This is a genomic window from Serratia nevei (assembly GCF_037948395.1).
Classification (GTDB): domain Bacteria; phylum Pseudomonadota; class Gammaproteobacteria; order Enterobacterales; family Enterobacteriaceae; genus Serratia; species Serratia nevei.
In genome coordinates this window covers 2108193-2219273 of record NZ_CP149940.1, presented here as the reverse complement: position 1 = coordinate 2219273, position 111081 = coordinate 2108193, and the positions used below count along the sequence as shown (strand labels likewise).

Genomic DNA, 111081 nt, shown 5'->3' with positions numbered 1-111081 from the left:
CCAAGCCGCCGCCGCATCCGGCTTAACCTGGGGCGATGACAGCCGGCTGTGGGAGCGCGACAAGGAGCTCTGGCTGTTCCCGGCCGAGCTGGAACCGCTGTTCGGTAAAGTGCGCTTCTCGCGTATCGGCCTCAAGCTGGCGGAACGTTTCCCGAAAGGTTTCCGCTGGCAGCACGAGGCGGCGATCGCGCTGGCCAGCACCGGCGGCAAAACGCATTTCGAGCTGGACGCCGCGCTGGCGCAAGAGTGGTATCACGGCCGCGATCTCTACCCGGAGCAGCCGCCGGCCGGCGATGAATGCATCGTCACCTACCAGGGCCAGCCGCTGGGCATCGCCAAGCGCATCGGCAGCCGCATCAAGAACAACCTGCCGCGCGAGCTGGTGCGCGACGGCGCGCTGGATTTTCACCTGTAATCGCTCCGGTGCCGGGGAACCGCCTTCCCCGGCGCCAAAATAATGCTAATAATATTCCTATCGCCATTCATTATTATTCTAATCATTTCCAATTTGCACTATTCCGCCTCCCCGCCCGTATTTCCCCGCCGGAAAAGAAAAAAGTTTTTAGCCTTTGATCAAGACAATTTCGCGTTCTTATCCTATTAATTTAAATGTAAGTAAATTAATGCGTTCAACTCAGCTCTGGGTGGCGTTTTTGCGGGCTTTCTCTGACACGGCAAGGAATCATGATGAATAAAACTCTGATGGTTTTGACCTCGGTAGCACCTCTGCTGTGCATCAGTGGCACAGCCAACGCAGCGGGCACCATTCAGGGCACGCTGGGCGTGACGATCACCATCGGCGCCGGCTGTGTGGTCACCGGCGGCAACAGTTCCGGCACCACCAACGACTTTGGTTCGATCAGCTTCGGGACTTACTCCTCGCTGGCCAACGTCATCACCGCCAGCGCCACCGGCAGCGGCGGCACCGGCACGCTGGGGCTGAACTGCACCACCGGCACCAACTATACCGTAGCGCTGGACAACGGCCTCAACGCCTCCGGCAGCCAACGGCGCATGGCCAGCAGCGTGCCGGCCTACATCAGCTACAACCTTTATCAGGACAGCGCCCACGCCCTGCCGTGGAACAGCACCACCGGCACGCTGACCGGCACCGGTACCGGATCGGCGGTGCCGCTGATCGTTTACGGCCTGGTGCCTGCCGCGGGAACGACTCCGGCGGCGGGCGTCTACAGCGATACCGTCACCATGACCGTCACCTGGTGAGTTTCATCGTCAACGGAGCGCCGTCAGTGCGCTCCGTTATTCATTAAGTAATAATATTCCCACTCACCTTATCAATATCCCCTTCATGTTCATGCCCGGTGACACGGCCGCCGCAGCAAACCTGCGACCGCGGTTAAAAATAAATAAAGTTTTTAATCTTTTAGCGCGACATTCTCACGTTCTTATTCTATTAATTAATCTGTAAATAGATTAATGCATTTGACTCATTTTTCGGGCTTTTTGGCAGGCTTCTCTACTACGGCAAGGAACCACGATGAAAAAGACTCTGGCGGCATTAACCTCGGCAGCGCTTCTGCTGTGCGCCTCTGGCACCTCCTACGCGGCGGGCACCATTCAGGGCACGCTGGGCGTCACCCTGACCATCGGCGCCGGCTGCGTGGTCACCGGCGGCACCAGCTCCGGCACCACCAACAGCTTCGGCTCCATCAGCTTCGGCACCTACTCCTCACTGGCTAACGTCATCACCGCCAGCGCCACCGGCAGCGGCGGCACCGGCACGCTGGGGCTGAACTGCACCACCGGCACCAACTACACCGTGGCACTGGACAACGGCCTCAACGCGACCGGCAGCCAGCGGCGCATGGCCAGCAGCGTACCGGCCTATATCAGCTATAACCTCTACCAGGACAGCGCCCACGCCGTGCCGTGGAACAGCACCACCGGCGTGCTGACCGGCACCGGCACCGGTTCGGCGGTGCCGCTGATCGTCTACGGCCTGGTACCTGCGGCAGGCACCACCCCGGCGGCCGGTGCGTACAGCGATACCGTCACCATGACCGTCACCTGGTAAACATGACGCGCCTGGCCGTCACCTGCATGCTGCTGTCGTTGGCGGGCGTTTGCCGCGCCGACGTCAGCACCGCGACGGTGGGCGTCAGCGCCACCCTGGTCAAGTCCTGCGTCGCCGGCACCACCAGCGGCGGCAACACCACATTCGGCACCTTTAACTTCGGCACGGTCTATTTCCTCAATACGGCGATAAAGGTGACCGGCCAGGCGAACGCCGGCGCACTGCAGATCAACTGCAACAACGGCACCAGTTACACGGTGCTGCTCAGCGGCGGGCAGAGCGGCAATACCGCCGCGCGCTATCTGCAAAGCGCGGCGGGCGCCCGCGTGAACTACAACCTGTATACCAGCGCCAGCTACGCCACCGTCTGGGATAACGTCACCGGCGTCACCCAGACCGCCACCGGCCAAAGCGTCTGGCTGCCGGTGTACGGCATGATCCCGGTACAAACGACGCCGGCGACGGGCAACTATACGGATACGGTGCAGGTGACGATAAATTGGTGATTAACGGAACGCTGCGCACCCTGCTGCTGGCGGCGCTGATCGGCGCCCCGACGGCCCGTGCCGATACCGTCAGCCAGGGCTTCACGGTCAACGCTTCGATCATCAAAGGCTGCGTACTCGGCAGCGGCGTCACCAACGTTACCTCGTTCGGCAGCATGAGCTTCGGCCAGGTTGCGTCCTTGAGCAGCCCGATAAAAATCGTCTCTAGCGCCGGCGCCGGCTCCATTTTGATCCGCTGCAATCCCGGGCTCAGCGTCACCCTGGGGTTGAACGTCGGCAATAACGTCACCGGCTCCATCGCCGGCGGGCGAAAACTGTTGAACTCGGTGACCTCGGAAACGCTGGTTTACCAGCTCTACCAGGATGCCAACTACGCCGTTTTGTGGGGCGACGGCGGCAACGGCGGCGCCGTCCAAACCGTCTCCTCCACCGGCAGCACGCAAGAAATAAAAATCTACGCCAGTTTAATGGCGAGCAGCACCTTGCCCACCAGCGGCACCTACAACGATACGGTCTTAGTGACGGTGAGTTATTGAGCTTTTAAAAAGGATCACATTATGCGTAGTACTCTGCTCCGCCTGCCCCTGCTGGCAGGATTGCTGTTAGCCGGTCAACCGCAGGCCTTCGCCGCCGCCTCCATTCTGATTTGGCCTATCGATCCGGCGATTGAAGACAACCAGCAGGCGACGGCCCTGTGGCTGGAAAACCGCGACAGCAAACCGGTCTATATGCAAATCCGCGTGCTCGGCTGGCAACAAACCGGCGGTAAGGACGACTACCGCAACCAGAGCGAAGTGGTCGCCAGCCCGCCGGTCGCCACCATTCTCCCCGGCAAACGCCAGCTGATTCGCCTGATCAAGCAGACCCCGGTCGCCGCCGGGCAAGAACGGGCTTACCGGATACTGGTTGACGAAGTGCCCATCAAGGATAAAGACGGCGCGGCGCCCGACAAGGGTGCGCAGATGGGGCTGAAATTCCAGATGCGTTATTCGGTGCCGCTGTTCGTCAGCGGTAAAGGCGTCTGGACCAAGCAAGACTTCGAACACCCGCGCGACTATGCCACCGCCAACCAGCCGAAGCTCAGCTACCGGCTGCTGCAGCAAAACAGCCAGCGCTGGCTCGACGTGCGCAACGACGGCATCGTGCACGCCCGCCTGTCGCAGGTCAGCATCCAGGGCAAGCCGCTCAACAACGGGCTGCTGGGCTATGTGCTGCCGGGTTCGCAAATGCGCTTTGCCCTGCCGCCTTCGGGCAGTTTCGCCGCCGGCAAGCTGCAGGCGATGGTCAATGACAATAAGCAACCCGTAACCATTCCGTCTTACTGAGCCTGAGGTGCAGGTGAAGCGGATCTCGTCGCCGGCCACGCGCGGCATGCAGCTCAAGCCGCTGGCCCTGGCCGTACTTTGTATGGCGGTGGAGCTGTGGCCGCCGCACGCCGCCGCCGACGACCTTCCGCCGCCGCCCAGCGCCATCAGCATGCCGGACACCACGCTGTATCTGGAGCCGGTGGTGAACGGCCGCCAGACCGGCAAAGTGGTGCCGGTCACCTACCGCGGCGGCCACTACTATTTGACGCCGCAGCAACTGAGCGACGCCGGCCTGCCGGTGGCGGACAAGCAAGCGAAAGAGATCGCCGTCGATCAATTGGATAAGGTCGACGTCACCTACAGCGGCGAAACGCAGCAGCTGTTGATCTCGGTGCCCAACGACTGGTTGCCCAAGCAAACCCTCGGCGACGCCAACCCAGAACAGCGGCTGCCGGCGCAAAGCAGCCTGGGTTTCTTGCTGAATTACGACGCCTACGTCAGCCAGAGCGGCGGGCGCGGCAATCCGGGTTATTTTTCCGCCTGGAGCGAACAGCGGCTGTTCGACGGCTTCGGCGTTATCGCCAACACCGGCATTTTCCGCAGCAGCTTCAACGGCGAGACCGCCGCACAGCAGAACAATCGCTATATCCGCTACGACAGCAGCTGGCGCTACAGCGACGACGACACCATGCTCAGCTATACCGCCGGCGATCTCACGACCGGCTCGCTGCCCTGGACCAGTTCGGTGCGCATCGGCGGCCTGCAGGTGGCGCGCAACTTCGCCACGCGGCCGGATCTGATTACCTATCCGCTGCCGCAGTTCTCCGGCCAGGCCGCCGTGCCGAGCAGCGTCGACCTGTACATCAACAGCTACAAGAATACCTCCGTCAGCGTGAACCCCGGCCCGTTCACCCTGAATACCGTGCCTTACATCAACGGCGCCGGCCAGGCGACGGTGGTCACCACCGACGCGCTCGGCCGCCAGATCAGCACCACGGTGCCGTTCTATGTCGCCAGCTCGCTGCTGCAGGCCGGGCTAAGCGATTTCAGCCTGTCGGCAGGGGCGCTGCGTCAAAATTACGGCTATCGCTCCGCAGACTACGGCCAATGGGTGGCCAGCGGCAGTGGGCGTTACGGCGTCACTGATTGGTTGACGCTCGAAGGGCGGGCGGAAGGCGCGGCTGAGCTGGCGGTCACCGGCGCCGGCGCGGGCGTGCGCCTGGGGCAGTTAGGGGTCCTCAACGCCTCCTACAGTTACAGCCAGGCGGGCAGCGATGCCTTCAACGCCCCGCCGGTCACGCCCCTTTATTACGATCCGATCACCGGCCAACCGGTACAGCAACCGGATGCCGGGCCGGTTTATCAGTACACCGGCCGCCACGGCGATCAGACCAGCCTGAGCTATACCTACAGCAACCAATATTTCAGCCTCAATGCCCAACGGGTACTGCGCAGCGCGGACTTCGGCGACCTCTCCACCTACAAGAGCAGCTACCGCCTGAGCCGCCGCACCGATCAACTGACCGGCAGCATCGGCCTGAGCCGCTTCGGCAGCCTGGGCGCCGGTTATTTCGACGTGCGCGACGCCATCGGCCAACGCACCCGCCTGGTCAACCTGTCGTACAGCCTGACGCTGTGGCGCAATATCAGCCTGTACGCCTCGGCGAATCGCGAGATCGGCGGCGACGGCTACAGCTCGCAGCTGCAGATCAGCATTCCGTTCGATGCCTGGGGCACCGCTAACGTCAGTACCGCCCGCGACGCCGGCAACCGCTGGAGCGAACGCGTCGCGTACAGCCGCGCCGCGCCGACCGATGGCGGTTTCGGCTGGAACCTGGCCTACGCCGGCGGTCAAGGCAGCGACAGCGATTACCGCCAGGCAGACCTGACCTGGCGCACCTCGCTGTTGGAAACCCGCGCCGGGCTGTACGGCAACCGTAACGATTACACCCGCTGGGGCGAAGTCAGCGGTTCGCTGGTGGCGATGAACGGCGGCGTATACGCCACCAACACCATCAACGACGCCTTTGCCCTGGTTTCGACCAACGGCTACGCCGGTATTCCGGTCAGCTACGAGAACCAGCGCATCGGCGTCACCAACGACAAAGGCTACCTGTTGGTGCCCACCGTCACTTCGTATTACCACGCCAAATTCCAGATTGATCCGCTCAATCTGCCGGCGGACGTCAATTTGCCATCGGTAGAAAAAACCGTCGCCATTCGCGATCACAGTGGCTACCTGGTCGAATTCCCCGTCCAGCGCCTTTCCGCCGCCGACGTGGAGCTGGTCGATACGCAAGGCAAACCGCTGGCCAACGGCAGCCAGGTGGCGGTGATCGGCAGCAATCAACAAAGCTACGTCGGGTGGGATGGCATGACCTATATCGACCCGGTGCAGCAGCACAACCGGCTGAGCGTGATCCCGGCCGACGGTGGCGCGCCGTGCCAGGTCAGCTTCAGCCTGGCCAATCCGCAGGGGCTACAGCGCGTCGGTCCCCTCGTCTGCCAATAACACACGGAGAAGAAGAACGATGTCTCGGCAAGTGAAAATTCTTTTGGCGGCGCTGCTGCTGCTGTGCGGGCAACGCGCGCTGGCGGACTGCGCCACCACCAACGGCACGGTGACTCTGCCCAGCAGCAACTCCTTCGCCGTCTACAACGGCCAGATCAGCGCCCAGGGTACCGCCGGGCTCAACTGTACCGGGCTGGGGCTCAATCTGTTGACGCAAAACACCGTCACGGTCAAGATCGCCTCCACCACCAACAATATGGCCCTGCTGAACGGCAACGGCTCCGGCGATAAAATTTCCTATCTCATCTACCCGGATGCCAACTACCAATACCCCTACAGCGTCGGCCAGACCATCGACTACAGCTCGCTGAACCTGCTGTCGCTGATCCTGATCTCTTCCAACGTCAACTTTCCGGTGTACATCAAAACGGTGGCGGGTGCGAACGTCAGCGCCGGCACCTATACCGACACCATCAATCTGGTGTGGAACTACCATATTTGCGGCCTGGGCCTGATAGGGCTGTGTATCTGGTGGGACGGCACCAACCAACCCAGCACCGTGACCATCACCGCAGTCATCACCAAAAGCTGCCTGATCAATACCGCCAATAACGTCAACTTCGGCAGCATGGCGCTGGTGGGGCAATTCAACCCGATCAACCAGAGCATCACCCTGACCTGCACCAAATCCCAGTCATACAGCTCCTACTTTACCAACGGCAACAACCCCATCACCGGTTGGCGGCAAATGCTCAGCGGCACCAGCAACTTCCTGCAGTATCAGATCTACCTGCCCAACACCAGCACCGTGTGGAGCAGCACCAACGCGCAAAGCGGCACCGGCACCGGCCTGGCGCAAAGCATTCCCTTTACCGCCGCCATCAATCCGGCGCAGACCGAAGTGCCGGTCGGTACCTATCAGGATAACGTCAGCTATGTCGTGACCTATTAGCCTGGCCGCTAGCCGCTCAGGAAGAATGTTGCCAGAATGTATTTTTTATGTGGCATTTTTTGCTCATTTGGCTATGCTCATACCGATGGCCTTACTGGTCTAACCTCCTACCACATCATTGAGCAAGGAGTTCCCATGAGCAAAACCGTCGTAAAAATTGGCAGCTTCGAGGTCGATGACGCGCATCTTCACGCCGGCGCCGACCGCGCCGGCACCCTGAGCATTCCCTGCAAGTCCGATCCGGACCTGTGTATGCAGCTCGACGGCTGGGATGAACACACCAGCATTCCGGCGATCCTCAACGGCAAACAGTCGCTGCTGTACAAGCAGCACTACGATCGGCAGGCGGACGCCTGGGTGATGCGGCTGGCATGAAAATACGCCGGGCCTGCTGACGACGCGCTGCTTTCATCGGAAACAGCGCGTTTTTTTATGCGATGGCGATGCCGCGGCCGGCAAAGAAAGGGGTGAAGCGGTTGAGCGGCAGCTGTACCTGCTCGCGCGTCGCCGGGCTGTCGCCCGAAGGATTGTGAAAGGTCACGCTTTGCGTATCGGCGGCGGTGATCAGCACCAGATGCCCGCCCCGCTGTGGCGGCAGGCTCTCGGGCCGGCGAATGGAGGGGTGCACCGAGGCGATAAAGTAGCGGTATTGGCTAAGCAGCGCCGATAACTCGGCGGCCTCCAGCCCCACCTTCACCTCCGCTTGCAGCGCAAACTGCTCGCGCACGTACTCGACGAACGGCGCGTAAATCAGCCCTTTTATCCGCTCCCCCTCGCGCACATAGGCACCGTAAGGCAGGCTGCGCCGCGCCAGCTCCAGCAGCGGTGGCGCTTCGCCGTCGCGGTGGCTCAGCACCATTTTCAGGCAGGCCATGCCGCATACGTGGTTGGCCCACTCGACGTACTCCGCCCGATCGCGGGCGCCGCTGCGCGCCCAATTCTCGTCTTGCGCCAGCGTCATGCGGCCGGCGATCAGATCGGCCGCCAGCTCCGGGCTTGCCCACTGGCATTCGTAGGGAACGGCGCGCATCCGTTTAGAACTTGTCGACGACTTTGAAATTCATCAGCACCAGCGTCATGTCCGGCGAGAACAGATCGTACTCTTCGAAGAAACGCTGCAGCTCTTTGCGCCAATGCGCCAGCGAACGATCGCCCTCGCCTTCGGCAAAGGCGTGCGCTTCATCGACCTGATCGTAAGTTTTCATTTCCACCGCGGTCAGTTCAACCGCGCAGACCGGTTCACCTTTGCCGTCCACCACCAGGAACAGATCGCCGGCCTGCGGGATCCCTTCGCCGTCCAGGTTGGAACAGGTGGCCGTTTTGGTGCCATTGAGGATCAATTGCACCACTTCATCGGCCTGCTGCTCGGTATCGCCGAACGCCCAGCGCTCAAGGTGCTCGTATTTCTGTGGAATTGCCGTCGCCATGATTATACCTTTTGGAAAAATGCATCAATGCAGACAGGATAGTACAACGTATTGCCGGCCGTCTGCATCCGTCGCAAGCGCGACTGCGCGTTCCGCCACCGCCGCCTTTACGAGTTTTTACCGTTCTTCGCTGTGCCTGTCGCGCTGCCGGGCGCATACTGTGGACATTATTCACCCAATGGCAACCGCCAGGCGGCAACATGCGGCAAGACGACATCGATGCTGACGATACCTTCAGCGATTTACTCAACGGCGTCGCCCTGGTGACGCTTTTCCTCATCACCCTCGTCGGCGGGTGGTACTTCAGTTAAGGAGGCAACGTGGCAACAAAACGCATGGGCAACAAACTCAGTAAAATGGTCGTGGTGCTGCTGCTGATCTGCCTGGCGTTGCTGCTGTTGCGTTGGGCGGCGATCGCCTTCGGTTAATCTCGCGAACCGGCGCCGGTCAAGCGCCGGCGTCGTGCTCACCGCCGCCCTGGCGCGGTCGGCTCCAGCAACTCCCGCAAATAGGCCAGACGCGCTTCCCCTTGTGGCAACCAGCGGCGGCACAGCCAATGTTGCGTTTCACCCGTGCGGCTGAGGCGGTAGTACTCCGCCAAGGTTTCGACCCAGTTCATGATGTTTTCTCCTGCTTTTCGACACCGCCAGTATTGAGCGTAAAAACCAGAAGAAATACTGATGGCTTGTTTTTTATGCTTCCTGTTTTGGGTGGCCGGTAGCGAAGCCGCAGTTCAGCTGCTACATTGGGCAAAAATCAACCAGCCGAGGTAGGCCATGACGTTCTCGGAACAGGAGATTAAACCCGTATGGGATGAGGTCGCACGCCTGATCGGCGACGGCGTGATGCAGCTGCGCCATCGTGGCGAAGCGCTGTCGGTGGAAACGCTGGAAAAACATCTGGCGCGGCAGCTGGCGGACAGCAACGATATCGAACGGCGCATCCTGCTCGGCGCCGCCATCAACATGTTGAAAGGCGGAAAATGAATCGCCAACCGAAAAGGTTGGCGATCCGACAGAAGCCCGAGGTATGCAAGCCCGGCCTTCTGCGCGCTACTATGTCACGCTAATATGACGGAATTAATAGGAATTGTCGGGTTTTTACCCAAAACGCCCTATTTTTGTTGCCAACATTACGCCAACACGAAATCGCCGGCATCCAGCGGCTGCCCCACCACTTTCACCAGGAAATCGCTGGCGCCAAAAGCGCCGCCCAGGTTGATCGCCACGTCGCTGACGTGACTTTGCGCGTCATAGCTCAACATCGCTTCACCCGCCTTGCCGCTGAACTGATCGACGAAGCGAATGCCGTCCGCGCTGCCGGTGTTGAACAGCGTCAGATCGATCTTGTCTTCACCGCGCACGAAGTCGCGGATCCAATCCGGTGCCGCCGCCGTCGATTCATCCGCCGCGAAATAGACGAAGGTGTCCTTGCCGGCGCCGCCCCACAGCTGATCCGCCCCTTTGCCGCCATACAGCACATCATCGCCCGCGCCGCCCTTGAGCACGTTGTCGGCGGCGTTGCCCACCAGCACATCGTTGCCCGATCCGCCGATGGCATTTTCAATCGTTACGCCTGCGGCGATGGACACGTTGCCTTTCAGGCCGCCAACGTCCGAGAACGCTTTTTCATTCAGGTTGATGCGCTGATTCTGGCCAAAGCCGGAGAAGTCGAAGGTGTCGTTACCGCCGGCATCCCAGGCGGTGAAAATAATCTTGTCCTGCGCGCCGGTAGCGGTGAGGAAGTCGCGATCGGTATTGGAATTGAAGCCGTAGATCGTATCGCCGGTGCGGGTGTTCATGTTGGCGCCGTAGAAATGCTGGATCGCCGTAATGTCGTTGAGCAGCGGCCCGGAAGAGTACGCGCCTTTAAAGTCCTGCCCGGTGTTGCTTTCGCTGAAATAGCTCATCACGCTGTGGGCGCGGCTGTCCTCGAAATAGGTTGCGTCCTTGCCGTAGGTGATGCTGACGCCCGGCGCGGCGTTATAGTCGCCCGGATGCTGCAGCCCCAGCGCATGGCCGATTTCATGGGTGAAGGTCTGGCGACCGTACTCGTTCTCATGGATCTGGTTGTTGACGAAGGTGTGGTTCTTGGCGTTATACCAGGTTTGCCCGGCAACCGAAGGCGAGGTATCCGGGTTATACGCAAAGGCATAGGAGCCGCGCGAGCTGTAGTCGAACAGGCCGAATTTGATGTTGGCGGCGGCGGTGTTGCTGGTTTCGGTAAAGGTGACGTTGGCCACGTCGGACCATGACTGCAACGACAGTTTGGCCTGCTCGCGCTGTTCGGCGTTAAAGCTGCTGAAGCCGCTGATGCCCATGCTCGACATGTTGCTCGGCGCCTTTTCCCAGAAGCTGAAGGTCAGGGAGACCGGCGTGTCGGTCACGCCCTTGTCGTGCCAACTGCGATCGCCGCGCACCAGCTCCAGGCCGGCGTTTTCGAACGTTTTCGACGGATGAAGCACGGTAATGCTGTCGTCTTCATCGGGTTTATAAGCGCCCAGCAGGGCTAATACGCCTTCGGCCTTAACGGAAGCATTGCTTGATGACATAACCTTATCTCCATATTCGTCAATTCAATCGGGGGGATGCCCCAACTGGCGGATTGCCTGAACGGCAGCGGCCCGGTGTTGAATCAATACGGGGATATCGGTAATGCGGTGGCGCCTTCCCTCGGCACTCTGAATGAGAACGATAATCCCTTAAGAGAAAAGAATAGACACATTTTCGCCGAGTACAGAATTTTCTTAGATAAAGTACGACTATGCATTTGCGCCATACGAATGATTTTCAAGGTAATCATCAGCATTATCACGATAAGCGGAAGAAACGCATAAAAAAACCGGGGCAATCCAACCCCGGCTATCCATAAGAAATTCTGGACTCAGACTAACCAACCGAGCAGTAGCGTCGCCCCGATGACCGTGGAAGCGCCGCCGATGCGCGTGGCGATTTGGGCGAACGGCATTAGCCCCATGCGGTTCGACGCCGACAGGATCGCCACGTCACCGGTGCCGCCCAGGCCGCTGTGGCAACAGGTGACGATCGCCGCTTCCACCGGGAACATCTTCAGGTAAGGCGCAATCAGGAAACTGACCAGCCCCATCGACAGCACCACCGAGCCGCAGACCACCACATAACCGACCGAGAACACCGCCACCACGCTTTCCAGCGGTACGTACAGCATGCCCAGACCGATCATCAGCGGCCACACCAGCGCCGTGGAGACGAACTTGTAGAAACTGTGCGCGCCGGTTTCCATCGAGGCTGGGATCACCCGGCAGTACTTACACAACACCGCGAACAGGATCATCAGCACCGGGCCGGGAATATGCACGATGTGTTCGAACAGGCCACCGACGATAAAGAAGGCGCAGATCACCAGCAGACCGCCGCCCATCAGTTGGAAATCGACGTTGCCGCTTTGCTCCTTGATGGCGAACATCGCGTTCTCCTGCGCCGAGCGGATCAGCATGCCGTCGCCGCTCAGTGCCTTGCGCTGCATGCCAATGCGAGCCAGCACCCCGGCGGTCACGATGGCGAAGATATTGCCCAGCACCGCCGCCGGCGCCAGCTGCGCGACGTAGACGTCCGGCGTCGCTCCCAGGATCGCCGAATAGGCCAGCGACAGCGGTAAAATCCCCTCGCCGATGCCGCCGCCGATGATCGGCACGATGATGAAGAAGAAGGTGTGATAGAAGGTAAAACCGAACAGCTTGCCCACCAGCAGCCCGATGATCACCGCCGTCACCGTACCGACCACCAAGGGCACGAACATGCGAATCATCCCCTGGATCAGGATCACCCGATTCATGCCGAGAATGCTGCCGACCACCAGACTGGCGATGACGAAATACAGCAGGTTGGCGTCTTTCATCAGCAAATGGACGGTGCCCATGACGTTAGGCTGGAAGACATTGAAATAGACCAGCACCGACGGCACCATCAAACACAGAATGGCCGGCCCGCCGATATCGCGCAGCACGGGAATGCTTTTTCCCAACTGCGCCAGCGCAAAGCCCAGCGTCATTATCACCGCCAGGCCGCCGATCATATTCTTCGGCAGGAAGTTGGCATAGGCGGAAATCGCCACGATCGCGCAAATCGTGATAAACAGCGCGATCGGTACCGCACCGATATCTATTTGACGAAGTTGATTAATTAATCCTGAGGATTCGGACGATGCCGTATTTTTATCACAGGCCAGTTCTGCATTTATCTGTTTCATTATTCACCCTGCTGACAAGCGTACAGTACGGTTAGATTCACCTGGCGCAACGGTCTTGCCATAGCCAAGCAAAAACAAATGATTACGAAAAATCCTATTGTGGATTTCGCTTTTTCTAATAAGAAATAAAACAGTAGACAGTTCTGACGATATGATAAAAAATAAAAATGCAAAACTAAATTACGCCCGCGGAATTCAATATTGTGACCCTCCGCCAAGGTTAGTTTTAATTAATTATCGTCAGCATTTTGTAATTAAAGTAATCGGGTTTAAATTCGCTGCTATGCTATAGGAGGGCGAAAAAGCCCCCCTGCTTTATTAATAAAGAACCGGAAACGCATTAGCTGAATCCGGTCAGCTTGATCCGAACCTTAATCCTGCGCGCGGCACCGCACGGGAAAGAGGCATAATATGACTCATAAGGAAGTAGAATATGTCTTCACGCGCTGTTACCCCACAAACCCTCGCTCGCTACGGCATTCATCAGGCCGCCGACGTCGTCTATAACCCCAGCTATGAATTACTGTTCGCCGAAGAGACCCGCGCCGACCTGCCGCCGCTGGAACGCGGCACCCTCACCCAGCTGGGCGCGGTCAACGTCGCAACCGGTGAATTCACCGGCCGTTCGCCGAAGGACAAATACATCGTGCGCGACGACACCACGCGCGATACCGTCTGGTGGTCGGACAACGGCACCGGCAAGAACGACAACCAGCCGCTCTCCCCGGAAGTCTGGCAGCATCTGAAAACGCTGGTGGGCAACCAGCTCTCCGGCAAGCGTTTGTTCGTGGTGGACGCCTTCTGCGGCGCCAACGCCGACACGCGCCTGAAAGTGCGCTTCATCACCGAGGTGGCCTGGCAGGCGCACTTCGTGAAAAACATGTTTATTCGCCCGAGCGACGCCGAACTGGCAAACTTCGAGCCGGACTTCGTGGTGATGAACGGCGCCAAATGCACCAACCCGGACTGGCAGCAGCAAGGGCTGCATTCGGAGAACTTCGTCGCCTTCAACCTGACGGAACGCATGCAGCTGATCGGCGGCACCTGGTACGGCGGCGAGATGAAGAAAGGCCTGTTCTCGATCATGAACTACCTGCTGCCGCTGAAGGGCATCGCCTCGATGCACTGCTCGGCCAACGTCGGCGAGCAAGGCGATGTGGCGGTGTTCTTCGGCCTGTCCGGCACCGGCAAAACCACCCTCTCCACCGATCCGAAGCGTCAGCTGATCGGCGATGACGAGCACGGCTGGGACGACGACGGCGTGTTCAACTTCGAAGGCGGCTGCTACGCCAAGACCATCAAGCTGTCGCCGCAGGCGGAGCCGGAAATCTATCAGGCGATCCGCCGCGATGCGCTGCTGGAAAACGTCACCGTGCTGGCCGACGGCAGCATCGACTTCGACGACGCCAGCAAAACCGAGAACACCCGCGTCTCCTATCCGATTTATCACATCGAGAACATCGTCAAACCGGTGTCCAAAGCCGGCCATGCGCGCAAGATCATCTTCCTGACCGCCGACGCCTTCGGCGTACTGCCGCCGGTATCGCGCCTGACGCCTGAGCAGACCCAGTACCACTTCCTGTCCGGCTTCACCGCCAAGCTGGCCGGCACCGAGCGCGGCATCACCGCGCCGACGCCGACCTTCTCCGCCTGCTTCGGCGCCGCGTTCCTGACGCTGCACCCGACGCAGTATGCCGAAGTGCTGGTGAAACGCATGGAGGCCGCCGGCGCCCAGGCTTACCTGGTCAACACCGGCTGGAACGGCAGCGGCAAACGTATCTCGATCAAAGACACGCGCGGCATCATCGACGCCATTCTAAATGGCGACATTGAGCAGGCCGAGACATTCACGCTGCCGATCTTCGGGCTGGCAGTGCCGACCGCGCTGCCGGGCGTCGATCCGTCGATTCTCGATCCGCGCAAAACCTATGCCGACGAATCGCTGTGGCAGGAGAAGGCGCAGGATCTGGCGCAGCGCTTTATCGATAACTTCGCCAAATATACCGTCACCCCGGCGGGCGAAAAACTGGTGAACGCCGGGCCTAAACGGTAACGGCATTCCCCCGCTCAAGGGCCGATTCGTCGGCCCTTTTTTGTTTTCACTCCTCTTCCAGCAAACCCGGCATCACCAGCGCCACCGCCGCCGCGATGCGCTCGTCGATCGCGCTGCCCGGCGGCAACAGCCCCAGCGTCATCTGCCGCAGCGGTTCGGCGATGGTCATCGCCAACAGCAGGTCGCTGGTTTGCGCCCAGTCGCGCTCACGCAGCCATCCGCACTGCTGCTGGCGCTGCAGCCAGTCCGCCACCGTCGCACGGCCGCGCTGAATACCGTTGCGCTGGTAGCTGTCCAGCAGCCCCTCGCGCCCCGGAAATTCGCTTTGCAGCAGCCGGAACATGCCCACCGCTTCCGCACTCAGCACCTGCTGCGCGATGGCCTGCAGCCCTTTTTCCAACAGCGGCGCAACCGCCGCCCGCTGCCCGGCATCCTGGGCGAAGGCCGGCTGAAACGCCTCGGTCCAACCGCTTACCGCCTGCGCCACCAGTTCGTCGCGGTTGGCGGCAAAGCGATACAGGGTTTTTTTAGCCACCCCGGCGCGTTTCGCCACCGCATCCACCGTCGCCGCGGCATAGCCACCGTCGATCAGCAGTGCCAACGTCGCCTGAACCAGCGCCGCGCGCAGCGCCGTTTCCGGCGTGGCCGGCCGGCCGCGAGCACGCAGCGGTTCTTCATTCGGGTTTGCCATATTTATTCCTCATAAGCGTTGACAGACTCAGCATAGCGGCATAGCCTTATTTTGGAAACGCAATTCGTTTCCAAAATAAAAAAGGAACCCATTATGACACATCCCTCCCTGCTGGCGCCGTGGGGCGTTAACGATATCAACGAGTTGCTCAGGCCCGAACCGCTGCGGCTGGAGATGGGGCTAAGCCGCAGCGCCGACGGCCTGCTGACCGTGGCGGTTCGCACCGACCTGCACGGCTGCAAAGGGCGCATGCTGGACTGGTGGTTCACCTTCTTCGAAACGACTCAGCATATCAACTGGTGGCACCCGCACGATCACGTCGAACACCGCGGCTGGGATCGCCACTGGAAAAAGGGGGAAAACTACGTCGGCGCCAGCATCGAAGCGGTCGAGTGGTTGGCGGAGCTGCCGCCGGTCGCGGCACGCCTCAAGTTTCACGCCGCCGAGGATTTCTTCGCGCCGCAGCCTCTGCGCCAGGCGCGCGACGCGCAGGCGCTCTCCGCCGCCGTTTGCGCGCGCATCGGCTTCGGTGACCAGGTGGCGCTGGATGACAACGGCGATCCCTGCGACGGCGAGATGCTGCACCTGGTGCGCGACACGCCCTATGGCTGCGTGCTGCGCAGCCGCTTCCTGCTGGGCAAAGCCTGCGCCAACGCCCACGACGAGCTGCCGGACGACATCGGCTTTAACCTGATGCGCCACTGCTACAACGAGTTCAGCTATCTGGCGCAGTTCCTGCCGTCGCTGTACTACGCCGAAAACGGCCGCGAACCGGCGCCGTTGCTCTGGTAATGCGTCAGCGGAGACCTGTTAATTTTTCGCGATGCCGCTATAGTGATTTTCATCGCCATTCCCGCGTTTATGACGGAGAACTCATGGAAAACCCCAGCTATAGCGGCGGCTGCCTGTGCGGGCATATTCGCTTTCAGGCGCACGGCCTGCCTGGCAATCCGCACAGCTGTTCCTGCGATTTTTGCCGCCGCCACTCCGGCGCGCCGACGCTCTGCTGGGTCGAATTTCCGCGTCAGGCCATCGAGTGGAACGGCCCGGGCGGCATACCCACACTCTACCGTTCTTCACCCTATTCCAGCCGCGCCTTTTGCCCGCGCTGCGGCAGCACGCTGGGGGCGATCGACGACGAACCGACGGTGGCGCTGGCCACCGGCAGCTTCGATCGGGCCGATCTACCGGAGCTGCGCCCGACCTCACATGCGTTCGCCGATGTTTGCCCCGAATGGTGGCGTATCGACGGCAGGCGCTGAGCGCCTCACAGTTCCCGCTGAAATCAATTGATTGTTTTGTCGTATAAATTTAGAACTGACGAACAATAATTCAAAAGTATGGGAACGGGGATGAATCAACAGACTCTCGACGCGCGCCGCTCGCGTCAGGCGTTACTGGCCGGCTCGGTCGGCAACTTTATCGAATGGTACGAGTTCGGGGTGTACGGGTTCCTGGCCACCGTTATCGCCGCCAATTTTTTCACGCTGCAGGGTGAAAACGAAATCACCAGCCTGATCCTCACCTACGCCGCCTTCGCGCTGGCGTTCTTCTGTCGGCCGATCGGCGCGGTGATCTTCGGTCGCATCGGCGATCGCATCGGCCGTCGCCCGACGCTGATTGCGGTTCTGCTGCTGATGACGCTGGCCACCGCGCTGATCGGCGTCATGCCGACCTATGCCTCGATCGGCGTCGCCGCCCCGCTGCTGCTGACGCTGCTGCGCATGTTTCAGGGGCTGTTCGCCGGCGGCGAATTCGGCGGCGCCGTGTCGCTGATGACCGAGTTCGCCCCGAAGGGCAAGCGTGGGCTGTTCGGCGCCTGGCAGTCGCTGACCGTCGCGCTCGGCCTGCTGGCCGGCGCTGGGCTGGTGGCGCTGCTGGCCGCGCTGCTCAGCGCGCAGCAGCTGCATGACTGGGGCTGGCGCATTCCTTTCCTGCTGGCGCTGCCGATGGGCGCCGTGGCGCTGTGGCTGCGGCTCAAGCTCGAGGAAACGCCCACGTTCACCCAGGCGCAGCAACATGCGGAACACGCCGCCGCGCCACCGGAAGCGAAGCTGGGCGGCGTGGTGAAAACCATTCTGATCGGCATCGGCCGCATGATGGGCTGGTCGGCCGCCGGCTATACCTTCCTGGTGGTGATGCCTTCCTATTTGCAAACTTCATTGCACGCCACCTTCCAGCAGGCGCTGGTGGCGACGGTGCTGGCCAACGTCGGCTTCGCCCTGACCATTCTGCCGGCGGGCATCATCAGCGACAAACTGGGGCGTAAAACGGTGATGCTGACGGCGGTGGCGGCGGTGATCCTGTTCACCTTCCCGCTGCTGCACCTGTTGCAGGATGCGCAGAGTTCACTGTGGGCCAAAGGGCTGGCGGTCATGATCGCCGGTGCCGTGGTCGGCCTGCTGGCCGGCCCTGGCCCGGCGATGCTGGCGGAGATGTTCCCGACCCGGGTGCGCTATACCGGCTTGGGGCTGGCTTACTCGCTGTCCAATGCGGTGTTTTCCGGCTCGGCCGGGCTGATTATCACCGGCCTCATCAAACAGACCGGTAATATCGACATTCCCGCCTACTACGTGGTCGCCACCTCGGTGGTCAGCCTGTTTGCGCTGATGACGCTGCGCCGCGACGACCATCTGCGCTCGCTGAACGAACGTTAATCCTCCGGGGGCACATCGCCCCCTTGCCAACTCGTGACCTCGATCACAACGCCAAAATGTTAACGTTAACTTTTGTGATTAACATCGCACGCGTGATATCTGCTAGCTTCATCCCTTTGCGAGTTAACGTTAACAATAGAGCTAACTTCACTCACCGGGGCCCTACCCATGAACCGCGAAACTAAAAAATATTACGTGCTGCTCAGCGGCCTGCTGTTCTTCTTTTTCTTCACCTGGTCTTCCAGCTTTTCGCTGATCTCACTGTGGCTGAATCAGAAGATCGGCCTGAAAGGCGCCGAGACCGGCCTGATCTTCTCCGCTATCTCGTTGGTGGCGCTGTGCGCACAGCCACTGTACGGGTTTATTCAGGACAAACTTGGGCTGCGCAAGCACCTGCTGCAGTTTCTCGGCGTAATGCTGCTGCTGACCGGCCCGTTCTTTATCTACGTTTACGCCCCGCTGCTGGCCAGCAGCCTGCCGCTCGGCGCGCTGGTCGGCGGGGTATTTATCGGCGCCACCTTCTTCGCCGGCATCGGCGCGCTGGAATCTTATACCGAGCGAGTCAGCCGCATCAGCGGTTTCGAATTCGGCCGCGCCCGCATGTGGGGATCGCTCGGCTGGGCCAGCGCCACCTTTTTGGCCGGTTTTATCTTCAATATCGATCCGAACATCAATTTCTGGCTGGCCTCCGCCGCCGCCGTGGTATTCCTGTTGCTACTCAGCCAGGTTCGCGAGCTGAAGCCGAACGCCATGGCCGGCCTGGCGTTCGGCAAACCGGAAAATCTGCGGCTGCAGGATGCGCTGGCGCTGCTGCGTATGCCGGGCTTCTGGGCGCTGGTGGTGTTTGTGCTCGGTATCAGCGTGTACAACGTTTTCGATCAGCAATTTTCGGTCTACTTCGCCTCGCAGTTCGCTTCTCGCGAACAGGGCAACGAGATGTACGGCTTCCTCAACTCGCTGCAGGTCTTCCTCGAAGCCGGCGGCATGTTCCTGGCGCCGCTGCTGGTGAACCGCATCGGCGCCAAACAGGGGCTGCTGCTGGCCGGTGGCGTGATGGCGCTGCGCATGTTCGGCTCAGGCTTGGTCAGCGGCGCATTGATGATCTCCGCCATGAAACTGCTGCACGCCGTAGAGTTGCCGATCCTGCTGATCGCTATCTTCAAATACATCGCCAGCCGCTTCGACAGTCGCCTCTCCTCAACGCTTTACCTGGTGGGCTTTCAGTTCATCACCCAGGTGATGGCCAGCTTCCTGTCGCCGCTGGCGGGCTACGGTTATGACCGCATCGGCTTTGCCGACACCTATCTGCTGATGGGGTGCGCGGTCGCCGCCACGACGCTTGTCTCCTGTTTCCTGCTGCGCGGCGAACGTTCCGCCAGCGCAGCCCCCTTTCAATCCGCCATTAAATCAAGTGAGTCTGTCCAATGAACACTGCCTTAGCTCAAGCCGACCATGCGGTCGAAGCCCTGCGCGCAGAACGCCGAGACGAATACTACCCGCAGTTCCATCTCGCGCCGCCCGCCGGCTGGATCAACGATCCCAACGGGCTGATCTGTATTGACGGCGTCTATCATGCCTTCTTCCAGCATCACCCCTATAGCGAGCACTGGGGCCCCATGCACTGGGGGCACGCGACCAGCCGCGATCTGATCCGCTGGCAGCACCAGCCTATCGCCCTGGCACCCGATGCGCCCTATGACAAAGACGGTTGCTTTTCCGGCTGTGCCGTGGATGACAACGGCGTGCTGACGCTGATTTACACCGGCCACGTGTGGCTGGGCGAGCCCGGCGACGACAGCCAGGTGCGGGAAGTGCAATGTCTGGCCACCAGCGAAGACGGTATACGCTTCGTCAAGCACGGGCCGGTGCTGGCCGCGCCGGACGGCATTCAGCATTTCCGCGATCCGAAAGTCTGGCGCGAGAGCGGCGAATGGTGGCTGGTGGTCGGTGCCAAAGAAAACGGCCTGGGCCAGGTGCGCCTGTACCGTTCTGCAGATCTGCGCGCCTGGCGCTTCGATCGGGTGCTGGCCGGCGCGCAGGCGGCGCATCAAGGGTATATGTGGGAATGCCCGGATTTCTTCCCGCTGGGGGAACAACACCTATTGTTGTTCTCGCCGCAGGGGCTGGCGGCACAGGGCTACCGCTACTGCAATCGCTTCCAGAGCGGCTATCTGCTCGGCCACTGGCGGCCTGACAGCGACTTTAGGGTGACCCAACCCTTCTGCGAGCTGGATGCCGGCCACGATTTCTATGCGCCGCAGACCTTCACCGCCGCCGACGGCCGTCGGCTGCTGTTTGCCTGGATGGATATGTGGGAATCCCCAATGCCCAGCAAAGCGCACCGTTGGGCCGGCGCCCTCACCCTGCCGCGTGAGCTGACGCTGGCCGCCGACGGCAGCGTCCGCATGAACCCGGCGCGTGAACTGACGGCGCTGCGCCGAGAATCGCACACCTTTTTGGCACAGACGCTGACCAATCAGCATCTGCCGCTGACGGACGACGTGCAGGAACTCACCCTGACGTTGAGACCGGCCGACAACGACGCAGAGCGCTACGGGCTGGCCATCGGGAATGCGGCGCGGCTGTTCGTCGACAATCAGGCGCACCGGCTGGTGCTGGAACGTTTTCATGAAAACCCCGCCCTGTGCACCTGCCGCAGCGTGCCGCTGCCAGAAGGTGACAGCCTGTCGCTACGGATCTTCATTGACCGCTCATCGCTGGAGATCTTCGTCAATCAGGGGCAGGCCTGCCTGACCAGCCGAATTTATCCGACGGCGGGCGATCGCCGCCTCCGCCTGTTCGCCGAAGGCGGCCAGGCACAGTTTGAGCCCATCATGGGATGGCAGTTGGCAAGCCTCTGGGGATAATGGGAATGAGCACCGGGCGCGCAGCGACGCGCCCGGTGCGCTTACAGCGAACCACGCTCCAACAGCGGGCAAGGCACTTTCACTGTCTCACGCTGCTCCCGCTGCTCAATCACATGCAGCGCCGCAAGGCGGCCCAGCTCGTAATGCGGCAGCTGCACCGTCGTCAATGCCGGCAGGAACAGCTCGCCGGTGCCGACCATATTGTCGTAACCCAGCACCGCTACCTGTTGCGGTATCCGCCATCCTTGTGCCAGCAATACCTGATACACCAGAAAGGCTATCCGATCGTTCCCGCACACCACGACATCGCAATCGCGCCTGCCTGCAGAGAAATGCCGCTCCAGCAGCGCGACGCAGTCGCGATAGCTTTGGTCGCCGCCGCTCAGATCGAGATGATACTGCCGCAGCTGTTCAACATCGCGCCCCGCTTCGCGCCAGGCGCGTTCCAGACCGCGGCGGCGCAGGCCCGCCGCCAGCGTATCCGCCGGTAAATGAATGCACAGTGGCGCGCGATAGCCTTTGGCGATCAGCGCGCGCGTGGCGTCATACTGCCCTTGCTCGTCATCAGGAATGTAGCTGGCGATCGAATGCGCCGGGCTGACGCAGTTGGCCAGCACCAGCTTTTTGTCCAACAGTTTGGCCGGCAATGTCACCTCGCGCAGCCCCATCGTGGTGAAGATCACCCCATCCGGACGATGCGCCAGCAGCAGATCGACGGTCTGTTCGGCGTTGTCGTCGGCAAACAGGTTGACGACGAAGCTGTTCCAGCCTCGCTCGCGCGCGGTTTTCTCAATCGACAGGATCATTTCCACCGAGAACGGCGTCGTGGCGGTGTCCAGCGCCAGCACGCCGAGCGTCTGCACGCGATTTCCGTCACCGCGAATACGCCGCGCCGACAGATCCGGCACGTAGTCCAACTGGTCGATAGCCTGTTTGACGCGGCGGTAGGTTTCCGGCCGCAGCTTGCCGGGTTCATTGATGGCGCGGGACACCGTCATCAGCGAGACTCCGGCAAGTTTTGCGACGTCTTTCAGCGAAGCCATGCGCCCTTCTTTATGATGATTAATGGGAAAAAGTGAATAATCCCATAACCGGGCGCAGGACTCTACTCTGCGTTAGCAGGCTGTGATGTTCGCCCACAGGAGAGCGCCGTCGGCCGTCAGCGGCGCCACTTCACCGCCCGCCGTCTGCCCCGCCCACCAGACGCCCTCGCGCGCCCGCAGTTCGCCGCCCCCCGGCAGCGACCAGACCCCGCTCAGCACATACAGCACGCCCGCCTGGTGGGATGGCAGGGTGACGGGTGCCGTGCTGCGCCGCACCTCGGCCGCCTGCCGGCCACGGCGCGTCATGATGTTGAAATCCTGACTGGCGCCGCCCAGCAGCGTCGCTTCCAGCGCCACGTCGCCGGAGAACGCGAACGGTTCCCCGACGCGAGCCAATTGATGGTCGATATGCCCGGCGCTGAACAGCCGCACGCCGTCGCCTTCCAGCAAAGTGATCGAACGATCGATGCCCGTAAAGGCGGAAAACGGCCCGTCCTGTGCGATGGTAGCGATGCTGGCGCGCCAGTCAAAATTCTGCGCGCCCGGGGGCCAGCTGACGATTTCACGGGTTTCCCCACCGCCGTTGCGCCACGGGCTGACCGGCAGCGCGGCGAAGCTAAAACGGATCAGGCTCATTACGCCTCCTGCTGAAAGGTTTTCAACACCTGCAGGAACTCGGCGCTGCTCTGCTGCTGCAGCGCGTGCCGCCCCTGCTCGATCACCTGCCGGCCGCCGACGAACACGTCGCGAATTTGCTCTTTGCCGCCGGCGAACAGCCAGCGGTTGAGGATCGAGGCGTCCGGCGCCGCCGCCAGATACGGATCGTCGCCGTCCAGCACCAGCCAGTCGGCGCGATAGCCGCTCTGCAACCGGCCGATCGGCGCGCCGCACGCCTGCGCACCGCCCTGCAGCGCCTGCAGGTACAGCACATCGCCCACCGCCGACTGTTCCGGCGTCGTCAGACGGTTGCGGCGCTGATCGCGCAGCCGCTGGCCGTATTCGAACCAGCGCAGCTCTTCCACCACGTTGAGCGAAACGTGGCTGTCGGAACCGATGCCCCAGCGCCCCTGCTGCTGCAGGTAAGCGTCGCCGGGGAAAATGCCGTCGCCGAGGTTGGCTTCGGTGGTCAGGCACAGGCCGGCCACCGCGCGGCTACGCGCCAGCGCTTCCAGCTCATCGCGATCCAGATGGGTGGCATGCACCAGACACCAGCGCTGATCGACCGGCAGATGGTCATACAGCCAGGCCACCGGGCGCTGCCCGCTCCACGCCAGGCAGTCGTTCACCTCTTTTTGCTGCTCGGCGATATGAATATGCACCGGCAAAGTGCGATCCGACGCGGCCAAAATCTGCTGCATCTGGCCCAGCTCCACCGCACGCAGCGAATGGAAGCACAGCCCCTGATTCTGCAACGGACGATCCGCCAGCTGGCGGGCAATCACCTGCTGCTGGTGCAGATAGCTTTCGGTATCCTGGATAAAACGTTTCTGCCCCGGCTGCGCCGGCTGCGCGCCGAAACCGGCGTAGCTGTACAGCACCGGTAGCATCGTCATGCCGATGCCGGCCTGATGCGCGGCCTCGCTGAGGCGGCCGGTCATTTCACCGCGATCGGCGTAAGGCTTACCGTCGGCGTCGTGATGCAGGTAGTGGAATTCGGCCACCTGGGTGTATCCGCCCTTGAGCATTTCGATATACAGTTGACGGGCGACCACCTCCACCTGCTCCGGCGTCAGGCGCTGCACCAGGCGGTACATCAGATCGCGCCAGGTCCAGAAGCTGTCCTGCGGGTTGCCCGCCACTTCCGCCAGCCCGGCCATCGCGCGCTGGAAAGCGTGGGAGTGCAGGTTCGGCATGCCCGGCACCGCATCGCCGTGCAGCCGGATGCAGCCTTGCGGTTCAGCGTCGGCGGTAACTTGAGTCAGATAACCTTGCGCATCGACGTCCAGCCGGACGTTATGCGCCCAGCCCTCAGGGAGCAAAGCGCGTGGGGCAAAATAAGCAGGCATGGCAGTATTCCACTGTTGGTGTAACGGCGAATGAGGCGCGGCGATGGCGCGCATTCAGGAATTTTTGGCAGTCGCCGGCAAGTTTCTGGCGCGACGGCCACTAGTTGTATATACATATACATACGCCGACATCAACAGTAAACTGGTGTTATTATTTTTTTATTTGACGAGGTTAACGTCGTGGCTGAACAACAGACCGTGTTACAACTGGCGGCTGCAATGAGCGATGCCCCCGCCCCGATCTACCAACGGGTCAAACAGGCGATCGTGAATCAAATCCGTGCGGGGCATTGGCAACCGCACCAGCGCGTGCCCTCCGAAAGTGAACTGGTGGCGGAACTGGGCGTCAGCCGCATGACCATCAACCGCGCGCTGCGCGAGCTGACCAGCGAAGGTTTTTTGATTCGCATGCAGGGCGTCGGCACCTTCGTCGCCGAAGCCAAAGCGCATACCGCGCTGCTGGAAGTGCACAACATCGCCGATGAGATCGCCGCGCGCGGCCATCGCCACAGCAGCAAGATCCTCGAGCTGAAGGCCCGAGCGGCCAGCGAAGAAGAAGCGACGGCATTGGGCATTCAGCCCGGCCAACGGCTGTTCTACTCGCAGATCGTGCATTACGAAAACGATGTGCCGGTGCAGGTGGAAGACCGCTGCGTCAACCCGCTGGTGGCGCCGGATTACCTGAAGCAGGATTTCGACCGCGTCACGCCTTACACCTATCTGACGCAGGCCGCGCCGCTGACCGCCGGCGAACACATCGTCGAAGCGGTGATCCCTACCCGGCGCGAGCGCGAGCTGCTGCAGCTGGAAGACCACGAACCCGGCCTGCTGATCCATCGCCGCACCTGGTCCGGCAAAACCGTGGTGACCTCGGCCCGGCTGCTGTACCCCGGCAGCCGTTATCAACTGTTCGGCCGCTTCACCAGCGAAGTCTGATTCCCGGCGGGCGCGCCCTGCGCCCGCATCTCCGCTGTCGATCACATCCTGATAACAAAATCTCTCCCGCCTCTTGTGACATCCCGGTGAATGCGTTAGGTTGTTTTTAATTGTATATACAACCATGTGGGAGCTGCGGCTCCGGCGGAGGAAAGCAATGACGTCTGAGATTCACTGTGACAGCCTGTGGCACGGCGCCGATATCGTCACCATGCGCGACGGCAACTATCACACCCTGACCGACGGCGCGATCGCCGTACGCGACGGCAAGATCGTCTGGATTGGCGAACATGCGGCGCTGCCGCCCGGCCTGATCGCGGACGAAACGGTGAAATTCGACGGCGGCATCATCACCCCCGGCTTTGTTGACTGCCACACGCACCTGGTGTTCGGCGGCAACCGCAGCGGCGAGTTCGAACAGCGGCTGAACGGCGTGAGCTACGCCGACATCGCCGCACAGGGCGGCGGCATCATTTCCACCGTGAAAGCCACCCGCGAGGCCGACGAGGCGCTGCTGCTGGAGCAGGCGCTGTTCCGCCTGCGGCCGCTGCTGGCGGAAGGCGTCACCTGCGTGGAGATCAAATCCGGTTACGGCCTCAGCCCGGAGAGCGAACTGAAGATGCTGCGGGTGGCGCGCAAGTTGGGCGAGCTGCTGCCGGTCGAGGTGAAAACCACCTGTCTGGCGGCCCATGCGCTGCCGCCGGAATACGCCAACCGCGCCGACGACTACATCAATCTGGTCTGCGATACCATCATTCCGCAGGCGGCCGCCGCCGGGCTGGCGGATGCGGTTGACGCCTTCTGCGAACATCTGGCGTTCTCACCGGCGCAGGTGGAGCGAGTCTTCGCCGCCGCCGAGGCCGCCGGGCTGCCGGTCAAGCTGCACGCCGAGCAGCTCTCCGCCCTCGGCGGCAGCACGCTGGCGGCGCGCCATCACGCGCTCTCCGCCGACCATCTCGAATACGCTACCGAACAAGATGCCCGCGCCATGGGCGATGCCGGCACCGTGGCGGTACTGCTGCCCGGCGCCTATTACCTGCTGCGCGAAACCCAGTGCCCGCCGGTAGAGCTGTTCCGCAAGCACCACGTGGCGATGGCGATCGCCAGCGACGCCAACCCCGGCACCTCGCCGGCGCTGTCGCTGCGCCTGATGATCAACATGGCCTGCACGCTGTTTCGCCTGACGCCGGAAGAAGCGCTGGCGGGCGTTACCACCCACGCCGCCAAAGCGCTGGGGCTGCAACACAGCCACGGCACGCTGGAAACCGGCAAGGTGGCGGACTTCGTTCACTGGCCGCTGTCGCGGCCGGCGGAACTGGCTTATTGGTTGGGCGGCCAGCTGCCCTGTACGGTGATTTTCCGAGGAGAAGTACGTCAATGACCATTCGCGATCCTTTTAGCTTCCAGAGCGGCAGCCTGCCGCTGCTGATCAGCATCCCACACGCCGGCACGCAACTGACGCCGGCGGTCGAGGCCGGGCTGACCGACGACGCCCGCCCGCTACCCGATACCGACTGGCACATTCCGCAGCTGTACGACTTCGCACGGGCGATGGGCGCCAGCGTGCTGGTCGGCAACTATTCGCGCTTCGTCATCGATCTGAACCGCCCGGCGGACGACAAGCCGCTGTACACCACCGCCACCACCGGCCTGTATCCCGACGTGCTGTTCGACGGCCGCCCAAGCTTCCTGCCGGGCAAAGCGCCGACGGACGCAGAACGCGCCGGTTATCTGCAGCAGATTTGGCAACCTTATCATCAGCAGCTGCAGGACGAACTGGCACGCCTCAAGGCGCGGCACGGCTATGCGCTGCTGTTCGACGCGCACTCCATCGCCTCGGTGATCCCGCGGCTGTTCGACGGCCAACTGCCGGATCTCAATCTCGGCACCAACGGCGGCGAAAGCTGCGCCCAGGCGCTGAGCGATCGGCTGGTCGCCTGCTGCGAGCAACAACAGCAGTACACCCACGTGCTGAACGGCCGCTTCAAGGGCGGTTACATCACCCGCGCCTACGGGCAGCCGCAGCAGCAACAGCATGCGATCCAGCTCGAACTGGCGCAGGTGAACTACATGTCCGAACAGTACCCTTACGCGTTCGAACCGCAGCGCGCCGCCTCGCTGCAGCGCCTGCTCAAGCAGATGATTGAAGGCCTGTTGGACGGCGCCGCCAAACTCAACTGATCCCCCTGCAGGCGCCGCCGGGCGCCTGTTTCTCCCCCTGCCTTTAGCCGCAACGTCAGCCGCAATCTGCGCGCTATATCAAAGTTTCGCGTGATTCCCCACTGACTGGTCTAAACAGCGCACAAAACAGCGGCCGACGAAAAACGCACTGCGCCACAATCAGCCGAAAAGCCCGCGCTCATCGTCAGCGCCGGGCGGCGTGTGGCCGAGCTGGCCCGTTTCGAACCATCACTCTGGAGGCCCTATGTCTGTAACACCGTTAAACTGGCGCGCTGCCGGCGCCCTCGCCGAACAATTGCTGGCCGGCTGGCAACGGCGTGGCGAACCCGGCGGCGCCATCACCCTGTTTGACGCCGAACAACTCCGCGCCACCGCCTGCGCCGGCCTGGCCGATCTGGCGCAGAATACCCCCTTCACCGTCGACAGCGTGGTGCGCTACGCCTCCGTGACCAAACATATCTTCGCCGCGTTGGCGCTGAACGCCACCGGCCGCGCCATTCGGCTCGATCAGCGCCTGGGCGAACTGCTGCCCGCCCTGCAGCCTGCGCTGGCGGACGTCACCGTCGGCCAGGCGCTGGACATGACCGGCGGCCTGCCCGACGTGCGCGAAACGCTCGGCTTGCTCGGCATCTCGCTGCACGCCGTCAGCGAGGCGCAGCCAGTCATGCAGTTTGTCGAAGGGCTGGAAAAGTTGAACTACGAAGCCGGCAGCGAGATCGCCTACAGCAATACCGGCTATCGGCTGCTGGAGGCCGCGCTGCGTAGCAAAGGGTATGATTTCGACCAACTGGTGCAACAGCACATCGCCCGGCCGCTGCAGGTGCAGATGCAAGCACCGGAAAGCTGGTTCGACGTGGTGCCGGGGTTGGTGCCGGGTTACTGGCGGGCGCCGCAGGGCTGGCAACACGCCAGCGCCGGCCTGCACCTTTCCGCCTCCGGTAGCCTGACCGGCAGCCTCCACGCCCTCACCCGCTGGCTGCAAACGCTGCTGGCCGACGAGGGCCCCGGCCAGGGCGTGCTGGCGCAACTCGGCGCCCCGCGCCGCCTCAATCAGGGCCAGCTCAGCGCCTATGGCCTGGGGCTGGCGCAAACCCCGCTGGGCCGCCGCCGCTTGCTCGGCCACGGCGGTTCCCACGCCGGTTACAAAACCTATTTCCTGCTGGCGCCCGATCGCCAGGTCGGCGTCGCGTTGGTCGCCAACCGCGAAGACTGCGACAGTTTCGGTATGGCTTTGCAGGTGATGGCGGCGCTGCTGGGCGAACCTTTGCCGCAGCGCAGCACGGCGATCCCCGACGGCCTCTACGCCACGCTGGCCGAGCCGCACTGGCTGGAGGTTAAAGACGGCAACCTGGCCTATCTGGGCAGCGGTGAACCGCTGTATCAGGGCGAGGACGGGTACGCGGTGTCGCTGTCCGCCCATATGCCAATCAAATTGAAGTGGACCGGCGAAGCGGTCGAGGGCGAAGTCGGGCATGTGGCGCGCCGTTTTCTGCCGGTCACGGCCAACGGCGACTGCCTGAAGCATGTGCAGGGGCTGTGGTATCACCCGCACTATCGCACCGCCTTTGAAATTCGTGGCGATCGGGTGCATATCGGCGTCGGCCCGGCGGCGCAGAGCGGTACGCTCAGCCCGCTCGGCCAGGGCCGCATGCTGGTGGAGTGCCAGGACGGCCCGTGGTTAAAACGCTTTTGCCTCTATTTCCGCGGTTACAACGTGGATCTCATCGCCAACCGCAGCCGGATGCTGACCTTCCGCCGCAGCACCGTCGGCCGCGACTGACGCTCAGCCTGCGCTGCCGGTTTTGACCGCCAGCAGCGCATCCGCCAGCCGCCGTTTGTCGGCGGCGCTGAGGTTCACCTGATCCACGGACGCCATAAACGCCGCCCGATCCGCCTCGCCAAGCGGGCCGGCGCGCAGCCGCTCCGCCAGCCGTTGCAATATCTGGCTGCTCAACCGCGCAATCTGCGGGCGCACCTGCGCCAACGGGCGCGGCTGCCAACCGGTTTCCGGGCTCGCCAGCCAGTCGGCGCGATAGCGATACTGAATCGCCTTGGCGGCGTCCATCTGCGCGGCGATAAAAGGCCGCACCGACGCGGGCTCAAGCCCCAAACGCCCCGCCTCCGCCTGCGCGCTGGCCAACACCTTCGCCTCCTGCGCCAGGTCTTCGATCGGCAAATGCTGCTGGGCCTTGTAACCGGCAACGTCCTTCATCAACGACAGCCGTTGGTTCACCAGCTCCCCGAGAGCGGCGGCGCCGTCCGCCAACGCCGGAAAACTGGTCAAACAACAGGCGATCAATAACGCCCTGAACATGGCACCTCCCTTATGATGCGGTGAAAACGTAAGGCCTAAAGTTCACCACGTCCGCCCCGCGCTGGCAAATAAAAAGGCCCCGCCGCAGCGAGGCCCGATAACGCTCGACAGGCGTTAGTCGAACACGCCGTTGATGACGGAGGCCACAATCGCGGTGCTGAGTGCGACCAGCACCAGATCGTCGCCGGCGATACGCCACTCATACCCCGGGTACTGCGGCAGCTCACGCAGCATAGAGCGCGGCACCATTTTTTTTGCGATGCCCGGCGGCAGCGGTTTACCGCGCGCCAGATTCTTGGCGATGCCCGGCGGCAACGAACGGTAGCCGGTCAGGCCATAGTTGTGCGCCAGCGAACGGGCGCGATCGCGCGAGAGGTTGACGGTGATCAGATTGTCGTCGTTGCGATAAACGCCGTTATCATAATGGTCTTTATTGCCTTTGTTACCGTGATTGCCGTTATTGCCATGGTTACCGTTATTGCCGCTGTTGCCATGGCCATTACCGTTGCCGTTACCATTGCCGCCCTTATCGGCCAGAGCCGGAGCGGATGACAACCCCAGCGACGCGATCAGCGCCAACACCGTGAGGGTCGTACGACGTTTGTTCATGTTGTGTATTCCTGCGTGGGTGACTCTCTTGACTATAGCGGGCCTTTCCCGGACGAAGTATAAGGAAAACTCCGAGATGATGACGCGCGAGACGGCAGACGCGCCAAAATCTTGTTTTAACGCAAAACGCCTCGAAAATGCCGATACTTACCTCAGATTTTTCTTGAAGAAAAATAAGCCTTACGCTAGCGTGGGAAGGTAACAAAAAAGAGTTAGCGTGCTCTTTTTCGTCGCACCTCAAATCTTATTCTTATCATCCATAATGATAATAGCGAACACTTCCCGCCTCTTCGTGCGGGATTCTTTTTCCCGCCGCCGTCGCCCCAATCTGGTGCTTTATGTTGAGATTTAGTTGCCGATAATTTACATTCGCTGTCTGAGAAACCTCAACCTCCCGCGGTGGCCAGGCTGGCAACGGGTGGGCGTTCAGGAGCAAAAGACGTGCAAATGACCCTCATGGAATACATCACTCGACACTTTAACGGCGATCTTCATCGTTACGCGCAGTCGGAAGGCGTCAGCCGTGAACAAATCATTAGTTGGATAAATAATGAATGTCACGTGATCAAAGGCAGGCTGTTTATGCCGGTGAAGCATCTCCCGGTCGAACAAGCCCAGTGATGACGAAAAAAAACCCCGCCAGGCGGGGTTTTCTGTTTCTGATAACACGGAAAATCAGAAGTTATAGCCGACCACGAGGTAATAACCCCAACCGGTAGACTTGATCGGGCCCTGCGGGGTGCCGATATCCGCGCCATCCTGCCACTGGCCGCCGTTATGGAAATAACGCGCCACGAAAGAATAGTGCCAGTGATCGTAGTTCAGCGCCAAAATATGGCTGGAGGCGATCGAGTTGCCGGTGCGTACCTGTTTGCCGGTGCCGTCAACCCAATGGCTGTCCTTGCCCAGATCGGAACCGAAGTCGAAGTTGGTGAAGCCGATGTAGCTCAAGTTGCCGCCCCACACCTGGGTCAGCGGCACGAAGTATTTCACCTTGAAGCGGTAACCGTCCCAGCTGTTCTCGTTGGCAGCCTGGTAGTTTTCCCACTGGTATTTGGCATAGATGTTCATCGACAGGCTCATCGGCAGGCCGGTGTCGATATCGGTGCCCAGACCCATGTACCAGGTGTTTTGACGGCCGTCGGCGTTGTGGCCCAGATCATAGATGTAGTTGTTGGCGAAATACCACTCTTTGAACGGCCCGAAGCTCAGATCGGTGCCGGTCAGCTTGTCGATGGAGAAGCGCGGTTCAATCTCCATAAACATCGGGGAGCCTTTGTCCCAGATGCCGCGGTCCGGGGTGTTGCCCACGCCGAAGAACTTCGGCACGTCAACGTAACCGTAGAAATCGAACCAGTCTTTCTTGGCGAAGGCTTCGTATTCGAGATACACGTCGTTATTCAGCTGCGGCCCGAAGCGGGTGTGGTAGCTGCCCACCACGTTGACGCTCTGGTGCCACCAGTCGGAGACATATTGACTGTCTTTGCTATCAGCCATTGATGATGCACTGTAAGACGCTGCGAGCAGTACACCTGCTGCGAGAGCTATTTTTTTCATTTTATTACCACATGCTTAAAGGGCCATTTCCTGCCCGTTTAGAAAAGATGACAATGAGTCTGCCGACACCTGGCGTTGTCTTCACACAGAAACTCGGATGACGCGCGCATTATAGAAACCACTGACTGTAAGAATCTGTGATCCAGTTACGCATTTCGCGAATAGGTAATCGATTGCGTTCACATTTGTCAAATTATGTTTCATGCAAATTCACATTCGCTGTGATTTTAGTCATGCACATCGATTTTTAGCGCAGTTTTTGAGCCAACCGTCATCAGGGCGTCACCTGCCCATTATCGCGACGTGGAAAAGAAAAAGCCGACGCATGAACGCCGGCCTTCATCAAAATCAACAGAAAATACGCAAAGCGAAATCAGTTCACCGCCGGTACCGCCTTGGCGATGTTTTCCTGACGGAACGCCACCTCCTCGCCGTTTTTCACCTCCCAGCTGGCGACCGGAATGTCGGTCTTGGGCGCCGCCGCAACGACGGAACCGTAAATCAGCTTGTCGTCGCGGCGCAAAATATAAACGTCGAGCTGATATTCATGCCGCAGATTCGCCGTGGTCAGGCGCACGGTATCGCCGCGTTCATAGTGATGCGCGTCGATTTCGGGTTGTTGAATAAATTGAATGTCGCTTCTCATCGTCGTCGTTCCTTCAGGCAACATGGCTAGTTAAATTCTAGTTCAACATTGCGCCGACGGCGGATAATTTCCGTTAATTTCCACGGGTTGCCCGCCAACAGATCAGCGAGCCGAGCGTCACCATCGCCACGCCCTGCCAGAAATTGGCGGTTAGCGAGGTGTGCAACACCAGCGCGGCGAACACCGCCGACAGCACCGGGGTAAAATAAGAGACGGTGGCCAGCAGCGTCATGTTGCCGTGCAGAATGCCGACGTTCCAGGCGGCATACCCCGCCCCCATCGCCACCCCGGCGCACAGCAGCGTCAGGGTCACGCCGAGGCTGAACTGCATGCCGCTTTCCGCGCTGAAGGCATACTTCAGCCACAGCGCCAGCGCGGTCAGCACGATGAACAGCACCACGCCGTTGCTGCCCTGGGCGATCTTCTTGGTCAGGTTGCAGTACAGCGCCCAGATCACCGCACCGCTGAACGCCAGCCCGTAGCTGAGCGGATTGCTGCGCACGTTGGCCAGCATTTGCGCCGGTGACCAGCCGCCCTCGCCGCTCATGATCCAGCCGATGCCGAACAGCGACAGCAGCAGCCCCGGCAGCAGCCACCATTTGGCCTTTTGCCCGTTGAGCGCCAACGCCATCAGCACGGTGAAACAGGGCCACAGGTAGTTGATCATGCCCACTTCTATCGCCTGCAGGCGGGTATTGGCGTAGCCGAGCGACAGCGACAGGCAGATCTCATAGCTGACGAACAGCAGGCTGCCGACGATGAGATAAGGCCGCGGAAAGCTGCACCATTTCGGCACGCCGAGCGCCACCAGCAAAAACACCGCGCTGACGCTGTAGATCATCGCCGCGCCGCCGATCGGCCCCAGCCCTTCGCTGACGCTGCGGATCAGGCCGACGACGCTGCTCCATAGCACAATGGCCAATAAACCGAACAGCGTGGCGCGGGTACGCGAGGGCAAAGCGGGCATAAGGCGGATCCAATGGGTTATTTTTTATCAGGTTTTTCACTCTACTGCCGCACGCGCCAAAAAGAAAGGCGGGAAACTCCCGCCTGTGATTTTATTGCTGCGGCTGCCGCTCGAGCTGCGGCGGCGGCTGGCGAAAACGCCGGGTCAACCAGGCCAAATAGCCGAAGCCCAGCGTCGCCCAGATAAGCCCCATGGTCAGCGAGCTCTTCTCCAGGTTCAGCCACAGTACCCCCACCGTCAGCGCCCCCACCAGCGGCAGGAACAGGAAGTTGAAGCGATCCTTCCAGCTTTTGTTGCGCCCTTCGCGAATGAAGAAGTGGCTGATGACCGACAGGTTGACGAAGGTAAAGGCCACCAGCGCGCCAAAGTTGATCAGCGCCGTGGCGGTCACCAGATCGAACGACAACGCAGACAGCGCCACCAGCCCGACCATCAGCACGTTGAGCGCCGGCGTGCGCCATTTAGGGTGGATGTAACCGAAGAACTTCTCCGGGAACACGTTATCGCGCCCCATCACGTACAGCAGGCGCGACACGCTGGCGTGCGACGCCAGGCCGGAGGCCAGCGTGTTGATGAAGGTCACGCACAGGAAGATCGACTGGAACAGCTTGCCGCCGACGTACAGTGCGATCTCCGGCAGTGCGGCGTCGGGCTGGTGGAAGCGTTGAATGGACGGGAAAAACAGCTGAATGAAGAACGACACGCTGATAAAGATCACCCCGCCGTACAGCGCGGTCAGGAAGATGGCGCGCGGGATCACCTTGGCGGCGTCGGGCGTCTCTTCGCACAGCGTAGTCACCGCATCGAAGCCGAGGAACGAGAAGCACAGGATAGTGGCGCCGGTAATGATCGGCAGCAGATGCGCATTCTCGCTGAGGAACGGCCGCAGGCTCCACACCGTACCCATTCCCTCGCCGTTGTGCAGGCCGCGCACCACCAGGTAGATAAACACCAGAATGATCGCCACCTGCGCCAGTACGAACAGGGTATTGAAGTTGGCCACCAGATTGACGCTTTTCAGGTTGATGGCGGTAATCAGGATAACGAAGCCCACCACCCACACCCAGGGCGGCACTTCCGGGAACAGCGCGGTCAGGTAAATCTTCGCCAGCAGCGTGTTGATCATCGGCAGGAACAGATAATCAAGCAGCGACGACCCCCCCACCAGAAAACCGACGTGCGGGTTGATCGCCTTCTGCGCATAGGTGTAGGCAGAGCCGGCGGTAGGAAACTGGCGCACCAGTTTGCCATAGCTGATGGCGGTGAACAGCACGCCGGCCAGCGCCAGCAGATAGGAGGTCGGCACATGGCCGTCGGTGAGGCCGGAGACAATGCCGAAGGTATCGAACACCGTCATCGGCGTCAGATAGGCCAGGCCCATCATCACCACCTGCCACAGCTTGAGGGATTTACGCAGCTGCGGTTTGCCCGCCGGGCCGCCGTCGATGGCTTTAATCGTCATGGCATTTCCCCTCTTGGTCCTCTGCTGTCAACCGTGCAACGTCATTCAGAGAGGCCGCGGGGAAACTGCTGCTCAGGCGGCGGGAAAAACGGGTTGGGATCACTGTCGGGCGGCCGGCGACCGGCCCGTAAGCACTGCGGCACAGGCAAACGTCTGCGCAGGGGAATGACTGAGTCATGGTTATTTCCTCGTCGGCGTCCTGTACGCCGTGATAGAAGAAATTCTGTACCGCAGCGCGCAGCCTCACCGGCCACAGGAGAGCCGATGAAATGCGCCAGACGCGCGCGGTCGTCGCAGGGTGAGCGGGATCAGGCGTTTTTCAGCATCCACTCGATTTCGGTTTCGGTGATCAGGCGCTCGAACTGCACCAGTTCATCGGTTTTGCAGGCCAGGTAGACATGGCTGAAACGTTCGCCCAGCAGTGCATTGAGCACCGGCTGATGTTCGAACTCGTACAGCGCGTCGCTCTGGCGAATCGGGAACGGCAGCCCATCCTGCTCCAGCCCGTTGCCGGTCACCGGCTCAGGCAGCGGCAGCGCGCTTTCCAGGCCGTAGACGATGCCGGCCAGAATGGTCGCCATCACCAGATAAGGGTTGGCGTCGGCGCCCGCCACGCGATACTCCACGCGGTGGTTGTCGCGATCGCCGCAGGGAATGCGCAGCGCCACGGTGCGGTTGTTATGCCCCCAGGAGGCCTGGGTCGGCACGTACATGCCGGGCTGGAAGCGGCGGTAGGCGTTGACGTTCGGCGCCAGCAGCGCCATCGAAGACGGCATCAGGGCGATCATGCCCGCCAGCGCCTGTTTCAGCAGCGCCGAGTCTTCGCCGTCGTCGTCGGCGAACACGTTGTTGCCCTGCGCATTCAGCATGCTGATGTGCACGTGCATGCCGCTGCCGGCGTGCTCCTCATACGGCTTGGCCATAAAGGTGGCCTGCATGTTGTGGTTCTCGGCCACCATGCGCACCAGCCGCTTCAGCGCCAGCGCGTGATCGCAGGCCTGCAGCACGTCGTCGGTATGGTGCAGGTTGACTTCGAACTGTCCCGGCGACGCCTCCGCCACCGCGCCGTCCGCCGGAATGCCCTGCAAACGCGCCAGTTCGTCGATCTCGCTCAGCACGTCGGCGAAATGGTTCAGGTTATCGACGGAATACACCTGGCTTTGGGTGTTGCGCTCTTGCGTGCCCGGCGCGCACGGCGGCTGCAGATAGCCCTCTGCGTCGCGTTGACGATCGATGAGATAGAACTCCAACTCTACCGCTACCACGGGGGAAAGCCCGCGCTGACGCAAACGCTGCCACACTCGGTTCAGCACATTGCGCGGTTCAACGTCAAAGGGAGTGCCATCTTCATCCAGCATGGTGAGCAGCACCTGTGCAATATATTGCGGATCCGCCGCCGACGGCGTCAGCGTGCCCGGCACCGGCACGCACACGTGATCCGGCTCGCCCAGCTCCTGCCCCAGCCCGGCCTCTTCGACGACGTTGCCGAGAATATCCATCGCAAATACCGACGCCGGGAAGTAACAGCCCTTCTCCAGCTTGCTTAGGCCGCCGACCGGGATGCGTTTGCCGCGGAAGCTGCCGTTCAGATCGGTCAACAGTACGTCGACATGTTGGGTTAACGGATAACGTTCCAGGTACTTCTTCACTTCGCGCTGGAACGCGCTACTTCGTCTCTCTTCACTGTGCTGAACAAAGTTTTCCACTTCTACGATGTTGGTCTGCATGGTTCACCCGCCGTTTGTGTTTTGCTGTCGTCGATGTTTATTGACCGTATTGTTCAATATAATGCCCACAAATGAAACGTAGATGAAACAAATTTGTTTTGCAAGTGTTACTTTTGGTTTGAATATTGCCCAATCGACTGCTAGATTTATAGAATATTGAACGAAATCGGCGGTGGAGAAGCTTATCGTTCATAATTTCGAACGTACCAAGGGGATAGCATGGACAATATATTTAACAGACCAGTCATCGGCGTCGTCATGTGCAGGTATAGGTTAAACGGGCACCTCACACAGACCTTGCAAGAAAAGTACCTGAATGCCGTTATCACCGCCGGCGGCTTGCCGATCGCCCTGCCGCACGCGCTGGCGGAGCCGGACATGCTGGCGGAACTGCTGCCGCGCCTCGACGGCATTTTGCTGCCGGGCAGCCCCAGTAATGTGCAGCCGCACCTTTATGGTGAAAACGGCGATGAGCCTGACGCCGATCCTGGCCGAGACGCGTTGAGCCTGGCGCTGATCCGCCAGGCGTTCGACAGGCGCATTCCCCTTTTCGCCATTTGCCGCGGCATGCAGGAGATGGTGGTCGCCACCCAAGGTACCCTGCATCGCCGCCTGTACGAACTGCCCGAGCTGCAGGAACACCGTGAAGATCACGACCTGCCGCTGGAACAGCAATACGCCCCCGCCCACGAAGTCATCGTTCAGGAAGGGGGGCTGCTTTCGCAACTGATACCGGATTGCAACAGATTCTGGGTGAACTCGCTGCACGGCCAGGGCGCCAAAACCCTGGGCGCGAGCGTTCGCATCGAGGCGCACGCCGCCGACGGGCTGGTGGAGGCGATCAGCGTGCGCGATCAGCCTTTCGCGCTCGGCGTGCAGTGGCACCCGGAGTGGAACAGCGACGAGTACGCCCTGTCGCGCCTGTTGTTTGATGGTTTCATCACCGCCTGTCGGAACTATCAAAAGGAAAAACGCCCATGAGCGACGTCAGCTTGGCACCGGGAAAACGTCTGTCGCAGATCCGTCAACAATTAGGGTTGTCGCAGCGCCGGGTCGCCGAACTGTCTGGGTTAACCCACAGCGCCATCAGCACTATCGAGCAGGACAAGGTCAGCCCGGCCATCAGCACGCTGCAAAAGCTGCTGACGGTATACGGTCTGTCGCTGTCGGCGTTTTTCGCCGAGCCGGAAAAACCGACGGAGCCGCAGATCGTGATCGGCAGTGACGATCTGATCGAAATCGGCAGCCAGGGCGTTTCGATGAAGCTTATCCATAACGGCGATCCGAACCGCACGCTGGCGATGATGATCGAGACCTACGAACCGGGCACCACCACCGGCGAGCGCATCAAGCATCAGGGGGAAGAGATCGGCACGCTGCTGGAGGGTGAAGTGGTGCTGCAGGTCAACGGCCAGAGCTATCACCTGTTGGCTGGGCAAAGCTACGCCATCAATACCGGCATCCCCCACAGTTTCAGCAACACGTCGGCGCGCATTTGCCGGATTATCAGCGCCCATACGCCGACGACATTCTGATCAACGGAGCCAGGCATGAACTTTCACCATTTGCAGTATTGGCAACAACGGGCGCAGGCCCTGAAGATTGAGCACCAGCTGTTTATCGACGGCCGCTACCAGCCGGCCGCCGCGGGGAAAAGTTTCGCCGTGGAAGATCCCGCCGGGCGCCGTGAGCTGGCGCAGGTCGCGCGGGGCGAAGCCGCCGACATCGATCGGGCGGTCAGCGCGGCGCGCGCCGCCTTTGAGCGTGACGACTGGGCGCAAGCCGCCCCGGCGCAGCGCAAGGCCACGCTGCTGCGCTTCGCCGAGCTGATGGAGCAGCATCACGAAGAGCTGGCGCTGCTGGAAACGCTAGACACCGGCAAACCGATTCGCCACAGCCTGCGCGACGACGTGCCGGGCGCCATTCGCTGCATCCGCTGGTACGCCGAAGCGATCGATAAGGTGTACGGCGAAATCGCCCCCACCGGCCGCGATGCGCTGGCGCTGATTGAACGCGAGCCGATCGGCGTGGTCGGCGCCATCGTGCCCTGGAACTTCCCGCTGCTGCTGGCCTGCTGGAAACTCGGTCCGGCGCTGGCCGCCGGCAACAGCGTGGTGCTCAAACCCTCCGAAAAATCGCCGCTGAGCGCCATCCTGCTCGGCAAACTGGCGCAGCAGGCCGGGCTGCCGGACGGCGTGCTGAACGTGGTGCCCGGCTATGGCCACGACGCCGGCAAGGCGCTGGCGCTGCACCGCGACGTCGACGCCCTCACCTTCACCGGCTCCACGCTGGTGGCGAAGCAGCTGATGATTTACGCCGGCGAATCGAACATGAAACGCGTCTGGCTGGAGGCCGGCGGCAAGAGCGCCAATATCGTCTTCGCCGACTGCCCGGATCTGGATCAGGCCGCCCGCAGCGCCGCCGCCGGCATCTTCTATAATCAGGGGCAGGTGTGCATCGCCGGCACTCGCCTGCTGGTCGAAGCGAGCATTGAGCAAGAATTCCTGCAGGCGCTGCGCAAACACGCGGCGGCCTTCGTTCCCGGCGATCCGCTCGATCCCGCCACGGTGATGGGCACGCTGATCGACAGCGGCCACTGCGAAAAAGTGGCCGGCTATATCGATCGGGGGCTGAGCCAGGGCGCCGCACTGTTCCTTGACGGGCGCGACCATCCGCAGGGCGACCACGCAGGCTACCTGGGGCCGACCATCCTCACCCAGGTGAACAACGCCATGAGCGTGGCGCGCGATGAAATCTTCGGCCCGGTGCTGGCGGTGACCACCTTCGACGACGAGCAACAGGCGCTGCAGCTGGCCAACGACAGCGACTACGGCCTCGGCGCCGCGGTCTGGACCCGCGATCTGGCCCGTGCGCACCGCATGGCGCGCCAGCTGAAGGCCGGCACGGTGTTCGTCAACAACTACAACGACGGCGACATGACCGTGCCGTTCGGCGGCTACAAGCAGAGCGGCAACGGTCGCGATAAATCGCTGCACGCGCTGGACAAGTTCACCGAATTGAAAACCACCTGGATCTCGCTGGAATAAGGGCTTATCTCATGACTGAACACGTAAAAAGCTACTATGCGGCCACGGCCAACGCACATCAGCCCTATCCGCAACTGAATGAATCTATCGAGTGCGACGTCTGCGTGATCGGCGGCGGCTATACCGGCCTCTCCTCCGCGCTGTTTCTGGTGGAAGCCGGCTATAACGTGGTGGTGCTGGAAGCGGCGCGCATCGGTTTCGGCGCCAGCGGTCGCAATGGCGGCCAGTTGGTCAACTCTTACAGCCGCGACATCGATGTGATTGAAGAGCGCTACGGCGCGGAAAGCGCCCGCCTGCTCGGCAGCATGATGTTTGAAGGCGCGGAGATCATCCGCAGCCGCATCAGCCGCTACGCCATCGACTGCGACTACCGCCCCGGCGGCATCTTCGCCGCGCTGAACAACAAGCAGTTCCATGCGCTGATCGAGCAGAAACGCAACTGGGAACGCTACGGCAATACCCAGCTCGAGCTGCTCGATGCGGATCGGGTGCGTCAGGAAGTCGCCAGCGATCGCTACGTCGGCGCGCTGCTCGATCACAGCGGCGGCCACATCCATCCGCTCAACCTGGCGCTGGGCGAGGCCGAGGCGATTCGCCTGCAGGGCGGGCGCATCTTCGAACAATCGGCGGTGACGAACATCCGCCACGGCGAACCGGCGCTCATCAGCACCGCCAACGGCCAGGTGAAGGCGCGTTTCGTCATCGTCGCCGGCAATGCCTATCTGGGCGACAAGCTGGAGCCGCGGCTGGCCAAGCGCAGCATGCCGTGCGGCACTCAGGTGGTGACCACCGAGCCGCTGGCGCCGGAGATCGCGCAGGCGCTGATCCCGCAGAACTACTGCGTGGAAGACTGTAACTACCTGCTGGATTACTACCGCATCACCGCCGATCATCGCCTGTTGTACGGTGGCGGCGTGGTGTACGGCGCGCGCGATCCGGACGACATCGACAACCTGATACGGCCAAAATTGCTGAAGACCTTCCCGCAGCTGAAAGGGGTGCGTATCGACTATCGCTGGACCGGCAACTTCCTGCTGACGCTGTCGCGCATGCCGCAGTTCGGCCGGTTGGAGAATAACGTGTACTACATGCAGGGCTACAGCGGCCACGGCGTGACCTGTACCCATCTGGCAGGCAAGCTGATCGCCGAGTTGATGCGCGGCGACGCCGAACGCTTCGACGCCTTCGCCAAGCTGCCGCACCTGCCGTTCTTCGGCGGGCGCAATCTGCAGATCCCGTTCACCGCCATCGGCGCGGCCTACTACACGCTGCGCGACCGCATCGGCGTCTAAAACAGCAGGCCCGGTCATCCTGACCGGGCCTGTGCGTTAACGCTTAAACGATCTTCGGCTGGCCGTCCGAGGCGGTCGCCCCACCATCGACCGGGATGTTGGCGCCATTGATAAAGCTGGCGTCGTCGCTGGCCAGGAACGCCATCACCGCCGCCACTTCTTCCGGCTCCGCCGCGCGACCCAGCGCGATGCGCTCATTGAACTTGTCACGGATTTCCTGTGGCCAACCGTTGGTCATGTTGGTTTTCACCAGGCTCGGGCAGACCGAGTTGATACGCACGCCGTCACCGCCGTGGTCCAGCGCCATGGCGCGCGTCAGGTTGACCACCGCGCCTTTCGCCGCGCAGTAGTAGGCCGCGCCCCAGTCGCCGCCCAGGCCGGACACCGACGCGGTATTGACGATGCAGCCCTTGGTCTTCAGCAGGTGCGGCAAGGCGAATTTGGAGCAGAACACCACGCCGTCGATATCGACCCCGGCGATGCGGCGCCAGTCGTCGACGCTGGTTTCCAGCACGCTGCCCGCCACGTGTACGCCGGCGTTGTTCAGCAGGACGTCGATGCGGCCCAGTTTTTCCGCCACCTCGTTCATCATTTTCTCAACCGCGACGTGATCGGACACGTCGATATGTACCGCCATCGCCCGGCCTTTCGGCAGCGAAGCGGCAACCTTATCTACCGCCTCTTTGGCCCAGTCGGCCAGCACCACGATGGCGCCCTCGGCGGAGAACCGCCGCGCCGCCGCTTCCCCCATGCCGTTGCCCGCACCGGTGATAACCACGACTTTATTGTCAAAACGCATGAGACCTCCTCCATGTGAACGTATTTATATAAGTCATACAAATCTCATTACCCCGAGGATAAGGCGCCCCTCCCCTGAGAGCCAGTCAAAACGTGCGGTTTATTAACCAAAAGGAGGTATGTCAGTGATTTCAATGCGCTGGATTAACCTTTATCGGATTTTGGCCAACATATTGATGGATAAAATAAAATTACGGTGAGTCACTATTTGTCTGGCGGATTGTCAGCGGGCGAGACTATTGCAGGTGTGCGGTTATGGCCGCACAGAGATAAACGATGTGAATGAAAAACGGCAGCCGCCCGCAGGCGGCCGCGACTATTTTTTCTCGATGGGGACAACCAGCAGATCGACGTTCAGTTCGTTGATCGCCTGGCGCGCCGAAGAGACCAGCCGGCTCCAGACGTCGTGATGGTGGCCGAAGATCACCAGGTCGAACCCTTTCTCCTTCGCCACCCGGTTCAGCTCTTCCGTCAACGCGCCGCGGCTGACGATCACCTCTTCGACCGGGTAGGACGACTGCCCTTTGATCGCATTGAGCATATTCTTCACCCGCTCCGAAAAGGTGCGATCGGTGTAGTTGTAATCGCCCACGCCCAGATCGACGTAATAACCGGCGCGGTGGATGTCGATATAGATCAGGGAAAGTTTAGCCTTGAGCGCGGCGGCCAGTCTGGCGCCTTTGCCCAGCAGGAACTCGGCGTCTTCGCTGAGATCCGTGGCGACAACGATATGCCGGTAAGCCATGATGGCGGCCCTCCTCGTCAACTCCGTAATCCGTAAACAGGATGGCGCTCCTTGCCGCATGTTTCTCATGCATCTTAAGTTTAGCCCAGCGCGGGTTCGCTCGCCTTCCGCACCGTCGTTCCATCTGTGGAACGATGCATCCCGCCTGCACGGTCTACCGGATTTTTCGCCCCTCCCTACACTGTAGGCAAGTGCTGAGTTTCAGCCTTATCAATCAAAGAAGATACCCACTGACCTCACGACGAGAAAAGGAAAACACCATGAGCACTCCAGCCAACTTCAACGGCCAGCGTCCTGTTATTGATGCCAATGACGCAGTCATGCTCCTGATCGACCACCAGAGCGGCCTGTTCCAAACCGTCGCCGACATGCCGATGACCGAACTGCGCGCCCGCGCCGCTGCCCTGGCCAGCATCGCCACCCTCAGCAAACTGCCGGTGATCACCACCGCCTCGGTGCCGCAGGGCCCGAACGGCCCGCTGATCCCGGAAATTCACCAAAATGCGCCGCACGCGCAATACGTCGCCCGCAAAGGGGAAATCAACGCCTGGGACAACCCGGACTTCGTGGCGGCGGTCAAAGCCACCGGCCGCAAAACCTTGATCATCGCCGGCACCATCACCAGCGTCTGCATGGCCTTCCCGTCCATCAGCGCGGTGGCCGAAGGCTATAAAGTGTTCGCGGTGATCGACGCCTCCGGCACCTACTCGAAAATGGCGCAGGAAATCACCCTGGCGCGCGTGGTACAGGCCGGCGTAGTGCCGATCGACACCGCCGGCGTGGCCTCCGAGCTGCAGGGCAGCTGGAACCGCGCCGACGCTCAGCAGTGGGCCGTGGTCTACACCAAAATCTTCCCGGCCTATCAGCTGCTGATCGAGAGCTACCTCAAGGCGCAGGACGTGGTGAAAAACAACGAACGGCTGGACTCGCAGCGTTAAGATCGCGGGCACAAAAAACCCCGGCCAGGGCCGGGGCTATTAATCATGTGCCGGTGACTTTCCCGGCTGTCATGTTATGGCGTAAGCGTCCATCCAACACTCCAACATTACGCAGCCTAAGCGCGACTTTTTCACAACAGGAAAACAGACTGGAAAGCGGCATTATTATTTATGCGAAAATCTGTTTTTCTGTTGCCAATAATAATTAATTATTGGAACGTCATCGAGGAATCGAACCCCAGTCCGCCAACGAATATTTCGCTGCCGCTCTTCCTGCTGAGCTAATGACGTATCGATAAAGACTCCGGGCGAACCCGGAGTTTATTCAGGCTGAGGGTGTTATTTCTTAACTGCTCCGGCTTAAACCTTCATCGCTGTCGTAAGAAACCGCACCTTGGCCGAAAATTATAACGCGACCACGTTGCCGGCAGAAGGACCCTTCATACCCTTTTCGATAGTGAACTCAACCTGTTGGCCTTCGTCCAGCGTTTTGAAATCGTTGCTCTGGATAGCGGAGAAGTGTACGAACACGTCTTTGCCGCCGTCTGCCGGGGTGATAAAGCCGAAGCCTTTACCTGCATCAAACCATTTTACCAAACCCGTCATTTTAGTAGACATAGAGATATTTCCTTTCTATTTTTGCGACGCCATAGGGCGATAGAGGTCTGTTTTTATTGGAAACTTATGGGGCACTAGAGAAGAAAATTCGCGGAAGAAGAGGTATCTGAGGGATATCGCTAATACTGAGAACTGCTTTACTAAAACTGCTTTCATAAGGTCTGTACTACAAACCGATGACGCTATTTACACACGGCTGAGTTATTTAAGCAAGCAATATTTAAATTTATATTCATAAACCGCGTAAACATATTTCCCCCAGGCACCGTGGAAAACGGGCCTGGGGCAATTTATTAGCCGATAACCGCAATCCCTAACCGCTCCAGCAGCTGCGCGGCCTGATGGCTGTCCATTTTGACACCCTGCAGATCGGTGGTGCGCAAATCCAATTCGCCCAGTTCCGCGTTGCTCAAATCGCACTGGGTGACGTCGGCGGCGCGCCAGTCGAATCCGGAGAACTCGCCGCCGGACAGATCGGAGCCGCTGAAGCTGGCGCCGAGCACCTGCGCGCCGTGCCAGCGGTTTTCCCACAGCTCGCATTTCTCCAGCACCACCTTGGCGAAGTTGGCGTAGCTCAGGTTGCTTTTGGTGATATAGGCGCTGCAAAACCAGGTGCGGCTGGTGATCATGTTCATAAAGCTGGCGCCGCGAAAATCGGCGCCCTGCGCGCGGCACTCGCGGATCTCCAGCCCCAGGGCGCTGGCGTGGCGGAAGTCGGCCATCGACAAATCGCAGCTTCTGAAGCTGGCGTCTTTCAGTATCGCGCGGCTGAAATTGCCGCCCTGTCGGCTGTCGCGATCGTAAAACTGGCAGCCGATAAACTCGGTGCCGGTCAGATCGGCGCCCGAAAAATCGCACAGCATAAAGCTGCCGTTTTCAATCTTCTCGCCGGTAAAGCGGTTACGGTCGATCTTTTCACCCTTCAACATCAGACTCATCGCAGCGCACCTGTTTATTTATACAGTCAGTGCGGCATTTAATCCTATTCCGGCCGGGTTGGCAACCGTCGCCGATCGGCGGGCCTCCGCTCTAACGCCACCCTGACGATGCTGAACGTCCTGGTTCTCTCCGCCTGAGCGACGTCGGCAAACAAACGGGGATAACGCGAGTTGACGACCCACACCTCGCCATCGCGCAGCGCGGCGCCGGTCGGCCCATCCAATTCCGGCGGCGTGGCGACCGCCGTGATATGCGCGCTGGCCCAGTCGTCGTTCGAGGAGAGCAACGTTACGTCGCCGGACATGCTCCCCTTTGCCCCCGGAAAAGACTGTACGATCACCAATTCATGGGCGTTTTTGAGCCGCAGCCCGTCCGGCCCTTTCAGCCGCTGCGGTAGCCTGATTTCACTTATCGCAGGCGCGCTATCCAGCGTCACCTTCCACAACAGCCCGCGGGTGTAGTCCGCCGCAATCAGATAGCCATCCGGGTGAGACACGATGCCGTTGAGATAAGGCTGCGTGCCCTGCGCAGCGGCGGGAACCTCGGCCGGCATCAAACGCGCTGAGCGCACCAGAATCGATACCTGGCGCGTTGCCCGGTCGATCTTGTAAATCTGCGGCTGGAAGCTGTCGGTCACGTAGATATTGCCCTGCGCGTCGAGCGCCAGATCGTTGGCCAGCGTCGGCCCACGGCTTAACGATGAGAGATCGTACGTCTGCTGCAGCGCGCCGGTATCGAGATTGAACTCCAGCACCTGCGCCACGCGATTGCGCGTACCGGGAACGGAGCTGAGGGAGACCCCCACGTCTTCGTTGCACACCAGCACCCGATTACGCTCGGCGTCCACCAGCATGCCGGAGGTAGTGATAAGCCCTTTACCGGTGGAAAACCGCCGATAGCGGCCATCCGGGTAGACCAGGCCAAGCTGCCCACCGCGCAGGGAGGAGACCAGGAACGCACCGGCGCGCGGGTTCCAGGCGATACCCTCTGGATAAGCGCCGGCGGCATCCGGCGAGAATTCAATACGCTGCGCGGCCTGCGCCTGCATGACGCCGCTGAGAAGCAGCGCGACGCCGGCCAACCGGGTGACGCGCCGGCGGCGCTGTAATAAGAAAGAAAAGAGGCTGAAGCGGAACATGAGCATGACCCTGATAAGGATTCGGATCGCTAGAGTAGGGTCGCGTCGCTCACGGCACCAGCCGGGAAAAAGGCAATGCGCCACTAAAAAAATCGCAGTAATCAGCGCAAAAAAAAACCGCCCGGTGCGGGCGGTTGAGGTGACGGCGAACCGTTACTTCAGGGCTTCCTGAATGGCGTCGGCCATCGGGCCGATGTGCTTTTCCGCCGCCTTCAGCTGGAAGTCTACGCCGTTGCCGTCGTTGGTATCCGACAGCGTGGCCTTGATCAATTCCAGCGCCGCCTGCACCGCCACCAGCCGTTTATGCTGTTCGTCCGTGACCGGCTCGGCGCCCATATTGGCCGGATAATAGTGTTCTAACATCGCGATCTCCTTTTGATGACGTTAAGCTCTAACCTACCAGAAAACCGCGCATTTACTAAGGAAACCGGGCCCTGCGCGGCCGAGTGGCGATAAATTGCACTATACTGGGCAAACACTCTCCCCTGTTACAGGATCATCGCTATGTCATTCCAGGGAAGCTGCCACTGCGGCGCCGTCACCTTCTCCGTAGACGCCGAACTGCCCACCGAAGCCCTCAGCTGCAACTGTTCCATTTGCCGCCGCAAAGGGCTGCTGCTGTCGTTCTTCCCCATCAGCGCTTTCACGCTCAACAGCGGCCAGGACCAGCTCAGCACTTACACTTTCAATCATCACAAGATCCGCCATCAGTTCTGCCGAGTCTGCGGCGCCCAGCCCTTCGCCTACGGCACCGCACCGGACGGCGCCGCGATGTGCGCCGTTAACCTGCGCTGCGTGCCTGACGTCGCGCTGGATGCGTTGCAGATCCACACCTACGACGGCGCCAGCGTCTGAGATCCCGCGTTTTCAGCGGTAGACGGAAAATTTCTTGGTCAGCGGCTTAAGCTGTTCGGCGTCGCCGTAGAGCGCCACCGCCACGAAATCCAGCTGTTCGTAAGGGGTACTGGCGGTGTCGGCGATCTGCTGTTCGGCGGAGTGCGACAGCATGGTGGTGGTGAAGAAGTTGGACAACACGCCCTCTTCCTTGCACTTCAGAATCAGGTTGCTGAGCTGGCTGCTGTTCTTGGCCTGCAGGATCACGATCGGATAGTGGCTCATATTGGCGCTGACGCCGTCGAGGCTGCTCGGATAGTGGTGAAACTCGCGCTGCTCGATCAGATCGGTGATGCCCGCCGTCAGATGGCAGGAAGCGTTAAACAGCGTGGCCGGTTCGTGATTGCGGTTGAGGATGATATAAAATTTTTTCTCGTTGTCGCTGTACATACTCTTCTCCTTGAATAGGCAGCCAGTTTTACCCAACCGGCGTACGGTTTCAAGGCGCGATAAGGGGCCGCGTCCGGCCCCTGTGATCACGCTGCCGACTCAGACGGCGCCTTCACCCGGGCCGAGCGGCTGCGCCACCTGATGCAGCACGGTGATGTTCTGCAAAAGCGTGCCGCCGTCGATCGGCTTCATCTGGCCGTCGCGATCTTTATAGTGCGTCGGCTTGGCGCCGTGGAAGAACAGCCCGGCGTTGACCTGCACGCCCAGATAGCCTGCGCTGGCCGGCAGGCGCTGCACGTCGGTCCAGGGGTTGGAAACCGGTACGTACTGGAAGCCCTCGCCCGCCCTGGCGTACAGCGGGCGCAGCAGCGTGACAAAGGCCATCATCGGCGACAGCGCGTCTTTAAAGATCTGCACCGGCCGATCGACCGTCATCAGGAAGCCCTGCGGCTGCTCCTCAACCGTGTCGAGGCTCAGGCTACTGCTGATATCATCACCCCGGCCGCCATAGCTCCATTCAATGGCCGGTGCTCCACTCTCGTTCATCATCTCTGACATACACTGCTCCTTATAAAATGAATACCACACGCCTGCTGCGTGCCGGAACAGTAAACCGCTGAAGGGAGGCGAGCGTCCACGCCGGGCGGCACGCTGGCGAACCAAACAACGAAGGCGCGCAATCCATAAAGCTCGAAATGAATAATTTCTCCGCGTGATAGCGCAGCATTTGAACGACCTCAGCCGTTGCAAGAGCACATAGTGATGGCGTTACCGCCACTGGAGAGTGTTATGACCGCGATTAAACCGGACGCCATCGACCGCGTTCTTCCCGCCACCACGCCCTGGTTAGCCGTCGTCAACGTGCTGTTCGCCGGCATCGCCGCGGCGCTGCACGTGGGCAAGGCCACCATCGCGCTGCCGGCGCTGCAGGCCGAGTTCGGCCGTTCGCTCGAGGCGCTGAGCTGGGTGATTTCGGCCTTTCCCTTCGTCGGGGTGTTCGGCGGCATCGCCGCCGGGCTGTTGGTGCGCCGCTGGGGTGACCGGCGCCTGCTGGCGCTTGGGCTGCTGATCATCAGCGCCGCCAGCTTTACCGGCGCCACGCTGCACGACTTCGGCGGATTGATCGTCAGCCGCTTTGTCGAAGGCCTCGGCTTCGTGATCGTGGTGGTCGCTTCGCCGGCGGTGCTGAACCGCCTCGTCGCCCCGGCGCAGCGCAGCCTGGTGTTCGGCATCTGGAGCACCTTCATGCCGGCGGGCATCGCCATTTCGCTGTTTTTCGGCCCTCATCTCGCCGACTGGCAACAGAGTTGGCAGGCCGGTGCGGCGCTGACGCTGCTAGCTGCCCTGCTGCTGCCGTTGACCACCTCCCGCCGTGCCGCCGAGGCGCACGTTCCGCCGTTACAGCTGCGGCAAGCGCTGGGCGCGATGCTGCGGGCGCGCCGGCCGCTGTTGCTGGCGCTGATGTTCACCACTTACAACCTGCAGTTTTTCTCGGTGATGACCTTCCTGCCGATCTTCCTGATGCAACGCATCGGCCTGTCGTTGGCGGCCGCCGGCGGCATCAGCGCGGCGGCGGTGGCGGCGAACATCATCGGCAACCTCGCCGCCGGCGTACTGCTGTCACGCGGTCTGCCCGCCAGAACGCTGCTCGCGGCCACCAGCCTGATCATAGGCATCTTCGGCATCGGCATTTTCCTGCCGATGACGCCCAACGGCCTGCTGATCCCGCTGTGTTTCCTGTTCTGCGCCATCGCCGGCATGCTGCCCGCCACCATTCTGGCCGCCACGCCGGCGGCGACGCCGGAACCGACGCTGCTGCCGCTGAGCCTGGGGCTGGTGATGCAGGGGAACTATCTCGGCCAGGTGATCGGCCCGGTCGCGCTGAGCGCCATCGTGGCCGCGGCCGGTTGGGCGGCCCCGGCGTGGCTGGTGCTGGCGGCGGCGGTGTCAGGGGCACTGTTGGCGCTGGCTTTTCTCAGCCGGCGGCATAATGCGGGGTGATAAGCAGAAAGGTCGTTCTGTTTGTTATAAGCGGTGCTGAATTTTCCCTGGTGCAGGTGCCTGCCTATCGCGAAGGATATGGCCAGTGATGATCAAGGCCCGATAATGACAAGGCGCCGGTGGCCGCGAAATACACCAGCAGGCCGGCAAAGGCGATCAGTAGCGTTTTCTCGATGACGCCGAGTCGTTTGTGTTCAGTCATTTGCATACTCCTTCGTGATATCGGGCGAACGGCCGCCCTCATCAACACTAGGAAAGCCTGGCGCAGGCGGCAAGCGCGGCTCACAAAATGAAACACAATCGATAAATTTTGTTAATCATTTAGCCCTCTTTCCTTTCTCACGCCGCCGCCTGTTCACCGTGCGGCGCCCGCCTTGCCCTTAATAACCCTATGGAATACGCCACTAAAAATCCCCTACCGGTTAAGCAAAGGTGATGATAGTGTTGTTTTCATTCAGTTCATCTATGCTGAAAATTCATCTTTTGAGGGACGACTATGATGTCTAAAGGCATTTCCAAAGGATTCTTTATTCTGATCCTGTTTATCGTCACCGCCGCCTTTCTCGACGTGCTGGGGCCTTACTACTCCTCGGTGCTGTGGGCGATTATTCTGGCGGTGATTTTCCATCCAGTGAAAAAGAAGCTGAAGCAGTACGTCGGCGAACGCAACGGCGTGGTGTCGCTGCTGACGGTGGCGCTAATCTGCCTGATCGTGTTCACGCCGTTGGCGATCATCGCCTCGTCGCTGGCGATGGAATTCAACGTGATCTACACCAAGCTGCAGACCAACAACAGCCAATTGCCGACCATGCTGGCGGACTTTATGCGCCACCTGCCCGGCTGGGCGCAGCGCTTCCTGGCGGAGCATAACCTCAACAGCGCCGCCGAGATCCAAAAGCAGCTTTCCGAGGTGGCGCTCAAGGGCGGCCAATACCTGGCGGGCAGCGTCTTCCTGATCGGCAAGGGCACCTTCAACTTCGTCGTCGGCTTCGGCGTAATGCTCTACCTGCTGTTCTTCCTGCTGAAGGACGGCCCCTACCTGGTGAACCTGGCGCTCGAAGCGCTGCCGCTCTCCCAGCACGTGAAGCACCACCTGTTCGTGAAGTTCGCCGCCGTCTCCCGCGCCACCGTCAAGGGCACGGTGGTGGTCGCCGTGGTGCAAGGCGCGCTCGGCGGGCTGGCGTTTTACTTTACCGGCATCGACGGCAGCCTGCTGTGGGGCGCGCTGATGGCGTTCCTGTCGATCATTCCGGCCGTGGGCTCCGCCATCATCTGGGTGCCGGCGGTGATCTACTTCTTCGCCACCGGCATGCTGTGGAAAGCCATTTTCCTGGTGGTGTTCTTCGTGGTGGTGATCGGCCTGGTGGACAACATTCTGCGCCCGCTGCTGGTGGGCAAAGACACCAAAATGCCGGACTACCTGATCCTGATATCCACCCTGGGCGGCATGGAAATCTACGGCATCAACGGCTTCGTCATCGGCCCTTTGATCGCCGCGCTGTTCATCGCCTGCTGGAACATCCTGTCCGGCCGCGACAGCGAGGAGAACATCGAAGAGATCGACGAAGAATTCATCGAGGAAGGCAAAAACCATCCCGACGCGGCGGAGTAACACTCTCGCAGCGAATCACACCGGGGCCCAATTGGGCCCCTTTTTTGTCTGTGGTATCCTTGCCGTGCTTACAAGGAAGAACGGGTTTCGTTATGCTTATTTTTTACGCCACGCTGGCTATCGCCTTCACTCTGCTGTGCCTGATGGCCTTTCTCTATTGCGCTTATCAGCTGTCGAAGCACGGCGACGTCAAGTTTTTGGCCTCGCTTTCCGTGCTGCTCTTCGCGCTGCTGGCCTTCTATGCCGCTTATGGCTACGTCAGCACCTGGCTGCAACAGCAGGCGGTCGATGTCCGGCTGTATTAGCGCGCCGGGATAAAAAAGACCTGCTCCGGATCGCCGTCATCGAGATTGTCAATCTGGCCGCTGGCGACAAACCCGGCGTTCAACAGCAGCCGCTGCATCGGCAGGTTGGAGCGATTGGTGGAGGTGAACAGCTTCGGGTGCCGACAGTGGGACTTCAACGCCGTAATCAGCACCAGCCCGACGCCCCGGCGACGATAGCGCTCGCCAACCACCAGCATCTCGATAAAGCCGCAGCCGAAGAAGTGATAGTGCAGCACGCCGTAGCCCATCACCATGCCCTGTTCCTCGGCAAGATAACAGATGCCCTGCCCGCACCAGGCGCGGATCTGCGCCGCGCGCTGCGGCTCGTATTCGGCGACGCTGTCGAGGGCGATCAGGGCTGCGGCATCGGTTTCAGTGGCAAGACGAACAAACATGTTTACCCCCTCATGCTTATGAGTGACGGCGACACCGCTTCAACGAAACGGCAACCGAAGCGGGATAACTTTTACATCCCCGCCGAATTTTGTAATCCTATTATAGAGTTACTAGAACCCACGCCAAGGAAGGAAAGCATTTCCCGATGAGAATCCCGCAAATCTCCGCCACCCTGCTGTTTACCCTGCTGCTGACGGGCTGCCAGTTCCACAAAACCGTGTTCCCGCCGCCGTATATCGGCACCCCGCAAGAGATCAGCACCTACGAAGTGAAAGGGCTGACGTTCGTCACCACCGTCACCTTCAGCGGCCTGTTCGCCGAAGACCTGGTGCGCGAATACGCACAGAAACATCACTATCGCTACTATGTGGTAACGATGCGCAGCAACGGCTTTAAAGATCGGGCCGAGCGCGTGAGCGCGATGATGTATCGGTAGGAGCGCCGGCCCTGATTTGCAAACCTGCATCAGGGCTCTACTTCAAACCCCCATCTCGCTCGATGCCGCCGCAGGTAAGCTCTGTTCTTTTCAGACAACCCGCTAATGTTGGCGTCCAACGGGATCCTTAGCTCGCATAACAAACCGCTCATCGTCCGTGAATACAGCAAACGTCCATCATCGGCAAAACTGATCATGCCGCGATCGAACAGCTTGTCCAGATTGGGGATTAACGGCAGACCATTGTGCGGATCCACTTTTTCTTCTGAGGTCGCAATCGACCAGGCAACGATGTGAGAGGCAATGAGAATAGACGGCTCCGCAATCCCCGTGACGGCGCACCGGTTTCCCCACCGCTTAAACATTTTATCGCGATAGGGGCCATGCCCAATCCGCGCCTGAATCACCGTTGCTTGCTCACCACCGATCTCTTTGGTGATTTCGACGGTATCCGCATGGAAGTTGATAGAGAGATTTTCCGAGATAAAACTGGCGATCAACGCGGCTGCCGGTGCGGGGATCTCGCACATATAGTTTTCGGTGCATCCGCCTGTCTTATTAAAAACGCGCGGAAGGCAAGTCGGGTTGTGCATGCGCATGAACGCCTGATTAAAAAGGGAAACATCAATAGGTAGTTCAAGACGCGTCAGTTCCAAATCGACTTGGGTACCCGCAATATGCCGCGGTCCCGCGACCCGATGCTCAGGCCGCGGTGCAGAGTAAGCATCGCGTACCGCTGTCGCCACGCCGATAATCTTCCTACCCTTGTGGCAAAAAATCAGGTCACCCTCTTTGACTTTTTTGACCGTTTCCCACCCGGCAGGCTTAAACATGTGCCCAGTCTTATTTATTCCATATTGCGGCGCCCACAGAAATTCGCCCTTCAAAACTTCCGCGACGCTGCCACCGATGTTGACCCAGAAAAAACGCATTGCCACTCTTTTATAATCAGGGGTTTTAACGTTTATCGTCACCATTCATCAATGGCTTTAGTGATTTTCACCCATTAACGCAGAGTGACGGCAATAAAAAATCCCGGCCTTGACCGGGATAGCGTTGCACAGAAACAGCGTTGCTTATTCACTACGGGCGAAATTCCAACGTGATAATTTGGAACGCATTATGGACCTCTGCCGTTGGCGGCTTAGGCAGACGCGCATCGGCAACCGCCTTCATGGCGGCACGGCAAAGATCCGGATCGCCACCTTCAGTTCGAACACCGACTGGCATGCCGTCCGGCGCCAGCGTGATACGCAATGTACAGCGTTGGCCTGAGTAAGTGGCGGCGTCTTTTAAATGGCGTTGAATCTCAGCTTGCACCTGAGTCATGTAATGTAATTTCTCTTTTCCCGGCGCCGGCGTCTTTGGGTCGCCAAGGTTGGCGAAAAGATCATCGACCTCTTTATTCGCCGTATCGTTTTGGCTGGGGGCAGTACTCTTGGCACACCCCGTTAACGTCAGCGCGGTCATCGCCGCCAATAGTATCGCGATGCCGGTTTTGTAGCCTGAATGCGTTATTTTCATATCCCTGTCCTTATGGATGATTATCAGCCGAATCAACGTTGTATTCAAAAAGATCCCCGGTGAATACTTATACAGAATTAACACCCAACCACCAGAGACATTGTTAGCATCAAGCATCGGCATGCGGAGTATCTTGGGCCGATGATGACATGAAGCCATAGCGCCCTCGCCGGGCAGTACGTCTGCGAACTTTGACCTATCGATAACGTTGTTATCCGAGCGATCAATCACCCCATCAATAAATTAAGAAATTCTTAATTTTTTATCGCATTAAAAGCGTTTCAACGCTAACAATCTGGAGATTCTGCCTATACTTACTTTCCTGCTATTAAATTCATTTAAGTAACCAGGATGGTAAGTATGAAAAGTAAACGACTCTTTGCCGCGCTTCTTACTGCGACTACGGTGATGTTCATAGCGGGCTGCGCTTCCAATCAGGCGATCAAAACAACGGATGGCAAGACCATTGTCACCGACGGCAAGCCTCAGGTCGATAATGATACCGGGTTAGTCTCCTATCGAAATGCAGAAACGGGCAAAACGGAACAGATCAATCGAGATCAGATTGCAAACATGAGTGAGTTGGATAACTAAAAGGAGCTACAAATGAAAAAAACGCTTGTTCTTCCCGCGATCGCCCTGGTTGCCATCGCCGCACTGTCAGGCTGCACACGCACCAGCTACGCCATCCATACCCACGACGGTCGAACGCTCATCAGTGACGGCAAGCCGAAAGAAACCGCTGCCGGGTTGATCGGTTATACCGACGCCAATGGCGTTAAACAGCAAATCAACAAGACGGAAGTCAAAGAGGTTTCAGAGATCCCTCATTAAGATTTCGATAACCTTAGCCAGCTAAAACCAAGGGAGCCAATGGCTCCCTTTCTACTCAAAAAAACCGGCGTGCTTGCGTGAATTTAACGATAACGCCGATAAACACCTGACATTTAGCGCCAACGTTCTCAGGTTTGCCATAGGGATCTCTCCTTTCCCTGCATCAAGCAGCTATAATCCAAAAAGTGGAGTTTTTTGATAACGATAAGGAGGGAGTATGTATAAAACTATCTTGGTTCCCGTGGATATTACCGAGCCGGAATTAACACAGCAGGTCATCCCGCATGTCAACGCGCTCGCCAGGCTCGAAGACTCCCACGTCCATTTCCTGGCGGTGATCCCGTCGCGCGCCACCTACGCCGCTTTCGGCTTTGCCGCCACGGCGGCGATAGAAACCAAAGACGAAACCATTGCGCTAGCGACCGAGGGGCTGGCAAAAGCGGCAAAACAATTCAGCGTGCCTGAAGATAGAGTGACCACGCACGTTGCCGTCGGCGATCCTAAAGATCAGATCCTGGAACTCGCTGATGCGCTTAACGCGGAGATTATCGTGATGGGTTCCAACCGCCCTTCTGCGATCACTTACCTCCTCGGCTCCAATGCCACCGCCGTCGTCCGCCACGCCAATTGCCCGGTGCTGGTCGTACGTGAATCGGCTAACGCCGCTCGCTGAGCCTGTCCGATACCTCACTCATATTTGAACAATAAAAAAACGGGAGCCCTAAGGCTCCCGCTCTCATTCAAGCGCTGAACACACTTACATGTGTTTAACGATAGCGTCGCCAAACTCTGAGCATTTCAGCAGCTTAGCGCCTTCCATCAGGCGTTCGAAGTCATAGGTCACGGTCTTGGCAGCGATGGCGCCTTCCATGCCCTTAACGATCAGGTCAGCCGCTTCGAACCAGCCCATGTGGCGCAGCATCATCTCTGCAGACAGGATGATGGAGCCTGGGTTCACTTTGTCCTGGCCGGCGTACTTCGGCGCAGTACCGTGAGTCGCTTCGAACAGCGCGCAGTCGGAGCCGATGTTGGCGCCCGGCGCGATGCCGATGCCGCCGACCTGGGCCGCCAGGGCGTCGGAGATGTAGTCGCCGTTCAGGTTCATACAGGCGATTACGTCGTATTCCGCCGGGCGCAGCAGGATCTGCTGCAGGAAGGCGTCGGCGATCACGTCTTTAACCACGATCTCTTTGCCGGTGTTCGGGTTCTTGATCTTCAGCCATGGGCCGCCGTCGATCAGCTCGCCGCCGAACTCTTCGCGCGCCAGCTCATAGCCCCAATCCTTGAAGGCACCTTCGGTGAACTTCATGATGTTGCCTTTGTGAACCAGGGTCACAGAGTCACGGTCGTTGGTGATGGCGTATTCGATCGCCGCACGCACCAGACGCTTGGTCCCTTCTTCGGAGCATGGCTTCACGCCGATACCGCATTGCTCTGGGAAGCGGATTTTCTTCACGCCCATTTCGTCGCGCAGGAATTTGATCACTTTGTCCGCTTCGGCGGAGCCGGCTTTCCACTCGATGCCGGCGTAGATGTCTTCGGCGTTTTCGCGGAAGATCACCATGTCGGTCAGCTCAGGCTGTTTCACCGGGCTTGGGGTGCCCTGGTAGTAACGCACCGGGCGCAGGCACACGTACAGGTCCAGCTGCTGGCGCAGGGCCACGTTCAGAGAACGGATGCCGCCGCCGACCGGGGTGGTCAGGGGGCCTTTGATGGCGACGCGGTAGTCGCGGATCAGGTCCAGAGTTTCGTCCGGCAGCCACACGTCTTTACCGTAAACGTGGGTAGATTTTTCGCCGGTGTAGATTTCCATCCAGGAGATTTTACGTTCGCCGTGGTAAGCCTTTTTAACGGCCGCATCAACCACGTGGATCATGGCAGGAGTCACGTCAACGCCGATGCCGTCGCCTTCGATGAACGGGATGATCGGGTTATGAGGAACAACCAGTTTACCCTGGGCGTCAACCGTGATTTTTTTACCTTCTGCCGGAACAACTACTTTGCTTTCCATCAACCTCTCCTTCAAGCGCAATTTTGTTAATGCTTTGTAAGATGCGTGTAGATACTACTTGAATATTCGGTCCGCGCCAATCCGAAACGGATTCGGTTATAATGCGCTTATCATCCGTAATCTCAACTGTTATGAAAAAATTCTCTGTTAGAAATCACAACGTTAAACGATTCAGCAAGCCGAATGCCGCCAAACCTGCCGCGCCGAAAGGGCCGCGCCGAATTGTGTTATTCAACAAGCCCTTCGACGTGTTGCCGCAGTTCACCGACGAAGCCGGCCGCGCCACGCTGAAAGCGTACATCCCCTTCCCCGACGTTTACGCCGCCGGGCGCCTGGATCGCGACAGTGAAGGGCTGCTGGTGCTGACCAACGACGGCCAGCTGCAGGCGCAGCTCACCCAGCCGGGGAAGCGCACCGGCAAAATCTATTATGTGCAGGTCGAGGGCGCGCCGCAGGAGAGCGATCTGGCGCCATTGCGCAGCGGCGTTACGCTGAAAGACGGCCCCACGCTGCCCGCCGGGGTGGAGCTGGTGGCCGAACCGCAGTGGCTGTGGCCGCGCAACCCACCGATCCGCGAACGTAAATCCATCCCCACCAGCTGGCTGAAAATCACCCTGTATGAAGGGCGAAACCGCCAGGTGCGTCGCATGACGGCGCATATCGGGTTCCCTACCCTGCGCCTGATTCGCTACAGTATGGGTAATCTTTCGCTGGGTTCACTGCAGCCTGGTGAATGGAAAAGCATCGATTCCCTGTAGACCGATAACTGATGGAGGCGCCATGAAATACACGCCGATCGCGCTGCTGCTCGCCGCTCTGGCGGCCCCGTTCGCCACCCAGGCCGCCAGCTTCGACTGCGCCAAGGCGGCAAACCGCGATGAGCAAGCCATCTGCGCCAACCGCACGCTGAACGATCTGGACGTGCAAATGGCTACCAAGTACCAATTCCTGCGCGGCCTGTTCGCCATGGGCGCGCGCGGCGCGATGCAGGACAGCCAGCAGGCCTGGCTGACAAAACGCCAGCGGTGCGGCGGCGATACCGCCTGCCTGCTGCAAAGCTACCGCACCCGCATCGCCGAGCTGGACGACATCTACCGACGTATCGACAAACCGCTGTAAGGAAAGGAGAGCGCATGTTCAAACCGCACGTCACCGTGGCCTGCGTAGTGCACGCCGCCGGCAAATTTTTGGTGGTCGAAGAGACCATCAACGGCAAAGCGCTGTGGAATCAGCCGGCCGGCCACCTGGAGGCCGACGAGACGCTGGTGCAGGCCGCCGAACGCGAGCTGTGGGAAGAGACCGGCATCCGCGCCACGCCGCAGGCGTTCCTGCGCCTGCACCAGTGGATCGCGCCGGATCGCACGCCGTTCCTGCGTTTTTGCTTCGTTATCGAGCTGGAACAGCCGCTGCCGACCGAGCCGCACGACAGCGACATCGATCGCTGTCTGTGGCTGAGCGCCGACGAGATTCTGCAGGCGCCCAACCTGCGTTCCGCGCTGGTGGCGGAGAGCATTCGCAGCTACCAGCAGCCGGAGCGCTACCCGCTGTCGCTGGTCGGCAGCTTCGCCTGGCCGTTTTAAGGGCGCCGGGCAGCACAAGATGAACAGTGCGCCGGCGCGGCCAACGTGGTAAAATCCTGCGCTTGTTTTTATCAGCACGGTTCGTGTTCAAGTTCGTGAGATCCCCATGTCAGACAACAGCCAGAAAAAAGTAATCGTCGGTATGTCCGGCGGCGTCGACTCTTCCGTTACCGCCTATCTGTTACAGCAACAGGGCTATCAGGTCGCTGGGCTGTTCATGAAGAACTGGGAAGAAGACGACGACGAAGAGTACTGCTCCGCCGCGACCGATCTGGCCGACGCGCAAGCGGTCTGCGACAAGCTGGGCATCGAACTGCACACGGTGAACTTTGCGGCGGAATACTGGGACAACGTGTTTGAGCTGTTCCTGGAAGAGTACAAGGCCGGCCGCACGCCGAACCCGGACATCCTGTGCAATAAAGAGATCAAATTCAAAGCCTTCCTGGAGTTCGCCGCCGAAGATCTGGGGGCCGATTTTATCGCCACCGGCCACTACGTGCGCCGCCAGGACGTGGACGGCAAGAGCCGCCTGCTGCGCGGCGTCGACGGCAACAAAGATCAGAGCTACTTCCTCTACACCCTGAGCCACGAGCAGGTGGCGCAAAGCCTGTTCCCGGTCGGGGAGCTCGAGAAGCCGGAGGTGCGCCGCATCGCCGAGCAGCTGGAGCTGGTCACCGCCAAGAAGAAAGATTCTACCGGCATCTGCTTTATCGGCGAACGCAAGTTCCGCGATTTCCTCGGCCGCTACCTGCCGGCCCAGCCGGGCCCGATCGTCAGCGTTGACGGCCAGACCGTCGGCGAACACCAGGGCCTGATGTATCACACCCTGGGCCAACGCAAAGGGCTGGGCATCGGCGGCATGAAAGACAGCAGCGAAGATCCGTGGTACGTGGTCGATAAAGACGTGGCCAACAACGTGCTGGTCGTCGCGCAGGGGCACGATCACCCGCGCCTGATGTCCGTCGGCCTTATCGCGCAGCAGCTGCACTGGGTGGATCGCCTGCCGCTGAGCGGCCCGTTCCGCTGCACGGTGAAGACCCGCTATCGCCAGCAGGATATCCCTTGCACCGTGACCCCGCTCGACGATGAACGCATCGAAGTGCGTTTCGACGAACCGGTCTCCGCCGTCACCCCCGGCCAGTCGGCGGTGTTCTACCAGGGCGAAATCTGCCTCGGCGGCGGCATCATCGAACAGCGCCTGGCGTAACTGCCCGGCAAAAGAAAAACGCTGCGTTTACCGCAGCGTTTTTTTTATTCAGAACTCCACCTGCGCCCCCAGCTCGATCACCCGGTTTGGCGGGATTTCGAACAGGTCCGGCGCCCGTAGCGCGTTGCGCTGCAACAGCTGGAACACCTTGCCGCGAATGCGCAAATACCAGGGCCGCTTGCCCAGCACCAGCGTATCGCGCGACATGAAGAACGAGGTCTCGTTCATGGTGAAGCTCATCCCTTCCAGCCCACAACGGTACAGAATGTCCGTCACGTTGGGCGTTTCGCGCCAGCCGTAGCTCGCCACCACCCGCCAAAAGCTCGCCGACAGCTGTTCGATCGCCACCCGCTGCACGTTGTGCACGTACGGCATGTCGGTGGTGACGATGGTCAGCAGCACCACGCGCTCATGCAGCACCTTGTTGTGCTTCAGGTTGTGCAACAGCACCAGCGGCACCGCGTGCGGCGTGCGCTCCATAAACACGGCGGTGCCCGGCACCCGCTTCGGTGGCGCCTTCTCCAGCGACTCGATCAGCGCGGTCAGCCCCTCCTGATTGTCGCGCAGCCGGCGGATCAGGCGCGAACGCTCGGTCTTCCAGGTCAGCATGATCAGCAGAATGGTCAGCCCGAGCGCCACCGGCAGCCAGCCGCCGGTCGCCAGTTTGATCAGGTTGGCGCCGAACAGCGGCACGTCGATGCACAGCATGATAACCAGCATCAGCCCGCCCAGATAGCGCGGCCAGCCCCAGTTTTTCACCGCCACGATGCTCAGCAAAATCGACGACAGCAGCATGGTGCCGGTCACCACGATGCCGTAAGCCGAGGCCAGGTTGCTGGAGTGTTTGAAGCTGATGATCACGATCAGCACCGCCGCGAACAGCAGCCAGTTCACCACCGGAATGTAAATCTGCCCGGACTCCTGATCGGAGGTATAAATGATGCGCATCGGCGGCAGGTAGCCCAGCCGCACCGCCTGACGCGTCAGCGAGAACACGCCGGAGATCACCGCCTGCGAGGCGATGACCGTCGCCAGCGTGGCGATCACCAGCAACGGGATCAGCGCCCAGGTCGGTGCCAGCAGGAAGAACGGGTTGTTGATCGCCGCCGGGTTGGCCAGCAGCAGCGCCCCCTGGCCGAAGTAGTTCAGCACCAGCGACGGCGCCACCAGCGTAAACCACGCCAGGCGGATCGGTTTTTTACCGAAGTGGCCCATATCGGCGTACAGCGCTTCGGCGCCGGTCACCGACAGCACCACCATGCCCAGCGCAAAGAACGATACTGCCTTGTACTCGAGGAAAAAATTCACCGCCCAGTAAGGGTTCAACGCCCGCAGCACGCCGGGGTGATGCAAAATGCCGCCGATGCCCAGCAGCGCCAGCGTCAGGAACCAGATCACCATCGCCGGCGCGAACAGCTTGCCGACGCTGCCGGTGCCGTGTTTTTGGATCGCAAACAGCGCGGTCAGCACCAGCAGCGAGAGCGGCACGATAAAGCGGTCCAGCTCGGGGGCGATAATCTGCAGCCCCTCGATGGCCGAGAGCACCGAAATGGCCGGGGTGATCACCCCGTCGCCATAAAAGAAGCTGCCGCCCACCAGCCCGATCAGCACCGCCGCCGGCACCCAGCGCGAATCCAGGTTGCGGATCGCCAGCGACATCAGCGTCAGGATCCCCCCCTCGCCGTCGTTGTCGGCGCGCATCACGAAACAAATGTATTTAATTGACACCACCAGCGTCAGCAGCCAGAAGATCAGCGACAGAAAACCGTAGATCGAGGCCGGCGTCATGGTGATGCCCTCCTCTGCCGTCAGGCATTCGCGCAGGGTGTACAGCGGGCTGGTGCCGATATCGCCGTACACCACGCCGATGGCCGCCAGCGTCACCGCCGGCAGCGGCTGCTTGTTTTTTACGTGCATATAAAGGTCTTTATTTGAGGGCTCACGTTGGCAGTATAGATGCAGCCGCCGCACTTTATTTGCCGCCGCAACAATATGTTCGCGTCGCCACGCCGGCGATTTTCGCCGCCTATTTGCACAGTTCTGCGCCGCACGGCGCCTCCGCCTCGTTATGGGCGTATTAGACGCTGGGTTTACCCTCGATTTTGTGGCATGATCCGCGGCATTCGTTGTCATCGTTGTTACAGCCACGCCCGATCGTTCTCGTTCGCGGCCGCCGCCGTTACCCTGGCGATACACACAACCTTATGCAGTAAGCCATGTACCGTTCACCGCGTTTACAGGAGTCATCGTGGCGAAGAATTATTATGACATCACGCTGGCCATGGCAGGTATCAGCCAGGCGGCGCGTTTGGTTCAGCAGTTGGCCCATGAAGGGCAATGCAACCGCGAAGCCTTTCAAACCTCGCTGAAAAGCCTGCTGCAGATGGACCCGCCCTCCACGCTGGCGGTGTTCGGCGGTGAAGAACGCAATTTGCTGGTCGGCCTCGAAACCCTGATGGGCGTGCTTAACGCCAACAACAAAGGGCCGGGTGCGGAACTGACCCGCTACACCATCAGCCTGATGGTGCTGGAGCGCAAGCTCAACGCCAACAAACAGGCGATGAACACGCTCGGCGAACGCCTCGGCCAGCTCGAGCGCCAGCTGGCGCACTTCGATCTTGAGTCGGACACCATCATCAGCGCGCTGGCCGGCATTTACGTCGACGTGGTCAGCCCGCTCGGGCCGCGCATCCAGGTGACCGGCTCGCCGGCAATCTTGCAGAACCCGCAGGTGCAGGCCAAGGTTCGCGCCACGCTGCTGGCCGGCATTCGCGCCGCCGTGCTGTGGCAACAGGTCGGCGGCAGCCGCCTGCAGTTAATGTTTTCCCGTAATCGTCTGTTCAAGCAGGCGCAAAATATCGTTGCTCATTGTTAATCGATCCCAGGAGTTGCTACCGATGGAATTATCCTCACTGACCGCCGTTTCCCCCGTTGATGGACGCTACGGTGATAAAGTCAGCGCACTGCGCCCCATTTTCAGCGAATACGGTCTGCTGAAATTCCGCGTACAGGTTGAAGTACGTTGGCTGCAAAAACTGGCGGCCTGCGCAGAAATCAAGGAAGTTCCCGCTTTTGACGCCGACGCAAACGCTTTCCTCGACAAAATCGTCGCGGAATTCAATGAAGAAGACGCTCAGCGCATCAAAACCATCGAGCGCACCACCAACCACGACGTGAAAGCGGTCGAGTATTTCCTGAAGGAAAAAGTGGCGGCGGTGCCTGCGCTGCACGCGGTGTCCGAGTTCATCCACTTCGCCTGCACCTCTGAAGACATCAACAACCTGTCGCACGCGTTGATGCTGCAAAGCGCCCGTCAGGACGTGGTGCTGCCTTACTGGCGCAAGATCATCGACGCGCTGAAAGGGTTGGCGCTGGAATACCGCGATATCCCGCTGCTGTCGCGCACCCACGGCCAGCCGGCGACCCCGTCGACCGTCGGCAAAGAGTTCGCCAACGTGGCTTACCGCATGGAGCGCCAGTACCGTCAGCTGGAGCGCGTGGAGATCATGGGTAAAATCAACGGCGCGGTCGGCAACTACAACGCCCACATCGTCGCTTACCCGGAAGTGGACTGGCACCAGTTCAGCGAGGCGTTCGTGACCTCGCTCGGCATCACCTGGAACCCGTACACCACCCAGATCGAGCCGCATGACTACATCGCCGAGCTGTTCGACTGCGTAGCGCGTTTCAACACCATCCTGATCGACTTCGACCGCGACATCTGGGGCTACATCGCCCTGAACCACTTCAAGCAGAAGACCATCGCCGGCGAAATCGGCTCTTCCACCATGCCGCACAAGGTCAACCCGATCGACTTCGAAAACTCCGAAGGCAACCTGGGCCTGGCCAACGCCGTGTTGGGCCACCTGGCGGGTAAACTGCCGGTGTCCCGCTGGCAGCGCGACCTGACCGACTCCACCGTGCTGCGTAACCTGGGCGTGGGCCTGGGCTACGCGCTGATCGCCTATCAGGCTACCCTGAAAGGCATCAGCAAGCTGGAAGTGAACCAGGCGCACCTGCTGGACGAACTGGATCACAACTGGGAAGTGCTGGCCGAGCCGATCCAGACCGTGATGCGCCGCTACGGCATCGAGAAGCCATACGAGAAGCTGAAAGAGCTGACCCGCGGCAAACGCGTGGATGCCGCCGGCATGCAGGCGTTCATCGATGGCCTGGCGCTGCCGGAAGAAGAGAAAACCCGTCTGAAGGCGATGACCCCGGCCAACTACATCGGCCGCGCCACCACCATGGTCGACGAGCTGAAGTAAGCGCTTTAGCCCGATAAAAAGGCGGCCCCTGGGCCGCCTTTTTGCTTATCATTCGCCGCGCAACACCTGTAGCCTGGCTATCTGCCGCCCCTGCGCATCGAAGTTGTCCGCGCTCAGCCAGCGCGCCAGCGCCTGCCGCACCGCCGGCCAACGGTCAGCGGTGATGGCGAACCAGTCGGTATCCCGGCTGCGCCCCTTGACGATCACCGCAAAGCGGAAGTTACCCTCGTAGCGAAAACCGAAGCGCAGCGCGGCCTGGCGCGACGGCGCGTTATGGCTGTCGCACTTCCACTCGCAGCGGCGGTAGCCCAGCGTGTCGAAGGCGTAGCGCAGCAGCAGCGCGATGGCTTCGGTGGCGCTGGAGCGCTGTTTCATCAACGGCGACCAGCTGACGTGGCCGATCTCCAGCACGCCGTTGGCCTCGTCGATGCGCATCAGCGCCACCGTGCCCACCGGCGCGTCGCTGGCGGCGTCAAACACCGTCAGATTGACCAGCGCCGGGTTGGCCTGCAGCGTCTCCAGATGTTGCAGCATCGCCGCCGGCGTATCGGGCCGTTCGATAGACAGATAGGTCCAGTCGCGGCCGTCCGGCGCCAGTTGAAACGCCTCGAACAGCGCGGCGTAATCCCGCTGCGGCTCGAGCGGTGCCAGCGAGCAGAAACGCCCGCCGAGCGTCGCGCCCCCCGGGCGGCGAGCCGGCTGCCAATCCGGCATCGGTTCCCCGACCGGCTGACCATAACGATTCATTGCCATAAACGCCCTCCTGCGATTAACGGGAATAAACGATAAACGAGCTTCTTCTGCCGATTTTGTCGTACAGCGAGCGCGCCGGCGCGTTGTACTCCTGGGTCATCCAGTAGACCCGATCGCTGCCGCGCGTCTCTGCCAATCGGTATGCCTGTTCGAACAGCTTTTCCGACACCTTGTGGCCGCGCGCCTGCGGCGACACATAGAGATCTTCGATATAACAATAGCCGACCGCGCTCCAGGTGGACGGGTGGAACACCAGGTTCATCAGCCCCAGCAGCCGGCCCTCGGCATCCTCTGCCACCAGCCCGTACACCTGTTCATCCTGCCCCAGGCGTTCGAAGGTGCGATCGGTCACCTGCGGCGCCACGTCGGCGCGGTAAAAATCGAGATAGCCCTGCCACAGCGCCAGCCATTGCGCTTTGTCGTCGCCATTGATTCTGCGGATAGTCACTTCAGGGTTGGGTAGGTTCATAGCGCCTCACGGAGTAAGATATTATTTCCATTAGGGAAATAATCGGATAGCGGCAGAATACATCGCACGGCGGCGGTGCAATACGGACCAATTCAAAACGCAGAGCAGACCAATTTTAGCCGTCGCTTGCCACCGGCAGCGCGCTGAACACCTGCGCCAGCGTCGTGATAAAGCGCACGATCTCATCCGGCGTATAGGCCGAGAAGCCGAGCACCAACGCCCCGCGCTGCGGCGTGCCGGTGTAGAAGTCCGCCAGGCCGTACAGCCGAATCCCCCGCTCGGCGGCCGCCGCCACCAGCCGCCGCTCCGTCGCCGCATCCGCCAACGGGCAAACCAGCTGCAGCCCGCCCTGCGGCAGCGCCGGACGCGTCCAGGCCGCCAGGTGACGATGCACCGCGTCGTACAGCGCGTCCAGCCGCGCCTTGTACAGCGTGCGCATATTACGCAGATGCTCGGCGTAGCCGCCCTCGTGCAGGAAGTGGAACAGCGTCATCTGCGCCAGCGCCGACGTGTAGCCGTCCTGAAACTGCCTGGCGGCGACCAATGGCCGCACCAACTGCGGCGGCGCGATCATGAAACCGATGCGCAGCCCCGGAAACAGCGTCTTGCTGAAGGTGCCGAGGTACAGCGTGCGTGCGCCGCCGTCCAACCCCTGCAGCGCCGCCTTGGTTTGCCGGTCGTAGTTGAACTCGGCGTCGTAATCGTCTTCGATGATCCAGGCTCGCTGCCGCTGCGCCCACTGCAACAGCGCCAGCCGCCGATCGAGGCTCAGCGAATACCCCAGCGGATAGTGATGGGACGGCGTGATGTAAACGCCCCGTCCGCCGCCCGAGGCCTGCATCAGCTGCCCGACATCCAGCCCCTGCTCGTCGATGCCGATCGGCCGCGCCTGCAGCCCCGCCGACTGCACCAGCTTTTTCGCCCCCTGGTAACCCGGCTCTTCGACGAACACCGCATCGCCGGGATCGAACAGCACCTGGGTACATAGCGCCAGCGCCTGCTGAGAGCTGGTCACCACGATCACCTGCTCCGCCGTCGCCTTGACGCCCCGCTCCCGCTGCAAGTAATGCGCGATCTCCGCACGCAGCTCCGGCAACCCTTGCGGATCGGCATACCCCAACAGCCGCTCGCCGTGCTGCCGCAGCGCCTGTTTCTCCCGCTGCAGCCACTGGTCGATGGGAAACGCCCGCAGATCCGCCAGCGAAGGCGTCAGCGAAGCCTGGCGGCTGGTGTGCGGCGTATGGCTGACCGCCAGCAGCGCCCGGCCGCGGTCGCTCAGCTCGCGCTCCGCCAGCCGCGCCTCTTGCCCCGTCGCCGTCGCCAGCAGTTCGCGGCCGAGCAACGTGTCGCAGCGATAGCGCACAAAGCTGCCGCACCCCACCGTTCGGCTGATGAACCCTTCCGCCTCCAGCCGAGCGTAGGTCTGTTCCACCGTGTCGCGCGCCACCGCCAGCCGGGCCGCCAACGCACGGCTTGGCGGCAGCTTCGTCCGCCAGGGCAGTTCTCCGGCGGCAATCAGCTGCAACAGGGCCTGATGCAGCGCCGAACGCCGGGTCAGGCCTTGCCGGCGCTGCTGCGCGAAGGCGGACAGGATCGCCGCGTCGTCCGCGTGTCGTGGGGTGTCGCTCATGGGGGATATTTCTCCTGGCTCTGGGGGCCGACGCACTACTCTACCTCATTTCGCTCCGGCGGCGGCAGTTGCGCTGCCCGGCGAAATCCCCTTAAATAAGCCATCGCATTGCGGCTACAGGACTTCCGTCGGCTATGAGCAAGGAGACCAACCAGCGTCTGCTGGACAAACTGCAGCAGGATCTGGCCAGCGCGGGCGCGATGCCGCTGTATTTGCGCTTCAACGCCTCGGTACGCCAGGCCATCGAGCAAGGGTTGCTGAATTCGGGGGATTTTCTGCCCAGCGAACGCCTGTTCACCGAACGGCTCGGCATCTCGCGCATCACGGTGCGCAAAGCGCTGGCCTGCCTCGAGCAGGACGGCATCATCGGCCGCTCGCGCGGTTACGGCACCTTTATTCAACCGCAACGGCCCGAGCCGAAGCTGTTCTATTCATTGGCGGACGTCAAAGGATTCTCGCGCGAGGTGATACAGCAAGGGCGCCGGCCGGACACGCAATGGATCAGCCGCGAACGGATGCCCGCCGGCGCTGAACTGGCTGAAAAGCTCCAGCTGGCGGCCGGTACGCCGATCTACAAACTCAAACGCATTCACTTGATCGATCGGCGGCCAATGTCGGTGGCGGTGTCCTACGTGGTGGTGACGGCAATTGCCAACGTCGACGAGATCGGCATTTCGCTGTACGACTACTTCCGGCGCAATAAGGTCGAGATGGGATCGCTGCGCAGCCAGGTCAGCGCGGCGATGGCCAACGACGATATCCGTCAGGCGCTGCGGCTCTCGGAGCCGATGCCGCTGTTGATCGTGCGCCAGACGCTGTTTGACCACCATAAAAAGCCGATCGAATACAGCGAAAGCTTCTGCCGCAGCGACATGTATGAATTTACCAGCGAAAGCTGATCCGTTGCGTCACGCGGTCGCTTACGCCTCGCCCTGTCGGCGGCGACGAAAACGCGCGAACGCCTGAACGTAAGCCTCGATATCCAGCGGATTCATCCGTTTTAACTCCGCCAGCAATCCGGGTTCGATCGCTTCTGCGCCGTGCAGCGCGCCGCAAATCGCGGTGGCCATCGCGCCGATGGTGTCTGTGTCGCCGCCTAGGTTGGCGCACAGCACGGCGCACCGGGTAGGATCGGTTTGCGCCAGCTGCACCATCGCCAGCGCCGCAGGCACCGACTCGATGGTGCTCACCCCAGCGCCGATCAGCTGATACACCCGTTCGGAGGCCTGCTCGGTGTCGGTGGCTTCATCCACCACCTGAAACGCCAGTTCGATGCGCGCCGCCAGCGAAGGGCTGAACGTCGTCTCCTGCCGGCGCTGGGCATACTCCGCCACCTCCGGCAACGCCAGGCGAATCGAGGCCCAGTCCGCCCCCTCCACCGCCCGCGCGACGACCCAGGCGATCGCCACGGCACCGGCGACGGCGATGTCGGATTTGTGCGTCGGGCTGGAAGCCAGCCACACCTGCTGGCAAAAATCTTCCAGCGGCGCGGAAGGCAGCACGCAGCCCAAAGGCGAAATGCGCATCGCCGCACCGTTGGTGATGCCGTTGTTTTCCAACTCGGCGATCGGCGTGCCCGCTTTCTGCTCGCTCAGCGCCAGTTTGGAACTGGGGCCGAGAATGTTCTTGTTGAAGGCGTCAAAACCGTCCACCCAGCGGATCACGTTGCGAGCAATCAGTTCCGGCACCACCTCGCCTTCCGCCTCCAACAGCGCGTCGGCCAACGCCAATGCCATCGCGGTATCGTCGGTATATTGCCCGGCCTTGAAGTAGCAGGCGGCGGTGTTCTCCTTCGGCCCATCGAGAAAGCCGTCTATCCAGCCGAAGTGGCGCTTAACCCGCTCGCGCGGCCACAGCTCGGAAGGCATGCCGAGCGCGTCGCCCAGCATCTGTCCGTAAAGTGCGCCCGCTATGCGTTCTGCCTGGGTTAACTGCTTCATCCGTCGCTCCTGAAAAGTGTGCCGATACATCCATAATACCTTATTAGTACCTTTAAAGCTTTTCAAGCGGTCCGGTTCACCCTTCCGCCTGCCGGCAATGCCCACCGCGTTTAAGGTGCGTTTAACGTTGCCCCGCCGCTGTTTATCCGACGTTTATCAGAGCTTGCCGATAATGTCGGCGAACAAATTGATAACGCTTATTTTAATACATTGCTTCGGCTCTCTTGCGGGCCGAGCGGGTTATACCTACCATAACCTCAGCATTTTTTGCCAAAATGGTTCAGGTGGCCGCGTTATCCCCTGACACGCCGCAGAGCGTGTTCCCTTTTATCGCGTGGGTGACAGGACGTTCACCCGCACAGTCACAGGAGTTCGCCATGCGAGTACTGGTTGTTGAAGATAATGGTTTGCTGCGCCACCACCTTTCCGTTCAGATGCGCGAGATGGGCCATCAGGTCGACGCGGCCGAAGACGCCAAGGAAGCCGATTACTTCCTGCAGGAACACGCGCCGGATATCGCCATCGTCGATCTCGGCCTGCCGGGCGAAGACGGCCTGAGCCTGATCCGCCGCTGGCGCGCACACCAGACCAAGCTGCCGATCCTGGTGCTGACCGCCCGTGAAAGCTGGCAGGACAAAGTGGCGGTGCTGGAAGCCGGCGCCGACGACTATGTCACCAAGCCGTTCCACCTGGAAGAAGTGATCGCCCGCATGCAGGCGCTGATGCGCCGCAACAGCGGCCTGGCTTCGCAGGTGATCGTGCTGCCGCCGTTCCAGATCGATCTGTCGCGCCGCGAACTGAGCGTTAACGATCGGCAAATCAAACTGACCGCTTTTGAATACACCATCATCGAGACCCTGATCCGCAACGCCGGCAAGGTGGTGAGCAAGGATTCGTTGATGCTGCAACTCTACCCGGACGCCGAACTGCGCGAAAGCCACACCATCGACGTGCTGATGGGCCGCTTGCGTAAAAAGGTGCAGGCGGAATACCCGCATGAAGTGATCACCACGGTACGTGGCCAGGGCTATCGTTTTGACGCGAAGTGAACATGATGTTCAACAAGAATAAAAAACCGTTTTCGCTGCGCGCCCGCTTCCTGATGGCGACCGCCGGGGTGATCCTGGCGCTGTCGCTCTCTTACGGTTTGGTGGCGGTCGTCGGCTACATCGTCAGCTTCGACAAGACCGCCTTCCGCCTGCTGCGCGGCGAGAGCAACCTGTTCTTCAGCCTGGCGCAGTGGAAAGACAACAAGCTCACCATCGCCATTCCCCCCGATATCGATCTCAACTTCCCGACGCTGGTGTTTATCTACGACGATAAAGGCAACCTGCTGTGGAGCCAGCGCAAAGTGCCGGAGCTGGAGAAACTGATCAACAAGGAGTGGCTGGAGGAGTCCGGCTTCTACGAAATCGACACCGACACCCGCGTCAGTAGCGAAGTGCTGGGGGACAACCCCAAAGCGCAAAACCAGCTGAAAGATTACGACGATACCGATCAGAACGCGCTGACCCACTCGGTGGCGGTCAACACCTATGCCGCCACGCCTCGGCTGCCGGCGCTGACCATCGTGGTGGTCGACAGCATTCCGCAGGAGCTGCAGCGATCCGACGTGGTGTGGGAGTGGTTCAGCTACGTGCTGTTGGCCAACCTGCTGCTGGTGGTGCCGCTGCTGTGGCTGGCGGCCTACTGGAGCCTGCGGCCGATCAAGGCGCTGGTCACTCAGGTGGGCGAGCTGGAGAACGGCGAGCGCGATCAGCTCGACGAAAATCCGCCCAGTGAACTGCGCGGGCTGGTGCGCAATCTGAACATTCTGGTGCGCAACGAGCGCCAGCGTTACACCAAGTATCGCACCACCCTGTCGGATCTGACCCACAGCCTGAAAACGCCGCTGGCGGTGCTGCAAAGTACCCTGCGTTCGCTGCGCAGCGGCAAACAGACCACCATCGAAGAAGCCGAGCCGATCATGCTGGATCAGATCGGCCGCATCTCGCAGCAGATCGGTTATTACCTGCACCGGGCCAGCATCAACTCCGGCCAGACGGTGCTGACGCGCGAGATCCACTCGGTGCCGGCGCTGCTCGACAGCCTGGTGGTGGCGCTGAACAAGGTTTATCAGCGCAAAGGGGTGGTGATCACGCTGGACATCTCGCCGGAGGTGACCTTTATGGGCGAGAAGAACGACTTTATGGAAGTGATGGGCAACGTGTTGGAAAACGCCTGCAAATACTGCCTGGAGTTCGTTGAGATCACCTCGCTGCACTCCGAGAAAAACCTCACCATCGTTATCGACGACGACGGCCCGGGGATCCCGGCAAGCAAGCGCCAGCTGATCTTCCAGCGCGGCCAGCGGGTGGATACCCTGCGCCCCGGCCAGGGTCTCGGCCTGTCGGTGGCGGCGGAGATCATTGAGCAGTACGACGGCGAAATCGTCATCAGCGACAGTCCGCTCGGCGGCGCGCGCATGCAGGTCACCTTCGCCCGCCAGCACGACACCCACCACAACGAGTAAATTATGCCTCTGCGGCCCCGATCCACGGGGCCAAACTTCCGTTATAATCGCACACAGGCTCACTCCTCTCCCCTGGAATAGAACATGGATTATCAATTAGACCTGGACTGGAACGATTTTTTGCAACGTTATTGGCAAAAGCGTCCGGTGATTCTGAAGCGCGGCTTCAAAAACTTTATCGATCCGATCTCCCCGGATGAGCTGGCCGGGCTGGCGATGGAAAACGAAGTGGACAGCCGCCTGGTCAGCCACCAGGACGGCCGTTGGCAGGTCGCGCACGGCCCCTTCGAGAGCTTCGACCACCTGAGCGAAAACAACTGGTCGCTGCTGGTGCAGGCGGTGGACCACTGGCATGAGCCTTCCGCCGCGCTGATGCGCCCGTTCCGCCAACTGCCGGACTGGCGGATGGATGACCTGATGATCTCCTTCTCGGTGCCGGGCGGCGGCGTCGGCCCGCACCTCGATCAGTACGACGTGTTCATCATTCAGGGCACCGGCCGCCGCCGCTGGCGCGTCGGGGAAAAAACGCCGCTGAAACAGCACTGCCCGCACCCGGATCTGCTGCAGGTCGAACCGTTCGACGCCATCATCGACGAAGAGATGGAACCGGGCGACATTCTCTATATTCCGCCGGGCTTCCCGCATGAAGGCTACGCGCTGGAAAACGCGCTCAACTACTCGGTGGGCTTCCGCGCGCCGAACGGCCGCGAGCTGGTGAGCGGCTTCGCCGACTACGTGCTGGCGCGCGAGCTCGGCAGCAAGCGCTACGGCGATCCGGACGTTAAACTGCGCGAACACCCGGCGGAGATCCTGCCGCAGGAAGTGGACGCCTTACGGCAGATGATGCTGGATCTGGTGCAACAGCCGGAACACTTCCAGCACTGGTTCGGCGAGTTCATCTCCCAGTCGCGCCACGAGCTGGATCTGGCGCCGCCGGAGCCACCGTATCAGGCCGGGGAAATCTACGAGCTGCTGCAACAGGGTGAAGCGCTGCAGCGCTTGGGTGGGTTGCGCGTGCTGCGCGTCGGCGATCGCTGCTTCGTCAACGGCGAGCTGATCGACACCGACCAGCTGCAGGCCGCAGACGCCCTGTGCCAAAACTTTAGCGTCGATGCCGCCCTGCTCGGCGACGCGGTAGACGACCCGTCGTTCCTGGCGCTGCTGACCGCGCTGGTCAACAGCGGGTATTGGTACTTTAACGACTGATTGCCTTCACGCGAACAAGCCACCCTGCCGGGTGGCTTTTTTTATGCCTGCCGCGCCTGCGCGCGATAATCCGCCAGTTCCCCCGCCGCCATGCCCGCCTGCTCCGCCGCAGCACAAATCTGCCGCCAGGTATTGGCATCGATCGGGATGCCCTGCTCCAGCCGCGCAGCGCGGTTGGCCTCTTCCCACTCTCCCGGGACGGCGATCGGCTGTTCGCCGCTCGGCGGCGAAGCTTTCACCCAGCCGATAAAGGCTTCGGCTTCGGCCTGCATTTGCGGGGCGTCGAAGGCCTGAGGATCGAGGATCAGGGTCGTCATGCAGTTGAAGATGGCGTCGCTGTCGGCTTTCAGCGTGGCGTCGTGGGTGGTGCGGCCGCCGGAGAGCGCGCCGCCGAGGATTTCGCACATCGCCGCCAGCGCATAGCCTTTGTGCAAGCCGAACGGCAGCAGCGAACCGAACGGCGCTTCGTGCATCACTTTCGGTTCGGTGGTCGGCTGCCCGTGTTCGTCGATCAGATAGCCCGGCGCCACCGACAGCCCTTTGTTATAGGCCACCCGGGTCTTGCCGAAGGCGATACCGCTGGTGGCAAAATCCAACAGCAGCGGCGTGCGGCCCGGCCGCGGGAAAATGGCGCAGAACGGGTTGGTGCCGAAGCGACGATCGCTGCCGCCGAACGGCGCCACCATCGGATCGCCCACCACGTTGACGAAGTGAATCGAAATGAAACCGGCGCGAGCGCACTGCTCCGCCCAATGGCCGATACGGCCGATATGGTGCGCGTTGTGCAGCGCCACCGCCGCCAGGCCCAGCTTGCCGGCGCGTTCAATGCCCAGCGCCATCGCTTCGCTGGCCACCACCTGACCGAAGCCGCGCGCACCGTCGAGCGTCAGCACCGCGCCGGCGTCGCGCACCACCTCAGCATGCTGATTGAGCTGCAATTGCCCCTGCGCCAACGACGCCATGTAGCTGGGGATCATGCCGACGCCGTGCGAGTCGTGCCCGGCCAGATTGGCCTGCACCAAATGATCGGCCACCAGCTCGGCTTCACGCGCCGTGCTGCCGGCCTGGCGCCAAATCGCCTGAACGAACTGCGCCAAATGCGGGCTGGCGATACGGTATTCGGTGCTCATCATGCGGTCCTTATGCGTGGGGAATAGGCTTCCACACTATGAGCAACGCCTTGTTACGGCAAGCGATTATGCCGATCGCAAGCGTCCCGTTTACCGCGCCCGCTCGGCGGCCAGCGCCGCGATGCGCATGATCACCGCCACCGCTTGCTCCATGCCTTCCAGGGTCACGAATTCGTGCTTGCCGTGGTAGTTGTAGCCGCCGGTGAACAGGTTCGGGCACGGCAGGCCGCGGAACGACAGCTGCGCGCCGTCGGTGCCGCCGCGGATCGGCTTCATCACCGGTTCGATGTCGCAGTCGCGCATCGCCTGCTGCGCCAGCGCGATCACATGCGGGTGCTCCGCCACCTGTTCGCGCATGTTGTAATAGCTGTCTTCGATGCTCACTTCGATATAGCAATCGCGCGGCAGGCCTTTGCCGACCTCGCGGGCGATGTCCACCATCTTGCGCTTGCGCGCTTCAAACCCCTCGCGCTCGAAGTCGCGCAGGATATAGTGCATTTCGGCGCGCTCTACGCTGCCCTTGATGCTGCTGAGGTGATAAAAGCCCTGGTAGCCTTCGGTGGTCTCCGGCGATTCGTCCGCCGGCAGCGCCTGATGAATGCGGGTGGCCAGCGACAGCGCGTTGACCATCACGCCCTTGGCGCTGCCGGGGTGCACGCTGTTGCCGAGGATTTTGATCGTCACCGAGGCGGCGTTGAAGTTCTCGCACTCCAGCTCGCCGACGCCGCCGCCGTCCATGGTGTAAGCCCATTCGGCATTGAAGGCCGCCACGTCGAACAGCTGCGCCCCCTTGCCCACCTCCTCGTCCGGGGTGAAGGCCACACGGATGTCGCCGTGCGGGACTTTGCGCGCACGCAGGCGCACCATGGCGGTGAGGATCTCGGCGATGCCGGCCTTGTCGTCGGCGCCCAGCAGCGTTTTGCCGTCGGTAGTGATCAGGGTCTGTCCCAGCATCTGGTGCAGGATCGGGAACATCACCGGCGACAGCACTTCATCACCGATGCCGAGCGCGATGTCGCCGCCGCGATAGTTCTCGACGATCTGCGGATTGACGTGTTTGCCACTGAAATCCGGCGAGGTATCCAGATGGGCGATAAAACCGACCGCCGGCACCGGCCAGGCGACGTTGCCCGGCCAGGTGCCCATCACGCAGCCGTGTTCGCTGAGCGACACCCGCTCGAAGCCGAGCGCGATCATTTCCTGCTGCAACGCACGCGCCAGCTTCAACTGCCCGTCGGTGCTCGGCACATGCTTTACGTTCGCTTTGGACTGGGTGTCGAAAGAGACGTAGTTGAAAAAGCGGTCAAGTAATTTGTCCATGGTAGCGGCCCCTCAGAATATCGCGTTTCATTATGCGGAACCGATCAGGATCAAATATTGCGTCAGGTCATTTTTAACCAGAATTCGCCAATATCATTAATCTTTGTGATGATTTCTGAGGGAAATAACACTGTCATCACAGGGTCATTTGTCGCTATCATGATGAAAAACGCGGCATCTGGGCCGGATCGGCTTTCAATTCCGGCATTCAGCGTCTATCATGCGCGCTCGAAAAATTTCCATTGGCGCAACTGGTTTGAGCTTCATTTGATCAGCGGGCATTCCGCAAGCTCCGGCAGTCTTTTCCAGTTGCGGTTCTATCTGCATTAGCCCACGGGATAGAGTAATACGATAAATGACTGAGACATCCTCTCTGACTCCCCTTGTTGAACTGCATGCCCTGAGCAAAGCGTTCGATGGCAAAACCATCATTGCCGATCTCGAACTGGCGATTAACCACGGCGAATTCCTCACCATTCTCGGCCCCTCCGGCTGTGGCAAAACCACGGTGCTGCGCCTGATCGCCGGTCTTGAAGACGCCGATCGGGGCCGCATCGTGCTCGACGGCCAGGACATCACCGCCATTCCGGCCGAACATCGCCACGTCAACACCGTGTTTCAGAGCTATGCCCTGTTTCCGCACATGTCGGTGTTCGACAACGTCGCCTTTGGCCTGCGCATGCAAAAGGTGCCGGCGGCGGAACTGACGCCGCGCGTCGAAGAGGCGCTGCGCATGGTGCAGTTGGATGCGTTCGCCAAGCGGCGGCCGGGCCAGCTCTCCGGCGGCCAACAGCAGCGCGTGGCCATCGCCCGCGCAGTGGTCAACAAGCCGAAGGTGCTGCTGCTGGACGAATCGCTGTCGGCGCTGGACTACAAGCTGCGCAAACAGATGCAGAACGAGCTGAAGGCGCTGCAGCGCAAGCTGGGCATCACCTTCGTGTTCGTCACCCACGATCAGGAAGAAGCGCTGACCATGTCGGATCGCATCGTGGTGATGCGTGAAGGCCGCATCGAGCAAGACGGCACGCCGCGTGAGATCTACGAAGAGCCGAAGAACCTGTTCGTCGCCAGCTTTATCGGCGAGATCAACATCTTCGACGCGGTGGTCTTGCAGCGCCTCGATGCGCAGCGGGTGCGCGCCAACGTCGAAGGCCGCGAGTGCGACATCTATGCCGATCTGCCGGTAGAGCCGGGCCAAAAGCTGAAGGTGCTGCTGCGCCCGGAGGATCTGCGGGTAGAAGAAGTGAACGACAGCGCGCAGCACGACGGGCTGATCGGCTACGTGCGCGAGCGCAACTACAAAGGCATGACGCTGGAGTCGGTGGTTGAGCTGGAGAGCGGTAAAACGGTGATGGTCAGCGAGTTCTTCAATGAAGACGATCCGGACGTCGACCACTCGCTCAATCAGAAGATGGCGGTGACCTGGGTTGAAAGCTGGGAGGTGGTGCTGGCCGATGAAGAAATCGCGTAAAGTCTTCCAGAATGTGGTGATCGTCGGCGTCGTCGCCTGGCTGCTGCTGTTCGTGTTCATGCCGAACCTGATGATCATCGCCACCAGCTTCCTGACCCGCGACGACGCCAATCTGGTGCAGATGGTGTTCACGCTGGATAACTACCGGCGCTTGTTCGATCCATTGTACGCCCAGGTGCTGCTGCACTCGCTGAACATGGCGCTGATCGCCACCCTGTGCTGCCTGGTGATTGGCTACCCGTTCGCCTTTATCCTGGCGCGGTTGCCGCAGAAGGTGCGGCCGCTGCTGCTGTTTCTGCTGATCGTGCCCTTCTGGACCAACTCGCTGATCCGCATCTACGGCCTGAAGCTGTTTCTCAGCACCCGCGGCTATCTCAACGACGCGCTGCTGTGGATCGGCATCATCGACAAGCCGCTGCGCATCATGTACACCTCGGAAGCGGTGATCCTCGGCCTGGTGTATATTCTGCTGCCGTTTATGGTGATGCCGCTCTACTCCAGCATCGAAAAACTCGATAAGTCCTGCCTGGAGGCGGCGCGCGATCTCGGCGCCAGCAAGCTGCAGACCTTTATCCGCATCATCGTGCCGCTGACCATGCCGGGCATTATCGCCGGCTGCCTGCTGGTGGTGCTGCCGGCGATGGGGCTGTTCTTCGTCGCCGATCTGATGGGCGGCGCCAAGAATCTGCTGATCGGCAACGTGATTAAAAGCCAGTTCCTCAATATCCGCGACTGGCCGTTCGGCGCGGCTACCAGCATCTGCCTGACGCTGGTGATGGGGCTGTTGCTGCTGGTCTATTACCGGGCCGCCCGCCTGCTGAACAAGAAGGAGGATCTGGCATGATCGGACGTCTGCTGCGCGGCGGTTTTATGACGCTGGTATACGCCTACCTGTATATCCCGATCGTCATCCTGATCGTCAACTCCTTCAACGCTTCGCGCTTCGGCATCAGTTGGCAAGGAGCCACCACCAAGTGGTACAGCACGCTGCTGAATAACGACAGCCTGCTGCAGGCCGCCGGCCATTCGCTGACCATGGCGGTGCTCTCCGCCACCTTCGCCACGCTGATCGGCTCGCTGACTGCGGTGGCGCTGTACCGTTACCGCTTCCGCGGCAAGCCGTTCGTCGGTGGCATGCTGTTCGTGGTGATGATGTCGCCGGACATCGTGATGGCCATCTCGTTGCTGGTGCTGTTCATGCTGCTCGGCATTTCGCTCGGCTTCTGGTCGCTGCTGTTCTCGCACATCACCTTTTGCCTGCCGTTCGTGGTGGTGACCGTCTACGCGCGCCTGAAAGGGTTCGACGTGAAGATGCTGGAGGCCGCGCGCGATCTTGGCGCAAGCGAGTTCACCATTCTACGCAAGATCATCCTGCCGCTGGCGATGCCGGCGGTGGCGGCCGGCTGGCTGCTGAGCTTCACCCTGTCAATGGACGACGTGGTCGTCTCCTCCTTCGTCACCGGGCCGAGCTACGAAATCTTGCCGCTGAAGATCTATTCGATGGTGAAAGTCGGCGTCTCGCCGGAGGTCAACGCGCTGGCCACCATTTTGCTGCTGCTGTCGCTGGTGCTGGTGATCGCCAGCCAGTGGGTGATGCGCGATCGCTCGCCCAAGGCCGAGTAGCCCTTCCCGCCGGGCGCGGCGGCGCCCGCCTCTTTCATTCGCCGCAGTGATGTGACTGCGGCCGTTTTTGATCGGCCAGGCTCGGTTAACCCGCTGATTTGCCGCTGGGATAACCGCCTTTACCCACCCCGCCTCGGCCCCTATAATGGCCCCTTTCTGGGGTATGGCGCGGCCGCCAAACGGTTTGCCCATACGGGTTCGGCTCATTACTGCTGAAGGATACGCTGCATGAAAAAGTGGTCACATCTGCTCGCAGCCGGGATGATGGCGCTGAGTTTCTGCTCTGCAAACGCCTCTGACGGCAAAACGCTGTATTTCTATAACTGGACTGAATACGTCCCGCCGGGGCTGCTGGAGCAGTTCACCAAGGAAACCGGCATCAAGGTGATCTATTCCACCTATGAATCCAACGAAAGCATGTATGCCAAGCTGAAGACCTATAAAGACGGCGCGTACGATCTGGTGGTGCCTTCCACCTACTTCATCGCCAAGATGAGCAAGGAAGGCATGCTGCAAAAAATCGACAAGAGCAAGCTCAGCCACTTCAAGGATCTCGATCCTGCCCTGCTGAACAAGCCGTTCGATCCTAATAACGACTACTCCATCCCTTACATCTGGGGCGCCACCGCCATCGGCGTTAACAGCGATGCGCAGGAGCCCTCTACCGTCACGTCCTGGGCCGATCTGTGGCAGCCGCAGTACAAAGGCCGCCTGCTGCTGACCGACGACGCGCGCGAAGTGTTCCAGATGGCGCTGCTCAAGCTGGGCTATTCCGGCAACACCACCGACCCGAAAGAGATCGAAGCCGCCTACCACGAACTGCAGAAATTGATGCCGAACGTGCTGGCCTTCAACTCCGACAACCCGGGCAACCCGTTTATGGAAGGGGAAGTCAACGTCGGTATGGTGTGGAACGGTTCGGCCTTCGTGGCGCGCCAGGCCGGCACGCCGCTGGAGATCGTCTGGCCGAAGGAAGGCGGGATCTTCTGGATGGACAGCCTGGCCATTCCGGCCAACGCGCGCAACGTCGAGGGGGCGCTGAAGCTGATCGACTTCCTGCTACGGCCGGAAATCGCGGTGCAGGTGGCGGAAACCATCGGTTACCCGACGCCGAACCTGGCGGCGAAGAAGCTGCTGTCGCCGGAGATCGCCAATGACAAGTCACTCTACCCGGATAAGGCGGTGATTGAGCACGGCGAGTGGCAAAACGACGTCGGCGACGCCAGCACGCTGTACGAAAGCTACTTCCAAAAGCTGAAAGCCGGGCGCTAACACGCCCCGCCATCCCATCAGGGCGCAGTGCGCCCTGATGCATTTCTCAGGGCCTGTCGGCCCGCGCCACCTTGCCCACCAGGAATTTGTGCACAAAACGCGGCACCACTTCGCTGGCCAGGCCGTAGTGTTTCTCGTCGAACTGGCTCTCCACCTGGCTCGGCTCCAGGTTCAGCTCCATGGCGTAGGCGCCGCCCAGCCGCGCCTCATGCACGAAGCCGGCCGCCGGATAGACGTGGCCGGAGGTGCCGATGGCGACGAAGAAATCGGCCTTGCTCAGCGCTTGATAAATATCGTCCATGCCCAGCGGCATCTCGCCGAACCACACCACGTGCGGCCGCAGCGGCGCCGGGAACTGGCAGCAGTGGCAACGGTCGTCAACGCTGAGATCGCCGGGCCATTCGAACACCTGGCCCGACTGGGTGCAGCGCACCTTCAGCAATTCGCCGTGCATGTGCAGCACCCGCTTGCTGCCGGCGCGCTCATGCAGGTTATCGATGTTTTGCGTGACCAGCAGGAAGTTGTCCCCCAGCCACTCTTCCAGATCCGCCAGCGCGCGGTGCGCGGCATTCGGAGCGATCTCCTCCGTCTGCAGCTGGCGGCGGCGTTCGTTGTAAAACGCCTGCACCAGCGCCGGATCGCGCTGAAAACCTTCCGGCGTGGCGACGTCCTCCACCCGGTGCTCTTCCCACAGCCCATCCGCGGCGCGGAAGGTGCGAATGCCCGATTCGGCCGAAATGCCGGCCCCGGTCAACACCACCACAAACGGCTTTTTCAGCTCGGCCGCCGCCATGGTGTCACGGTGAAAAATGCGTGAACGAAAGCGCTGATGCAGCACATGCTTACTCTTGCGAAACTGACACAGCCGATGGCGAGTGTGCATTAACTCTCTCCTTACTTTTCCCTGTTTACCAAATTGAGGAACGCTGCGCCGCGCACGCCGCCGGCGTCGCCATAGCGCGCCTTCTCGATGCGCGGCAGCCGGGCCACCCGCAGCAGGTGCGCCGGCAGCCGCTGCGGCAACGCCTGGTAAATGGCGTCGAAGTTCGACAGCCCGCCGCCGATCACCACCAGGTGCGGATCCAGCACCGTCAGCAGGTTGCCCAGGCAGATCGCCAGCACGTCCATAAAGCGGTCAACGTGAGCCACCGCCTGCGGCTCACCCGCCTGATAATGCGCAATGATCTCGGTGGCAGGCAAGTGCCGGCCATAGAAATGGGCATACATCCATTCGAAACCGCGGCCCGATATGTAATTTTCAATGCAACCCTGATGGCCACACCCGCAGGCAACGCGAGGCACATCACGCCCCAAGACCTCGAGCGCGTCCACCGGCAGGCGCAAATGGCCGAACTCGCCGGCAATATAGTTACGCCCTGGCACCGTCTTGCCGTCGACGATCAGCCCACCGCCTACGCCGGTGCCGAGGATGATGCCCAGCACCGTCGGGTAGCGGCGAAACTCGTCGTCCCAGGCCTCCGACAGCGCAAAGCAGTTGGCGTCGTTATCGACCCGCACCTCGCGCCCGATCAGCGCCGCCAGATCGCGCGGCAGCGGCCGCCCCATCGCCGCCGGCACGTTGGCGGTAAACAGCGTGCCGTCATCGTCGTTGGGCAGGCCCGGGATGCCGATGCCGACGCTGCCGCGCCGGCCGCAAAACGCATCCGCCTCAAGGGTCAGATCGCACAGCGTGGCCAGCAGCTGCCGGTAATCTTCACGCGGCGTCGGCACCCGCTTTTGCCAAATGCGCTGCAGGTGGTCGTCGAACACCCCCAGCTCAATCTTGGTGCCGCCCATATCGAAACCGTAGTACATAACCCATCCCCAGGCTAAAAAAACGGGGCGGCATCGCTGCCTCCCCGTGGGTTTTATTGTCCGCTCAGCACCCGCGCCGGGTCGATGCGGCTGGCGCGCCTGGCCGGATACCAACTGGCCAACAGGCTCAGCACGATGGCGGTTGCCAGCACGATCAGCACGTCCAGCCAGTGCAGCTCGGAAGGCAGGAAGTCGATGAAGTAGATATCGCCCGACAGGAAGGAGTGGCCGACCAGTTTCTCGATGCCCCGGATGATGTTGGTCAGCTGCAGCGAGGCGATCACCCCGATCACCACGCCGCTCAGGCTGCCCAGCAGCCCGGCCAGCAGCCCATACCAGATGAAGATGGCGCGGATAAAGCCGTCTTTGGCGCCCAGGGTGCGCAGCACCGCGATGTCGGCGCTTTTGTCTTTCACCGCCATCACCAGCGTGGACACGATGTTGAAGCAGGCCACGCCGATCACCAGCACCATCGCCAGGTACATAATGGCGCGGATCATCTGGATATCGCGATACATGTAGCCGTACTTGCCGATCCAGCTTTTGATGTAGATATAAGAATTGGTCACTTCGCCGGCGTCGCGCACCAGTTTATTGGCGGCGAACACGTCGTTCATCTTGAGAGCGATACCCGTGACACTGTCACCCATGTCGAGATACTGCTGCGCATCGGCCAGCGGCACCAGCGCCAGGCTGTGATCGAGCTGGCCGCTGAGCTGCAAAATGCCGGTCACGTGCAGACGGATGCGCTTCGGCTGCAGCAGCTTCATTTCCGGGTCGCTGTTGGGGATCATCACCGTCACATAGGCGCCCTGCTTGACGCCCAGCGCGTCGGCCACGCCCTTACCGAGGATCACCTGCTGCTCGCCGGGCTTGAAGTTGGCCCAGGCGTCACCCTGCACATACTGCGGCAGCGCGCTCAGTCGGCTCTCCTGCTGCGGATCAACGCCTTTGACTTCCACCGCGCGCAGCTGCGCGCCGTTCTCCATCAGGCCGGTAAAGTTGATGTACGGCGCGGCGGCCACAATGCCCTGCACCTTTTCCACCCGCTGCAGAATCGACGGCCAGCCGCTGAACGGCTGATTGACCGGCTCGAGTTCGCCGTGCGGCACCACCGCCAGAATTCGGTTCTTCAGCTCGCGCTCAAAGCCGTTCATCGCGCTCAGGCCGACGATCAGCACCGCCACCCCTAGCGCAATGCCGATGGTGGAGATGACCGAGATCAGCGACACCATGCCGCCGCGTTTACGGCCGCGGCTGAAACGCAGGGCCGTCAGGAAGGACAGTGAGGCTCCCGCCATTACTCGGCCCCCATCAGGGTCAGCTGCGCCTGCAGGTGGCCGTCGGCCATTTCCAGCTGGCGGCTCAGGCGCTTGGCCAGCAGCAGATCGTGCGTCACCACCAGAAAAGCGGTGCCCTGACGCACGTTCAGCTCGCCCAGCAGATCGAAGATGCTGTCTGCGGTGCGTTTGTCCAGGTTACCGGTCGGTTCGTCCGCCAGCACCAGCGCCGGGTTGTTGACCAGCGCGCGCGCGATCGCCACGCGCTGACGCTCGCCGCCGGAGAGCTCGGACGGGCGGTGCTTGCTGCGTTTTTCCAGCCCGACCGCCGCCAGCATCTCCCGCGCCTTCTCCTGCGCCTGCGCCGGCTTGGCGCCGCCGATCAGCAGCGGCATGGCGGCGTTTTCCAGCGCGGTGAAGTCCGGCAGCAGATGGTGAAACTGATAGATGAAGCCCAGCTGGCGGTTGCGCAGCTCGGCCTTGGCCGCCGAAGACATGGCGTTCAGCGATTCGCCCTTGAAGATCACCTCGCCGGAGGTCGGTGAGTCCAACCCGCCCAGCAGGTGCAACAGGGTACTCTTGCCGGAACCCGAGCTGCCGACGATCGCCATCATCTCGCCCTGCTGCATGGCAAAGCTGACATTGCGCAGCACGTCGGTGTGCAGATTGCCTTCCTGATAGGTCTTGCACAGGTTGTCACACTGCAGCAAAAGATGGTTACTCATAACGTAAAGCCTCAGCGGGTTGTACGGCGGCAGCGCGCCATGAAGGATAAAGCGTTGACAACAAGGAAACCGCCATCGCCACCACGGCGATGACCGTTACCTGCAGCGGATCGACCGCCACCGGCAGCGAAGCGCCGTCGATCAAGGCGCCGAGGATCGGCATCAGGTTATTCAGGTTGGTGGCCAGCAGCACGCCGAGCAGCGTGCCGAGCAGCGAACCGATGATGCCGGCGCTGGCGCCCTGCACCATAAACACCGACATGATCTGGCGGCGAGTCAGCCCCTGGGTCTGCAGAATGGCGACCTCGCCCTGCTTTTCCATCACCAGCAGGCCGAGCGACGTAATGATGTTAAACGCCGCCACCGCCACGATCAGGCTGAGCAGCAGCCCCATCATGTTTTTCTCCATGCGCACCGCCTGGAACAGCTCGCCCTTGCGATCGCGCCAGTCTTTCCAGACCGTGCCCGCCGGCAGCGCCTGTTGGCTGAGGGTATCGACCGCCAGCGGCTGCTGCAGGAACAGGCGCCAGCCGGTGATGTTGCCGGCCGGGTAGCGCATCAGGCGCGAAGCGTCCTGTTGGTTGACCAGCAGTTGATAGCCGTCCACCTCGCTGTTGGCGTGGAACGTGCCGATAAGGGTGAACAGGCGCTGGCTGGGAATGCGGCCCATCGGTGTGAACTGGCTGGCGCTCGGCACCATCACGCGCAGCGAATCGCCGCGCTTGACGCCGAGTTGCCCCGCCAGCTGTTCGCCGATGATGATGTTGTATTGGCCCGGCTGCAGCTGTTGCTGCTTGACGTTGACCAGATACGGGGTCAGCGGATCGGCTTCGTCGGGATTGACGCCGAGCATCACCCCGACCGCCACGCTGCGGGCGCTTTGCAGCACCACGTCACCGGTGGTCAGCGGTGCGACGCGCGTGACGCCCTGCAGCTTCTGCACCTCGGAGGCCGGCAGCTGCTGCGGGTTGACCGATCCTTGCGGACTGGTAACCAATGCCTGCGGCATCAGGCCGAGGATGTTGTTCTCCAGATCCTTTTCGAAACCGTTCATCACCGACAGCACGGTGACCAACGCCATCACCCCCAGCGTAATGCCGATGGTGGAAAGCCAGGAAACAAACCGCCCGAAGCGGTCTGAGGCTCGCCCGCGCATGTAGCGCAGGCCAATGAATAACGCGACAGGTTGATACATGAAATCCGTTTGATAGCCGTGGCTTAAGCAAAGTGATCATGGATAATAAAGGCTCTCCCTCGTTTAGGGAACACCCGGCGGCCTTTTATTGCGCCGGGCGGCCCCTCATCCGGCGTCTCGCTTGAGCAGGTTATAGACCGACACCCGCGAGATGCCGAGCGCTTCGGCCACCATGGTGGCCGCGCCGCGCAGTTGCAAATACCCTTGCTGCTTCAGCTGTTGCACCACCTGAAACCGCTGTTCGGAAGACAAAGCGCGCGGCTGGGTGGCATGCGACGCGGCGAACGCGTTGATCGCCGCGGCGATGTCCGACAGCGAGCGTGCAATCTCCGCCGCCTGCGGCGCGGCGCTTTGCACCACCGCCGTCAGCTGCTGCAGGATAGCGGTGACGCTGTTGAAGATAGACACATCCAGATTGAGGCAAATCGCCGCCACAAAGCGGCCCTGGCTATTGCGCAGGCCGATCGAGGTGCTCTTGGCCGGGCGCCCGTCCGGAAACACGCTGGCGTAGTTCTGCACCACGTCTGGAAACTCCGGCGACGCGATGCGCTCCAGCCCCATTTCCGTCGCGGCGTCGCCGATGCGGCGGTTGGATAGATTGTTGGCGATGGCGACAATGGCGCGATCGGGCTGGGTCAGATCGTGCAGCACCACTTCGCAACCGGGCGCGAACATCACGCCCAACGCCTGAACAATTTTTTCCGCTTCGCGCAGCAACAGCGCATTTTCCTGCCTGAGATCGCTCATTAAGTTAACCATTTGACAATAACTTTACAAAGAGTAAATTAAAAATCCACACCAAGCAATGTATCGTCCATCACTTACCTGTGCGAGGTCGCCATGAGTTCAGTCCCACGCTGCATCACCGCCTCCGATATTGCCACCGCCGCCGACGTTATCGCCGGGCATGCCCTGCGCACGCCGGTCATGACTTCGCGCCAGGCCAACCAGATCGCCGGCGCGCAGCTGTTCTTCAAGTGCGAGAATTTTCAGCGCATCGGCGCCTTCAAATTTCGCGGCGCCTATAACGCCATCGCGCAACTCAGCGCAGAGCAGCGTCGGGCCGGGGTAATCGCCTTTTCATCCGGCAACCACGCACAGGCGATGGCGCTGGCGGCGCACGAATTGGGCGTTAGCGCCACCATCGTAATGCCCCATGACGCCCCTGCGGCCAAGCTGGCGGCGACGCGCGGCTACGGCGCCAACGTGGTCATCTATCAGCGCCACAGCGAAGATCGTGAAGAAATCACCCGACGCCTGGCCGCAGAGCGGGGCCTGACGCTGGTGCCACCGTACGATTATCCGCAGGTGATCGCCGGCCAGGGCACCGCCGCCAAGGAGCTGTTTGAAGAGACCGGGCCATTGGATCTGCTGTTGGTGTGCACCGGCGGCGGCGGCCTGCTGGCCGGCAGCGCGGTAGCGGCGCATCACTGGTCGCCGGGCTGCCGCGTGTTCGGCGTCGAGCCTGAAGCCGGCAACGACGTTCAGCAAGCCTTTCAGCGCGGTGAACCGGTGCACATCCCGGTGCCGAAAACCATTGCCGACGGCGCGCAGACCCAACAGGTCGGGCAGCTGACCTTCCCGATCATTCAGGCCTATGTCGAAGGCATTCTGACGGTCAGCGACGCCCAGCTGTGTCGGCAAATGCGCTTCTTTATGGAGCGGATGAAAATGGTGGTTGAGCCGACCGGCTGCCTGGCGGCCGCGGCGGCGATGAACGGCCTGCTCGATCTGCGCGGTAAAAAGGTCGGCGTTATCGTCAGCGGCGGCAACCTCGACGTCGACAAGATTGCGCACTATCTCGCCCTGGCCGGCGAAAATTAACGCGGCGCATCGGTTAAATAACAGGCGGAACATCAGGGTATAGCGCTTTTTGCTGTGTCAGTTTGGCGGCCGCTGGGCTACTATAAACAGCATAAAGGCGCTGGGTTATCCGTGCCGGAACGCCCTCTAACACATTGATTAAAGATACCTGAATGAGCACTTCCGATAGCCGTAACCGTTCCTCATCCCCCCGTTATTCTCTGCCCGATCGCGCGGGCGATCTGCGCCAGCTGGGGCAACTGACCGGCGCGGCCTGCGCCGTGGAGTGCGCCGAGATCGTCGAACGCCACCCTGGCCCGGTGATGCTGATCGCGCCGGACATGCAGAACGCCCTGCGGCTGCGCGACGAGATCCAGCAGTTCACCGACCAGATGGTGACCACGCTGTCCGACTGGGAAACCCTGCCGTACGACAGCTTCTCGCCGCATCAGGAAATCATCTCGGATCGTTTGTCGAGCCTGTATCACCTGCCGACCATGGCGCGCGGCGTGATTATTCTGCCGGTCAACACCCTGATGCAGCGCGTCTGCCCGCACGAGTTCCTGCACGGCCACGCGCTGGTGATGAAGAAAGGCCAGCGCCTGTCGCGCGACAAGCTGCGCGCGCAGCTGGAACAGGCCGGTTACCGCAGCGTCGATCAGGTGATGGAGCACGGCGAATTCGCCACCCGCGGCGCGTTGCTCGATCTTTACCCGATGGGCAGCGATGAGCCTTACCGCATCGACTTCTTCGATGACGAAATCGACAGCCTGCGCATCTTCGACGTCGATAGCCAGCGCACGCTGAGCGAAGTCGAGGCCATCAATCTGTTGCCGGCCCACGAGTTCCCCACCGACAAAAACGCCATCGAGCTGTTCCGCAGCCAGTGGCGCGAGCAGTTTGAGGTGCGCCGCGACGCCGAGCACATCTATCAGCAGGTCAGCAAAAGCGCCTGGCCAGCCGGCATCGAATACTGGCAGCCGCTGTTCTTCAGCCAGCCGCTGCCGTCGCTGTTCAGCTACCTGCCGGCCAATACGCTGATCGTCAACACCGGCGATCTGGAGGGCGCCGCCGAGCGCTTCTGGCAGGACGTCAGCCAGCGTTACGAAAGCCGCCGCGTCGATCCGATGCGCCCGCTGCTGGCGCCGGATACGCTGTGGCTGCGCGTCGACGCGCTGTTCGGCGAGCTGAAGGCCTGGCCGCGCATCGCGCTGAAAACCGATGAGCTGCCGGCCAAGGCCGGCAATACCAATCTGGACTACCATGCCCTGCCCGATCTGGCGGTGCAAGCGCAGCATAAATCCCCGCTGGATAACCTGCGGCGCTTTATCGAAGGCTTCGACGGCAGCGTGATTTTCTCCGTCGAGAGCGAGGGGCGGCGTGAAACGCTGCAGGATCTGCTCGGCCGCATCAAGCTGGCGCCGGCGCTGATTCAGCGCCTCGATCAGGCGGAAACGGCGGGCCGTTACATGATGGTCGGCGCCGCCGAACACGGCTTCCTCGACGGCCTGCGCCAGCGGGCGCTGATCTGCGAAAGCGATCTGCTCGGCGAGCGCGTCAGCCGCCGCCGGCAGGACAACCGGCGCACCATCAATACCGATACCCTGATCCGCAACCTGGCGGAGCTGCATCCCGGCCAGCCGGTGGTGCATCTGGAGCACGGCGTCGGCCGCTACGTCGGCCTGACCACGCTGGAGGCCGGCGGCATCAAGGCCGAGTACCTGATCCTCTCCTACGCCGGTGAGGACAAGCTGTACGTGCCGGTTTCTTCGCTGCATCTGATCAGCCGCTACGCCGGCGGCGCGGACGAAAACGCCCCGCTGCACAAGCTGGGCGGCGACGCCTGGACGCGCGCGCGGCAGAAAGCGGCCGAGCGCGTGCGCGACGTGGCGGCGGAGCTGCTGGATATCTACGCCCAGCGCGCCGCCAAGGCCGGTTTCGCCTTCAAACACAATCGCGAACAGTATCAGCTGTTCTGCCAGAGCTTTCCGTTCGAAACCACGCCGGATCAGGAACAGGCGATCAACGCGGTGCTGAGCGACATGTGCCAGCCGCTGGCGATGGACCGCCTGGTGTGCGGCGACGTCGGCTTCGGCAAAACCGAAGTGGCGATGCGCGCCGCCTTCCTGGCGGTGGAAAACGGTAAGCAGGTGGCGGTGCTGGTGCCGACCACCCTGCTGGCGCAGCAGCACTTCGACAACTTCCGCGATCGCTTCGCCACCTGGCCGATCCGCATCGAAATGATGTCGCGCTTCCGCAGCGCCAAAGAGCAGCAGCAGGTGCTGGACGACGCGGCCGAAGGCAAAGTGGACATCATCATCGGCACCCACAAGCTGTTGCAGAGCGATCTGCGCTGGAAAGACCTGGGGCTGCTGATCGTCGATGAAGAACACCGCTTCGGCGTGCGCCATAAAGAACGCATCAAGGCGATGCGCGCCGACGTCGATATCCTGACGCTGACCGCCACGCCAATCCCGCGTACCCTGAACATGGCGATGAGCGGCATGCGCGATCTGTCGATCATCGCCACCCCGCCGGCTCGCCGGCTGGCGGTGAAGACCTTCGTGCGCGAATACGACAGCCTGGTGGTGCGCGAGGCGATCCTGCGTGAAGTGCTACGCGGCGGCCAGGTTTACTACCTCTACAACGACGTGGAAAACATCGAGAAAGCGGCGCAGCGCCTGGCGGAACTGGTGCCGGAAGCGCGCATCGCCATCGGCCACGGCCAGATGCGCGAACGCGATCTGGAACGGGTGATGAACGATTTCCACCACCAACGCTTCAACGTGCTGGTGTGCACCACCATCATCGAGACCGGCATCGATATCCCCAGCGCCAACACCATCATCATCGAGCGGGCCGATCGCTTCGGCCTGGCGCAGCTGCACCAGCTGCGCGGCCGCGTCGGGCGGTCGCACCACCAGGCTTACGCCTATCTGCTGACGCCGAACCCGAAAGCCATGGGCACCGATGCCCATAAACGGCTCGAAGCCATCGCATCGCTGGAAGATCTCGGCGCCGGTTTCGCGCTGGCGACCCACGATCTGGAGATCCGCGGCGCCGGCGAACTGCTGGGCGAAGACCAGAGCGGCCAGATGACCACCGTCGGTTTCTCACTCTACATGGAGCTGTTGGAAAGCGCCGTCGATGCGTTGAAAAACGGCCGCGAACCGTCGCTGGAAGATCTCACCAGCAGCCAGACCGAGGTGGAACTGCGCATGCCGGCGCTGCTGCCGGAAGATTTCATTCCCGACGTCAATACCCGTCTGTCGCTGTACAAGCGTATCGCCAGCGCGAAGAGCGACGGCGAGCTGGACGAGCTGAAAGTCGAGCTGATCGACCGCTTCGGCCAGTTGCCGGACGCGGCGCGCAACCTGTTGCAGTGCGCGGCGCTGCGCCTGCATGCACAGAAGCTGGGCATCAAACGCATCGAGAGCAACGAGCGCGGCGGCTTTATCGAGTTCGGCGACAACAACCGCGTCGATCCCGGTTATCTGATCGGCCTGTTGCAGGGCAATCCGCAGGTTTACCGCCTGGACGGCCCGAGCAAGCTGAAGTTCACGCTCGATTTGGCCGACCGCCAGAAACGCCTGACGTTCACCGAAGATCTGCTGGACGCCTTCCGCGAACACACGCTGGCGGCCTGAGCCAACGCCTCCCGCCGGCGCGGCGGGAGGCGGCTTATTCGCGCGGGAAACCGGCGCCCAGCGGCGCCAGCTGCATCACGCGGCTGGCCACCACCCGATTTTTACCGCTGCGCTTCGCCTCATATAACGCTTCGTCAGTCATGGCGATCGCCTTGTCCAGCGTCATGCCGGGCAGATACAGCGACACGCCGATCGACAGCGTGATGTGCGCTTCATCGTGGGCATTCAGCAAGAACGTCGAGCTCTCCACCGCGCTGCGAATGCGCTCCGCCACCCCACCGATGACCAGCGGATCGTAGCTGGCGGTGATCACCATAAACTCCTCGCCGCCGTAACGCCCGACGAAGTCCTCGTTGCGCACGCTGTTTTGCAGCAGCCGGCCGACGCTGGCCAGCAGCACGTCGCCGGCCGGGTGGCCGTAGGTGTCATTGATCTTTTTGAAATCATCCAGATCGAGGATCATCAGCCCGCACGGGCGGCGTTCGGCGCGCTGCAGCATCAGGTGGTAATCGACGCTGGCGCGGTTGTTGATATGGGTCAGGCTGTCGGTCGTGGCGCGGGCGCGCATCGCGAAATAGGCGTAGATGTGGCGCTCTTTGAAATTCAGCGCATGGTAGCAAATCGCCAGGCAGAGCGCGGAAACCGCCTGGTACAGCAACACGTCCAGCCATAGCCCGCTCATGTCCACCAGCAGCCACACCACCGCGATGCGATACAGTGCGATGGCGCCGATCGTCAGGTAAAACACCCAGTGGGATTTCTTCAGCCACACGCGCGACAGCAGCAACGGCACCAGGATTGAGGCGATAAACAGGTTATCGACGGTGAAACCGCCGGTCAGCGCCATGGCGAACAAAAAGCTCACCAGCCCACTGATACCGCCGCCGAAAAAAGTCACCAGGATCATCGGAATCATCGAAAAGCTGTAGTGCACCTTATCGGTCAGCTCCAGCCGGTCCTGGCTTAAATACAGCACCGCCACCCCGGCCAACAGGCCGAATACGACGCGCTTCCACAGCGCAGAGCGATAGGAGAACGGCGCATTTTTACTGAGAACGAAATAGCTTACCGACAGCGTGGCGTAGGTGATGCAGGCGTCGCTGTAAATGGCGGGAATGGACGCAATGTAGGTCATAAATAGTCAGCGGCTCCTCGGGATCGCCAGGGGTTGATATGCAGACGTTGAATAACGCATCCCTGTCGTCTCCGCTTCGGCGGCGGCTATTTTACACAGTCTATTAATAGAGTAGCAGTTCTATCTTATCGCCAAGCCGTCTATCTCACGATGCGCGCTTCAGGCTACTCTGTGCTTTGTGTTATCGGGGGAGAACCACATGAATATCGACGATGAACTGCAGGCGCTCAGCGAACAGGAAGCGACGCTGGCCTTTACCCATTTTGACGCCGCCACCGCCTGGGAGCTGGGCGCGGCGCTGAAAACCGCCGCCGAGCGGCGCGGCCTGAGCATCGCTATCGAGATCCAACTGGCCGGGCAGACGCTGTTTTATTACGCCATGCCGAGCGCCACACCAGACATCGCCGACTGGGTACGGCGCAAGCGCAATCTGGTGAATCATTTTCACAAAAGCTCTTACGCCATCGGCCTGCGCCTGCAGCAGCGGCAAACGTCGCTGGAAGAGCGCTACGGGCTGAGCGTGCGCGACTATTCGGTGCACGGCGGCGCCTTCCCGCTCACCCTGGCCGGCCTCGGCTGCGTCGGCAGCATCAGCATTTCCGGCGCGCCGCAGAAGGAAGATCACCAGCTGCTGGTAAGCACTTTAGCCCACTTTCTCGGCTTATCCCTGCCCGCGCTCCACTAGCCGTTAAAACCTTGATTATTCCTTTCCTTTTCAGCCGCAGAATCTGCGGCTGACTTATCTGTTATCCGCATTTAGCGCCAAACAAAAGGGCGACTCTCTGATTTCCTGCGCCAAATTGACACAGGTCTGGTAATCCGCTGAACAAAAGGCGTATGGTATCTGTCACGTGACAAGACGGACCTCATCGGGCCCGCCATTCCTTTCACTTTTGAAGATTTGGTACGCACCGTAGATGAAAACGCATGAAATAAACAAAATTCGCCCCTTCAGCGCGCTGATAGACGCCTGCTGGCGGGAACCTTATAGCCTGGCGCGGTTGCTGAAAGACGCTATCGCCGGGGTGACGGTCGGTATTATCGCCATCCCGCTGGCGATGGCGCTGGCGATCGCCAGCGGCGTGCCGCCGCAGTACGGCCTGTATACCGCCGCCATCGCCGGGATCGTCATCGCCGTCAGCGGCGGTTCGCGCTACAGCGTCTCCGGCCCCACCGCCGCCTTCGTGGTGATCCTGTATCCGGTTTCGCAGCAGTTCGGATTGGCCGGCCTGCTGGTCGCCACGCTGATCTCCGGGGTGTTTCTGCTGCTGATGGGGCTGGCGCGCTTTGGCCGGCTGATCGAGTACATTCCGCTGCCGGTGACGCTCGGCTTTACCTCCGGTATCGCCATCACCATCGCCACCATGCAGATCAAGGACTTCTTCGGCCTGCAGCTGGCGCACACGCCGGAAAATTACGTCGGCAAGCTGTACGCCCTGCTGCAGGCGCTGCCAACGCTGGATTTCGGCGATACCCTGATCGGCGCGGTGACGCTCCTGATCCTGATCTTCTGGCCCAAGCTCGGCCTGCGGGTGCCGGGCCACCTGCCGGCGCTGCTGGCGGGCACCGCGCTGATGGGGCTGCTGGCGCTGTTTGACCACCCGGTGGCAACCATCGGCTCGCGCTTCAGCTACCTGCTGGCCGACGGCAGCAGCGGCCAGGGCATCCCGCCGATCCTGCCGCAGCTGCTGCTGCCCTGGGATCTGCCGGGCGGCGGCGGGCAGCCGTTCACCCTGAGCTGGCAAACCGTTTCCGCCCTGCTGCCGGCGGCGTTTTCGATGGCGATGCTCGGCGCGATCGAATCGCTGCTGTGCGCCGTGGTGCTCGACGGCATGACCGGCAAGAAGCACAACTCGAACAGCGAGCTGATCGGCCAGGGTGCGGGTAACATCATCGCGCCGTTCTTCGGCGGCATTACCGCCACCGCCGCGATTGCCCGTTCGGCGGCCAACGTGCGCGCCGGCGCCACTTCGCCGGTGTCCGCCATCATCCACGCGCTGCTGGTGCTGTTGGCGCTGCTGGTATTGGCACCGTGGCTCTCTTACCTGCCGCTGGCGGCGATGGCGGCGCTGCTGCTGATGGTCGCCTGGAACATGAGCGAGGCGCACAAGGTGATTTATCTGCTGCGCCGGGCGCCGAAGGACGACATTCTGGTGCTGCTGCTGTGCATGTCGCTGACGGTGCTGTTCGATATGGTGATCGCCATTACCGTGGGCATCGTGCTGGCGTCGCTGCTGTTTATGCGCCGCATCGCCCGCATGACGCGGCTGAGTGAGCTGAGCGCCGGCGACGGCCGCCTGGTGCTGCGGGTGAACGGCCCGCTGTTCTTCGCCGCCGCCGAGCGCATCTTTACCGAACTGCTGGCGCGCAGCGAAGGCTACCGCACGATCGTGCTGCAATGGGATGCGGTTCCGGTGCTCGATGCCGGCGGCCTGAGCGCCCTGCGGCGCTTTATCGACGTGCTGCCGGCAGACAAAAAGCTGGTGATCACCGACGTGCCGTTCCAGCCGCTGAAAACCCTGGCGCGTGCGCGGGTGCAGCCGATCGAGGGCCGCCTGCAGTTCTACCCGACGCTGCCGGAAGCGCTGGCGGCCACCGGCGCCTAAACGTAAAAAAGCCCGACGAGTCGGGCTTTTTTTTATGGCGACGAACGCTTAGTTGCTGGTATCCAGCTCCGGGAAGCTCTTCACCAGGTCGTCGATGGCTTTCATCTGCGCCAGGAACGGCTCCAGCTTGTCCAACGGCAGCGCAGACGGGCCGTCGCACTTGGCGTTTTTCGGATCCGGGTGCGCTTCGAGGAACAGGCCGGCCAGGCCAACCGCCATACCGGCGCGCGCCAGCTCGGCCACCTGAGCGCGGCGGCCGCCGGACGCGGCGCCGAACGGATCGCGGGTCTGCAGCGCGTGGGTCACGTCGAAGATCACCGGATGGCCGCCGGTCACGTTCTTCATCACGTTGATGCCCAGCATGTCGACCACCAGGTTGTCATAGCCGAAGTTGCTGCCGCGATCGCACAGGATCACCTGATCGTTGCCGCCTTCTTTGAACTTGTCGACGATGTTGCCCATCTGCCCCGGGCTGACGAACTGCGGCTTCTTGACGTTGATCACCGCGCCGGTTTTCGCCATCGCTTCCACCAGATCGGTCTGACGCGCCAGGAAGGCCGGCAGCTGGATCACGTCAACCACTTCGGAAACCGGCTGCGCCTGCGCCGCTTCATGCACGTCGGTGATGATTTTCACGCCGAAGGTTTTTTTCAACTCTTCGAAGATCTTCATCCCTTCTTCCAGGCCCGGACCGCGGTACGAGTGGATGGAAGAACGGTTGGCCTTGTCGAAAGAGGCTTTGAATACGTAAGGGATGCCCAGTTTTTGCGTCACGGTGACGTAGTGTTCGCAGATGCTCATCGCCAGATCGCGCGATTCCAGCACGTTCATACCGCCAAACAGCACAAACGGCAGATCGTTTGCTACGTCGATATCGCCAATGCTAACCACTTTCTGTTTCATGCTTTCGCCTTTGTTAAGGTTGTAACCGTCGCCTTGCAAACTGCACGGAGTCATTGAATTAATGCAGCGTCACCTGTTTCGGCTCAATCGAGTGGATCTGTACTTTGATCACTTCGCTGACCGGGTCTTCAGGACACTGCTCGACAAAATAGTTGAGGTCGGAGATCGCGATATGGTTGCACTCCAGCTGGGCGTAAATCAGCCCGCGGTCGCGGATCTCGTACGGATCTTCCGGATCGAAGCACAGCACCGTTTCGCTGGTGCGCAGCGCCATCTCCAGCTGCTTTTCTTCCATCAGGGCGGCCTTCAGCGTATCGAGCATCTTGCGCACCACCATGATGTTCTCCGACTCGTCGAGATCGTCGTCTTCCAGCTCGGCGCCCAGCCCCAGGTTGCCCTTGATCCACACTTCCAGCTGGTGTTCGCTCAGGGTTTCGCCGTTCAGCGGGTTGATCAGCCACAGCTCTTCGTCCAGCCAGTCGGCGCGCAGGATCAGCTGAGTGGGGAAAATCACCGGCAGCAGCGGCAGATCCAGCGCGTTGGCGATATGCAGGAAGATAGTGCCCAGCGAGACCGGCGTGCCCTGCCGCGCTTCCAGCACCTTGTCCAGCCAGATGGCGTCCGACAGGCGGTACACGCCGCTGGCGCCGCCGAATCCCCAGGTCTTGTAAAACAGTTCGATGAGCGCATCCAGTTGCTGCTCCTGAGTGATATCGACCGGCACCGCCGCGCGCGCTTCGTCCACCAGCTGTTGCAGCTTGCGCTCCACGTCGGCAACCGGGAAATCGCGCCGCACCGACTGCGACACCAGGATCACCCCTTCGCTCAGCGGCGAGGCGTTAAATTCAAAATCAGCAATGCTACTCATAGGTATCCCATCAGAAACGGTATTTTCGTCGTGGCAAGTTTAATTATCAGGTACAGGCAGCCCAACGCCAGCACGAACGCCACGGTTCGCAGCCGCTGACTTTTGGTCTTCTTGCCCAATGCGACGTAGCCAAGCAGGATATAGATAATAACGCCAAACAGCTTCTCGGTCAGCCATGAGTCCATACCCAGCAGCGGATAAAACCCGAACGTCACCACCAGCGCGATGCCGCTGACGAACAGCAGCGTGTCGTTCAGGTGCGGCGCTACCTTGACCCAGCGGCGGCCCATGATCGGCGAGCGGCGCCACTGCCAAAAGAAACGCAGCACAAACAAGGTAATACTGATGGCGACCGTCAGCAAATGGAAATGTTTCAACGCGGTGTATGCAGTCATGATGCTCCCTTAAATGGCTCGGGCGTCGTTATTATGAGAGGCGCTTATCCCGGCCATTGGCCGAGCGTCACGCGGTCGTTGTCGCCATAATCACGGTGGGTGGCGACAGCGGAAAATCCGGCGGCCTGCAGCAGCGCACGCACGCTCTCGCCCTGCTGCCAGCCATGTTCCAACAGCAGCCAGCCCTGGGGCTGCAAATGGTGCGGCGCCTGGCGCACGATGGCGGCCAGATCCGCCAACCCACGATCGGCGGCGACCAGCGCGCTGCCGGGCTCGAAGCGCACGTCGCCCTGCGACAAATGCGGATCGGCGGCGTCGATATAGGGCGGATTGCTGGCGATCAGCGCGAAGCGTTGCCCCGCCACCGGCGCAAACCAGCTGCCCTGTAGAAATCGGACGTTGTCGATCTTCAGCTTGTGCGCATTGTGCTGCGCCAGCGCGACCGCTTCCGGCTGCACATCGACGCCGATAGCCGAACAGTCCGGGCGCTCGCTGGCCAGCGCCAGCGCGATGGCGCCGGTGCCGGTGCCGAGATCGAGGAAGTGGCAGGGTTGCGGCGGCAGGCGCGCCAGCGCCAGCTCCACCAGGCATTCGGTATCCGGGCGTGGGATCAGCGTTGCGGGTGAAACCGACAGCGGCAGCGACCAAAATTCGCGCTCGCCCACCAGATAGGCCACCGGCTCACCGCGTTCGCGGCGCGCCAGCAGCGTCTCCAGCTGCTGTTGCTGCGGCGGCGTCAGCAGGGTTTCACCGAACGCCATCAGGAAGGTTCTGGCCTTGCCGGTCACGAAACCCAACAGGATTTCCGCGTCGCGCCGGGCGCTGTCGCTGTGGGTCAAACGCGCGGCGGCGGCTTTCAGCCAGTGTTGATAGTCCATCACTCTTGCTCGGCGGACAGCGCAGCCAGCTGATCGGCCTGATACTCCTGCACGATCGGCTGGATCAGCATGTCCAGTTTGCCTTCCATCACTTCGTCCAGGCGGTAGAGCGTCAGGTTGATGCGGTGGTCGGTCACCCGCCCCTGCGGGAAGTTGTAGGTGCGGTTACGGTCGGAACGGTCGCCGCTGCCCAGCAGGTTGCGGCGAGTGGACGCCTCGGCCTGCTGGCGCTTGGCCATCTCGGCGGCGCGAATGCGCGCGCCCAGCACCGACATCGCCTTGGCTTTGTTTTTGTGCTGTGAACGCTCGTCCTGGCACTCCACCACAATGCCGGTCGGCAGGTGGGTGATGCGGATTGCCGAGTCGGTGGTGTTAACGTGCTGGCCACCGGCGCCGGAGGAGCGGAAGGTGTCGATTTTCAGATCGCCCGGGTTGATGTCCGGCAGCTCGGCTTCCGGCACTTCCGGCATCACCGCCACGGTGCAGGCGGAGGTGTGGATGCGCCCCTGGGATTCGGTTTCCGGCACGCGCTGCACGCGGTGGCCGCCGGATTCAAACTTCAGCTGACCGTACACGCCGTCGCCGGAGACTTTGGCGATCACTTCTTTGAAACCGCCGTGTTCGCCTTCGTTGGCGCTCATCACCTCGACGCGCCAGCGGCGGCTTTCCGCATAGCGGCTGTACATGCGGAACAGATCGCCGGCGAAGATCGCCGCCTCATCGCCGCCGGTGCCGGCGCGCACTTCGAGGAAGCAGCTGCGCTCATCGTCCGGATCTTTCGGCAGCAGCAACACCTGCAGCTGCTGTTCCAGCTCTTCGCTGGCCGCCCGCGCCTGTTTCAGCTCTTCCTGCGCCATCTCGCGCATTTCCGGATCGTCCAGCATCATTTCCGCCGTCTCCAGATCCTCCTGCACCTGACGCCATTCCAGGAAGCAGCGGCTGACGTCGGTCAGCTGCGCGTATTCTCGCGACAGTGCGCGGAACCGGTCTTGGTCGGCGATAACGCCGGCATCGCCGAGCAGCGCCTGCACTTCTTCATGGCGCTCTTGTAACGCTTCCAGTTTGGCAACAATAGAAGGCTTCATGCGTGGTAATAAACCCTGTTAATAGAGAAAACTAATGCTGATCCAGCCCGAGGCTGTCGCGTAATAACTGCAACCGCTCCACGTCGCCGTCGCCGGCGGCCTGCTGGAGGGATTTGGTAGGGGCATGAATAAGACGGTTGGTCAGTTTATGGGCCAGCTCGTGAATAACCTGCTCCACGTTGGCGCCCTGCGCGATGGCGGCCAGCGCTTTGGCCTCCATCTCTGCGCGAATTTGGTCGGCCTGCGAACGGTAGTCGCGGATGGTTTCCACCGCGCCCTGCGAGCGCAGCCAGGCCATGAAGTTGGTGCTTTCTTGCTGCACGATCGACTCCGCCTGCACCGCCGCCGCTTTGCGCTGCGCCAGGTTGCTTTGAATGATGGCGTGCAGATCGTCCACGCTGTAGAGATAGGCGTTGGCCAGTTTGCCGACTTCCGGTTCGATGTCGCGCGGTACGGCGATATCCACCAGCAGCATCGGCTGGTTGCGGCGCGCCTTCAGCGCGCGCTCCACCATCCCCTTGCCGATGATCGGCAGCGGGCTGGCAGTGGAACTGATGATGATGTCGGCGTCCGCCAGGCGTTCGTCGATCTCCGGCAGGGTGATCACCTCCGCGCCGACTTCGTCCGCCAGCAGCTGGGCGCGTTCGCGGGTGCGGTTGGCAATGATCATGTGCCGCACTTTGTGTTCGCGCAGGTGGCGCGCCACCAGCTCGATGGTTTCACCGGCGCCCACCAGCAAGACGTTGAGATCGGCCAGCGATTCGAAGATCTGGCGCGCCAGGGTACAGGCGGCAAAAGCCACGGAGACCGCGCTGGCACCGATGTCGGTTTCGGTACGCACGCGCTTGGCGACGGAGAAGGATTTCTGGAACAGACGCTCCAGCTCGCCGGACAGCGACTGGCCGCGTTGCGACTCGGCGAAAGCTTTTTTCACCTGCCCGAGGATCTGCGGTTCGCCCAGCACCAATGAGTCCAACCCGCTGGCCACCCGCATCAAATGGCTGACCGCGTCGTTGCCCTGATGCCAGTACAGGCTTTTCTTCACCTCTTCCGGGCGCAGGTTGTGGTAGGCGCACAGCCAGGCGACCAGCTGCTCGTGCATGTGTTCCTGCTGCTCTACGCTGAGGTACAGCTCGGTGCGGTTGCAGGTGGACAACACGACGCCGCCCTGCACCAACGGTTGTTGGAGCAAGCTGGTCAGCGCCTCATCGATGGACTCTGGCGAGAAGGTCACCCTTTCACGCAGAGAAACCGGAGCGGTTTTGTGATTTATACCTAACGCCAGCAGGGTCATTGCTTCGAGTAATACTTATCTTGGTACGGGTTCTCGTTGAACGGCATTCTACTTGATGCGCAGGATCAATAAAAGTAACAACCGCATCTTCCGTTCAATCATTGCCATAGACGGCATCAATCGATGAATAATTAATAAATACAGTGAGATGATTTATAATTTGACGACATAACATACTGAATTTTAGCGCAGGATGCGATCTCCCGCACAGGATTCGGTAAAACCTGCAGGTTATCCGCTTATAATCCGCGCGTTTACCAACCCAGCGTGCCGCAACGGTAGGAGGGATCCAGGATAAAAGAGACCTGCTGGCAAAAAACCTGCTTGGCCTGAAAATAAAAAAATACCGCGCCGGCAAAGCACAGAAGCGAAATGATTATCCGCGCCGCAATCTTCATTCGATTATTTCCCGCAACAAAAACCCCCGGCAGCATAGCGAGGTAAACATCAACCAAACGCTAACGGCGGTCACCCCGCCGTATCGAAAATTGTTGCCCCCGGACAACGGCACGAAACGATTGTGTTAATCTTAATGACGCCCCAATGCGCGTACCGGGTTGGCATTGCGCCGGTAAAAGCGGCAAGATTCAACGCGATGCAGCAAAAAATTGACGCGCCGCCGCCGCCCCGTTAGCGTGAGCGCTGTATTCGGGTTTCGTCGCGCATGCCCGCAAGGACAAAAGGACAAGAGAAAGTTATGCCAATACGCAAAGTTAGTTTGCTCCGTCTGATCCCGCTGGCCAGCCTGGTGCTGGCCGCCTGTACCACCACCAAGCCGAGCGGCCCGGCCACCAGCCCGACTTCTCCGCAGTGGCGCGCCCATGAGCAGGCGGTGCAGCAGCTCAGCACCTATCAGACCCGCGGCTCCTTCGCCTACTTGTCTGATCAGAAAAAAGTCTACGCCCGCTTCTTCTGGCAGCAGTTCTCGCCGGAGCGCTATCGTCTGCTGTTGACCAACCCGCTGGGCAGCACGGAAATGGATCTCAACGTGCAGAAAAACGTGGTGCAGCTGACCGACAACCAGGGCAAACGCTACGTCAGCGACAACCCGGAAGAGATGATCCGCAAGCTGACCGGCATGGCGATCCCGCTGAACAACCTGCGCCAGTGGATGCTCGGCCTGCCGGGCGAAGCCAACGATTTTGCGCTGGATGACCAATATCGCCTGAACAAGCTGACCTATCAGCAAGGCGGCCAGACCTGGAAGGTGGATTACCAGGGCTACAGCAACGAGGTGCAGCCGACGCTGCCGAACCGTCTGGAGCTGCAGCAGGGTGAGCAGCGCATCAAGCTGAAGATGGATAACTGGACGCTCAAATGATTCGCCAGTGGCCCTCCCCCGCGAAACTCAACCTGTTTTTGTACATCACCGGCCGTCGTGAAGACGGCTATCACCTGCTGCAGACGCTGTTTCAGTTTTTGGACTACGGCGACACCCTGACCATTGACCCGCGCCAGGACGACCGCATTCATCTGCTGACGCCGGTCGACGGCGTGCCGGACGAACAGAACCTGATCGTGCGCGCCGCCCGCTTGCTGCAGCGCTATTGCGATGAGCGCGGCCTGCAGACCGCACCGCGCGGCGCCGATATCAGCATCGACAAGCGCCTACCGATGGGCGGCGGCTTGGGCGGTGGCTCCTCCAACGCCGCCACCGTACTGGTGGCGCTCAACGAACTGTGGCGCTGCGGTCTTGGCGACGACCAACTGGCCGAGCTGGGGCTCAGCCTCGGCGCCGACGTGCCGGTGTTCGTGCGCGGCCACGCCGCCTTCGCCGAAGGCATCGGCGAGCGCCTGCAGCCGGCCGAGCCGCAGGAAAAGTGGTATCTGGTGGCGCATCCCGGCGTCGGCATCCCGACGCCGGTTATCTTCGGTGACCCCGAATTGAAAAGAGACACCCCGGTTCGCTCCTTAAGTGAGCTGTTGCAGGCGCCGTACGCAAATGATTGCGAACCGATCGCAAGAAAACGTTTTCGCGAGGTTGAACAGCTTCTTTCATGGCTGTTAGAATACGCCCCGTCACGCCTGACTGGCACAGGTGCTTGTGTGTTTGCTGAATTCGACACAGAAATCGCCGCCCGTCAGGTGTTAAATCAAGCCCCGGAGTGGTTGTGTGGTTTTGTAGCGCGCGGCGTTAACGTCTCCCCACTACATCGCATTCGTTCCGGGCGGTTTGAGTCGTAGCTCAACGTTTCGCTGCGCAGGGTCATGCACACCTGGCCCTGTTATCCCTGCGCTGCCTGCGGTCTCAATTTTAGTTTTACATACCCGTATGTATATTGCGCCGGCGTCGCCGACTGCCCCTTGGCGATGTCGTATGACAATATCTTCTCTGGACGCAAGCCTGAGGTTCTTCTCGTGCCTGATATGAAGCTTTTTGCTGGTAACGCCACCCCGGAACTAGCACAACGTATTGCCAACCGTTTGTACACCAGCCTTGGTGACGCCGCTGTAGGTCGTTTTAGCGACGGCGAAGTGAGCGTGCAAATCAACGAAAATGTACGCGGCGGTGATATTTTCATCATCCAGTCCACCTGTGCCCCGACCAACGACAACCTGATGGAACTGGTTGTGATGGTCGACGCCCTGCGTCGCGCCTCCGCAGGTCGTATTACCGCCGTTATCCCTTACTTCGGCTATGCCCGCCAGGATCGCCGCGTGCGTTCCGCGCGTGTGCCAATCACCGCCAAAGTGGTTGCCGATTTCCTCTCCAGCGTAGGGGTTGACCGCGTTCTGACGGTGGATCTGCATGCTGAGCAGATTCAAGGCTTCTTCGACGTACCGGTAGACAACGTGTTCGGCAGCCCGATCCTGCTGGAAGACATGCTGCAGCAGAACCTGGAAAACCCGATCGTGGTTTCCCCGGACATCGGCGGCGTAGTGCGTGCCCGCGCCATCGCCAAACTGCTGAACGACACCGACATGGCCATCATCGACAAACGCCGCCCGCGCGCGAACGTGTCTCAGGTGATGCACATCATCGGTGACGTGGCAGGTCGCGACTGCGTGTTGGTCGACGACATGATCGACACCGGCGGTACCTTGTGTAAAGCGGCTGAAGCGTTGAAAGAACGCGGTGCCAAGCGCGTATTCGCCTACGCGACGCACCCGATCTTCTCCGGCAACGCCGTGGACAACATCAAGAACTCGGTGATTGATGAAGTGATCGTCTGCGACACCATTCCGCTGTCGCCGGAAATCAAGGCACTGAAAAACGTTCGCACTCTGACCCTGTCCGGCATGCTGGCTGAAGCCATCCGCCGCATCAGCAACGAAGAGTCGATCTCTGCGATGTTCGAGCATTGATGCGTCGTCTTTCCGGTGCGGCGCCCACCGTGCCGGAAAGATAGCGTGCCCGACAGCAGAAAAAGAAAAACCCGTTGGTGCGTGAGCAACAACGGGTTTTCTACTCGTAGTCCAACATGACCTCAAACCTTAATGCACGGCAGATATTCCCTTGCCCTGCTCTCGCTTCCCTTCTGATTTTTTAATCAATGCGACGAACGATGTTGGTCGTTACGGCACCGTTTATCAAAGTGTTTTACCCACCAGTAGCGATCCGCCACCTGCTCGCGACCGCCGATACGCGCGCCCACCAGCCACAACAGCGCACCGACGAAGATACTCATGATAGCGCCGTGGGCGAAAAATTGCGGTAAATCGAACTGAGATACTTCAGCAATAATGGAGTATCCAACGCCGCCGATCATCACGACCAGGCCCAGCCCCATAAAAAAGTTGCCCATTCTGTCCGCGTTTCTACGTTTCATATGCCACCTCCATGATTGCCATGTGCCAACCGGGATAACGCTGCAACTTGTTAACCCACTTTGATAAGTTAAGTATAGTCCTTGTGGCGGCAAGGGGATTGCGGAGGCGATCACAAATGGTAAAGAATTATTGACACTTCTTAACACGCCGCTGAAAATTAGCGGACAAATTGAATTATTCAGCTAATGAATCATTCGTCTTTCTTACCTACGGTGACGGCGGAGATCGGATTTTGTCATTCGCCGCCCCGGCAGGTAGACTAAGGCCCTTTCCATTACCCTGATCATAGCGAATCTCCCAGTGAGCAGTATTAAATTGATAGTCGGCCTGGCCAACCCGGGCGCGGAATATGCCCAGACGCGCCACAACGCCGGCGCCTGGTACGTCGATCTGCTGGCCCAGCGCCACAATCAGCAGTTGAAAGAAGAGAGCAAGTTCTTCGGCTACACCGCCCGCTTGAACCTGGCGGGCAACGACGTGCGCCTGCTGGTGCCGACCACCTTCATGAACCTGAGCGGCAAAGCGGTGCTGGCGATGGCCAACTTCTACCGCATCGAGCCGAACGAGATTTTGGTGGCGCACGACGAGCTGGATCTGCCGCCCGGCGTGGCCAAAATCAAGCTCGGCGGCGGCAACGGCGGCCACAACGGCCTGAAGGACATCCAGAACAAGTTCGGCAACAACCCGAACTTCTACCGCCTGCGCATCGGCATCGGCCATCCGGGCGACAAGAACAAGGTGGTGGGCTTCGTGCTCGGCAAACCGCCGGCCGGCGAGCAGAAGATGATTGACGAAGCGATCGACGAGTCGCTGCGCTGCACCGAGATGCTGATGAAGGACGGGCTGGAAAAAACCGTTCAGCGCCTGCACAGCTTCAAGGCGCAGGCCTGAACCTTGCCGCAGCGGGCGCCCTGCCCGCTGCCTGCATTTAGCCGCGCGGTGCATTTAGCCGCGCGGGTTGAAGGTCTCCTCGCTCACGCGGCGGTCATCGGCGGTGAAGCCCTCTTCCGCCACGTAATACTGCGGATCGTCCAGCTCATGGCTGCAGAACGGCCCGGCGCGCTTGAGCAGGCGCACGCAGTCACCGCTCAGGTGGCGCAGCCGAATGCTTTTTCCCGCCGCCAGGTAACGTGCCGTCAGCTTATCGATCGCCTCTACGCCGCTGGAATCCATCACCCGGGTGCCGGCAAAATCCAGCACCACGTTCTGCGCATCGCTCTGCGGATCGAACAACTCGGCGAAAGCGGCAGCGGAGCCGAAGAACAGCGGGCCATCCAGTTGATACACCGCCACGTCACCCGTCACCTGCCGCTGGCGCACGCGGATGCGCGCCTGCTGCCAGGCGAACACCAGCGCCGAGATAATCACCCCGCTGATCACCGCCACGGCCAGATCGGTAAAAATGGTGATCAGCGTGACGGCGATCATCACCAGCGCGTCCGCCTTCGGCATGCGGCGCAAACGGCGCAGCGAGCTCCACTCGAAGGTGTTGTAACACACTACCAGCATCACCCCAGCCAGCGCTGCCACCGGCAGCAGGCCGATATAGCGCGACAGGCTGACCACGAACAGAATCAGCAGGATGGCGCCCACCGTGCCGGAGAGGCGCCCGCGCCCGCCCGAGGTAAAGTTGATGATCGACTGGCCGATCATCGCGCAGCCGGCGAAGCAGCCGAACAGGCCGCACACCGCGTTACCGGCGCCCTGCGCGATGCTTTCGCGGTTGCCGTTCCCCTTCTTGCCGCCCATTTCATCCAGCACCGTCATGGTCAGCAGCGATTCAATCAAACCGACCAGGGCGATCACCACCGCATAGGGCAACACCACCCGCACCATCTCCAGAGTGAACGGCGCCGTCGGCAGGCTGAAGTGCGGCAGCGCGCCGGAAATGTCCGCCAGATCGCCCACCCGCAGCGTGTGCAGATTGAGGCCGATCGCCAACGCCGAAACCACCAGCAGCGCCGCCAGCGAAGACGGAATGGCCTTGGTCAGGCGCGGGAACAGCACCACCACCGCAATCGCCAGCGCCACCAGGCCGTACATCAGCGGCCCCTGCCCGGCGATCATCTTCAGCTGCGCCAGCATGATGACGATCGCCAAACCGTTGACGAAGCCGTGGATCGCCGGCAGCGGCACCAGACGAATGAACTTGCCCAACCGGAAGGCGCCAATCAGGATTTGAATCGCCCCGGCAAACAGCGTGGCCCACAGCACGTAGCCCATGCCGTACTGCGCCGCCAGGCTCATCAGCACCACCACAATGGAGCCGGCGGCGCCGGAAACCATGCCCGGCTTGCCGCCGAACAGCGCCGTGACCAGGCCGATGATAAACGCGGTATGCAAACCGACGATCGGCGAAAGACCGGCGACCAGCGAAAAGCCGACCGCCTCGGGGATCATCGAAACCGCCACCACAAAGCCCGCCAGGACTTCATTTTTAACGTCCGCGATCCTGACGTTACTCAGGTTAAACATGCATTATTCACTTATGACAGATGACATCATCTCCCCGCGTAGCGGGTATGGGGAGCCGCAAGGGGCGGCAGACTGCAGGCGGGCACAGCTCAGGGTGGCGTAGGCAAGAAATACATCCGGCGCGTTTCCTGTCGGTTAATCGGAACGGCCAGTATGGGTAAATGTGATCCAAATCTCAATCAAAAACCGGCCGCGGGTGCTGGGCTCGCCCCGGCCAAACAAGTCTGATCGAGATAAACGCCCATTACGTGTATAATGGCGGCATTATTTTGCCCTTTATGCAGTCGATTAAACCTAACCGGCTGATAGTTAAGATATTTAAGGTGATTACAACATGGGATTCAAATGCGGTATCGTCGGCCTGCCTAACGTAGGCAAATCCACCCTGTTCAACGCGTTGACCAAAGCGGGCATTGAAGCAGCCAACTTCCCGTTCTGCACCATTGAACCGAACACCGGTGTGGTGCCGATGCCCGATCCGCGTCTGGATAAGCTGGCCGAGATCGTCAAGCCGCAGCGCATTCTGCCAACCACCATGGAATTCGTCGACATCGCCGGCCTGGTGAAAGGCGCCTCCAAGGGTGAAGGCCTGGGCAACCAGTTCCTGACCAACATCCGTGAAACCGAAGCCATCGGCCACGTGGTGCGCTGCTTCGAGAACGACAACATCATCCACGTCAACAACAAGGTCGATCCGGCCGAAGACATCGACGTCATCAACACCGAGCTGGCGCTGTCTGACCTGGACACCTGCGAGCGTGCCATCCACCGCGTGCAGAAGAAAGCCAAAGGCGGCGACAAAGACGCCAAGGCCGAGCTGGCGGCGCTGGAGAAATGCCTGCCGCACCTGGAAAACGCCGGTATGCTGCGCGCGCTGGATCTGACTGCAGAAGACAAAGCGGCGATCAAATACCTGAGCTTCCTGACCCTGAAGCCGACCATGTACATCGCCAACGTTAACGAAGACGGCTTCGAGAACAACCCGTACCTGGACACCGTGCGTAAAATCGCCGATGCCGAAGGCTCCGTGGTAGTTGCCGTGTGCGCCGCTGTGGAATCCGATATCGCCGAGCTGGAAGACGAAGAGCGCGACGAGTTCATGGCCGAGCTGGGCCTGGAAGAGCCGGGCCTGAACCGCGTGATCCGCGCCGGTTACGAGCTGCTGAACCTGCAGACCTACTTCACCGCCGGCGTGAAAGAAGTACGCGCCTGGACCATCCCGGTCGGCGCCACCGCCCCGCAGGCGGCCGGCAAGATCCACACCGACTTCGAGAAAGGCTTTATCCGCGCGCAAACCATCGCCTTCGACGACTTCATCACCTACAAGGGTGAACAAGGCGCCAAAGAAGCCGGTAAAATGCGATCAGAAGGTAAAGACTACATCGTCAAAGACGGCGACGTGATGAACTTCCTGTTCAACGTCTAACCCCTTCCCCGCAGCGTATTTCTCCGCTGCCGGAAACGGAAAAATCCACGCTTCGGCGTGGATTTTTTTGTCTCTCGATTCTGCGTGTTAGCGCTCTGGATAAGAATCTAATGTTAAAAGTGCAACGTACTGAACGTTACGATGAGCAACGGACAGTTTTATTCAGTAGGCCCCTCATCCAGAATGATTAAATTTTCTGCTATTCAATACTTTAATATCTGTATTAAGATGACTTCACAATCTTTGGTTAATTAGTGAGTTAGATAAGGATTCTAGCGATGCCTCTACCTGACCGAATGAGACCCACAAAAGTCAGTAGCAAAAAGATCAATGAGCTGGCAAACAAAGCTAAGCAGATACTTTCAAGAATTGACGAAGGTTTTGACGAACAAGATTCCGTTTTAGAAGCAATGATAGTCGAATGGAACAGCCAGGTTGCATGCCCCTATGCGTTTTCAGATTTCAGAGATTTCTCCTCCTGGACCAGTGCCAGGGAGTTCACCCGCATGGCTTTCAATCTGGAAAAATTCTATGCGGATTTTACCTGGGATGAATTGGTTCAAACACTTCGCTGTGTGTCTGATGCCAAAAGTAAGGAATCCGAACAAAATTTCGCTCTTGCACTGCTTGAGAAAAATTTTGATGGCAATCCATCAGACCTCATTTTTTGGCCGGATGAATGGTTCCAGGATCCTGATATGTTCCATGTTGACCTGACAACCGAAGAGATTGCCGGCTATTTAATGGCCCGCTCTGGCAGGTATTTAGCTGATGCGCCTGAAATAGAGTTAAAGTATCCGATCCCATGATCAATGCTTAAAGAACGGTACTGGCCTCTTTTCCAATCTGAACGCTCAATATTAGATGTTTGTGCGGCTTAAAGCGGCCTAATCCTAAAGGCTTTCCATATAGTTGAATGCGTTCATCAGCTCTTCTTCAGTTAACGGTGATTCCAGATTTGAGCCTGACTCTTTCTCAACTTTTATTAGAAGCTCACTGCGAGTCATTCCCAATCGGTTCGCCACATGGTTAGCACAACTGCGCGCGTGAGACGCTCTCTGTGCCAGCGGCATTGCCGTATTCAACACTTTTTTCCTCGCTGATGAATGAGACATGGCTTCTCCCTGCAAGCGACATTTTTATCCATTCTAACACTTCCGAAAAACAGCCTCTTGGAGGCTGCCTTTCAATTTCTTTCGGCAGATACAGTACGCATTATTTCATAGTCCACAAGCGTTTACCGTTGCTCATTATGTCCATTTCTCGCGGTTATCCCCCTCCCACACCGAAGGCCGGTTCTCGCTGCGCCATTTCTCCCCCGCCGTCGGGGGTTTCAAACCTTCGATAGTCCACAGTGAGAACGGCGTTTCGTCCACGTGCAGCTCCCAGCGCAACCCGCGCGCGGCAAGGTAGGGTTGCAGGATGCGGGTGCAGGCCGCCAGGAATTGCTGCTGCTCTGCGTCGTTGTCCATGGCGCGCGCAATATGGTCGATGGTCACCCGCACGAAGTCATCAGCCGGTTCGCCGCCGAGATAGGCCGAACCTGGCGGCAGCGCGTGGAAGAAGACGTTGACGTAGAAGCGCGGCAAAAAGTCCTGGTACAGGGCGGTGACCTTCTGCGCAATCGCGCGTTTATCGGCGGCGCTGAAGGCCGGCTCAGGGTGGTAAATCTGCCACAGTGGCATAACGTTTTCTCCTCGGTAAAGCTGCGGGGTATCGACAATCGTTCTGGTCGGCAGCCTGTGTCAAACAAAACTCCAATAATAAGAGTAATAACTCCAATCATTGAAGTGATCAAGCCGAGGCGATAAAATTATCCGCATTAGGGCGGCAAACGGAGGCAAGGCAACGTGAAAGCAAAAGGTTTTGAGGGCATGACGTGTTCGGTGGCCCACGTGCTGTCGGCATTGGGCGATCGCTGGGGCGCGATTCTCATGCGCGATCTGTTGCTGGGGCTCTCGCGCTATGACGATCTGCGCCAATCGACCGGCATCACCAACAACACGTTGGCCGATCGGCTCAAGGCGCTGGAAGGCAGCGGCCTTATCGAAAAGCGGCAATACCAGACGCGCCCCGATCGCTACGAGTATCTTCCGACGGAGAAGGGAAAAGATCTCGGTCTGCTGGTGATGGCGATGATCCAGATTGGCGACAAGTGGAACCTGTCCGAGCTGGCCGGGCCGCCGCTGCGCGTGGTCGACCGTGCGACTGGCCACCCCGCCACTCTGCGCGTGGTCGATGCCGTGACCGGCGAATCGCTGCCGCCGCAAAACCTGGCGCTGGCCGCCGGGCCCGGCGCCGATGAGATCACGCGATGGCGGCTGGCCGTCGGCAAAACCCGCTAACGGCGCGCTACAACAGCGCAATCATCTTCAGCAGTTCAACCCGATTGCGGATGCCGAACTTTTTGCCGGCGTTATTGAGGTGCGAATAAACGGTTTTCGGGTGCAGGTTAAGCCGCCGCGCGGTCAGGCGGATATCTTCGGTGCGGGCGGTTTCACACAGCACCGCTGCCTCGCCAGGCGTGATTGCCGCCGCCCGCTGCCGGTTCACCACGTGCCGTTCGCTCGTCTCCTGGCGGGCCAGCGTTGCGCAGGTCTCTCGCACCACCTGCAGCGCTTCCCGTTTGTGCAAAATCGCATCCGGCTGCGCCGCAGCGATAAACGCCAGGATCAGCGGTGAAGTCTTATCGATGAAGAACAGTAACCGGACGTCTTTATATTCACTGCGTGAATATTTAATGAATTTTAAATACGCCTCGAACCGGTAAATCTCCTGGGGAAACTCCATAATAATTAAATCAGGCGCCGGGCTTATATTTTTAATGATATTCATATTGGGTGAGGATAAGGTTATCACCCCACCGCCCAATAATGTTTTCATGCCCAGCCGGCACAGCGGTGAACCATCGATATAAATCACTCTCACTTTAATTCTCCTTATCAGCATGGACGCATGCTTCCACACCTCAGGCGGCTTGTCGCTGCTCTTTTTTGGGGTAATTCGCCTGCAAAGCACACCGATATAAAACATCTTGATAACATGTTTTTCAAATAATCACGCAACCGTCAGCACGTTGATTAATACGCAAAAAAGGCATGAATGTTTCAAATTATTTCAATCACAAAAACTGGCGATCCAATAAAATCGCAACGTAATGATATAGATCTATTTTCTATTTTGTATGATATAAGCACAAATGAAAAAAAATGTAACAGCAGGCCTTCTCGTCTTATTGCCTTATTCAAAACACCTATAGGGAAAATTCTTAGTTTGTTAGGATGAAAATCCATGTTTGCCGACGCGTTTAAAAAACAATTGCGCAACATGATTAACCCACAACCGCACGTCAGTAATTTATTACTGTCAGGAAAGCTTTTCTCTAAAGTAAATTAAAGGGCATTTCACATGAATGTTAAATTAGTCGCATTATCCATGCTGGCTCTCTCCGGCGCCTGTGCGGCCGCTTCGTCCAATACGGTGCAATTTAAAGGCGAAGTCAGCACGCAAACCTGCTCGGTGAATATTAACGGCAACCAATCCAACCCGGTCGTTCTGCTGCCGACCGTCGCCGCCAGCAAACTCGCCACCAAAGGCGCCACCGCCGGCGACACCACCTTCACCGTCAACGTGACCGGCTGTGCGGCCGCAACCAGCGATACGGCGATCAAAACCGTGCTGGCGGGCAACAACCCAACCACCAACGGCAACCTGGGCAACGCGGGCGATGCGGCCAAAGTGTCCATTCAACTGCTGGACAGCGACGCCACCACGCCGCTGTCGTTCGCCAGCGGTTCGACCGTCACCACGTCGGCGATGACGCTGGCCAAAGACGCCACCTCCACCTCGCAGAACCTGGTGGCCCGCTACTACGCGGAAGACACCGGCGTGGCGGCCGGTTCGGTGATCGCCACCGCACAGTTCGCCATTAGCTACAAATAAGCCGGCGTCAGGCGCCATACCTGTTGATGCCAGCGCCGCCCTTCGCCGGGCGGCGCTGAATGACTCGCTCCCTTTATCGGTTCACGTTTATGCCGCAGATAACCCGCTCCGCCCGCCGATGGGCCGCCCTGTCGCTTTGCCTGATGAGTTTTGCCGCTACCCACGCGTCGGCCAGCGTGACGCTGCTCGGCAACCGCGTGATCTACCCCGCCGAGGCGCGGGAAAAAACGCTGCAGTTCACCAACGACGACGGCACCCCGGCGCTGATGCAGATCTGGCTCGACATCAATAACCCCAAATCCACGCCGGAAAACGCCGATGCGCCCTTTGTCGCCTCGCCGCAAATCTTCCGCATGAATCCGCACAGCGGGCAGATGGTGCGGCTGTCGTTCGTCGGCCAGCCGCTGCCGCGCGATCGCGAATCGCTGTTCTACCTCAACTTCCTGCAGGTGCCCGCCGTGCGCCAGACGGACAGCGACAAGAACAAACTGCTGCTGGTGGTCACCAATCGGCTGAAGGTGTTCTATCGCCCCGCCGGGTTGGCCGGCGACGCCAACCACGTCATCGATCGGCTCAGCCTGCGCCAGGCCGGTAACGCGCTGCGCGTCGACAACCCGACCGGCTACTTCGCCAACGTCAGCCAGGCCGCGATCCTGAGCGGCGCGAAGCGCATCACCATCCCGCAGGCGGATCTGATCCCGCCGTTTTCGCAGGCCAGTTGGCCGGTGAACGGGGAGGTGCGGCAGGTCGCACTGCGCGTCATCAATGACTATGGGGTGGAAATCTCACGCACCCTGGACGTCGCGCGCTGAAACCAGACAGGGAGGTTTTCATGT

The 111081-nt window shown here is 60.7% G+C and carries 119 protein-coding genes and 1 pseudogene (2 of these 120 running past the window's edge); 64 read left to right on the top strand and 56 right to left on the bottom strand.

Going from position 1 to position 111081, the window contains the following annotated elements:
- From rsmF to V8N38_RS10690, 9 genes are all read left to right on the top strand, one after another.
- Positions 1-415, top strand: the final stretch of a protein-coding gene (gene rsmF, locus V8N38_RS10730) for a 16S rRNA (cytosine(1407)-C(5))-methyltransferase RsmF (RefSeq protein WP_087763518.1). The gene continues 1022 nt to the left of window position 1, outside the view; only the last 415 of its 1437 coding nucleotides appear in the window; the start codon falls outside the window, past its left edge; the stop codon is at positions 413-415.
- Positions 416-687: 272 nt separating this feature from the next.
- A complete protein-coding gene (locus tag V8N38_RS10725; protein WP_060419268.1) occupies positions 688-1224 on the top strand; it encodes a spore coat U domain-containing protein in 537 nt (178 codons plus the stop codon).
- Between the two features lie 274 nt (positions 1225-1498).
- Entirely contained in the window at positions 1499-2035 is a 537-nt protein-coding gene (locus V8N38_RS10720; protein ID WP_060440090.1) for a spore coat U domain-containing protein, read from the top strand.
- A 2-nt stretch (positions 2036-2037) separates the two neighbouring features.
- Positions 2038-2541, top strand: coding sequence for a spore coat U domain-containing protein (locus tag V8N38_RS10715; RefSeq protein ID WP_038877669.1), 504 nt, complete (start codon positions 2038-2040; stop codon positions 2539-2541).
- A 20-nt stretch (positions 2542-2561) separates the two neighbouring features.
- Entirely contained in the window at positions 2562-3077 is a 516-nt protein-coding gene (locus V8N38_RS10710) for a spore coat U domain-containing protein (RefSeq protein WP_047730737.1), read from the top strand.
- Positions 3078-3098: 21 nt separating this feature from the next.
- Complete coding sequence (locus V8N38_RS10705; RefSeq protein WP_049201714.1) at positions 3099-3866, top strand: molecular chaperone; 768 nt, start codon at positions 3099-3101, stop codon at positions 3864-3866.
- Between the two features lie 46 nt (positions 3867-3912).
- Entirely contained in the window at positions 3913-6360 is a 2448-nt protein-coding gene (locus V8N38_RS10700; protein WP_369819284.1) for a fimbria/pilus outer membrane usher protein, read from the top strand.
- Positions 6361-6379: 19 nt separating this feature from the next.
- On the top strand, positions 6380-7312 hold the full coding sequence (locus V8N38_RS10695; protein WP_060419273.1) for a spore coat protein U domain-containing protein: 933 nt from the start codon (positions 6380-6382) through the stop codon (positions 7310-7312).
- Positions 7313-7447: 135 nt separating this feature from the next.
- Positions 7448-7687 (top strand): YebV family protein, encoded by a 240-nt coding sequence (locus V8N38_RS10690; RefSeq protein WP_100396313.1) that lies wholly within the window; start codon positions 7448-7450, stop codon positions 7685-7687.
- A gap of 55 nt (positions 7688-7742) precedes the next feature.
- Here the strand turns inward: V8N38_RS10690 and V8N38_RS10685 are convergent, their stop codons facing one another.
- Together V8N38_RS10685 and V8N38_RS10680 are read right to left on the bottom strand one after the other, a co-directional pair.
- Entirely contained in the window at positions 7743-8342 is a 600-nt protein-coding gene (locus V8N38_RS10685; protein WP_147840246.1) for a C39 family peptidase, read from the bottom strand.
- A gap of 4 nt (positions 8343-8346) precedes the next feature.
- Positions 8347-8739 carry an ASCH domain-containing protein gene (locus V8N38_RS10680; protein WP_004931522.1) on the bottom strand — a complete coding sequence of 131 codons (393 nt, stop codon included), beginning with the start codon at positions 8737-8739 and terminating at the stop codon, positions 8347-8349.
- A gap of 335 nt (positions 8740-9074) precedes the next feature.
- Between V8N38_RS10680 and yniD the strand changes: the two genes are divergently transcribed.
- Positions 9075-9167, top strand: a complete 93-nt coding sequence (gene yniD, locus V8N38_RS10675) for a small membrane protein YniD (RefSeq protein WP_016928013.1) — start codon at positions 9075-9077, stop codon at positions 9165-9167.
- A 38-nt stretch (positions 9168-9205) separates the two neighbouring features.
- On the opposite strand, the gene V8N38_RS10670 is transcribed toward yniD, so the two are convergent.
- Positions 9206-9358, bottom strand: a complete 153-nt coding sequence (locus V8N38_RS10670; RefSeq protein ID WP_169318360.1) for a hypothetical protein — start codon at positions 9356-9358, stop codon at positions 9206-9208.
- 157 nt (positions 9359-9515) lie between these two features.
- Between V8N38_RS10670 and V8N38_RS10665 the strand changes: the two genes are divergently transcribed.
- On the top strand, positions 9516-9725 hold the full coding sequence (locus V8N38_RS10665; RefSeq protein ID WP_004931526.1) for a hypothetical protein: 210 nt from the start codon (positions 9516-9518) through the stop codon (positions 9723-9725).
- A gap of 146 nt (positions 9726-9871) precedes the next feature.
- On the opposite strand, the gene V8N38_RS10660 is transcribed toward V8N38_RS10665, so the two are convergent.
- Both V8N38_RS10660 and V8N38_RS10655 read right to left on the bottom strand, forming a co-directional pair.
- Positions 9872-11290, bottom strand: a complete 1419-nt coding sequence (locus V8N38_RS10660; protein WP_147840247.1) for a serralysin family metalloprotease — start codon at positions 11288-11290, stop codon at positions 9872-9874.
- Positions 11291-11622: 332 nt separating this feature from the next.
- The gene (locus V8N38_RS10655; protein WP_147840248.1) at positions 11623-12966 is read right to left on the bottom strand and encodes a 2-hydroxycarboxylate transporter family protein; all 1344 of its coding nucleotides are present in this window, start codon (positions 12964-12966) and stop codon (positions 11623-11625) included.
- A gap of 433 nt (positions 12967-13399) precedes the next feature.
- On the opposite strand from V8N38_RS10655, the gene pckA reads away from it, so the two are divergent.
- Entirely contained in the window at positions 13400-15019 is a 1620-nt protein-coding gene (pckA, locus tag V8N38_RS10650) for a phosphoenolpyruvate carboxykinase (ATP) (protein ID WP_084826346.1), read from the top strand.
- A gap of 46 nt (positions 15020-15065) precedes the next feature.
- Here pckA and V8N38_RS10645 read toward each other — a convergent pair whose 3' ends face one another.
- A complete protein-coding gene (locus V8N38_RS10645; RefSeq protein WP_060440095.1) occupies positions 15066-15710 on the bottom strand; it encodes a TetR/AcrR family transcriptional regulator in 645 nt (214 codons plus the stop codon).
- A 93-nt stretch (positions 15711-15803) separates the two neighbouring features.
- Between V8N38_RS10645 and V8N38_RS10640 the strand changes: the two genes are divergently transcribed.
- The 5 genes from V8N38_RS10640 (at position 15804) to V8N38_RS10620 (ending at position 21234) form a co-directional block, all read left to right on the top strand.
- Positions 15804-16502 carry a DAPG hydrolase family protein gene (locus V8N38_RS10640; RefSeq protein WP_060440096.1) on the top strand — a complete coding sequence of 233 codons (699 nt, stop codon included), beginning with the start codon at positions 15804-15806 and terminating at the stop codon, positions 16500-16502.
- An 83-nt stretch (positions 16503-16585) separates the two neighbouring features.
- The gene (locus V8N38_RS10635) at positions 16586-16972 is read left to right on the top strand and encodes a GFA family protein (protein WP_049200385.1); all 387 of its coding nucleotides are present in this window, start codon (positions 16586-16588) and stop codon (positions 16970-16972) included.
- A gap of 90 nt (positions 16973-17062) precedes the next feature.
- A complete protein-coding gene (locus tag V8N38_RS10630; RefSeq protein WP_049200384.1) occupies positions 17063-18367 on the top strand; it encodes an MFS transporter in 1305 nt (434 codons plus the stop codon).
- A 168-nt stretch (positions 18368-18535) separates the two neighbouring features.
- On the top strand, positions 18536-19795 hold the full coding sequence (locus V8N38_RS10625) for an MFS transporter (RefSeq protein WP_060419292.1): 1260 nt from the start codon (positions 18536-18538) through the stop codon (positions 19793-19795).
- Positions 19792-21234 carry a glycoside hydrolase family 32 protein gene (locus tag V8N38_RS10620; RefSeq protein WP_147840249.1) on the top strand — a complete coding sequence of 481 codons (1443 nt, stop codon included), beginning with the start codon at positions 19792-19794 and terminating at the stop codon, positions 21232-21234. Before V8N38_RS10625 ends, V8N38_RS10620 begins: the two co-directional genes overlap by 4 nt.
- Before the next feature lie 41 nt (positions 21235-21275).
- On the opposite strand, the gene V8N38_RS10615 is transcribed toward V8N38_RS10620, so the two are convergent.
- The 3 genes from V8N38_RS10615 to V8N38_RS10605 form a co-directional block, all read right to left on the bottom strand.
- Positions 21276-22277, bottom strand: a complete 1002-nt coding sequence (locus V8N38_RS10615) for a LacI family DNA-binding transcriptional regulator (protein WP_049200376.1) — start codon at positions 22275-22277, stop codon at positions 21276-21278.
- 72 nt (positions 22278-22349) lie between these two features.
- Positions 22350-22913 (bottom strand): HutD family protein, encoded by a 564-nt coding sequence (locus V8N38_RS10610; RefSeq protein WP_147840250.1) that lies wholly within the window; start codon positions 22911-22913, stop codon positions 22350-22352.
- On the bottom strand, positions 22913-24283 hold the full coding sequence (locus V8N38_RS10605) for a formimidoylglutamate deiminase (RefSeq protein WP_049200374.1): 1371 nt from the start codon (positions 24281-24283) through the stop codon (positions 22913-22915). Before V8N38_RS10605 ends, V8N38_RS10610 begins: the two co-directional genes overlap by 1 nt.
- A 180-nt stretch (positions 24284-24463) precedes the next feature.
- On the opposite strand from V8N38_RS10605, the gene hutC reads away from it, so the two are divergent.
- The 4 genes from hutC to V8N38_RS10585 all read left to right on the top strand — a co-directional run bounded on the left by hutC (position 24464) and on the right by V8N38_RS10585 (position 29180).
- The gene (gene hutC, locus V8N38_RS10600; protein WP_033646346.1) at positions 24464-25219 is read left to right on the top strand and encodes a histidine utilization repressor; all 756 of its coding nucleotides are present in this window, start codon (positions 24464-24466) and stop codon (positions 25217-25219) included.
- A 157-nt stretch (positions 25220-25376) separates the two neighbouring features.
- Positions 25377-26600, top strand: a complete 1224-nt coding sequence (gene hutI, locus V8N38_RS10595; protein ID WP_038877714.1) for an imidazolonepropionase — start codon at positions 25377-25379, stop codon at positions 26598-26600.
- The gene (gene hutG / locus V8N38_RS10590; RefSeq protein ID WP_060419298.1) at positions 26597-27400 is read left to right on the top strand and encodes an N-formylglutamate deformylase; all 804 of its coding nucleotides are present in this window, start codon (positions 26597-26599) and stop codon (positions 27398-27400) included. Before hutI ends, hutG begins: the two co-directional genes overlap by 4 nt.
- 244 nt (positions 27401-27644) lie before the next feature.
- Entirely contained in the window at positions 27645-29180 is a 1536-nt protein-coding gene (locus V8N38_RS10585; protein WP_147840251.1) for a serine hydrolase domain-containing protein, read from the top strand.
- A gap of 3 nt (positions 29181-29183) precedes the next feature.
- Here V8N38_RS10585 and V8N38_RS10580 read toward each other — a convergent pair whose 3' ends face one another.
- Both V8N38_RS10580 and V8N38_RS10575 read right to left on the bottom strand, forming a co-directional pair.
- Positions 29184-29714 carry a chorismate mutase gene (locus V8N38_RS10580; RefSeq protein ID WP_060419302.1) on the bottom strand — a complete coding sequence of 177 codons (531 nt, stop codon included), beginning with the start codon at positions 29712-29714 and terminating at the stop codon, positions 29184-29186.
- A gap of 114 nt (positions 29715-29828) precedes the next feature.
- Positions 29829-30323 carry an anti-virulence regulator CigR family protein gene (locus V8N38_RS10575; protein WP_087763533.1) on the bottom strand — a complete coding sequence of 165 codons (495 nt, stop codon included), beginning with the start codon at positions 30321-30323 and terminating at the stop codon, positions 29829-29831.
- A 441-nt stretch (positions 30324-30764) separates the two neighbouring features.
- Between V8N38_RS10575 and V8N38_RS10570 the strand changes: the two genes are divergently transcribed.
- Positions 30765-30944, top strand: coding sequence for a hypothetical protein (locus V8N38_RS10570; protein WP_025160261.1), 180 nt, complete (start codon positions 30765-30767; stop codon positions 30942-30944).
- A gap of 54 nt (positions 30945-30998) precedes the next feature.
- On the opposite strand, the gene V8N38_RS10565 is transcribed toward V8N38_RS10570, so the two are convergent.
- The 5 genes from V8N38_RS10565 to V8N38_RS10545 all read right to left on the bottom strand — a co-directional run bounded on the left by V8N38_RS10565 (position 30999) and on the right by V8N38_RS10545 (position 36682).
- Positions 30999-31880, bottom strand: a complete 882-nt coding sequence (locus V8N38_RS10565) for a nucleoside-specific channel-forming protein Tsx (RefSeq protein ID WP_070914894.1) — start codon at positions 31878-31880, stop codon at positions 30999-31001.
- Positions 31881-32253: 373 nt separating this feature from the next.
- Complete coding sequence (locus tag V8N38_RS10560) at positions 32254-32526, bottom strand: hypothetical protein (protein WP_049272745.1); 273 nt, start codon at positions 32524-32526, stop codon at positions 32254-32256.
- A gap of 73 nt (positions 32527-32599) precedes the next feature.
- On the bottom strand, positions 32600-33493 hold the full coding sequence (gene yddG, locus V8N38_RS10555; protein ID WP_147840252.1) for an aromatic amino acid DMT transporter YddG: 894 nt from the start codon (positions 33491-33493) through the stop codon (positions 32600-32602).
- A gap of 91 nt (positions 33494-33584) precedes the next feature.
- Complete coding sequence (locus V8N38_RS10550) at positions 33585-34955, bottom strand: APC family permease (RefSeq protein WP_147840253.1); 1371 nt, start codon at positions 34953-34955, stop codon at positions 33585-33587.
- A gap of 308 nt (positions 34956-35263) precedes the next feature.
- Positions 35264-36682 (bottom strand): glutamine synthetase family protein, encoded by a 1419-nt coding sequence (locus V8N38_RS10545; protein WP_049296669.1) that lies wholly within the window; start codon positions 36680-36682, stop codon positions 35264-35266.
- A 219-nt stretch (positions 36683-36901) separates the two neighbouring features.
- Here V8N38_RS10545 and puuD point away from each other — a divergent pair, with 219 nt between their 5' ends.
- Genes puuD through V8N38_RS10525 form a run of 4 tightly spaced genes read left to right on the top strand, consistent with a single transcriptional unit; the run spans position 36902 to position 41021 of the window.
- Positions 36902-37663 carry a gamma-glutamyl-gamma-aminobutyrate hydrolase gene (gene puuD / locus V8N38_RS10540; protein WP_060440103.1) on the top strand — a complete coding sequence of 254 codons (762 nt, stop codon included), beginning with the start codon at positions 36902-36904 and terminating at the stop codon, positions 37661-37663.
- A complete protein-coding gene (puuR, locus tag V8N38_RS10535) occupies positions 37660-38217 on the top strand; it encodes an HTH-type transcriptional regulator PuuR (protein WP_049288046.1) in 558 nt (185 codons plus the stop codon). Before puuD ends, puuR begins: the two co-directional genes overlap by 4 nt.
- Before the next feature lie 15 nt (positions 38218-38232).
- Positions 38233-39729 carry an aldehyde dehydrogenase PuuC gene (puuC, locus tag V8N38_RS10530; protein WP_147840254.1) on the top strand — a complete coding sequence of 499 codons (1497 nt, stop codon included), beginning with the start codon at positions 38233-38235 and terminating at the stop codon, positions 39727-39729.
- A gap of 11 nt (positions 39730-39740) precedes the next feature.
- Positions 39741-41021 carry an NAD(P)/FAD-dependent oxidoreductase gene (locus V8N38_RS10525; protein ID WP_025302550.1) on the top strand — a complete coding sequence of 427 codons (1281 nt, stop codon included), beginning with the start codon at positions 39741-39743 and terminating at the stop codon, positions 41019-41021.
- Between the two features lie 43 nt (positions 41022-41064).
- On the opposite strand, the gene V8N38_RS10520 is transcribed toward V8N38_RS10525, so the two are convergent.
- Positions 41065-41820 carry an SDR family NAD(P)-dependent oxidoreductase gene (locus tag V8N38_RS10520; protein ID WP_025302549.1) on the bottom strand — a complete coding sequence of 252 codons (756 nt, stop codon included), beginning with the start codon at positions 41818-41820 and terminating at the stop codon, positions 41065-41067.
- 315 nt (positions 41821-42135) lie between these two features.
- Entirely contained in the window at positions 42136-42564 is a 429-nt protein-coding gene (locus tag V8N38_RS10515; RefSeq protein WP_038877738.1) for a universal stress protein, read from the bottom strand.
- 260 nt (positions 42565-42824) lie between these two features.
- Between V8N38_RS10515 and V8N38_RS10510 the strand changes: the two genes are divergently transcribed.
- The gene (locus V8N38_RS10510; RefSeq protein ID WP_147840255.1) at positions 42825-43502 is read left to right on the top strand and encodes an isochorismatase family protein; all 678 of its coding nucleotides are present in this window, start codon (positions 42825-42827) and stop codon (positions 43500-43502) included.
- A 213-nt stretch (positions 43503-43715) separates the two neighbouring features.
- Here the strand turns inward: V8N38_RS10510 and V8N38_RS10505 are convergent.
- From V8N38_RS10505 to V8N38_RS10485, 5 genes and pseudogenes are all read right to left on the bottom strand, one after another.
- Positions 43716-43793, bottom strand: a pseudogene (locus tag V8N38_RS10505).
- Between the two features lie 114 nt (positions 43794-43907).
- The gene (cspA, locus tag V8N38_RS10500; protein ID WP_025302547.1) at positions 43908-44120 is read right to left on the bottom strand and encodes an RNA chaperone/antiterminator CspA; all 213 of its coding nucleotides are present in this window, start codon (positions 44118-44120) and stop codon (positions 43908-43910) included.
- 293 nt (positions 44121-44413) lie between these two features.
- Positions 44414-45058, bottom strand: coding sequence for a Qnr family pentapeptide repeat protein (locus V8N38_RS10495; RefSeq protein ID WP_070914890.1), 645 nt, complete (start codon positions 45056-45058; stop codon positions 44414-44416).
- A 44-nt stretch (positions 45059-45102) separates the two neighbouring features.
- On the bottom strand, positions 45103-46197 hold the full coding sequence (locus V8N38_RS10490; RefSeq protein WP_244951329.1) for an SMP-30/gluconolactonase/LRE family protein: 1095 nt from the start codon (positions 46195-46197) through the stop codon (positions 45103-45105).
- Positions 46198-46350: 153 nt separating this feature from the next.
- Positions 46351-46560 (bottom strand): hypothetical protein, encoded by a 210-nt coding sequence (locus tag V8N38_RS10485; protein ID WP_004941260.1) that lies wholly within the window; start codon positions 46558-46560, stop codon positions 46351-46353.
- 141 nt (positions 46561-46701) lie between these two features.
- Between V8N38_RS10485 and V8N38_RS10480 the strand changes: the two genes are divergently transcribed.
- Complete coding sequence (locus V8N38_RS10480; RefSeq protein ID WP_096242171.1) at positions 46702-47052, top strand: GFA family protein; 351 nt, start codon at positions 46702-46704, stop codon at positions 47050-47052.
- 12 nt (positions 47053-47064) lie between these two features.
- Here V8N38_RS10480 and V8N38_RS10475 read toward each other — a convergent pair whose 3' ends face one another.
- Both V8N38_RS10475 and V8N38_RS10470 read right to left on the bottom strand, forming a co-directional pair.
- On the bottom strand, positions 47065-47481 hold the full coding sequence (locus V8N38_RS10475; RefSeq protein WP_060440107.1) for a DUF2000 domain-containing protein: 417 nt from the start codon (positions 47479-47481) through the stop codon (positions 47065-47067).
- Between the two features lie 99 nt (positions 47482-47580).
- Entirely contained in the window at positions 47581-48039 is a 459-nt protein-coding gene (locus tag V8N38_RS10470; RefSeq protein WP_147840257.1) for a hypothetical protein, read from the bottom strand.
- Positions 48040-48270: 231 nt separating this feature from the next.
- Here V8N38_RS10470 and V8N38_RS10465 point away from each other — a divergent pair, with 231 nt between their 5' ends.
- Positions 48271-49482, top strand: a complete 1212-nt coding sequence (locus tag V8N38_RS10465; RefSeq protein WP_147840258.1) for a CynX/NimT family MFS transporter — start codon at positions 48271-48273, stop codon at positions 49480-49482.
- A 64-nt stretch (positions 49483-49546) separates the two neighbouring features.
- Here the strand turns inward: V8N38_RS10465 and V8N38_RS10460 are convergent, their stop codons facing one another.
- On the bottom strand, positions 49547-49684 hold the full coding sequence (locus V8N38_RS10460; protein ID WP_162837928.1) for a hypothetical protein: 138 nt from the start codon (positions 49682-49684) through the stop codon (positions 49547-49549).
- Positions 49685-49978: 294 nt separating this feature from the next.
- Here V8N38_RS10460 and V8N38_RS10455 point away from each other — a divergent pair, with 294 nt between their 5' ends.
- Both V8N38_RS10455 and V8N38_RS10450 read left to right on the top strand, forming a co-directional pair.
- Entirely contained in the window at positions 49979-51094 is a 1116-nt protein-coding gene (locus V8N38_RS10455; RefSeq protein WP_049202735.1) for an AI-2E family transporter, read from the top strand.
- A gap of 92 nt (positions 51095-51186) precedes the next feature.
- A complete protein-coding gene (locus V8N38_RS10450; RefSeq protein ID WP_033638232.1) occupies positions 51187-51399 on the top strand; it encodes a hypothetical protein in 213 nt (70 codons plus the stop codon).
- Here the strand turns inward: V8N38_RS10450 and V8N38_RS10445 are convergent.
- A complete protein-coding gene (locus tag V8N38_RS10445; RefSeq protein ID WP_141958996.1) occupies positions 51396-51815 on the bottom strand; it encodes a GNAT family N-acetyltransferase in 420 nt (139 codons plus the stop codon). The genes V8N38_RS10450 and V8N38_RS10445 overlap by 4 nt on opposite strands.
- Before the next feature lie 146 nt (positions 51816-51961).
- Between V8N38_RS10445 and V8N38_RS10440 the strand changes: the two genes are divergently transcribed.
- Positions 51962-52252 carry a hypothetical protein gene (locus V8N38_RS10440; protein WP_087763542.1) on the top strand — a complete coding sequence of 97 codons (291 nt, stop codon included), beginning with the start codon at positions 51962-51964 and terminating at the stop codon, positions 52250-52252.
- 29 nt (positions 52253-52281) lie between these two features.
- Here V8N38_RS10440 and V8N38_RS10435 read toward each other — a convergent pair whose 3' ends face one another.
- Positions 52282-53184, bottom strand: a complete 903-nt coding sequence (locus V8N38_RS10435) for an HNH endonuclease (protein ID WP_084826359.1) — start codon at positions 53182-53184, stop codon at positions 52282-52284.
- A gap of 151 nt (positions 53185-53335) precedes the next feature.
- The gene (tolA, locus tag V8N38_RS10430; protein WP_244951330.1) at positions 53336-53899 is read right to left on the bottom strand and encodes a cell envelope integrity protein TolA; all 564 of its coding nucleotides are present in this window, start codon (positions 53897-53899) and stop codon (positions 53336-53338) included.
- Positions 53900-54136: 237 nt separating this feature from the next.
- Here tolA and V8N38_RS10425 point away from each other — a divergent pair, with 237 nt between their 5' ends.
- The 3 genes from V8N38_RS10425 to uspF all read left to right on the top strand — a co-directional run bounded on the left by V8N38_RS10425 (position 54137) and on the right by uspF (position 55283).
- Entirely contained in the window at positions 54137-54370 is a 234-nt protein-coding gene (locus V8N38_RS10425) for a YgdI/YgdR family lipoprotein (protein ID WP_060440113.1), read from the top strand.
- A 12-nt stretch (positions 54371-54382) separates the two neighbouring features.
- Positions 54383-54610 (top strand): YgdI/YgdR family lipoprotein, encoded by a 228-nt coding sequence (locus tag V8N38_RS10420; RefSeq protein WP_038877767.1) that lies wholly within the window; start codon positions 54383-54385, stop codon positions 54608-54610.
- 217 nt (positions 54611-54827) lie between these two features.
- Entirely contained in the window at positions 54828-55283 is a 456-nt protein-coding gene (uspF, locus tag V8N38_RS10415; protein WP_060419331.1) for a universal stress protein UspF, read from the top strand.
- Between the two features lie 84 nt (positions 55284-55367).
- Here the strand turns inward: uspF and icd are convergent, their stop codons facing one another.
- On the bottom strand, positions 55368-56621 hold the full coding sequence (gene icd / locus V8N38_RS10410; RefSeq protein WP_015377612.1) for an NADP-dependent isocitrate dehydrogenase: 1254 nt from the start codon (positions 56619-56621) through the stop codon (positions 55368-55370).
- 131 nt (positions 56622-56752) lie between these two features.
- Between icd and rluE the strand changes: the two genes are divergently transcribed.
- The 4 genes from rluE (at position 56753) to mnmA (ending at position 59408) form a co-directional block, all read left to right on the top strand.
- Complete coding sequence (gene rluE, locus V8N38_RS10405; RefSeq protein WP_060440156.1) at positions 56753-57379, top strand: 23S rRNA pseudouridine(2457) synthase RluE; 627 nt, start codon at positions 56753-56755, stop codon at positions 57377-57379.
- A gap of 22 nt (positions 57380-57401) precedes the next feature.
- The gene (locus V8N38_RS10400) at positions 57402-57740 is read left to right on the top strand and encodes a lysozyme inhibitor LprI family protein (protein ID WP_060440157.1); all 339 of its coding nucleotides are present in this window, start codon (positions 57402-57404) and stop codon (positions 57738-57740) included.
- Positions 57741-57754: 14 nt separating this feature from the next.
- Positions 57755-58201 carry an NUDIX hydrolase gene (locus tag V8N38_RS10395; RefSeq protein ID WP_025302526.1) on the top strand — a complete coding sequence of 149 codons (447 nt, stop codon included), beginning with the start codon at positions 57755-57757 and terminating at the stop codon, positions 58199-58201.
- Positions 58202-58307: 106 nt separating this feature from the next.
- Positions 58308-59408, top strand: coding sequence for a tRNA 2-thiouridine(34) synthase MnmA (mnmA, locus tag V8N38_RS10390; RefSeq protein ID WP_060440158.1), 1101 nt, complete (start codon positions 58308-58310; stop codon positions 59406-59408).
- Between the two features lie 48 nt (positions 59409-59456).
- On the opposite strand, the gene kup is transcribed toward mnmA, so the two are convergent.
- A complete protein-coding gene (gene kup, locus V8N38_RS10385) occupies positions 59457-61325 on the bottom strand; it encodes a low affinity potassium transporter Kup (protein WP_147840259.1) in 1869 nt (622 codons plus the stop codon).
- Between the two features lie 331 nt (positions 61326-61656).
- Here kup and hflD point away from each other — a divergent pair, with 331 nt between their 5' ends.
- Entirely contained in the window at positions 61657-62283 is a 627-nt protein-coding gene (hflD, locus tag V8N38_RS10380; protein ID WP_060419339.1) for a high frequency lysogenization protein HflD, read from the top strand.
- A 22-nt stretch (positions 62284-62305) separates the two neighbouring features.
- Positions 62306-63676, top strand: coding sequence for an adenylosuccinate lyase (gene purB / locus V8N38_RS10375; RefSeq protein WP_033638215.1), 1371 nt, complete (start codon positions 62306-62308; stop codon positions 63674-63676).
- Positions 63677-63724: 48 nt separating this feature from the next.
- On the opposite strand, the gene V8N38_RS10370 is transcribed toward purB, so the two are convergent.
- The 3 genes from V8N38_RS10370 to V8N38_RS10360 form a co-directional block, all read right to left on the bottom strand.
- Positions 63725-64429, bottom strand: a complete 705-nt coding sequence (locus V8N38_RS10370) for a GNAT family N-acetyltransferase (RefSeq protein ID WP_049273793.1) — start codon at positions 64427-64429, stop codon at positions 63725-63727.
- 16 nt (positions 64430-64445) lie between these two features.
- A complete protein-coding gene (locus tag V8N38_RS10365) occupies positions 64446-64898 on the bottom strand; it encodes a GNAT family N-acetyltransferase (protein ID WP_087763548.1) in 453 nt (150 codons plus the stop codon).
- Positions 64899-65013: 115 nt separating this feature from the next.
- Complete coding sequence (locus V8N38_RS10360; RefSeq protein ID WP_147840260.1) at positions 65014-66528, bottom strand: PLP-dependent aminotransferase family protein; 1515 nt, start codon at positions 66526-66528, stop codon at positions 65014-65016.
- Between the two features lie 134 nt (positions 66529-66662).
- Here V8N38_RS10360 and V8N38_RS10355 point away from each other — a divergent pair, with 134 nt between their 5' ends.
- On the top strand, positions 66663-67427 hold the full coding sequence (locus V8N38_RS10355; RefSeq protein WP_147840261.1) for a GntR family transcriptional regulator: 765 nt from the start codon (positions 66663-66665) through the stop codon (positions 67425-67427).
- Between the two features lie 21 nt (positions 67428-67448).
- Here V8N38_RS10355 and V8N38_RS10350 read toward each other — a convergent pair whose 3' ends face one another.
- Positions 67449-68468, bottom strand: a complete 1020-nt coding sequence (locus V8N38_RS10350) for an ADP-ribosylglycohydrolase family protein (RefSeq protein WP_147840262.1) — start codon at positions 68466-68468, stop codon at positions 67449-67451.
- A 377-nt stretch (positions 68469-68845) separates the two neighbouring features.
- Here V8N38_RS10350 and phoP point away from each other — a divergent pair, with 377 nt between their 5' ends.
- From phoP to V8N38_RS10335, 3 genes are all read left to right on the top strand, one after another.
- On the top strand, positions 68846-69517 hold the full coding sequence (gene phoP / locus V8N38_RS10345; RefSeq protein WP_025302513.1) for a two-component system response regulator PhoP: 672 nt from the start codon (positions 68846-68848) through the stop codon (positions 69515-69517).
- A 5-nt stretch (positions 69518-69522) separates the two neighbouring features.
- Positions 69523-70980, top strand: coding sequence for a two-component system sensor histidine kinase PhoQ (gene phoQ, locus V8N38_RS10340; protein ID WP_147840288.1), 1458 nt, complete (start codon positions 69523-69525; stop codon positions 70978-70980).
- An 84-nt stretch (positions 70981-71064) separates the two neighbouring features.
- Positions 71065-72186, top strand: a complete 1122-nt coding sequence (locus V8N38_RS10335) for a cupin domain-containing protein (protein WP_033638200.1) — start codon at positions 71065-71067, stop codon at positions 72184-72186.
- A gap of 41 nt (positions 72187-72227) precedes the next feature.
- On the opposite strand, the gene V8N38_RS10330 is transcribed toward V8N38_RS10335, so the two are convergent.
- Positions 72228-73316, bottom strand: coding sequence for a malate/lactate/ureidoglycolate dehydrogenase (locus tag V8N38_RS10330; RefSeq protein WP_084827857.1), 1089 nt, complete (start codon positions 73314-73316; stop codon positions 72228-72230).
- 90 nt (positions 73317-73406) lie between these two features.
- Positions 73407-74636, bottom strand: coding sequence for a peptidase T (pepT, locus tag V8N38_RS10325; RefSeq protein WP_147840263.1), 1230 nt, complete (start codon positions 74634-74636; stop codon positions 73407-73409).
- Positions 74637-74693: 57 nt separating this feature from the next.
- Between pepT and V8N38_RS10320 the strand changes: the two genes are divergently transcribed.
- The 5 genes from V8N38_RS10320 to potD all read left to right on the top strand — a co-directional run bounded on the left by V8N38_RS10320 (position 74694) and on the right by potD (position 79002).
- On the top strand, positions 74694-74966 hold the full coding sequence (locus V8N38_RS10320; RefSeq protein WP_126179550.1) for a hypothetical protein: 273 nt from the start codon (positions 74694-74696) through the stop codon (positions 74964-74966).
- Positions 74967-74991: 25 nt separating this feature from the next.
- Positions 74992-76107, top strand: a complete 1116-nt coding sequence (potA, locus tag V8N38_RS10315) for a spermidine/putrescine ABC transporter ATP-binding protein PotA (RefSeq protein ID WP_060419354.1) — start codon at positions 74992-74994, stop codon at positions 76105-76107.
- On the top strand, positions 76091-76951 hold the full coding sequence (gene potB, locus V8N38_RS10310; RefSeq protein ID WP_060419356.1) for a spermidine/putrescine ABC transporter permease PotB: 861 nt from the start codon (positions 76091-76093) through the stop codon (positions 76949-76951). Before potA ends, potB begins: the two co-directional genes overlap by 17 nt.
- The gene (potC, locus tag V8N38_RS10305) at positions 76948-77730 is read left to right on the top strand and encodes a spermidine/putrescine ABC transporter permease PotC (protein ID WP_047727722.1); all 783 of its coding nucleotides are present in this window, start codon (positions 76948-76950) and stop codon (positions 77728-77730) included. Before potB ends, potC begins: the two co-directional genes overlap by 4 nt.
- A 228-nt stretch (positions 77731-77958) precedes the next feature.
- The gene (gene potD, locus V8N38_RS10300) at positions 77959-79002 is read left to right on the top strand and encodes a spermidine/putrescine ABC transporter substrate-binding protein PotD (RefSeq protein ID WP_060419358.1); all 1044 of its coding nucleotides are present in this window, start codon (positions 77959-77961) and stop codon (positions 79000-79002) included.
- A gap of 46 nt (positions 79003-79048) precedes the next feature.
- Here potD and cobB read toward each other — a convergent pair whose 3' ends face one another.
- The 6 genes from cobB to V8N38_RS10270 all read right to left on the bottom strand — a co-directional run bounded on the left by cobB (position 79049) and on the right by V8N38_RS10270 (position 84764).
- Complete coding sequence (gene cobB / locus V8N38_RS10295) at positions 79049-79885, bottom strand: Sir2 family NAD+-dependent deacetylase (protein ID WP_015377583.1); 837 nt, start codon at positions 79883-79885, stop codon at positions 79049-79051.
- An 11-nt stretch (positions 79886-79896) separates the two neighbouring features.
- A complete protein-coding gene (gene nagK / locus V8N38_RS10290) occupies positions 79897-80817 on the bottom strand; it encodes an N-acetylglucosamine kinase (RefSeq protein WP_060442606.1) in 921 nt (306 codons plus the stop codon).
- 53 nt (positions 80818-80870) lie between these two features.
- Positions 80871-82118 (bottom strand): lipoprotein-releasing ABC transporter permease subunit LolE, encoded by a 1248-nt coding sequence (gene lolE / locus V8N38_RS10285; protein ID WP_147840264.1) that lies wholly within the window; start codon positions 82116-82118, stop codon positions 80871-80873.
- Complete coding sequence (lolD, locus tag V8N38_RS10280) at positions 82118-82822, bottom strand: lipoprotein-releasing ABC transporter ATP-binding protein LolD (protein WP_147840265.1); 705 nt, start codon at positions 82820-82822, stop codon at positions 82118-82120. Before lolD ends, lolE begins: the two co-directional genes overlap by 1 nt.
- Positions 82815-84017 (bottom strand): lipoprotein-releasing ABC transporter permease subunit LolC, encoded by a 1203-nt coding sequence (gene lolC, locus V8N38_RS10275; RefSeq protein ID WP_147840266.1) that lies wholly within the window; start codon positions 84015-84017, stop codon positions 82815-82817. Before lolC ends, lolD begins: the two co-directional genes overlap by 8 nt.
- Positions 84018-84122: 105 nt before the next feature.
- Positions 84123-84764, bottom strand: a complete 642-nt coding sequence (locus tag V8N38_RS10270) for a transcriptional regulator (protein WP_147840267.1) — start codon at positions 84762-84764, stop codon at positions 84123-84125.
- A 93-nt stretch (positions 84765-84857) separates the two neighbouring features.
- On the opposite strand from V8N38_RS10270, the gene V8N38_RS10265 reads away from it, so the two are divergent.
- Together V8N38_RS10265 and mfd are read left to right on the top strand one after the other, a co-directional pair.
- Positions 84858-85841: a threo-3-hydroxy-L-aspartate ammonia-lyase gene (locus V8N38_RS10265; RefSeq protein WP_147840268.1), complete on the top strand. Its 984-nt coding sequence runs from the start codon at positions 84858-84860 to the stop codon at positions 85839-85841.
- Positions 85842-85993: 152 nt separating this feature from the next.
- Positions 85994-89467 carry a transcription-repair coupling factor gene (gene mfd, locus V8N38_RS10260; RefSeq protein WP_147840269.1) on the top strand — a complete coding sequence of 1158 codons (3474 nt, stop codon included), beginning with the start codon at positions 85994-85996 and terminating at the stop codon, positions 89465-89467.
- Between the two features lie 34 nt (positions 89468-89501).
- Here the strand turns inward: mfd and V8N38_RS10255 are convergent, their stop codons facing one another.
- Positions 89502-90602, bottom strand: coding sequence for a GGDEF domain-containing protein (locus V8N38_RS10255; RefSeq protein WP_147840270.1), 1101 nt, complete (start codon positions 90600-90602; stop codon positions 89502-89504).
- Between the two features lie 199 nt (positions 90603-90801).
- On the opposite strand from V8N38_RS10255, the gene V8N38_RS10250 reads away from it, so the two are divergent.
- Both V8N38_RS10250 and dauA read left to right on the top strand, forming a co-directional pair.
- On the top strand, positions 90802-91287 hold the full coding sequence (locus V8N38_RS10250; protein WP_147840271.1) for a heme-degrading domain-containing protein: 486 nt from the start codon (positions 90802-90804) through the stop codon (positions 91285-91287).
- A 232-nt stretch (positions 91288-91519) separates the two neighbouring features.
- Complete coding sequence (dauA, locus tag V8N38_RS10245) at positions 91520-93208, top strand: C4-dicarboxylic acid transporter DauA (RefSeq protein ID WP_060419372.1); 1689 nt, start codon at positions 91520-91522, stop codon at positions 93206-93208.
- 48 nt (positions 93209-93256) lie between these two features.
- Here dauA and kdsA read toward each other — a convergent pair whose 3' ends face one another.
- The 7 genes from kdsA to V8N38_RS10210 form a co-directional block, all read right to left on the bottom strand.
- A complete protein-coding gene (kdsA, locus tag V8N38_RS10240) occupies positions 93257-94111 on the bottom strand; it encodes a 3-deoxy-8-phosphooctulonate synthase (RefSeq protein ID WP_038872048.1) in 855 nt (284 codons plus the stop codon).
- 58 nt (positions 94112-94169) lie between these two features.
- On the bottom strand, positions 94170-94979 hold the full coding sequence (gene sirB1, locus V8N38_RS10235; protein WP_038872030.1) for an invasion regulator SirB1: 810 nt from the start codon (positions 94977-94979) through the stop codon (positions 94170-94172).
- Positions 94976-95377 carry a SirB2 family protein gene (locus V8N38_RS10230; RefSeq protein WP_170310367.1) on the bottom strand — a complete coding sequence of 134 codons (402 nt, stop codon included), beginning with the start codon at positions 95375-95377 and terminating at the stop codon, positions 94976-94978. The genes sirB1 and V8N38_RS10230 overlap by 4 nt, the downstream gene beginning before the upstream one ends.
- A gap of 41 nt (positions 95378-95418) precedes the next feature.
- On the bottom strand, positions 95419-96252 hold the full coding sequence (gene prmC, locus V8N38_RS10225; RefSeq protein WP_060419374.1) for a peptide chain release factor N(5)-glutamine methyltransferase: 834 nt from the start codon (positions 96250-96252) through the stop codon (positions 95419-95421).
- On the bottom strand, positions 96252-97337 hold the full coding sequence (prfA, locus tag V8N38_RS10220; protein ID WP_033638166.1) for a peptide chain release factor 1: 1086 nt from the start codon (positions 97335-97337) through the stop codon (positions 96252-96254). The genes prmC and prfA overlap by 1 nt, the downstream gene beginning before the upstream one ends.
- 31 nt (positions 97338-97368) lie before the next feature.
- A complete protein-coding gene (gene hemA, locus V8N38_RS10215; protein WP_033638164.1) occupies positions 97369-98631 on the bottom strand; it encodes a glutamyl-tRNA reductase in 1263 nt (420 codons plus the stop codon).
- 254 nt (positions 98632-98885) lie between these two features.
- Entirely contained in the window at positions 98886-99029 is a 144-nt protein-coding gene (locus V8N38_RS10210) for a hypothetical protein (protein ID WP_154618166.1), read from the bottom strand.
- A 299-nt stretch (positions 99030-99328) separates the two neighbouring features.
- Between V8N38_RS10210 and lolB the strand changes: the two genes are divergently transcribed.
- From lolB to prs, 3 genes are all read left to right on the top strand, one after another.
- On the top strand, positions 99329-99952 hold the full coding sequence (lolB, locus tag V8N38_RS10205) for a lipoprotein insertase outer membrane protein LolB (RefSeq protein WP_147840272.1): 624 nt from the start codon (positions 99329-99331) through the stop codon (positions 99950-99952).
- Positions 99949-100815, top strand: coding sequence for a 4-(cytidine 5'-diphospho)-2-C-methyl-D-erythritol kinase (gene ispE, locus V8N38_RS10200; RefSeq protein WP_033638162.1), 867 nt, complete (start codon positions 99949-99951; stop codon positions 100813-100815). The genes lolB and ispE overlap by 4 nt, the downstream gene beginning before the upstream one ends.
- A 174-nt stretch (positions 100816-100989) precedes the next feature.
- Positions 100990-101937 (top strand): ribose-phosphate diphosphokinase, encoded by a 948-nt coding sequence (gene prs / locus V8N38_RS10195; protein ID WP_004941061.1) that lies wholly within the window; start codon positions 100990-100992, stop codon positions 101935-101937.
- 185 nt (positions 101938-102122) lie between these two features.
- Here the strand turns inward: prs and ychH are convergent, their stop codons facing one another.
- Positions 102123-102401: a stress-induced protein YchH gene (gene ychH, locus V8N38_RS10190; RefSeq protein WP_025160276.1), complete on the bottom strand. Its 279-nt coding sequence runs from the start codon at positions 102399-102401 to the stop codon at positions 102123-102125.
- A gap of 301 nt (positions 102402-102702) precedes the next feature.
- Here ychH and pth point away from each other — a divergent pair, with 301 nt between their 5' ends.
- Complete coding sequence (gene pth, locus V8N38_RS10185; RefSeq protein ID WP_028128042.1) at positions 102703-103293, top strand: aminoacyl-tRNA hydrolase; 591 nt, start codon at positions 102703-102705, stop codon at positions 103291-103293.
- A 54-nt stretch (positions 103294-103347) separates the two neighbouring features.
- Here the strand turns inward: pth and V8N38_RS10180 are convergent, their stop codons facing one another.
- On the bottom strand, positions 103348-104877 hold the full coding sequence (locus tag V8N38_RS10180; protein ID WP_070914791.1) for a SulP family inorganic anion transporter: 1530 nt from the start codon (positions 104875-104877) through the stop codon (positions 103348-103350).
- 334 nt (positions 104878-105211) lie between these two features.
- On the opposite strand from V8N38_RS10180, the gene ychF reads away from it, so the two are divergent.
- Together ychF and V8N38_RS10170 are read left to right on the top strand one after the other, a co-directional pair.
- Entirely contained in the window at positions 105212-106303 is a 1092-nt protein-coding gene (gene ychF, locus V8N38_RS10175; protein ID WP_004941048.1) for a redox-regulated ATPase YchF, read from the top strand.
- Between the two features lie 278 nt (positions 106304-106581).
- Positions 106582-107112, top strand: coding sequence for a hypothetical protein (locus V8N38_RS10170; RefSeq protein ID WP_060419384.1), 531 nt, complete (start codon positions 106582-106584; stop codon positions 107110-107112).
- Positions 107113-107196: 84 nt separating this feature from the next.
- On the opposite strand, the gene V8N38_RS10165 is transcribed toward V8N38_RS10170, so the two are convergent.
- Together V8N38_RS10165 and V8N38_RS10160 are read right to left on the bottom strand one after the other, a co-directional pair.
- Positions 107197-107418, bottom strand: coding sequence for a hypothetical protein (locus V8N38_RS10165; RefSeq protein WP_075335069.1), 222 nt, complete (start codon positions 107416-107418; stop codon positions 107197-107199).
- A gap of 135 nt (positions 107419-107553) precedes the next feature.
- Entirely contained in the window at positions 107554-107988 is a 435-nt protein-coding gene (locus V8N38_RS10160; RefSeq protein WP_147840273.1) for a tautomerase family protein, read from the bottom strand.
- A 165-nt stretch (positions 107989-108153) separates the two neighbouring features.
- On the opposite strand from V8N38_RS10160, the gene V8N38_RS10155 reads away from it, so the two are divergent.
- Positions 108154-108648 (top strand): winged helix-turn-helix transcriptional regulator, encoded by a 495-nt coding sequence (locus V8N38_RS10155; RefSeq protein WP_060419386.1) that lies wholly within the window; start codon positions 108154-108156, stop codon positions 108646-108648.
- Between the two features lie 7 nt (positions 108649-108655).
- On the opposite strand, the gene V8N38_RS10150 is transcribed toward V8N38_RS10155, so the two are convergent.
- Positions 108656-109336 carry a helix-turn-helix domain-containing protein gene (locus V8N38_RS10150; RefSeq protein ID WP_225528900.1) on the bottom strand — a complete coding sequence of 227 codons (681 nt, stop codon included), beginning with the start codon at positions 109334-109336 and terminating at the stop codon, positions 108656-108658.
- 375 nt (positions 109337-109711) lie between these two features.
- Here V8N38_RS10150 and V8N38_RS10145 point away from each other — a divergent pair, with 375 nt between their 5' ends.
- The 3 genes in view from V8N38_RS10145 to V8N38_RS10135 are tightly spaced (at most 59 nt apart) and all read left to right on the top strand, a layout consistent with a single transcriptional unit that may run on beyond the window.
- Entirely contained in the window at positions 109712-110245 is a 534-nt protein-coding gene (locus V8N38_RS10145) for a fimbrial protein (RefSeq protein ID WP_015377562.1), read from the top strand.
- 59 nt (positions 110246-110304) lie between these two features.
- Complete coding sequence (locus tag V8N38_RS10140; protein WP_226908247.1) at positions 110305-111057, top strand: molecular chaperone; 753 nt, start codon at positions 110305-110307, stop codon at positions 111055-111057.
- A 20-nt stretch (positions 111058-111077) separates the two neighbouring features.
- Positions 111078-111081, top strand: the 5' end (the start) of a protein-coding gene (locus tag V8N38_RS10135) for a fimbria/pilus outer membrane usher protein (RefSeq protein ID WP_147840274.1). 2531 nt of this gene lie beyond the right edge of the window; the window shows 4 of its 2535 coding nt (coding positions 1-4); it begins with the start codon at positions 111078-111080; its stop codon lies off the right edge, out of view.

What these genes read in the sequence shown, in the direction of transcription:
- V8N38_RS10355 (WP_147840261.1), top strand. Translation starts at nt 66,663, where the DNA reads ATGAGCAAGGAGACCAACCAGCGTCTGCTGGACAAACTGCAGCAGGAT.
- V8N38_RS10330 (WP_084827857.1), bottom strand. Translation starts at nt 73,316, where the DNA reads ATGAGCACCGAATACCGTATCGCCAGCCCGCATTTGGCGCAGTTCGTT.
- cspA (WP_025302547.1), bottom strand. Translation starts at nt 44,120, where the DNA reads ATGTCTACTAAAATGACGGGTTTGGTAAAATGGTTTGATGCAGGTAAA.
- V8N38_RS10560 (WP_049272745.1), bottom strand. Translation starts at nt 32,526, where the DNA reads ATGAGAAGCGACATTCAATTTATTCAACAACCCGAAATCGACGCGCAT.
- dauA (WP_060419372.1), top strand. Translation starts at nt 91,520, where the DNA reads ATGAAAACGCATGAAATAAACAAAATTCGCCCCTTCAGCGCGCTGATA.
- V8N38_RS10605 (WP_049200374.1), bottom strand. Translation starts at nt 24,283, where the DNA reads ATGCCTGCTTATTTTGCCCCACGCGCTTTGCTCCCTGAGGGCTGGGCG.
- tolA (WP_244951330.1), bottom strand. Translation starts at nt 53,899, where the DNA reads ATGCCGATGCTTGATGCTAACAATGTCTCTGGTGGTTGGGTGTTAATT.
- V8N38_RS10250 (WP_147840271.1), top strand. Translation starts at nt 90,802, where the DNA reads ATGAATATCGACGATGAACTGCAGGCGCTCAGCGAACAGGAAGCGACG.
- V8N38_RS10460 (WP_162837928.1), bottom strand. Translation starts at nt 49,684, where the DNA reads ATGACTGAACACAAACGACTCGGCGTCATCGAGAAAACGCTACTGATC.
- uspF (WP_060419331.1), top strand. Translation starts at nt 54,828, where the DNA reads ATGTATAAAACTATCTTGGTTCCCGTGGATATTACCGAGCCGGAATTA.
- V8N38_RS10515 (WP_038877738.1), bottom strand. Translation starts at nt 42,564, where the DNA reads ATGGCTTACCGGCATATCGTTGTCGCCACGGATCTCAGCGAAGACGCC.
- V8N38_RS10400 (WP_060440157.1), top strand. Translation starts at nt 57,402, where the DNA reads ATGAAATACACGCCGATCGCGCTGCTGCTCGCCGCTCTGGCGGCCCCG.
- V8N38_RS10690 (WP_100396313.1), top strand. Translation starts at nt 7,448, where the DNA reads ATGAGCAAAACCGTCGTAAAAATTGGCAGCTTCGAGGTCGATGACGCG.
- V8N38_RS10565 (WP_070914894.1), bottom strand. Translation starts at nt 31,880, where the DNA reads ATGAAAAAAATAGCTCTCGCAGCAGGTGTACTGCTCGCAGCGTCTTAC.
- sirB1 (WP_038872030.1), bottom strand. Translation starts at nt 94,979, where the DNA reads ATGAGTAGCATTGCTGATTTTGAATTTAACGCCTCGCCGCTGAGCGAA.
- V8N38_RS10165 (WP_075335069.1), bottom strand. Translation starts at nt 107,418, where the DNA reads ATGTCTCATTCATCAGCGAGGAAAAAAGTGTTGAATACGGCAATGCCG.
- V8N38_RS10360 (WP_147840260.1), bottom strand. Translation starts at nt 66,528, where the DNA reads ATGAGCGACACCCCACGACACGCGGACGACGCGGCGATCCTGTCCGCC.
- kup (WP_147840259.1), bottom strand. Translation starts at nt 61,325, where the DNA reads ATGCACGTAAAAAACAAGCAGCCGCTGCCGGCGGTGACGCTGGCGGCC.
- puuD (WP_060440103.1), top strand. Translation starts at nt 36,902, where the DNA reads ATGGACAATATATTTAACAGACCAGTCATCGGCGTCGTCATGTGCAGG.
- yniD (WP_016928013.1), top strand. Translation starts at nt 9,075, where the DNA reads ATGGGCAACAAACTCAGTAAAATGGTCGTGGTGCTGCTGCTGATCTGC.
- potC (WP_047727722.1), top strand. Translation starts at nt 76,948, where the DNA reads ATGATCGGACGTCTGCTGCGCGGCGGTTTTATGACGCTGGTATACGCC.
- V8N38_RS10645 (WP_060440095.1), bottom strand. Translation starts at nt 15,710, where the DNA reads ATGGCAAACCCGAATGAAGAACCGCTGCGTGCTCGCGGCCGGCCGGCC.
- V8N38_RS10585 (WP_147840251.1), top strand. Translation starts at nt 27,645, where the DNA reads ATGTCTGTAACACCGTTAAACTGGCGCGCTGCCGGCGCCCTCGCCGAA.
- ispE (WP_033638162.1), top strand. Translation starts at nt 99,949, where the DNA reads ATGATTCGCCAGTGGCCCTCCCCCGCGAAACTCAACCTGTTTTTGTAC.
- V8N38_RS10705 (WP_049201714.1), top strand. Translation starts at nt 3,099, where the DNA reads ATGCGTAGTACTCTGCTCCGCCTGCCCCTGCTGGCAGGATTGCTGTTA.
- hutG (WP_060419298.1), top strand. Translation starts at nt 26,597, where the DNA reads ATGACCATTCGCGATCCTTTTAGCTTCCAGAGCGGCAGCCTGCCGCTG.
- V8N38_RS10720 (WP_060440090.1), top strand. Translation starts at nt 1,499, where the DNA reads ATGAAAAAGACTCTGGCGGCATTAACCTCGGCAGCGCTTCTGCTGTGC.
- V8N38_RS10700 (WP_369819284.1), top strand. Translation starts at nt 3,913, where the DNA reads ATGCAGCTCAAGCCGCTGGCCCTGGCCGTACTTTGTATGGCGGTGGAG.
- V8N38_RS10680 (WP_004931522.1), bottom strand. Translation starts at nt 8,739, where the DNA reads ATGGCGACGGCAATTCCACAGAAATACGAGCACCTTGAGCGCTGGGCG.
- ychH (WP_025160276.1), bottom strand. Translation starts at nt 102,401, where the DNA reads ATGAAACGTAGAAACGCGGACAGAATGGGCAACTTTTTTATGGGGCTG.
- V8N38_RS10685 (WP_147840246.1), bottom strand. Translation starts at nt 8,342, where the DNA reads ATGCGCGCCGTTCCCTACGAATGCCAGTGGGCAAGCCCGGAGCTGGCG.
- V8N38_RS10695 (WP_060419273.1), top strand. Translation starts at nt 6,380, where the DNA reads ATGTCTCGGCAAGTGAAAATTCTTTTGGCGGCGCTGCTGCTGCTGTGC.
- V8N38_RS10440 (WP_087763542.1), top strand. Translation starts at nt 51,962, where the DNA reads ATGAGAATCCCGCAAATCTCCGCCACCCTGCTGTTTACCCTGCTGCTG.
- V8N38_RS10665 (WP_004931526.1), top strand. Translation starts at nt 9,516, where the DNA reads ATGACGTTCTCGGAACAGGAGATTAAACCCGTATGGGATGAGGTCGCA.
- V8N38_RS10725 (WP_060419268.1), top strand. Translation starts at nt 688, where the DNA reads ATGAATAAAACTCTGATGGTTTTGACCTCGGTAGCACCTCTGCTGTGC.
- mfd (WP_147840269.1), top strand. Translation starts at nt 85,994, where the DNA reads ATGAGCACTTCCGATAGCCGTAACCGTTCCTCATCCCCCCGTTATTCT.
- V8N38_RS10420 (WP_038877767.1), top strand. Translation starts at nt 54,383, where the DNA reads ATGAAAAAAACGCTTGTTCTTCCCGCGATCGCCCTGGTTGCCATCGCC.
- V8N38_RS10630 (WP_049200384.1), top strand. Translation starts at nt 17,063, where the DNA reads ATGAATCAACAGACTCTCGACGCGCGCCGCTCGCGTCAGGCGTTACTG.
- V8N38_RS10465 (WP_147840258.1), top strand. Translation starts at nt 48,271, where the DNA reads ATGACCGCGATTAAACCGGACGCCATCGACCGCGTTCTTCCCGCCACC.
- lolB (WP_147840272.1), top strand. Translation starts at nt 99,329, where the DNA reads ATGCCAATACGCAAAGTTAGTTTGCTCCGTCTGATCCCGCTGGCCAGC.
- yddG (WP_147840252.1), bottom strand. Translation starts at nt 33,493, where the DNA reads ATGCCCGCTTTGCCCTCGCGTACCCGCGCCACGCTGTTCGGTTTATTG.
- V8N38_RS10670 (WP_169318360.1), bottom strand. Translation starts at nt 9,358, where the DNA reads ATGAACTGGGTCGAAACCTTGGCGGAGTACTACCGCCTCAGCCGCACG.
- V8N38_RS10470 (WP_147840257.1), bottom strand. Translation starts at nt 48,039, where the DNA reads ATGTCAGAGATGATGAACGAGAGTGGAGCACCGGCCATTGAATGGAGC.
- puuR (WP_049288046.1), top strand. Translation starts at nt 37,660, where the DNA reads ATGAGCGACGTCAGCTTGGCACCGGGAAAACGTCTGTCGCAGATCCGT.
- V8N38_RS10510 (WP_147840255.1), top strand. Translation starts at nt 42,825, where the DNA reads ATGAGCACTCCAGCCAACTTCAACGGCCAGCGTCCTGTTATTGATGCC.
- V8N38_RS10145 (WP_015377562.1), top strand. Translation starts at nt 109,712, where the DNA reads ATGAATGTTAAATTAGTCGCATTATCCATGCTGGCTCTCTCCGGCGCC.
- V8N38_RS10160 (WP_147840273.1), bottom strand. Translation starts at nt 107,988, where the DNA reads ATGCCACTGTGGCAGATTTACCACCCTGAGCCGGCCTTCAGCGCCGCC.
- V8N38_RS10365 (WP_087763548.1), bottom strand. Translation starts at nt 64,898, where the DNA reads ATGAACCTACCCAACCCTGAAGTGACTATCCGCAGAATCAATGGCGAC.
- mnmA (WP_060440158.1), top strand. Translation starts at nt 58,308, where the DNA reads ATGTCAGACAACAGCCAGAAAAAAGTAATCGTCGGTATGTCCGGCGGC.
- V8N38_RS10255 (WP_147840270.1), bottom strand. Translation starts at nt 90,602, where the DNA reads ATGACCTACATTGCGTCCATTCCCGCCATTTACAGCGACGCCTGCATC.
- V8N38_RS10490 (WP_244951329.1), bottom strand. Translation starts at nt 46,197, where the DNA reads ATGTTCCGCTTCAGCCTCTTTTCTTTCTTATTACAGCGCCGCCGGCGC.
- lolE (WP_147840264.1), bottom strand. Translation starts at nt 82,118, where the DNA reads ATGGCGGGAGCCTCACTGTCCTTCCTGACGGCCCTGCGTTTCAGCCGC.
- icd (WP_015377612.1), bottom strand. Translation starts at nt 56,621, where the DNA reads ATGGAAAGCAAAGTAGTTGTTCCGGCAGAAGGTAAAAAAATCACGGTT.
- potA (WP_060419354.1), top strand. Translation starts at nt 74,992, where the DNA reads ATGACTGAGACATCCTCTCTGACTCCCCTTGTTGAACTGCATGCCCTG.
- V8N38_RS10635 (WP_049200385.1), top strand. Translation starts at nt 16,586, where the DNA reads ATGGAAAACCCCAGCTATAGCGGCGGCTGCCTGTGCGGGCATATTCGC.
- V8N38_RS10445 (WP_141958996.1), bottom strand. Translation starts at nt 51,815, where the DNA reads ATGTTTGTTCGTCTTGCCACTGAAACCGATGCCGCAGCCCTGATCGCC.
- V8N38_RS10625 (WP_060419292.1), top strand. Translation starts at nt 18,536, where the DNA reads ATGAACCGCGAAACTAAAAAATATTACGTGCTGCTCAGCGGCCTGCTG.
- V8N38_RS10715 (WP_038877669.1), top strand. Translation starts at nt 2,038, where the DNA reads ATGACGCGCCTGGCCGTCACCTGCATGCTGCTGTCGTTGGCGGGCGTT.
- V8N38_RS10480 (WP_096242171.1), top strand. Translation starts at nt 46,702, where the DNA reads ATGTCATTCCAGGGAAGCTGCCACTGCGGCGCCGTCACCTTCTCCGTA.
- V8N38_RS10265 (WP_147840268.1), top strand. Translation starts at nt 84,858, where the DNA reads ATGAGTTCAGTCCCACGCTGCATCACCGCCTCCGATATTGCCACCGCC.
- phoP (WP_025302513.1), top strand. Translation starts at nt 68,846, where the DNA reads ATGCGAGTACTGGTTGTTGAAGATAATGGTTTGCTGCGCCACCACCTT.
- V8N38_RS10270 (WP_147840267.1), bottom strand. Translation starts at nt 84,764, where the DNA reads ATGAGCGATCTCAGGCAGGAAAATGCGCTGTTGCTGCGCGAAGCGGAA.
- V8N38_RS10475 (WP_060440107.1), bottom strand. Translation starts at nt 47,481, where the DNA reads ATGTACAGCGACAACGAGAAAAAATTTTATATCATCCTCAACCGCAAT.
- V8N38_RS10455 (WP_049202735.1), top strand. Translation starts at nt 49,979, where the DNA reads ATGATGTCTAAAGGCATTTCCAAAGGATTCTTTATTCTGATCCTGTTT.
- V8N38_RS10640 (WP_060440096.1), top strand. Translation starts at nt 15,804, where the DNA reads ATGACACATCCCTCCCTGCTGGCGCCGTGGGGCGTTAACGATATCAAC.
- V8N38_RS10150 (WP_225528900.1), bottom strand. Translation starts at nt 109,336, where the DNA reads ATGTTTTATATCGGTGTGCTTTGCAGGCGAATTACCCCAAAAAAGAGC.
- phoQ (WP_147840288.1), top strand. Translation starts at nt 69,523, where the DNA reads ATGTTCAACAAGAATAAAAAACCGTTTTCGCTGCGCGCCCGCTTCCTG.
- pckA (WP_084826346.1), top strand. Translation starts at nt 13,400, where the DNA reads ATGTCTTCACGCGCTGTTACCCCACAAACCCTCGCTCGCTACGGCATT.
- purB (WP_033638215.1), top strand. Translation starts at nt 62,306, where the DNA reads ATGGAATTATCCTCACTGACCGCCGTTTCCCCCGTTGATGGACGCTAC.
- V8N38_RS10615 (WP_049200376.1), bottom strand. Translation starts at nt 22,277, where the DNA reads ATGGCTTCGCTGAAAGACGTCGCAAAACTTGCCGGAGTCTCGCTGATG.
- hemA (WP_033638164.1), bottom strand. Translation starts at nt 98,631, where the DNA reads ATGACCCTGCTGGCGTTAGGTATAAATCACAAAACCGCTCCGGTTTCT.
- V8N38_RS10210 (WP_154618166.1), bottom strand. Translation starts at nt 99,029, where the DNA reads ATGAAGATTGCGGCGCGGATAATCATTTCGCTTCTGTGCTTTGCCGGC.
- puuC (WP_147840254.1), top strand. Translation starts at nt 38,233, where the DNA reads ATGAACTTTCACCATTTGCAGTATTGGCAACAACGGGCGCAGGCCCTG.
- V8N38_RS10620 (WP_147840249.1), top strand. Translation starts at nt 19,792, where the DNA reads ATGAACACTGCCTTAGCTCAAGCCGACCATGCGGTCGAAGCCCTGCGC.
- prmC (WP_060419374.1), bottom strand. Translation starts at nt 96,252, where the DNA reads ATGGACTATCAACACTGGCTGAAAGCCGCCGCCGCGCGTTTGACCCAC.
- V8N38_RS10370 (WP_049273793.1), bottom strand. Translation starts at nt 64,429, where the DNA reads ATGGCAATGAATCGTTATGGTCAGCCGGTCGGGGAACCGATGCCGGAT.
- V8N38_RS10140 (WP_226908247.1), top strand. Translation starts at nt 110,305, where the DNA reads ATGACTCGCTCCCTTTATCGGTTCACGTTTATGCCGCAGATAACCCGC.
- V8N38_RS10495 (WP_070914890.1), bottom strand. Translation starts at nt 45,058, where the DNA reads ATGAGTCTGATGTTGAAGGGTGAAAAGATCGACCGTAACCGCTTTACC.
- V8N38_RS10655 (WP_147840248.1), bottom strand. Translation starts at nt 12,966, where the DNA reads ATGAAACAGATAAATGCAGAACTGGCCTGTGATAAAAATACGGCATCG.
- V8N38_RS10425 (WP_060440113.1), top strand. Translation starts at nt 54,137, where the DNA reads ATGAAAAGTAAACGACTCTTTGCCGCGCTTCTTACTGCGACTACGGTG.
- V8N38_RS10580 (WP_060419302.1), bottom strand. Translation starts at nt 29,714, where the DNA reads ATGTTCAGGGCGTTATTGATCGCCTGTTGTTTGACCAGTTTTCCGGCG.
- V8N38_RS10335 (WP_033638200.1), top strand. Translation starts at nt 71,065, where the DNA reads ATGGATTATCAATTAGACCTGGACTGGAACGATTTTTTGCAACGTTAT.
- V8N38_RS10660 (WP_147840247.1), bottom strand. Translation starts at nt 11,290, where the DNA reads ATGTCATCAAGCAATGCTTCCGTTAAGGCCGAAGGCGTATTAGCCCTG.
- V8N38_RS10610 (WP_147840250.1), bottom strand. Translation starts at nt 22,913, where the DNA reads ATGAGCCTGATCCGTTTTAGCTTCGCCGCGCTGCCGGTCAGCCCGTGG.
- lolD (WP_147840265.1), bottom strand. Translation starts at nt 82,822, where the DNA reads ATGAGTAACCATCTTTTGCTGCAGTGTGACAACCTGTGCAAGACCTAT.
- V8N38_RS10450 (WP_033638232.1), top strand. Translation starts at nt 51,187, where the DNA reads ATGCTTATTTTTTACGCCACGCTGGCTATCGCCTTCACTCTGCTGTGC.
- cobB (WP_015377583.1), bottom strand. Translation starts at nt 79,885, where the DNA reads ATGCACACTCGCCATCGGCTGTGTCAGTTTCGCAAGAGTAAGCATGTG.
- potD (WP_060419358.1), top strand. Translation starts at nt 77,959, where the DNA reads ATGAAAAAGTGGTCACATCTGCTCGCAGCCGGGATGATGGCGCTGAGT.
- potB (WP_060419356.1), top strand. Translation starts at nt 76,091, where the DNA reads ATGAAGAAATCGCGTAAAGTCTTCCAGAATGTGGTGATCGTCGGCGTC.
- ychF (WP_004941048.1), top strand. Translation starts at nt 105,212, where the DNA reads ATGGGATTCAAATGCGGTATCGTCGGCCTGCCTAACGTAGGCAAATCC.
- rluE (WP_060440156.1), top strand. Translation starts at nt 56,753, where the DNA reads ATGAAAAAATTCTCTGTTAGAAATCACAACGTTAAACGATTCAGCAAG.
- hutI (WP_038877714.1), top strand. Translation starts at nt 25,377, where the DNA reads ATGACGTCTGAGATTCACTGTGACAGCCTGTGGCACGGCGCCGATATC.
- V8N38_RS10525 (WP_025302550.1), top strand. Translation starts at nt 39,741, where the DNA reads ATGACTGAACACGTAAAAAGCTACTATGCGGCCACGGCCAACGCACAT.
- nagK (WP_060442606.1), bottom strand. Translation starts at nt 80,817, where the DNA reads ATGTACTACGGTTTCGATATGGGCGGCACCAAGATTGAGCTGGGGGTG.
- kdsA (WP_038872048.1), bottom strand. Translation starts at nt 94,111, where the DNA reads ATGAAACAGAAAGTGGTTAGCATTGGCGATATCGACGTAGCAAACGAT.
- V8N38_RS10485 (WP_004941260.1), bottom strand. Translation starts at nt 46,560, where the DNA reads ATGTTAGAACACTATTATCCGGCCAATATGGGCGCCGAGCCGGTCACG.
- pepT (WP_147840263.1), bottom strand. Translation starts at nt 74,636, where the DNA reads ATGGACAAATTACTTGACCGCTTTTTCAACTACGTCTCTTTCGACACC.
- prfA (WP_033638166.1), bottom strand. Translation starts at nt 97,337, where the DNA reads ATGAAGCCTTCTATTGTTGCCAAACTGGAAGCGTTACAAGAGCGCCAT.
- V8N38_RS10520 (WP_025302549.1), bottom strand. Translation starts at nt 41,820, where the DNA reads ATGCGTTTTGACAATAAAGTCGTGGTTATCACCGGTGCGGGCAACGGC.
- V8N38_RS10170 (WP_060419384.1), top strand. Translation starts at nt 106,582, where the DNA reads ATGCCTCTACCTGACCGAATGAGACCCACAAAAGTCAGTAGCAAAAAG.
- V8N38_RS10435 (WP_084826359.1), bottom strand. Translation starts at nt 53,184, where the DNA reads ATGCGTTTTTTCTGGGTCAACATCGGTGGCAGCGTCGCGGAAGTTTTG.
- V8N38_RS10550 (WP_147840253.1), bottom strand. Translation starts at nt 34,955, where the DNA reads ATGACGATTAAAGCCATCGACGGCGGCCCGGCGGGCAAACCGCAGCTG.
- lolC (WP_147840266.1), bottom strand. Translation starts at nt 84,017, where the DNA reads ATGTATCAACCTGTCGCGTTATTCATTGGCCTGCGCTACATGCGCGGG.
- V8N38_RS10395 (WP_025302526.1), top strand. Translation starts at nt 57,755, where the DNA reads ATGTTCAAACCGCACGTCACCGTGGCCTGCGTAGTGCACGCCGCCGGC.
- V8N38_RS10180 (WP_070914791.1), bottom strand. Translation starts at nt 104,877, where the DNA reads ATGTTTAACCTGAGTAACGTCAGGATCGCGGACGTTAAAAATGAAGTC.
- V8N38_RS10575 (WP_087763533.1), bottom strand. Translation starts at nt 30,323, where the DNA reads ATGAACAAACGTCGTACGACCCTCACGGTGTTGGCGCTGATCGCGTCG.
- V8N38_RS10350 (WP_147840262.1), bottom strand. Translation starts at nt 68,468, where the DNA reads ATGAAGCAGTTAACCCAGGCAGAACGCATAGCGGGCGCACTTTACGGA.
- V8N38_RS10545 (WP_049296669.1), bottom strand. Translation starts at nt 36,682, where the DNA reads ATGCAGACCAACATCGTAGAAGTGGAAAACTTTGTTCAGCACAGTGAA.